Origin of the sequence: Herbaspirillum sp. alder98 (assembly GCF_020179755.1) — a bacterium.
GTDB lineage: Bacteria > Pseudomonadota > Gammaproteobacteria > Burkholderiales > Burkholderiaceae_D > Herbaspirillum.
In genome coordinates this window covers 280572-395914 of sequence record NZ_JAIUCY010000003.1, presented here as the reverse complement: position 1 = coordinate 395914, position 115343 = coordinate 280572, and the positions used below count along the sequence as shown (strand labels likewise).

Below are 115343 nucleotides of genomic sequence, written 5' to 3'. Positions count from 1 at the left end.
CACCAGGGGCTCGGGGTCGATCAATACGCGTGGAGCACTTCGCCCCTGCGCCGCTATACCGACCTGGTCAACCAGTGGCAGATCCTGGCCTGTGTCGAACATGGCGTGGCCGCTCCGCTGGTGGCCACCTTCAAGCCGCGCGACGCCGACCTGTTCGCCATCGTCTCGGCCTTCGATGCCGCCTATTCGGGTTACGCCGAGTTCCAGTCCGGCATGGAACGCTACTGGTGCCTGCGCTGGCTGGCCCAGCACAATGCGCGCGCGGTCGACGCCGTGGTGCTCAAGGACGAACTGCTGCGACTGGTCGAGATTCCGCTGGTGCTGCGCATGCCCGGATTGCCACAACTGGCGCGCGGGTTGCAGGTGCGGCTCGATATATTGCGCTGGGACGAGGTCGACCTCACCGTCGAGGCGCGGCTGCTGGAAGTGCCGGCGGCTGCGGCCCAGGCGCTGGATGTCGATCTGGGGGACGACGACGAATTGCTCGAGGGCATGTCCGAGGCGGCGCAAGGCGCGCCGGCCGAGCAGTCCGAAGCGGATGCCGCCGATACCACCGATACCGGCGACAGTGCCGATGCCGGGACCGTGCAGTCGACGCCGGCGCCGGACGACGGCGAAAGCGAAAACACCACGGCCGATGTCAGGCAATGAACCCGGCTTGGCGTAAAATCCCTGCTTTGATCCTGGTCGGCAGCGCCGGCCCCTTGCCCTTTTCGTGCCCGCCGTGAACCTGTTTTCGCAACACCGTCTGCTGAGCCTGGCGCTTGGCATCTCGCTGCTGGTGCACGGCCTGTTCCTGGCCGTGCATTTTGCCGCGCCCGATGCCTTTCGCCTCAAGCCGACCGACCCCGAACTGGAAGTGATCCTGGTCAATGCCAGGCACGAGACCAAGCCGGTCAATGCCGAGGCACTGGCGCAGGCCAACCTGGATGGTGGCGGCAACGTCGACCGTGGGCGCGCCAAGTCGCCGCTGCCCGATATGCGACGGGTCGAGACCGGCGACAGCGTCAAGGCCCAGCAACGCCGGGTGGCGGAGCTCGAGGAGCAGCAGCGCAAGATGCTGGCGCAGATGCGCCAGTCGCAGCAGCATGTGACCAGCGCCGACGAACAGAAGCCGAAAGACGCGCCGCAGTTGAACGCGCGTGACATGCTCGATACCGCCCGCGCGATGGCCCGCATGGAAGCCGAGGTGGCCAAGAGCGTCGAGGAATACAACAAGCGCCCCAAGAAGACCCAGATCACGCCAAGCACGCGCGAAGTCGGTTATGCCCAGTACTACAAGACCTTGCAGGACAAGATCGAAAAGGTGGGCACGCTTAATTTCCCGACCAGGGATGGCCAGAAGTTGTATGGTGAGCTGCTGCTGGTGATACCGGTGTTCCAGGACGGCACCATCTATGAGCGTGATGGTGGCGTCACGGTGCGCACCAGTTCCGGCAATGCCGCACTGGATCAGGCGGCGGTGGCGATCGTGCGGCGCTCGGCGCCGTTCGGCCGTTTCCCCGAGAACATGCGCAGCAGCGGCCGCGATGATGTCTGGGAAATCGTGACCCGCTTCCGTTTTACCCGTGACCAGGTCTTGCAGACCCAGGTGGGCGCAAGCTGAACGCCGGCCGAACGCAAATGCAATGCAGGCAGTAATAATGACAACAACACAGGCAGCAGGCCCACACAGGGGGACCACCATGGATGCATATGTCGTCATCGGCAATCCGATTGCCCACAGCAAATCGCCCGAGATCCACGCCTGTTTCGCACGGCAATGCGACCAGCAACTGAGCTATGAACGCCTGCTGGCGCCGCTGCATGGTTTCAAGGCCAGCGTCCAGGTCTTCATGCGCCAGGGTGGGCGCGGCGCCAACGTCACGGTGCCGTTCAAGCTGGATGCGCATGCCCTGGCCGACACCCTGTCCGAGCGTGCGCGCCTGGCCGGCGCGGTCAATACGCTCAAGTTCGAGCATGGCCGCATCCATGGCGACAATACCGACGGCGCCGGCCTGGTGACCGACATCACGATCAACGCCGGCCTGGCCCTGGGCGGACGTCGTATCCTGTTGCTGGGCGCCGGTGGCGCCGCGCGCGGTGCCTTGCTGCCGCTGCTGGAGCAGCGCCCGGCCGAACTGGTGATCGTCAACCGCACCCGTGCCCGTGCCGATGAACTGGTCGCCGGGTTCGCCGAATACGGGCCGTTGCGCAGCGCGGCGCTGGAGCAGGTCGAGGGCAACTTCGACCTGGTGATCAATGCCACCTCGTCCAGTCTCAACGATGACCTGCCGCCACTGCCGCCATCGGTCTTCGGCAGCCAGACGCTGGCCTACGACATGATGTACGGTCGCCAGCCCACCGTGTTCATGCAATTCGCGCAGCAGCATGGCGCCACCGTGCGCGATGGCCTGGGCATGCTGGTCGAGCAGGCCGCCGAGGCGTTTCTGTTATGGCGTGGGGTGCGCCCCGATACGGCCGAGGTGTTCGACCTGCTGCGCCGGCAGCTGAGTCAGTGAGGACTGGCGTCATGCGCAAGCTGCTGCTGTGGATTGTCGTGCTGCCGATATTGCTGGTGCTGCTGTTGCAGGCCTATTTCTTCGTCCAGATCTGGTGGTGGGTCGACCATAATCCCGGCTCGACCAGTTTCATGCGCCAGCAGCTGTCGCTGCTGCGCGAAAAGAACCCCGACGCCCAGCTGCAATTCACGTGGGTGCCGTACAACCGGATTTCCAACAATCTCAAGCGCGCCATCATCGCGTCGGAAGACTCCAACTTCTCCGAGCATGACGGCGTCGACTGGGAAGCCCTGCAAAAGGCCTACGAAAAGAACGAGAAGAAGGGCCGGGTCGTGGCGGGCGGCTCGACCATCACCCAGCAGTTGGCCAAGAACCTTTTCCTGTCGGGCGAGCGCAGCTATTTGCGCAAGGCCCAGGAATTCGTCATTACCTACATGCTCGAGACGCTGATGGACAAGCAGCGCATCTTCGAGATCTATCTCAACGTGGTCGAGTGGGGCAATGGCGTGTTCGGCGCCGAGGCCGCCGCCCGGCACTATTACCGCACCACCGCCGCCGGCCTGGGGGCGGAGCAGGCCGCGCGCCTGGCGGTGATGCTGCCAAGGCCGCGTTTCTACGACAAGAACCGCGGTTCGGGCTACCTGGCTGCGCGCACCGGCCTGATCCTGCGGCGCATGAATGCGGCGACCTTGCCGGCATCGCACAACTGACGCGCCGGACCGCTTGCGGGCGATTGCATGACGGTTGCATGACACGCCGCGCAGCGCTTGCCTGGCGCAATCGATGAACGTACACTTGCGCTCGTTCCGGCGCCGTCATCCTTTGGCGTGCCAATGCGCCTGCGCGCAGCCCTATCCACGCGTTCCAGCCAGTGAGCCTCCATGATTAATGTATTCGTGCTGCAAAACGGTCGCTTGAGCCAGGTCAACATCGACAGTCGCTCTGATCTCGAACAGGCCACGCCGGTCTGGGTCGACCTGACCGAGCCGACCGATGAAGAGCGCGCCTGGGTCAAGAGCATCTATGGCGTGACCCTGCCGGACGAAGACGAATTCAGCGATATCGAGGCATCGGCCCGTTACTTCGAGGCCGAGAACGGTGACCTGCATCTGCGCACCGATTTCCTGTTCGAGGGCGACGACGATGTGTCGTCGACGATGACGGTGGCGTTCATCCTGGCGCGCAATATCCTGTTCTCGGTGCATGCCGAAGACTTGCCGGTGTTTCGCCTGGTGCGCATGCGGGCGCGTTCGCGTCCCGGTTCGATCGGCGACTTCCGCGATGTGCTGCTCGACCTGTACGAAACCGATGCCGAATACTCGGCCGATGCGCTCGAGGGCATCTACCAGAAGCTGGAGACGGTCAGCACCAGCGTGCTCAAGAAAAGCCTGTCCGACCAGGCCGCAGCGGAAGTCCTCAACGCCATCGCCCACGAGGAAGACTTGAACGGTCGCATCCGCCGCAACATGATGGATACCCGGCGTGCGGTGAGCTTCCTGATGCGCGGTCGCCTGCTGAACGCAGATCAGTTCGAGGACGCGCGCCAGATCCTGCGCGACATCGAATCGCTGGACGGTCACACCGCCTTCCTGTTCGACAAGATCAACTTCCTGATGGATGCCACGGTCGGCTTCATCAACATCAACCAGAACAAGATCATCAAGATCTTCTCGGTGGCGTCGGTGGCGTTCCTGCCGCCCACGCTGATTGCCAGCATCTACGGCATGAACTTCGACTGGATGCCCGAGCTGAAATGGACTGGCGGCTATCCGATGGCGATCCTGATGATGATTGCCTCGGCCATCGCGCCGTTCTGGTACTTCCGCCGCCGCGGCTGGCTCAACTAGACCGGGGCTGTCTGCCGACGGCGACGTCTCATCTTGTCTGACAATATGTCGGGCGCTCCGCCGATTTCGCGCGGCCGGCGCACCGATGAGAATGCTCTCATCCGAATCTACCTCTACAGGAGAGCAGCATGAGCATTCGCCACCATTACGTATCCCTGGCTGTCGTCAGCCTCAGCTTCGCCGGCATCCTGGTCGGTTGCGCCAGTCCGCAACAGCCCTATGGCGCCGCGCCGCAATCCCAATCCTACGACCGGGTCGCGTCCTATAACGGCACCGGCGTAGTCGAAGCCATTGAAGTGTCACACAAGGAAAGCAACGGCGTGGCCGGCACCGTGATCGGTGGCGTCGCCGGTGGCTTGCTGGGTAGCGCCGTGGGTGGCGGTACCGGCCAGGTGGTGGCTACCGTGGCGGGCGCCGCCGGTGGCGCCTATGCCGGCAACAAGATCCAGCGCAACAACGCCGAGCAAAAGCAGGTCTATAACATTCGCGTGCGCATGAGCGATGGCTCGCTGCAGAATTTTGCGCAGGAAGACAATACCGATTTTCGCGTTGGCGACCGGGTCCGCCTGGATAATGGTCGCATCTCGCGTTATTGATCCTGCATCACCCCGTCAGGCCGGATACAGGGCGCCCAGCACGCGCGGTGCGCGGGCGCCTGTGACGGCCGGCAGGTTGCCTGGCAGCCTGAGTTCGAAGCGGCGTGCCAGCCAGGCAAACGCCAGTGCCTCGACCTGATTGGGCGCCACGCCCAGCACGGCGGTCGATTCTACCGATAGGCGGCCGCCCAGCGCCTGGTGCAGCAGCCCCATCAGCAAACCGTTTTCCGCACCACCCCCACAGACATAGACTTTTTCGGTCGTCGGCGCATGCGCCAGGATGGCTTGCGCAATGCTTCCAGCGGTCAGCGCCGTGAGTGTGGCCTGGACGTCGACCGCCGACACCGGCTGGCCGGTGCGCGCCAGCGCCGCCTGCAGCCAGTCGAGGTGGAACAGGTCGCGACCCGAGCTCTTGGGCGGCGCCAGTCGGAAGAATTGCTCGTCACTCAATTGCGCCAGCAGGCCCGCGTGCACCTGGCCGCTGGCGCCCCAGTCGCCGTTGGCGTCGTAGTTGCGACCCTGATGCAGCTTGATCCACGCATCCATCAATACGTTGCCAGGGCCGGTATCGAAGCCAGATGTGGCCTGGTCGGCGCCGGCCGGCAAGATGCTGATATTGGAGATGCCGCCGATATTGACCACCACACGATCCTGCACCTCGCTGCCGAAGACGGCGCGATGGAAGGCCGGCACCAGCGGCGCGCCCTGGCCGCCGGCGGCGATGTCGCGGCTGCGGAAGTCGGCGACCACGTCGATGCCGCACAACTCTGCCAGCAGCGCCGGATTATTGGTCTGGCGCGTAAAACCCAGTTCGGGCCGATGGCGGATGGTCTGGCCGTGTACCCCCACCAGGCCGATATCGGCCGCCTCCACTGCGCCTTGCAGCAGCAGTTGCTGCACGCAATCGGCGTAGTGCACGGCCAGCGCATTGGCGGCATGCGCTTCACGTTCGATTTCATTGGGGCCGGCGGCCTGCAAGGCCATCAGGTCGGCGCGCAAGTGCTCGGGAAACGGCACGTAGGCTGCCGCCAGCGTGGCCTCGATGGTGTCGCTGCCAGCGGCAAAGCGCGCCAGCACGCCATCGACGCCATCCAGGCTGGTGCCCGACATCAGGCCGATATGAAGAGGGGAGTTGAGCGGGACGGCAACGGACATGGCGCGATCAAAAAAGAAAAAGGGCGGTCGCCGATTCTACAGCGACCGCCCCTTGACCGGTGCGACAGGTTCAGTGCGACGCCACTCAGCGCGACGCCAGCTTCACGTCCGGAGCGCCTGGCACGCGCAGCATCGCCATGCGGTGCTGCATGTCGGATGCGACGGTACGGAAGCGCTGCATCTGCGGACCGGTCAGCGCCTGGTTGTTGGGCACCTCGACCGACAACGGATTGCGCGGCTGGTTGTTGACGCGGAATTCATAGTGCAGATGCGGGCCGGTAGCCCAGCCGGTCATGCCGACAAAGCCGATCACGTCGTTCTGGCCGACCTTCATGCCCTTCTTGATGCCGCTGGCAAAACGGCTCATGTGGCCGTAGGCGGTCGAATAGCCGCTCCAGTGCTTGATCACCACGATGTTGCCGTAGCCATTCTGCTGGCCGACAAAGTCGACCACGCCATCGGCTGCGGCATGGATCGGGGTGCCGGTCGGGGCCGCGAAGTCGACCCCGGTGTGCTGCTTCCACTGGCCCAGGATCGGGTGCAGGCGCATCGAGAAACCGGATGAGATACGGGTAAACGCCAGGGGCGACTTCAGGAATGCCTTCTTGAGCGACTTGCCATCGAAGGCGTAGTAGCCGCCGCCGGTCTTGTTGCCCGGTTCGTTGAACCACACGGCCTGGTAGCGGTTGCCGGCATTGTCGAATTCGCCGGCCAGCACGCGGCCGGTGCGCACCAGGTCGCCGTTCTGCCAGAAGGTCTCGTAGACCACGTTGAAGCGGTCGCCGCGGCGCAGGTCGGAGGCGAAATTGATATTGGTGGCAAACATGTCCACCAGTTGCATCGCCACGCCATCGGGAATCTGCGCCACGTCGGTGGCGGCAAACAGGGACGAGAAGATGATGCCGGAGCGCATCTCGACGCGGCGCTCCAGCACTGCCGGGGCAGCGTCGGCCTTGAAGTTGTCGCCGTCACGCGAAATGACCAGGTTGCGCACGTTGTCACTGCCGTCATCGAGCGTGGCCGACAGGCGCACCAGCTCGCCGCTGTCGTCGGTCTGCGCCACCACGCGCTTGCCGGCGCGCAGTTGCATCACCGAGCGCGCCAGGGTGTCGGACTTGATGAAGCTGGCCGCCTGCTCATCATCCACGCCCAGCCGGTTGAGCAGCGTGGCCAGCGTGTCGCCGCTGCGCACTTTTTCTTCGTTGACGTAGTACTGGGCGTTATCTTCGAGGGTGCTGATCTGTTGCGCCAGGTTGGGCAGGGGCAACTCGACCGAGACCGGGTTGACCGGCGCATCCTTCAGGTCGGGTTCAGCGGGCGAAAAACCGGCTGCGCCCAGCGTGAAGGCGCCCAGGAACAAGGCGCCGGCGCCGACGATGCGGGTCTTGGCAGAGGTGTTGGCGATTCGGTGATGGCAGGACTGCAGAACAGACAGGCATCGGGACGTTACGCGCGTGAATTTATCTTGTGAGAACATGCAATACGTTAAAATCTGACGTTTTCTGTCCTGGACCGGTCGCGCTGACTGCACACGCTGCGATACTGTCCCCCCGCAGCGTTGCTGGCAAAAGATCCCGAACATTGTGGATGCACTTCCTGCTGACCGGGCATTCTGAGGCCGCATGTCGGCCCGTTACAGGCGCTCAGCAGAAAAACGAAGTCAGAATTATAGCAATACGCTTTTCCAGTCTGTCCTACAAAAGCCAATTTTTTAGTTATATCGATGAATCACGACCAATCCAACGCACCTATTGCCGCCCGTCCTGCTGTCCTGCCACTGAGCGACCGTGTCAACGAGGCCATGGCCATCGCCCGGCGTGGCGTTGACGAGTTGCTCATCGAGAGCGAATTCGCCCAGAAGCTGGCGCGTTCCGAACAAAGCGGCCAGCCGCTGCGCATCAAGCTGGGCCTGGATCCGACCGCGCCCGACCTGCACCTGGGCCACACCGTGGTGCTCAACAAGATGCGCCAGCTGCAGGACCTGGGCCATCAGGTGATCTTCCTGATCGGCGACTTCACGTCGATGATCGGCGATCCTTCGGGGCGCAATGCCACCCGTCCGCCGCTGACCCGCGAGCAGATCGAGGTCAACGCCAAGACCTACTTCGCCCAGGCCAGCCTGGTGCTCGATCCGGAGCGCACCGAGATCCGCTATAACTCCGAATGGTGCGACAAGCTCGGCAGTCGCGGCATGATCCAGCTGGCGTCGCGTTATACGGTGGCGCGCATGATGGAGCGCGACGACTTCACCAAGCGCTTCCGCGACGGTACGCCGATTTCGGTGCACGAGTTCCTGTACCCGCTGATGCAGGGTTACGACTCGGTCGAGCTCAAGGCCGACCTCGAGCTGGGCGGCACCGACCAGAAATTCAACCTGCTGGTGGGCCGCGAACTGCAGAAGGACTGGGGCCAGGAGCCGCAGTGCATCCTGACCATGCCGTTGCTGGAAGGGCTGGACGGCGTCGAGAAGATGTCCAAGTCCAAGGGCAACTACATCGGCATCACCGAGCCGGCCAACAACATGTTCGGCAAGGTCATGAGCATCTCCGACACCATGATGTGGCGTTATTTCGACCTGCTGTCGTTCCGCTCGATCGCCGAGATCGCCGGATTCAAGGCCGAGGTCGAGGCGGGGCGCAACCCGCGCGACCTGAAGGTGGCGCTGGCGCAGGAGATCGTGACCCGCTTCCACTCGCAGCAGGCCGCCGAAGACGCGCTGACCGACTTCGTCAATCGTTCCAAGGGCGGCATTCCCGACGACATCCCGGCCATCAGCCTGAGCGGCGCGCCGCTGGGTATCGGCCAGTTGCTCAAGCAGGCCAACCTGTGCGCCTCGACCTCGGAGGCGCTGCGCATGGTCGAGCAGGGCGGCGTGCGCATCGACGGCGCCGTCATCAGCGACAAGGGCCTGAAGGTGGAGGCAGGTGAATTCGTGTTGCAGGTCGGCAAGCGCAAGTTCGCTCGCGTCACGCTGGCGTAAGGGCAGGGCATGATTGCATTGCTGCAACGGGTCAGCCAGGCCGCCGTGGTGGTTGATGGCGAGCGTATCGGCGCCATCGACGACGGCCTGATGGTGCTGGTGTGCGCCGAGCGCCACGACACCCGGGCCGAGGCCGATGCGCTGCTGTCCAAGCTGCTGGCGTATCGGGTCTTTGCCGACGACAGCGGGCGCATGAACCGCAGCGTGGTCGATGTGCAGGGCGCGCTGCTGCTGGTGCCGCAGTTCACGCTGGCGGCCGATACCAATTCCGGCACGCGGCCCTCCTTTACCCCTGCCGCACCGCCCGAACTGGGTTTGGCGCTGTTTGCACATTTCGTGGCCCAGGCGCGTGAGCGACTGGGCGCGGCGCGGGTGGGCAGCGGGCGCTTTGGCGCCGACATGAAGGTTTCGCTCGTCAACGATGGCCCGGTGACGCTGTGGCTGCAGGTGCATCCGAAGGTGCCGACGGCCAGCCATTGAAGCCGGGCCGCATCGCCCCCATCTGGGAGGGATGCATCTGGTAACGTACGGATGAGCTGGTTTTCTGACGGATCACATTGTTGAAGGAGATGACATGAAATTCTGGAGCGATTCTTTCAAGGACGGCGACACCATCCCCGGTGAATTCGCTTTCGCCGTGGCAGACCCGAAGACGCATGTGGCCCTGTCGTCGAACCGCAATCCCCACTTCGCCTGGAGCGATCTCCCCGCCGGCACCAAGTCGCTGGCGCTGGTGGTGCACGACCCCGACGTGCCGTCGCGTGGCGACGATGTCAACCAGGAAGGCAAGACCGTGCCGCTGGAGTTGCCGCGGGTCGATTTCTTCCACTGGACCCTGGTCGACATCCCGCCGTCGGTGTCATCGATCAAGGTCGGCCAGTTCAGCAACGGCGTGACCGCGCGCGGCAAGCCTGGTCCTGGCGTGCTGGGCGATACCATGCCGGGCGCACGACAGGGTCTCAATGACTACACCGGCTGGTTTGCCGGCGACGGCGACATGCGTGGCGAGTATTTCGGCTATGACGGTCCATGCCCGCCATGGAACGATGCCCTGGTGCACCGCTATATCTTCACGCTCTATGCGCTGGATGTGGCGCAACTGCCGGTCAACGGCCAGTTGCAGGGTTCCATCGTGGTCACCGCGCTGCGCGACCACGTGCTGGAGCAGGCTTCGTTCCAGGGCTTGTATGCCCTCAATCCCGACGCCATCCGCTGACCGCACACAGGCAATGCATGACTGAAATATTGTTGATCCGCCACGGCGAAACCGACTGGAACGTGGACAAGCGCCTGCAAGGCCATATCGATATCGGCCTCAATGCCGAGGGCCAGCGCCAGATACTGGCGCTGGGTGCTGCACTGGCCGGCGAGGGTATCGACGCCATCTTCGCCAGCGATCTGCAGCGCGCCCGTGACACCGCCCAGGCCGTGGCCACGGTCGCCGGCTTGCCGGTCGGCATCGACGCCGGTCTGCGCGAGCGTTGCTATGGCGCCTTCGAAGGCTTGCGTCATGCCGAGGTCGAGCAACGCTACCCCGAGGCCTACCGCCAGTGGAAGGCGCGCGAGCCGGATGCCCGTTATCCGGCGGGCGACGAGCGCCAGGCCGAGACCATGCGCGAGTTCTACCAGCGTTCGGTGGCGGCGGTGCAGCGGGTGCTGGGCGCCGGCGCCGGGCATCGCAAGGTGGCCATCGTCACCCATGGCGGGGTGCTGGAGTGCCTCCATCACTGGGCCAGCGGTTCCGATTTCGTCCAGCCACGCACTTTCGATATCTTCAACGCCAGCGTCAATCGCCTGCAATGGGATGGTCAACGCGCCCGGATTCGCTCCTGGGGCGAGATCGACCACCTGCAGCGCGAAGCCCTCGACGAGGTCGACCGCTGAGCCGCATCTGCATCGATAGTGTCGCTTTGGCAACAAGTGTTGTTGCTTATTAATTCATCAGCCGCAAAACCCTGCTCTACCGTGCAAGCGCCCCCGATTGTTGTTGGGCGCGGTCTGCAATCGCGCTAAAATAGCGCCCTTTCCCCGCATTCCCGTTAAGTCTCGTCGTGAAGATCGGCCCGTATACCCTGCGAAACAACGTGTTTGTCGCGCCCATGGCGGGCGTGACCGATCGTCCTTTCCGCCAGTTGTGCAAGCAGCTGGGGGCGGGGTACGCAGTGTCCGAGATGGCCGCGTCCGACCCCAGGTTGTGGCACAGCGAGAAGACCTCGCGCCGCACCAACCACGATGGCGAGATGGAACCCAAGGCGGTCCAGATCGCCGGCGCCGATCCTGGCATGCTGGCCGACTGTGCGCGCTATAACGTCGAGCGCGGCGCCCAGGTGATCGACATCAACATGGGGTGCCCGGTCAAGAAGGTCTGCAATAGCTGGTGCGGTTCTGCCCTGCTGCAGAACGAGGCGCTGGTGGCCAGCATCCTGGAAGCGGTAGTGGGTGCCGTCGATGTGCCGGTCACGCTGAAGTTTCGCACCGGCTGGGACCGTGCCAACAAGAACGCGCTGCGGATTGCCGCGCTGGCCGAGCAGAGCGGCATTGCCATGCTGACATTGCACGGCCGCACTCGTGCCGATGGTTACAGCGGCCAGGCCGAGTACGACACGATTGCGGCAGTGAAGGCGGCGGTGGGAATCCCGGTGGTCGCCAACGGCGACATCACGACGCCCGAAAAGGCGCGCGAGGTGTTGCGCATTACTGGCGCCGATGCGGTGATGGTGGGCCGGGCGGCGCAAGGGCGACCGTGGATCTTCCGCGAGATCGACCACTTCCTGCAGACCGGCATGCATTTGCCGGCGCCGCTGGTGGCCGAGGTCGAGCAATTGATGGATGAACACCTGCGGGCGCACTATGCGTTCTACGGCGACTATCTGGGCGTGCGCACCGCGCGCAAGCACATCGGCTGGTATGTGCGTGACTTGCCCGGTGGCGAGCAGTTCCGGCGCGGCATGAACCGCATCGAGGACTGTCAGCAACAGCTCGACGTCGTGCGCGGATTCTTCGCGCAGCAGGCGGCCCTGGGTGACCGGTTACAATACGAGGTTGCTAGAGAGCCGCTTGCCGCCTGAGTGCCAGGATGGCAAGACGCTTTGGGGTGTGGGTGGAATGAATCGCATGCGCCCTGAGCGCAATTGATCAACAGCAGCACATCGTGGCACGGACAGTTCCATGGGGACGCCAGGGCAGCAGCGGCGCACGGAGCCACGATGTCGATAAAAAGAAGCAGCAACAGCAATGAGCAAAGAAAGCATTGAGGACGTGGTCAAGAAGAGCCTGGAAAAATACTTCCGGGATCTGGGCGAGCAATTGCCGACCAACGTGTACGACATGGTCTTGTCCACCGTCGAAAAGCCGGTGTTCGAGACTGTGATGGCGCGCGCCGAAGGCAACCAGTCGCAGGCCGCCGAGATCCTCGGCATCAACCGCAACACGCTGCGCAAGAAGTTGCAGCAGCACGGCCTGCTCTGAACGCGGGCGCCGCCGCCGACCTGCCGCAAATGACCGTGACGGTCTTTCGATATTCCATCTTCATTTTCCAGTCTTGCCTACCATGATCAAACAAGCCCTCATTTCCGTTTCCGATAAGGCTGGCGTGCTCGAATTCGCACGCGCGCTGTCCGCCATGGGCGTCGAACTCCTGTCCACCGGTGGCACTGCCAAGCTGCTGGCCGACAATGGCGTCAAGGTGACCGAAGTCGCCGACTACACCGGTTTTCCGGAAATGCTGGATGGCCGCGTCAAGACGCTGCATCCGAAGGTGCATGGCGGCATCCTGGCGCGCCGCGATTTTCCCGAGCACGTGGCCTCGCTGAACCAGTTCGACATCCCGCCTATCGACATGGTGGTGGTGAACCTGTATCCGTTCCAGCAGACCGTGGCCAAGGAGCAATGCTCGCTGGAAGACGCGATCGAGAACATCGACATCGGCGGCCCGGCCATGCTGCGTTCGTCGGCCAAGAACCACAAGGACGTGATCGTGCTGTGCGATCCGACCGACTATGACGGCGTGCTGGCCGAACTCAAGGCCAGCGGCGACCTGCCTTACGAAAAGCGTTTCGCGCTGGCCAAGAAGGTGTTTGCCCACACCGCCCAGTACGACGGCGCCATCACCAACTACTTCACCGCGTTGGGCGAAGACCACCAGCACGCCACCCGCAGCGCCTATCCCGAAACGCTGAACCTGCACTTCGAGAAGGTGCAGGACATGCGCTACGGCGAGAACCCGCACCAGAGCGCGGCGTTCTACCGTGACGTCAAGCAGGTCGACGGCGCGCTGGCCAACTACACCCAATTGCAGGGCAAGGAACTGTCCTTCAACAACATCGCCGACGCCGATGCGGCGTGGGAATGCGTCAAGACCTTTTCTGCCGCCGATACCGCTGCCTGCGTCATCATCAAGCACGCCAACCCCTGCGGCGTGGCCATCGGCGCCAATCCGCTGGAAGCCTATAGCAAGGCATTGCAGACCGACCCGACCTCGGCCTTCGGCGGCATCATCGCCTTCAACCGCACGCTCGACGGCGCTGCCGCCGAAGCCGTGGCCAAGCAATTCGTCGAGGTGCTGATCGCGCCATCGTTCTCGGACGAGGCAAAGCAGGTCTTCGCGGCCAAGCAGAACGTGCGCCTGCTCGAGATCCCGCTGGGCGACGCGCTCAATGGCTACGACTTCAAGCGTGTCGGCGGCGGCCTGCTGGTGCAGTCGCCGGATGCCAAGAACGTTTTGTTGTCCGATGTGCGCGTAGTCAGCAAGCTGCAGCCGACCCAGCAGCAACTGCAGGACCTGATGTTTGCCTGGCGCGTGGCCAAGTTCGTCAAGTCCAACGCCATCGTGTTCTGTGGCAACGGCATGACGCTGGGTGTCGGCGCCGGCCAGATGAGCCGCATCGACTCAGCCCGCATCGCTTCGATCAAGGCCCAGAATGCCGGCCTGACGCTGGCCGGTTCGGCGGTGGCGTCGGATGCCTTCTTCCCGTTCCGCGACGGCCTCGACGTGGTGGTGGACGCCGGTGCGACCAGCGTCATCCACCCGGGTGGATCGATGCGCGACCAGGAAGTGATCGATGCCGCCGACGAGCGTGGCGTAGTGATGCTGCTGACCGGTACGCGTCACTTCCGTCATTGATGGCCGTGGCGTCAACTGCATGATCAACGCCCGGCGCTGCCGGGCGTTTTGCTTTAATGTAGCGGACAACCAGTGCGCCATCGACCAGGCGCCCAAGACAAGATCATCAGGGAGACCCACTTGACCACCCCCCAACTCAAGCTCTACGTCGACGCCCAGTTCATCAGTCCCTACGCCATGTCGGCGTTCGTCACGTTGACCGAAAAGAAGTTGCCGTTCGAACTCCTGACGATCGATCTGTCGACCCGCCAGAACCAGGACAGCAGTTATGCCAGCGTGTCGCTGACGCGCCGGGTACCGGCCTTGTCCGAGGGGGATTTTCATTTGTCCGAATCGACCGCCATCTCCGAATACCTCGAGCAGCGCTTTGCCGCGCCGGACTATCCCGCCGTCTATCCGGCCGATGCCCGGCAACGCGCCAAGGCGCGCGAGATGCAGGCCTGGCTGCGCAGCGACCTGATGCCGGTGCGCCAGGAACGGCCGACTGAAGTGGTGTTCTACGGAGACGGCTATGCGCCGCTGTCGCCGGCGGCGCGGGCTGCTGCCGACAAGCTGGTGGCAGTGGCCCGTGCCGCGCTGGACGGGCGTGAATCGCTGTTCGACCAGTGGAGCATCGCCGACGTCGACCTGGCGCTGATGATCAACCGCCTGGCCATGCCCGGCGACGCCGTGCCGGACGACCTGCGCCAGTACGCACAGCGGCAATGGCTGCGGCCGTCGGTGCAGCAATGGGTGCAACAGGCGCAGTCGATGAAGGCGGCCAACCCTTGAAGATCATCGGTATCGATCCCGGCTTGCGCACCACCGGCTTTGGCGTCATCGACAAGCAGGGCAACCAGCTTGCCTATATTGCATCGGGCACCATCAAGACGCCCGACGGCGACCTGCCGTCGCGCCTGAAGGTGATTCTCTCCAGCGTGTCGGAAGTGGTGCGCACCTACGCGCCCGACTGCGCCGCCATCGAAAAGGTGTTCGTCAACGTCAACCCGCACTCGACCCTGCTGCTGGGGCAGGCACGCGGTGCGGCCATCTGCGCGCTAGTCAATGCCGATCTGGCCGTGGCCGAATATACCGCGCTGCAGGTCAAGCAGGCCGTGGCCGGACATGGCAAGGCGCAGAAGGCGCAGGTGCAGGAAATGGTGGCGCGCCTGCTGCACCTGCCAGGTTTGCCCGGCACCGACGCCGCCGATGCACTCGGGGTGGCGATCTGTCATGCCCATGGCGGCGACACCCTGGCGGCGCTGGGCGCGCTGGCGCCCGGATTGGCGCGTAAGGGATTGCGCCTGAAGGGCGGACGCCTGGTAGGCTAACGCTTAAAGGCGCCGAGCAGGCGCTTGACCGCTTCGACCGCCAGCACCACCACGCCACCGGCGACGACGCCGAACAGCGCATTGAGCACGGCCGGCGTAATGGCCGCCAGCACCGTCCCCAGCAGGGGCACGGCCGCCACCACGGCAGTGGCGCTCTCGATGCCATGATGGGCAAACGGCAGGCCATGCGTGAGGATGCCGCCGCCCACCATGAACATGGCCACCGTGCCGATCACCGACAGGCTGCGCATCATCGCCGGCGCGGCCGCCAGGATGGCGCGCCCGAGTCGTGCCTTCAATTGGCCGAAGCCGCTGCTGCCGGCCGTGCGCAGCAGGTACAGGCCGCCGTCATCAAGCTTGACGATGCCGGCCACCAGGCCATATACCCCAACCGTCATGATCAGCGCAATGCCCACCAGCACCGTGATCTGCTGCTGCAGCGAGGCTCCGGCCACGGTGCCCAGCGTGATGGCGATGATCTCGGCCGACAGGATGAAGTCGGTGCGCACGGCGCCACGGATCTTTTCTTTTTCAAGCGCGACCGGATCGACATCGTCGGCCACGGCGGCAGCATCGTGATGTTCGTCACCCGGATGCAGGTATTTGTGGGCCAGTTTCTCGGCGCCCTCGAAGCACAGGAAGGCGCCGCCCAGCATCAGCAGCGGCGTCACCGCCCACGGGATGAAGGCGCTGATGGCCAGCGCCGCCGGCACCAGGATCGCCTTGTTCTTGAGCGAGCCCAGCGCCACTGCCCACACCACCGGCAATTCGCGATCGGCCTTGACCCCGGCCACCTGCTGGGCGTTGAGCGCCAGATCGTCACCGAGCACGCCGGCGGTCTTCTTGGCGGCGACCTTGGTCATCGCCGAAACATCATCGAGGATCGACGCGATATCGTCGATCAGTGCAAACAAGCTGCTGCCAGCCATGGTGGTCCTTTGTTCTGTAATGGTTGGGCCGGATACTGTTTATCCGAACAGTACGGTATCATTCGGTGATTATCGTCGAACCCGCCACGAGCACAACAATTACGCCATGATCGGTCGCCTCTCCGGAACCCTGTTCGAAAAAAATCCCCCGAATCTGCTGGTCGATTGCAACGGCGTCGGCTACGAAATCGCCGTCCCCATGAGCACCTTCTACAACCTGCCCGCGCTGGGTGAGAAGGTGGTGCTGCTGACCCACCTGGCCATTCGCGAAGACGCGCACGTGCTGTTCGGGTTTGGGACCGCCGAAGAACGCAATACGTTCAAGGAGCTGATCAAGATTTCGGGCGTCGGCGCGCGCACCGCGCTGGCGATCCTGTCGGGCATGTCGGTGGCCGACCTGGCCCAGGCCGTGACGCTGCAGGAAGCTGGCCGCCTCACGCGCGTGCCGGGCATCGGCAAGAAAACCGCCGAACGCCTGCTGCTCGAACTCAAGGGCAAGCTGGGCGCCGATCTCGGTGTGGCCGGTGGCGCGCTCCATGGCGACGCCAGTTCCGACATCCTCAACGCCCTGCTGGCGCTGGGTTACTCCGACAAGGAGGCGACCCTGGCCATGAAGCAGGTGCCCAAGGAAGCCGGTGTATCCGACGGCATCAAGCATGCGCTCAAGGCCTTGTCCAAAGCGTAACGGCACAGAGCAGGCAAACAGGAGCCAGGCATGAGCATCCAGACCGACGATTTCTCCGAACAGCGCATCATCGCCGCTACCCCGGCCTCGCCCAACGAAGAGGCCATCGAGCGCGCGTTGCGCCCCAAACAGCTCGACGAATACGTCGGCCAGGAAAAGATCCGCAACCAGCTCGAGATCTTCATCTCTGCCGCCCGTGGTCGCGGTGAGGCGCTCGACCATACGCTGCTGTTCGGACCACCCGGACTGGGCAAGACCACCATGGCGCACATCATTGCGCGCGAGATGGGCGTCAACCTGCGCCAGACGTCCGGCCCGGTCCTCGAAAGAGCCGGCGACCTGGCGGCGCTGCTGACCAACCTCGAAGCGCATGACGTGCTGTTCATCGACGAAATCCATCGCCTGTCGCCGGTGGTCGAGGAGATCCTCTATCCGGCGCTGGAGGATTATCAAATCGATATCATGATCGGCGAAGGACCTGCGGCACGCTCGGTGCGGCTCGACCTGCAGCCCTTCACGCTGGTCGGCGCCACCACCCGCGCCGGCATGCTGACGAACCCCTTGCGCGACCGTTTCGGCATCGTCGCCCGGCTGGAGTTCTACACCCCGCCCGAGCTGGCGCGCATCGTGACCCGCAGCGCCGGCCTGCTCAATGCGCCCATCGTGGAAGAGGGCGCGCTGGAGATCGCCCGTCGCAGTCGTGGTACGCCGCGCATCGCCAATCGGCTGCTGCGCCGGGTACGCGACTATGCCGAGGTCAAGGGCAGCGGTCGCATCACCCGCGAGATGGCCGATGCCGCGCTGGTGATGCTCGATGTCGACCCGGTCGGGTTCGACCTGATGGACCGCAAGCTGCTCGAAGCCGTGTTGTTCAAGTTCGGTGGCGGCCCGGTCGGGTTGGACAACCTGGCCGCCGCCATCGGCGAAGAACGCGACACCATCGAAGACGTGCTCGAGCCCTACCTGATCCAGCAGGGCTACCTGCAACGCACGCCGCGCGGCCGTATCGCCACGCCGGCGGCGTACCAGCACTTTGGCGTGACCGCGCCGCGCACCGGCGCCAACGCCGAGCTATGGGGCGGCGCCTGAACCGTATCGGTGTCTTGTCATTCAGGAAACTTGATGCTTCGATAATGGAATTCGATGACGGTTGAGCACAGCGTCGCATAAAAGCGAGTTTTTACTTGTGCAAAAACTAATCGTCATCGACAATGGATAGCTATTCACTATCTTTCGATGTGAGCCTGTCATGCTAATGTCGAGCCAAGCAAGCCGTTACGCCCATCAACTGCTCGATGCGCGGGCCAATTCCCGGCTCATCCCTCTGATTTCCAAGACCGAGACGTTGTCGATCGACGACGCCTACGACATCGCCCACAGCATTCGCAACATCCGGGTGGCGCAAGGTGAGCAGCCGATCGGTCGCAAGATCGGTTTTTCGGTGCACAAGTCCTGGTCGCGCTACGGCGTCACCGATGATGCACGCACGCCGATCTGGTCGCCGGTCTTCGATACCACCGTGCGCTTTGCCGACGACAATCATGGCCTGCAATCGCTGGCCGGCGCCGTGCAGCCGCGCATCGAACCCGAGATCGTCTTCAAGCTGGGCAAGACCCCGGCGCCCAACGCTTCGCTGGATGAACTGGCGGATTGCCTGGAGTGGATGGCGCACGGCTTCGAGATCGTGGTGTGCCCGTTCGAGAAGTGGGAATTCACAGTCGCCGATTCGATTGCCGCCTTCGGCTTGCACGGCACGCTGATCATCGGCGAGCCGCATGTGCTGTCATCGGCCACCCGCCATCACCTGCCGCAGATTCTGGCCAGCGCCACCGTGTCGCTGTCGTGCAATACCAAGTCGTCCAGCGTGTTGCGGGCCGCCGGTTTCTGCAACGACGAGATGGACAGCCCCTTGCATGCGCTGTGGCACCTGCACCAGCTGCTGCAGAAGCAATCGCGCTTCCGTCGCCTGCAGGCGGGTGAAATCATCACCACCGGCACCTGGACCGATGCCCTGCCGATCGAGCCGGGCCAGACCTGGGTCTCGGCCTTTTCGAGCGTGACCTTGCCGGGGCTGACGGTTTCTTTTGTCTAAGTCATTCCAATGAACATCTGGGTCGACGCCGATGCCTGTCCCGGCGTCATCAAGGACATGCTGTTCCGGGTCGCCGACCGCACCGGCATCGTGGTGACGCTGGTGGCCAATCGCAGTCTGCGCACACCCCCTTCGCGGTATATCAAGTCGATCGTGGTGCCGGCCGGTTTCGACGTGGCCGACAATGAAATCGTGCGCCTGACAGACGCCGGCGACCTGGTCATCACAGCTGATATCCCGCTGGCTGCGGCCGTAGTCGAGAAGGGCGGCAGCGCGCTCAACCCGCGCGGCGAGATGTACACCCGCGAAAATATCGGCCAACACCTGGGCATGCGCAATTTCATGGAAGAGCTGCGCAGCAGCGGCGTCGAAACCGGCGGTCCGGCCGCCTTCAGTGCCGCCGACGGCCGCGCATTCGCGCGCGTGCTCGACCGCCTGGTGGCGCAGCGCAAGCCGCCGGCGGCGACCGCGCAATAGCCTTCGGCGAGTCAGTTGCCGGCCTTGACCAGCTTGCGCACCACCCAGCGACCCTGTTCGGTCTGATACAGGGTAAATACCGGATTCTTGAGGGTGCCATCAGGGTTGAAGGCCATGGGCTGCATCAGGCCATTGTGGCTGACCTCCCGCAACGCGCCGATGATGCGCTGCCGCTCCGGCACGCCTGCGAGGCGGATGGCAGCCGCCATCACGTACACGCAGTCATAGGCGAACATCGCAAACGGCGCCGGTTCGCGATGGAACAATGCCGTATAGCGCTTCCGAAACACCTCCATTCTTCCACTGTTTTCCTTGGGCAGGCCGGGCACGATGGCATAGATGTCTTCATCCGTGTGGCTGGTCCTTTCCAGGAACTGGGATGAGACCACCGGCCCGGTCAGCAGCAATTTGGCCGTGATGCCGAGGCGCTTCAGGTTGCGCGCGATCACCGCGCTCTGGGTGCCGCGGCCGGTAAACAGGATCAGTTCGGGACGTTCCTGCCTGGCCAGCAGCAACGGCGGATTGAAGTCGGACGTCTGGGTGCTGACCGATTGGCGCAGCACATCGATGCCGGCGGCCCGCGCGTATTTCTCGAACGAGTCCGCCATGGCCACGCCCAGCACGGCGCTGTCATCAATCACCATGATTTTCTTGAGCGACAGCCGTGGCATCAGGTATTGCAGCGTATGGCGCATGGCGCTGTCATCGCTGCCCACGCCCTGGAAGTGATTCTGACCGGGCAGCATCGAGAACAGGCTGCTCCACGAGATCGGCGCCAATTGTGCGATGCCCGCTTCGGTGTAGATCGGCGCCGCAGCGATGCTGGCGGTGCTGGTCCAGTGGCCGATGACGGCTACGGCATCGGTCTTGCTCAGGTAGCGGGCAAAGTATTGCGCCAGGCGCACATCGGCCTTGTCGTTCTGCACGTTGAGTCGCAATGCGAGCGCGCCACGTGGCCGGGCGGCGTTGATCTCATCGATTGCCATCTGGGCCGCTTGCGCGCCGCTGGCGGCATCGGGGTCATCCATCGGGCCCACGAAGGCGATGGTGACTTCCCTGTTTTCCTGCGCTTGAAGTGGATTGAGGTGAAGGCATGCCAGCAGGCACGCCAAGAAGCATGTCGGCAGCCGCAGCATGGCCGAACGAAACAATGGCAACATTTGATCCCCCGATCGGGCGTAGCCTGCATTCCCCTGTCACGCAGACTAGCAAGTTATATCGGGGGGAGCAACGCTTGCCGTTCGGCAAACCAGGTCCTACTCTTCGCGCACCCAGGTCTGGGTACGACCCAGCATCGGCATACCGACGTAACCGCGCACATTCAGTCTCTTGCCGTCGTCCAGCACCGTCAGCTTGCTCTTGTAGATCTTGCCATTGGCGGGGTCGAGGATTTGCCCGCCGCTGTACTCGTCGCCATCCTTCTTCAGGCCCGACAGCACCGTCAGGCCGATGATCGGCTGCCCCTTCAGGTCGCCTTCGCACTTCTCGCACAGCGGGTTCTGGTCCTGGTCGGGGGCGCGGAACAGCTTCTCGATCTTGCCAGACAGTTCACCGTTGCTCTCGGTGATGCGCACCAGCGCCTTGGGTTTGCCGGTGGCGTCGTCGATGTTCTTCCACAGGCCTACCGGCGAGCCGTCGGCCAGGGCGCAGGTGGCGGCCAGCAGGCCGGTGAGCAGGACGAGGCAATGGATGGGGGTGCGCTTGGTCATGGTTGTCTCCAATGAATATCGTTATTTAATAAAAGCACGATTGTTCTAATTTTTTGAGATCAGTGTAGACAACGCCAGGGCTTTGGGCAAGCCCCGTTCCTTGGGCAAGAAAAAAGCCGCCGTCCTGCACAGGACGACGGCTTTCATCGGCGACGAAGCGAAAAGTTACTTCAGCTTCGCCAACTGCTCTTTCAACTTATCCACAGTCGCGCCGAAGTTGGCCAGGCGTTCCTTCTCCTGCGCCACCACGGCTTCAGGCGCGCGCGCCACGAAGCTTTCGTTGGACAGCTTGCCTTGCGCCTTGACGATCTCGCCGCTCAGGCGGGTGATTTCCTTGCCCAGGCGTTCGCGCTCGGCGGCGACGTCGATCTCGACCTTGAGCATGAGCTTGATCTCGCCGACGATGGCCACCGGCGCCGGCGATTCCGGCAACTGGCTCACCACCTGCGTCTCCGACAGGCGCACCAGGCCCTGCAGGTAGGGCAGGAACGACTGCACCGATGCGGCGTCGGCCGCTTCGACGATCAGGGGCACGCGCAAGGACGGCGCCAGTTGCATTTCGCCACGCAGGTTGCGGCAGGCGTCGGTCAACAGGCGGAACTGCGCCATCCAGGCTTCGGCCTCGGCGTCGATCTTTTCCAGGTCGGGCTGTGGATATTTCTGGCGCATGATCGAGTCGCCCGCCGCATCGGGCTTGCGATCGGTCAGTGGCGCCACGCTCTGCCACAGCGCTTCGGTGATGAACGGCAGCACCGGGTGCGCCAGGCGCAGCACGGTTTCGAGCACGCGCAGCAGGGTACGGCGGGTGGCGCGCTGTTGTGCCTCGTTGCCGTTCTGGATCTGCGCCTTGGCCATTTCCAGGTACCAGTCGCAGTACTCGTCCCAGACGAACTTGTAGATGGCGGTGGCGATGTTGTCGAAGCGGTAGTCGGCGAAGCCCTTTTCGACCTCGGCCTCGGTACGCTGCAGCAGCGACACGATCCAGCGATCCGCCTGCGAGAACTGCAACTGCTCCTTGTCGCACACGCCCTTGACGTGACCATCGAAGCCGCAGTCCTGGCCTTCGGTGTTCATCAGCACGAAACGGGTGGCGTTCCACAGCTTGTTGCAGAAGTTGCGGTAACCCTCGCAGCGGCTGAGGTCGAAGTTGATGTTGCGACCCAGCGTCGCCAGCGAGGCAAAGGTGAAGCGCAGCGCATCGGTGCCAAAGGCCGGGATGCCGTCGGCGAATTCCTTGCGGGTCGCCTTTTCGATGGCAGTGGCCTGCTTCGGATTCATCAGGCCGACGGTGCGCTTGGCCACCAGTTCGTCCACGCCGATGCCATCGATCAGGTCGATCGGGTCCAGCGTGTTGCCCTTCGATTTCGACATCTTCTGGCCGCTGCCGTCGCGCACCAGGCCGTGCACGTACACGGTATCGAACGGCACCTGGCCGGTGAAATGCGTGGTCATCATGACCATGCGTGCCACCCAGAAGAAGATGATGTCGAAGCCCGTCACCAGCACCGTCGACGGCAGGAACAGCTTGTAGTCAGGCGTCTGTTCGGGCCAGCCCAGGGTCGAGAACGGCACCAGCGCCGACGAGAACCAGGTGTCGAGCACGTCTTCGTCGCGCTTGACCGGCTTGCCGCCGGCCTGCGCCAGCGCTTCGGCTTCGGTGCGGGCCACATAGATCTTGCCGTCTTCGTCGTACCAGGCCGGGATCTGGTGGCCCCACCACAGCTGGCGCGAAATACACCAGTCCTGGATATTGTTGAGCCACTGGTTGTAGGTGTTGCTCCAGTTCTCGGGCACGAACTTGATCTCGCCTGAGGCGACCTTCTCGAGTGCGGTCTCGGCAATCGACTTGCCCGGGAAGTAAGTGCCTTCCGGGGCCGGCTTGCTCATCGCCACGAACCACTGGTCGGTCAGCATCGGTTCGATCACCACGCCGGTACGGTCGCCACGCGGCACCATCAGCTTGTGCGGCTTGACCAGTTCCAGCAGGCCCAGCGCGTCGAGGTCGGCCACGATCTGCTTGCGGGCTTCGAAGCGATCCAGGCCCTGGTACTTCTCGGGGCCGTTCTCGTTGATCTTGGCGTCCAGCGTCAGGATGCTGATCTTTTCCAGGTTGTGGCGAGCGCCGACCTGATAGTCGTTGAAGTCATGCGCCGGGGTGATCTTCACGCAGCCGGTGCCGAATTCCTTGTCGACGTATTCGTCCTTGATGATGGGGATCTCACGACCCACCAGCGGCAGCGTCAGCATCTTGCCCACCAGCGCAGCATAGCGCTCGTCGGTCGGATCGACTGCAACGGCGACGTCGCCCAGCATGGTTTCGGGACGGGTGGTGGCGACCGTGATGTGACCGCTGCCGTCCGCCAGCGGATAGCGGATGTGCCACATCGAGCCGTCTTCTTCTTCCGACACCACTTCCAGGTCCGACACCGCAGTGCCCAGCACCGGGTCCCAGTTGACCAGGCGCTTGCCGCGATAGATCAGGCCTTGTTCGTAGAGGCGCACGAAGACTTCGGTGACCGCCTTCGACATCTTCGGGTCCATCGTGAAATATTCACGATCCCAGTCGGTCGAGGCGCCCATGCGGCGCATCTGGCCGGTGATGGTGGAGCCGGATTTTTCCTTCCACTCCCATACCTTCTCGACGAATTTCTCGCGGCCGAGGTCATGGCGCGACACCTTCTGCGCATCGAGCTGGCGCTCGACCACGATCTGGGTGGCGATGCCGGCGTGGTCGGTGCCGGGAATCCAGGCGGTATTGAAACCGCGCATGCGATGGTAGCGGGTCAGGCCATCCATGATGGTCTGGTTGAACGCATGGCCCATGTGCAGCGTGCCGGTGACGTTCGGCGGCGGCAACTGAATCGCGAACGAAGGCTTTTCGGGGGCGGTGGTGGCGGCGAAGTACCCGCGCTTTTCCCACTCTTCGCGCCAGAATTTCTCAATCTCGGCAGGCTCGAACGACTTGGCTAATTCCATGATTTGACGTGTGTTTTTGCGAAACCGTCCATTATAAGGGAGCCAGGCCGCCCGTGGCGCGCCGGCGCGATCCGCAGGCCATATTGCTGGATTGCAAACCTGCACGATATGGCTTGCGGGATCGGGACAGAGGTGTAGAATCCGGCCCACGACAAGCAGCACGCATCACCGTCGTACCGCTAGGGGTCCTGGCAGCCGCAACAAGGCTGGCCGGGTGAGAAATACCCTTGAACCTGATCTGGATAATGCCAGCGAAGGGAAGCAACCGGCAGCAAGACGTCCGACCCACCGCCTTCCGGCGGGGCGAACGCTCTCTCCCGCAACCTCCTTTGCTGGCTCCGAGCCAACCGCAAAGGAGCCAAAATGAATGCCAATCCCAAGTTCCTGTCCGCCACCGCCACGGTGGATGAGGCAGCGATACAGCCACTGCCCAATTCCCGCAAGATCTACGTCGAAGGCTCGCGCCCCGATATCCGCGTGCCGATGCGCGAGATCAGCCAGTCCGACACCCCGGCCATGTTCGGCGCCGAGAAGAACCCGGCGATCACGGTCTACGATACCTCCGGCCCCTATACCGACCCGAGCGTGAAGATCGACATCCGCGCCGGCCTGTCCACCCCGCGCCTGCCGTGGATCGTCGAGCGCAATGACACCGAAGAGCTGGATGGCCCGAGCTCCGAATACGGCCAGCAGCGCCTGAACGATCCGGCGCTGGCTGAGCTGCGCTTCAACCTGCACCGCAAGCCGCGCCGGGCCAAGGCCGGCGGCAACCTCAGTGGCAATGTTACGCAGATGCACTACGCCCGCCAGGGCATCATCACGCCCGAGATGGAATTCGTCGCCATCCGCGAAAACATGCGGCGCCGGGAATACCTGGAGCAGTTGAAGGCGTCCGGCCCGATGGGCGCCAAGCTGTCGGCCCTGATGGGGCGCCAGCATCCCGGCCAGTCCTTCGGGGCCTCGATCCCGGCCGAGATCACGCCCGAGTTCGTGCGTGACGAAGTCGCGCGCGGTCGCGCCATCATCCCGGCCAACATCAACCATCCCGAAGTCGAGCCGATGATCATCGGCCGCAACTTCCTGGTGAAGATCAATGCCAACATCGGCAACTCGGCGGTGACCTCTTCCATCGGCGAGGAAGTCGAGAAGATGACCTGGGCCATCCGCTGGGGCGGCGACAACGTGATGGACCTGTCCACCGGCAAGAACATCCACGAAACGCGCGAGTGGATCATCCGCAATTCGCCGGTGCCGATCGGCACCGTGCCGATCTACCAGGCGCTGGAGAAGGTCAACGGCAAAGCCGAAGACCTGACCTGGGAAATCTTCCGCGACACCTTGATCGAGCAGGCCGAGCAGGGCGTGGACTACTTCACCATCCACGCCGGGGTGCGCCTGCAATACGTGCCGCTGACCGCCTCGCGCATGACCGGCATCGTCTCGCGCGGCGGCTCGATCATGGCCAAGTGGTGCCTGGCGCACCACCGCGAATCGTTCCTGTACGAGCACTTCGAAGACATCTGCCAGATCATGAAGGCCTACGACGTCAGCTTCAGCCTGGGCGATGGCTTGCGTCCGGGCTCGATCTACGACGCCAACGACGAGGCGCAACTGGGTGAGCTGCGCACCCTGGGCGAACTGACCAAGATCGCCTGGAAGCACGACGTGCAGGTGATGATCGAAGGCCCCGGCCACGTGCCGATGCACCTGATCAAGGAAAACATGGACCTGCAGCTGGAGCAGTGCCACGAGGCGCCGTTCTACACGCTGGGCCCGTTGACCACCGACATCGCCCCCGGCTACGACCACATCACCTCCGGCATCGGCGCGGCCCAGATCGGCTGGTACGGCACGGCCATGCTGTGCTACGTGACCCCCAAGGAACACCTGGGCCTGCCCAACAAGGTCGACGTCAAGGACGGCATCATCACCTACAAGATCGCGGCCCACGCCGCCGACCTGGCCAAGGGCCATCCGGGCGCGCAGATCCGCGACAATGCGCTGTCCAAGGCGCGCTTCGAGTTCCGCTGGGAAGACCAGTTCAACATCGGCCTCGACCCTGACAAGGCGCGCGAATTCCATGACGAGACCCTGCCCAAGGACTCGGCCAAGGTGGCGCACTTCTGCTCGATGTGCGGTCCCCATTTCTGTTCCATGAAGATCACCCAGGAAGTGCGCGAATACGCCGAGAAGCAGGGTATCTCCGAGATCGATGCATTGAAGCAGGGGATGCAGGTCAAGGCGGTCGAGTTCGTCAAGATGGGCGCCGAGATCTATTCGAAGCAGTGACATGAACCTGCGCATCGAACTCAATGGCAAGCCGCATCTGCTGGACGCCAGCTGCCGCTCCGTGGCGCACCTGATCGATAGCCTCGACCTGGGTGGCCGCGCCGTGGCGGTAGCGGTCAACCGGCGTGTGGTGCCGGCCCCGCAATGGGGCGCCTACCTGCTGGAAGAGGCCGACCTGGTAGACGTGGTCAAGGCCATCGGCGGCGGTTGAGCGCCGCCCATTTTCGAAAGGAAATTGAAATGAACATGAACGACACGCCCGTCCTGCAACAGGAACCGGGCCTGACCATCGCCGGCAAGACCTACGGCTCGCGCCTGCTGGTCGGTAGCGGCAAGTACCAGGACCTCGAACAGACCCGCGCGGCGACCATCGCCAGCGGCGCCGAGATCATCACGGTGGCGATTCGCCGCGTCAACATTGGCCAGGACCCGAACGCGCCCAGCCTGCTGGACGCGGTGCCGCCGTCGCAATTCACGATCCTGCCCAATACCGCCGGCTGCTACAACGCCGAGGATGCGATCTATACGCTGCAACTGGCGCGTGAGCTGCTGGGCGGACGGCAACTGGTGAAGCTGGAAGTGCTGGGCGACGAGAAGACCCTGTTTCCCAACATGCCCGAAACCCTGAAGGCGGCCGAAGTGCTGGTCAAGGACGGTTTCGACGTGATGGTCTATTGCAGCGACGACCCGATCCAGGCGCGCATGCTGGAAGACCTGGGGGTGGCCGCAGTCATGCCGCTGGCGTCGCTGATCGGCTCGGGCATGGGCATCCTCAATCCGTGGAACCTGTCGCTGATCATCGAGCAGGCCCGGGTGCCGGTGCTGGTGGATGCCGGGGTGGGTACGGCATCCGACGCCGCCATCGCCATGGAACTGGGATGTGATGGTGTGTTGATGAACACCGCCATTGCCGGCGCCCGCGATCCGGTGCGCATGGCGCATGCGATGAAGCTGGCGGTGCAGGCCGGGCGCGAGGCTTTCCTGGCCGGACGCATCGCCCGCAAGTTTGCTGCTTCGCCATCCTCGCCGATGGCCGGCCGGGTGGCATGAGCGCGCAGTCGTATCGCGCCACGCCGCCGTGCGTGCTGGTCTTCTCGGGATCGGATCCCAGCGGCGGTGCCGGCATGCAGGCCGATATCCCGGCCATCAGCGCGCTCGGCGCTCACCCGCTCTCGGTGCCCACCGCACTCACGGTGCAAGACAATGTGGCCGTGTTTGCGGTGCATCCGGTGTCACCCGAGCTGGTGCGCCACCAGGCCCAGGTGCTGATCGACCGCTTCGATATCGCCGCCGTCAAGCTGGGCATCGCCGGCAGCCTGGCCAATGCCGAAGTGATCGCCGACCTGATCCGCCAGTTGCGTGCGCGCAGTCCGGACTTGCCGGTGGTGCTCGACCCGGTGCTGGCCAATGGCCGCGGCGACAATCTTTCCAAGGATGATGCGGCGCGCGTGCTGGAGCCGTTGTTCGCGCTGGCCACCGTGATCACGCCCAATCTCAACGAAGCGCGTCGCCTGTGCGGCGATGGCGCGCCACAGGCCCAGGCGGCGGCGCTGTTGCAGCGCGGCTGCGCCAATGTGCTGCTCAAGGGCGGACACGGGCCGCAAGAACAGGATGTGGTCAATCGCTGGTACGGCGCGGCAGCGGCCGACGAGCTGGGTCGCTGGCAATGGCCGCGCCTGCCCGACGAATTCCACGGCAGCGGTTGCACGCTGGCCGCGGCGCTGTCGGCATGCCTGGCGCGCGGCCTGTCCATGCAGGACGCCATCGTGCTGGCGCAGCGCTATACCCAGCACAGCCTGTCGTGCTCTTATGCGATCGCGCCGGGGCAGCGGATTCCCGATCGCGTCGCCATTTTCGATGCCGCCTGAGCGGCAGGAGATCACACCATGAATCCAGCTTATGCCAAGCACCTGCGGGGCTTGTATATCGTCACCCCGGACTGGGACGACACCGAGCAATTACTGGCCGCCACCGAGCTGGCATTGAACCAGGGCACGGCGCTGGTGCAATACCGCCACAAGACGGCATCGCCGGCGTTGCGCCTGGAGCAGGCCGGGGCGCTGCTGGCGCTGTGTCGCCGCCACGGCGTGCCGCTGGTCATCAACGACCATGTCGCGCTGTGCAACGCGCTCGATGCCGATGGCATCCATGTGGGCGGCACCGACGCCTCGATTGCGGAGGTGCGACATGCGGTGGGACCGGAGCGGATTGTCGGCGCCTCTTGCTACGGCACGCTGGCGCTGGCGCACGCGGCCTGGAAAGACGGCGCCAGCTATGTCGCCTTCGGCGGTTTCTATCCGTCGCGGGTCAAGCAGTATGACTTCCGTACCGAGCCCGGAATCATCGCCCAATCGAAGCGCGAGATCCCGTTGCCGGTGGTGGTGATCGGCGGCATCACGCTCGAGAATTCCGCCCCGCTGGTGGCGCAGGGGGCCGATATGGTGGCCGTCATCAGCAGCGTCTACCTGGTGCCGGAGCACGAGCGCAAGACGCGCGAGCTGGTCGCACTATATCGTCCATGATGCCCGTGATGCCATAAAAAATGCTGCCCGGCCGTCAGGCGGGGCAGCATTTCGATGACGCTGATGTGCTGATGCGGCAGGCGCTCAGCCTTCCAGCAGGCTGCGCAGCATCCATGCATTCTTTTCGTGCAGCTGCATGCGCTGGGTCAGCAGGTCGGCGGTCGGCTCATCGGCGGCGGCGTCGACTGCCGGGAACAGCGAGCGCGCGGTGCGGGTGACGGCTTCCTGGCCGGCCACCAGCTGGGCGATCATTTCTTGCGCATTGGGCACGCCGTCAGCCTCGGGGATCGACGACAGGCGGGCGAAGTCCTTGTACGAACCCGGTGCCGGATAGCCCAGGGCGCGGATGCGCTCGGCGATCTGGTCCACGGCCAGCGCCAGCTCGGTGTACTGGCCTTCGAACATCAGGTGCAGCGTGTTGAACATCGGGCCGGTCACGTTCCAGTGGAAGTTGTGGGTCTTCAGGTAGAGCGTGTAGGTGTCGGCCAGCAGCTTGGACAGGCCATCGGCAATCTTCTTGCGATCCTTGTCGTTGATGCCGATGTTGATCGCGGGGGCAGCTACGTTCTTCTTTGCCATTCTTCTCTCCTTGGGGATGTGTGGGTGACGGACATCGCGATTCTATTGCAAATCGCGCCAGCGACTTGTTTTTGCGACGCTGTGATGACTCTGCAGATGGGGTAACTGTTCCGCATTTCAACGAGAATTACCCTTGAAAATACCAATGGGGCCGATAGCGGTGATGCTATCGGCCCCATTGGCGTGTGGCGTTGTGACCGGATCAGCTATTTTGCTGCGCGCTGCGATAGAGCGACAAGGTCAGCGCCACCGCGCCCAGCGCCGCAATCGCCGCAAACAGGAATACCTGCGGGTAGCCCAGCTGGCCCACGATCAGGCCGGCCAGCGGGCCGGTGAAGCCCAGCGCCAGGTCGAGAAACACCGAATACGCCGCCAATGCCGCGCCCCGATTGGCCGCCGGCACCACCTTGACCGCTTCCACTCCGAGCGACGGAAACACCAGCGCAAAACCGAAACCGGTCAGCGCCGCGCCCAGCATGGCGACTTCGGGCGTGCCGGCCACCCACAGCAGCACCAGTCCCACCGCTTCGGTCAGGAAACTGACGATGGCCACGCGATAGCCGCCGAAGCGGTTGATGGCGTTGGCGAACAACAGGCGCGAACCGACGAACGCGGTCGAGAAGGCCGTCAGCGCGAAGGCCGCGTTACCCCATTGATGATCGGCGTAATACAAGGTGATGAAGGTCGCGATCGAACCGAAGCCGATGGTGCCGAAGGCCAGGCCCATGCCATAGGCGAATACGCGTCGCAGCACCAGCTTGAAGGACAGCCGCTCGCCCTGGATCACCGGCACCATCGGGCCGCGGCGCGCCAGCAGGAAGCCCAGCAGCGTCAATGCTGCGCTGGCGATGCCGATGGTCGCGAAGCCCAGCGAACGATCGAGAATCACGCCCAGCGGCGCGCCGATGGCCAGCGCGCCATAGGTGGCGATGCCGTTCCACGAGATCATCTTGGCAGTGTTCTCGGCGCCCACGCGGCCGATGCCCCACATGATGGCGCCGGTGCCGACCAGGCTTTCGCCCAGGCCCAGCAAGGCGCGGCTGACGAACAGCAGGACCAGGCTCAAGAACGGCAACGGTTGCGCCAGCGCCGCGACCAGCAGCAGCACGCCGCTGCCGGTACACAGCAGCATGCCGCGCATGACGGTCTGCTTGGCGCCGACGGTGTCGATCATGCGACCGGCATTGGCGCGGCTGATGAAGGTGGCAAAGTACTGCACGCTGATGCCCAGTCCGGCGATCACCGAGCTGTAGCCCAGATCGACGTGGATATAGCCAGGCAGCACCGCCATCGGGATGCCGATGGCCAGGTAGACCACGAAGGTATAGAAGGCGGTGGAAAGGATTTGCGAGGTGACCTTGGCGCGCGTGAGCGCAGGCGCCACAGGCGTGGTCGCAGGAGCAGGACTACAGGAATCGTCGGACATGATGGGGAAAAGGGTACGAGGACGCCGCAAGCGCCGCAGGGCGCATGAACGACAGCGATAATTTTACTCTTCCCGATTGAATGCTGCAGGACAGCAAACCGTTTTCATGCAGGTAGCCCGGATTTGGTCGTATTTGCGCGACGATGTCGAAATGACAATGGGGTGTTTGGCCGGCGGGGCTTTAATCACATCGCAATGCGTCGATCGCCTTGCTTTGCACCGGAGGCGAATAGGCGTCGCCCAGGATCTCGGGTGTCAGTTCCTGGAGCGCGCGCATTACCGAAGGATCGCATTGGCGGCCTTGCAGTGGCGTCATCGCGGTCAGGATTTCGGGCGTGAGCCGGTCCAGCACAGGACGCACTTCAAGCCCAAGATCGGGCGGATTGGCAAACGGCGGACGCTGTTCTTGCCGCCACTGGCGATGCAGGTCGCGTTGCACCACCTTGCCGGCATCGAACTGGTCCTGGAAGAAACGGCGGCTCCATTGTTCGTCGAGCCCCATGCCGCGCGCCTGCCTGGCGACTTCGTCAAGGATGATGCGCTCGCGCGCCGGGTCGTCGATCGGTGCGCCCGAATTCCATTTGCTGCGCGCCACGGTGGCGGCGACGTCCAGTCGCGACTTCTGCAGCGACAGCAACTGGCGGACGTTGGAACGCAGGGCGCTGGGCGGCGCAGAGGCGCAGGCGACGATCATCAGGGGCGCCAGCAGGAAGGAGCAGAGCGTGATCAGGCGGGACAGGGGAAGCATGGGCATCATGATGGGCGCGAGTGAGCAATGACAGGCATGGACGGCGGAAACGAAGAAGATTAGCGCAAGCGGTCGCATTGCGGATTCAGATTTGTTTGAGATTTACCGGTTTCTCGGACCTGGCCGTCGGCGCAGCAGGCTGGACCTGCCTGCCGCGTGCGGCCGAACGTGCAGGCCGGTCGGGCTCAGCCTGAAGGGGCCGTGGCCGTATAATGTGCGCCATGCAAAACCTTCTCCACAATCTCAACGACGAGCAGCTTGCTGCCGTGACATTGCCGGCGCAGTCGGCGCTGATCCTGGCCGGCGCCGGTTCCGGCAAGACCCGGGTGCTGACCACGCGCATCGCCTGGCTGATCCAGACCCAGCAAGTGTCGCCTGCGGGCATCCTGGCGGTGACCTTCACCAACAAGGCCGCCAAGGAAATGACCACGCGCTTGTCGGCGATGCTGCCCATCAATACCCGCGGCATGTGGATCGGTACCTTCCACGGCCTGTGCAACCGGCTGCTGCGCGCGCATCACAAGGATGCAGCGCTGCCGCAGACCTTCCAGATCCTCGATTCGCAAGACCAGCTCTCTGCCATCAAGCGCCTGCTCAAGGCGATGAATGTGGATGACGACAAGTATCCGGCGCGTAACCTGATGTACTTCATCAACAGCGCCAAGGACCAGGGACTGCGGGCGCAGGATGTCGAGGCCCACGACGACTACAACCGCAAGTTCGTCGAACTCTACGAACTGTACGACCAGCAGTGCCAGCGCGAAGGCGTGGTCGATTTCGCCGAGCTGCTGTTGCGCACCTACGAATTGCTGAGCCGCAACCAGCCGCTGCGCGAGCATTACCAGGCGCGCTTTCGCCACATCCTGGTCGACGAGTTCCAGGATACCAACGACCTGCAATACAAGTGGCTCAAGCTGCTGGCTGGCCCCGAGCGCGGTGGCGCGGCGGTGTTCGCCGTGGGCGACGACGACCAGAGCATCTACGCTTTCCGCGGCGCCAATGTGGGCAACATGACTTCGTTCGAGCGCGAGTTCCGGGTCGAGAACCTGATCAAGCTCGAGCAGAACTATCGTTCGCATGGCCACATCCTGGATGCGGCCAACATGCTGATCGCCAACAACAGCGGCCGCCTGGGCAAGAACCTGCGTACCGACGCCGGCCATGGCGAACAGGTGCGGGTGTACGAATCGAGCAGCGACCTGCAAGAGGCGCAATGGATCATCGAGCAGGTCAAGGACCTGATCGCCGAAGGCTGGAGCCGCAGCGAGATTGCGCTGCTGTACCGCTCCAACGCCCAGTCGCGGGTGCTGGAGCACGCGCTCTTCAGTTCGGCCATTCCGTATCGCGTGTACGGCGGCCAGCGCTTCTTCGAGCGCGCCGAAATCAAGCACGCCATCGCCTACCTGCAGTTGATGGATAACCTGCACAACGATTCGGCCTTCCTGCGGGTGGTGAACTTCCCCACGCGCGGCATCGGCGCCAAGGCCATGGAGCAGTTGCAGGATGCGGCGCGCCAGCAGGGTTGCTCGCTCTACGCGGCGGTGCCCTATGTGGCCGGCAAGGCCGGCTCGTCCCTGAACGCCTTCATCAACCTGATCGAGGGCGCGCGTTTCGAGACCCAGCAGCTGCCGCTGCCGGAGACGGTCAACGTGGTGCTGGATCGCTCGGGCCTGATCGCGCATTACCGCAACGAGAAGGAAGGCGCCGACCGCATCGAAAACCTGGAGCAGCTGGTCAGCGCGGCTACCTTGTTCGTCTCGGAAGAGGGCTATGGCCTGGATGCGCCGGCCTTCCTGGGCCCACAGGCGCAGGCCAGCGCCGGCGAGGCCATCGGTTCATCCGATGGCATACAGGTGATCGATGCCGATGCGCCGCTGGTGACCATCATGTCGCCGTTGTCGGCTTTCCTGTCGCATGCCTCGCTGGAAGCGGGCGACAACCAGGCGCAGGCTGGCCAGGACGCCTTGCAGTTGATGACGGTGCACTCGGCCAAGGGGCTGGAGTTCGATGCGGTGTTCATCACCGGCATGGAAGAGGGTTTGTTCCCGCACGAGAACAGCGCCAAGGAAGACGGCGGCGTCGAGGAAGAGCGCCGCTTGATGTATGTGGCCATCACGCGCGCCCGCAAGCGCCTGTTCATGACCTTTTCGCAGACCCGCATGTTGCATGGCCAGACTCGCTACAACCTGCGTTCGCGCTTTCTGGCGGAGTTGCCCGAAGAATCGCTCAAGTGGCTCTCGCCCAAGCTGCAGGAACGCAGCTGGTTCGCCTCGCCCAAGGCGGCCTGGGACGAGGCGCCCGAGTCGGGCAACAACCGCATTGCGCAGAATTTCTCGCGTCCGGATTCGGGTTGGCGCATCGGCCAGAACGTGGCGCATGCCAAGTTCGGCGAAGGGGTGATCGTCAATATCGAAGGCGGTGGCGGCGCGACCCGCGCGCACATCAACTTCGGCAAGTTCGGGATGAAGTTGCTGGATCTGTCGATCGCCAAGCTCGATAAGGTTTAGTTTGAGTAAAGACGCTGGGTCCCTGCCTTCGCAGGGACGACGGGAAATGACTAATGCCTCGTCGTCCTGACGAAAGTCAGGACCCAGCGTCTTCTTGTCTTGCCCGCCTCAGACCGCGCCGATAATACCCATCGCCACAAAGCCCAGCGCCACCACGCCGATGCCCATCGACAGCCAGGCCAGCATGCCCACGGCGGTGATGATGGTGGCCGAGGCCAGCACGATCGCCACTTGCAGCATGCCGGCCGCCATCTCCAGCTTCTCGTATTTTTCCATGTAGGCGTGCGCTTCGTGCTCGGCGTCGCGGGCCTTGTGGGCTAGCTGCTTCTTGCCTTCGCCCGACTTCTCGTCGTCGTCATAATGCGCCACCGCATCATCGAGCTTGGCGATGGCCGCGCGCACGCGTTCATCCTTGGCGTCGCCCAGCAGGCTCAGTTGGGTCTTGGCCAGTTGCGCACTGTTGCCGCGGATCGATTTTGCCTGGAAGAACGCCCACAGGTTGGCCGCCTCCTGATGCTTCAGGATGACTTCGGTCTGGTAGGACTTGCTCAGGGTTTCGGTGACGGCCAGCACCAGCGCCAGGATGGCGATGAGCAAGGCGAGCTTCTTGTTGCCGGACGCGTGCGCGTGCTCGGCGTGTTCCAGGTGTTCGGTGGCTTCGGACATGATCGTTGTTGTGTTGGAGTAAGTCGGAGGCCGCCCCTATCCCTCGATTTACGGGCGACTCCCGACAAACGGCCCAGCGTCATTCCGGTTGACCGCCAACACGATCAGTCATCGTTTAGTTATCTGTTAATGCGAGTGGCCGCGCTGGATCAAGGCTTGCACTTCGTCCCAGGTGGCGGCATAGGCGCCGGCGCGCGCCGCTGCCAGCGCGGCGCCGGCGGCCGCACATTGCAGGTGCGCCTGGGCCGGCGCCTGTGGCTGGCGCAGCAGGCTGGCGATCCAGCCGCCCATCGAGGCGTCGCCGCAACCCACGGTGTCGATCACCTTCACCGCATAGGCCGGCTGCAGCAGCACCTGCCCGTCCTTGATCCACTGCATGCCCTGCGCGCCCAGCGTCAGCAGGATCTCGGCCTGGGGCGCCATGGCCTGCAAGGTGGCCAGTGGCGTCGGATCGCTGGCGAACAGGCGGCTCAAGTCTTCATCCGACACCTTCACATAGTGCGACAGCGACAGCAGCTCGCGCAGCAGCGGACGATAGCCCGGGTTATCCATCAGCTTGCGCCAGTTGGGATCGAAGGCGATCTTGCGGCCTGCCTGCGAGGCCACGCGTGCCACCTGCAGCAGCCGCTGCGCCAGCGGTTCGCGGGCCAGGCTGATGCAGCCGAAATGCAGGACCTGCACCTCATCGAGCCAGTCCGGCGGCAGCCGGGTCGGGTCGAAATGCAGGTCGGCGCTATCGTCGCCGATGAAGAAATAATCGGGCGGGGTGGTTGAGGTCACCATCGCCAGCAACGGCGCCTTGGCCACTTGCTGGGTGAAGCGCATGTCGAGCCCGGCTTCGCGGGTGAGGGCATACAGCTCTTGCCCGAAGACATCGGTGCTGACGCTGCCGGCATAGCCGGTGGGCACGCCCAGTCGGGCTGCTGCGCGCGCCACGTTCCAGCAGGCGCCACCGGCGATGGCGCGCCACTGGCCATCGGGCTGGCGAATGAAATCGGTCAGTGCTTCACCAAAAACGACAAATCGGGCAGCGTGGGTCATCCGGGGCTTTCGTCAAACGGTCAGGGCCAATGGCCGGTTTTCAATTCAGTTCAGGTCGAGCGCATGACGGGCGCAGGCCTCGTCGGTCACCAGCCCGGTCAGCCAGCCGCCGCGCAGCGCGGCGCGCACTGCTTCAGCCTTCTTGCTGCCGCCGGCCAGGGCGATCACCGGACGCTTCGGGTGTACTGCCAGCGGCGGCGTGGTGATGCGCGCCGACAGCGGCGAACGCAGCAGGTTGCCGTCGCGATCGAAGGCATGGCAGATCAATTCACCCACCGCACCTTGCTGCTGCAATTGCAGCACTTCCTGGGCGTCGATGAAGCCGTCTTCGTGCATCGCCCCCTGCAGCGCGATGGTGCCGATGCCGAGGAAGGTGACATCGGCGCGTTCGGCCAGGCCGCTGACGATCTTGTAGGCGCGGTGATTGCACCACTGCTGGCGGTCGCTTTCGCTTTCGGCCACACGTGGCGCCGGCAGCAGGTAGAAGCGCGCCTGCAATTTTTCGGCCGCCTGCAGCGCCACGTCGTAGCGATTGGCCGAGCCGTCCGAGGCGAAGGCGCCGATCATCGAGACGATCTGGTGCTGCGGGCGGGCGATGTCGTCGAGCTTTTCGATGGCCGCCTTGAGCGTGCGCCCGGAACCGACATTGACCACCAGCGGGGTCTCGGTGCCAAGATATTGCTCCATCAGCTCGGCGCCAGCCACGGCCAGCATCTGCTGCACCTCTTGCGCCTCATGCGGATTGTCGCCGCCGCCGGCGCCCGGCACCACGCGGCAGGTATCGAGTCCATAGCGTTGCTGCAGGCCCTGCGCCAGTTCCAGGCAGGACGATACCGGATGCGTGATCCGCACCTTCACAAGATTGGCGGCGCCTGCATGGGCCACCATGCGCTGCGCCATCTGGCGCGAGATGCCGAGCCGCTCGGCGATCTCGTTCTGGGTATTGCCTGCCACGTAGTACATCCAGGCGGCGCGGGCCGCCAGGTCGAGTTTGGATGCAGCAGTTGACATGTTCTCCTTAAGCGCCCCTGATCGGCGGCATGTCTGTTTGTAATGTGACCATCATTCTACGGCGAGTTTTTGCATGTGATGAAGCCTGATTTGGGCAATTGCTCAATCAGAATGCAAATGCTTGACAAGTCCGGAAGGATACTTGATTATTTGCTCGCGAAAACAGTAAAAGCTCAAAACCAGTCGATCACGCCATCAGGCGGATACGACACATAACTACGGAGACAAGCATGCACACCATCGCGCCCCGGCCCCTCGTCCGTCGACGTTCGGGCCTCACGGCTTTCCTGCGTTCCGCCTGCATCACTGCCGGCCTTACCACCGCTGCGGCGAGCGGCCTGGCGCAAGCCGAGCCGGTCACCATCAATATCGCCTCGATCAACAATCCCGACATGATCGAACTGCAGAAGCTGGCACCGCAGTTCGAGAAGGCCAATCCCGACATCAAGCTGCGCTGGGTGACGATGGAAGAGAGCGTGCTGCGGCAGCGCCTGACCACCGACATCGCCACCAACAGCGGTCAGTTCGACCTGATGACCATCGGCGCCTACGAGGCGCCGATCTGGGCCAAGAAGGGCTGGCTGGCGCCGATGAGCGGCTTGCCGGCCGACTATGACGAAGCCGACCTGATCAAGCCGGTGCGCGAAGGATTGACGGTCGACGGCAAGCTCTATGCGCTGCCGTTCTATGCCGAGAGCTCAATGACCTACTATCGGCGCGACCTGTTCGAGCAGAAGAAGCTGAGCATGCCGCAAAAGCCGACCTGGGAAGACATCGGCAAGCTGGCCGCGCAATTGCATGACCCGGCCAAGGGCGTGTACGGCATCTGCCTGCGCGGTCGCGCCGGTTGGGGCGAGAACATGGCCATCGTCACCACCATGGCCAATGCCTGGGGCGGTCGCTGGTTCGACGAGAAATGGCAGCCGCAATTGACCACGCCCGAATGGAAGAAGGCGGTCAACTTCTATGTCGACCTGCTGCGCAAGTACGGGCCGCCTGGATCGAGCTCGAACGGCTTCAACGAAAACCTGGTGCTGTTCTCCAGCGGCAAGTGCGGCATGTGGGTCGACGCCACGGTGGCCGCCGGCATGCTGTATCACGGCAAGGATTCCAAGGTAGCCGACAAGACCGCCTTTGCCCCGGCGCCGATGGCCGAGACCGATCGCGGCTCGCACTGGTTGTGGATCTGGTCGCTGGCGGTGCCCAAGTCGTCCAAGTCGCAGGAAGCGGCCAAGAAGTTCGCCGCCTGGGCCACCTCCAAGGAGTACATCAACCTGGTCGCCAAGGATAGCGGTTGGGCGCTGGTGCCACCTGGCACCCGTCAGTCGACCTACGCCTCGGCCGAGTACAAGAAGGTGTCGCCGTTCTCCGACTTCGTGCTCGATGCGATCCAGACCGCCGACGCCAACAAGCCGACCGTCAAGCCGGTGCCCTATACCGGTGTGCAGTTCGCCACCATCCCCGAGTTCCAGTCGATCGGCACCGTGACCGGGCAGGCGATTGCCGGCGCGCTGGCGGGCAAGGGCACGGCCGACGCCGCGCTGGAAGCCTCCCAGGCCCAGGCGGTGCGGATGATGCGCCAGGGGCGCTACCTGAAGTAAGCAGTTCTGCCGCGCCCGTCCGGATTGTTCGGAGGGGCGTGGCGGTCGGTATCGTGGTCTTGTATTGGCCGCGCATTGGTCAATCCACCCGAGGCTGCCATGTCATCGATTCATTCTTCCCATTCCGTCACCATGTCCAGCAAGCGTCCCGCTTCTGCCCCCAAGGCCACGCTCGCCCCGCCGCGGCCACGCCTGAATCCGATTCGCCTGTTGCAGGCGCCGTCAGTGCTGATCCTGCTGGCATGGATGATCGTGCCGCTGGCCATGACCATCTATTTCTCGGTCAATCGCTACAACCTGATGGCGCCCGACCAGACCGGTTTCGTCGGCCTGGAAAACTACAGTTTCCTGCTGGAAGACCCGGCTTTCTGGCCATCGATCGGCAACACCGCGTTGCTGATCGGCTCGGTGCTGGTGGTGAGCGTCATCGGCGGCACGCTGCTGGCGGTGCTGTTCGACCAACCGTTTCGGGGGCGTGGCATCGCCCGCCTGCTGGTGATCGGCCCGTTCTTCGTGATGCCCACCGTGGCCGCCCTGATCTGGAAGAACATGATCATGCATCCGGTCTACGGCATGCTGGCGTTCGTCATGCGCCACCTGGGGCTGGAACCGATCGACTGGCTGGCCCAATACCCGATGCTGTCGGTGATCATCATCGTGTCCTGGCAGTGGATACCGTTCGCCTTCCTGATCCTGCTGACCGCATTGCAGTCGCTCGACAATGACCAGAAAGAGGCGGCCCAGCTCGACGGCGCCGGCCCGCTGCGCATCTTCTTCTACATCGTGCTGCCGCACCTCAAGCGCGCCATCACGGTGGTGATCATGATCGAGACCATTTTCCTGCTGTCGATCTTCGCCGAGATCTTCACCACCACCGCCGGCGGCCCGGGCACCGCCACCACCAACCTGACCTACCTGGTGTACGCCATCGGTCTGCAGCAATTCGATATCGGCATCGCGTCCGCCGGCGGCATCTTTGCCGTGGTGCTGGCCAATGTGGTGTCGTTCTTCCTGGTGCGCATGCTGGCGCGCAATCTGAAAGGGGCCAACGAAGCATGAACGATCAACGACAAAGCCCCTGGTGGGTGGGCGTACTGGCCTGGACCTGCGCCTTGCTCCTGTTCTTCCCGATCTTCTGGGTGGCGATCACGGCCTTCAAGACCGAACAGCAGGCCTATACGCCGAGCCTGCTGTTCATGCCGACGCTGGACACCTTCCGTGAAGTGTTCAGCCGCAGCAATTACCTGGCCTTCGTGCAGAATTCGCTCATCGTCTCGCTCGGCTCGACCTTGCTGAGTCTGCTGCTGGCGGTGCCGGCCGCGTACTCGATGGCCTTCTTTCCCACCAAACGCACGCAGAAGCTGCTGCTGTGGATGCTGTCGACCAAGATGATGCCGGCTGTCGGCGTGCTGATCCCGATCTACCTGCTGGCCAAGGGCAGCGGGCTGCTCGATACGGTTACCGGGCTGACGCTGGTCTATACGCTGATCAACCTGCCCATTGCGGTATGGATGGCCTACACCTACTTCAATGACGTACCGCGCGAAATCCTGGAGGCGGCCCGCATCGACGGCGCCAATGCCTGGCAGGAGATGATCTACCTGCTGCTGCCCACGGCCATGCCGGGGCTGGCCTCGACCGCCTTGCTGCTGGTCATCCTGTCGTGGAACGAAGCCTTCTGGAGCCTCAACCTGTCCAGCGTCAACGCCGCACCGCTGACGGTGTTCATCGCCTCGTACTCGAACCCCGAGGGGCTGTTCTGGGCCAAGCTGTCGGCCGCTTCGCTGCTGGCCATCGCGCCCATCATGGCGCTCGGCTGGCTGGCGCAAAAGCAACTGGTGCGTGGCCTCACGTTCGGGGCGGTCAAGTGATGATGCAGCGGCAACCGATCACCCACCTGGTCTGCGACTGCGACGGCGTGTTGCTCGACAGCGAAAGCATCGCGCTGCGCATTTTGCACCGTGAACTGCTGCCGCTGTTGCCGACCCTGGCCCAGGGCGAGGAAGAAGAACAGGCCCGCAGTGCCGGCTTGCACCATGCCATCGCCAATCGCCTGGGCATGTACACCGATCTGCTGCTGGATGAAGTCGATGTCGAGTTTGCCTTTGGCCTCACGGCGCAGCAGCGCGAACAGATCAAGGTAGTGGTGGCCCAGGGCTGCGGCGACCTGGCCGAGCCGGTGCCGGGCGTAGCGCAAGCGCTGGACATGATCCGGCTGCCGCGCGCGGTGGCCAGCAACAGCGAAAGCGCCCGCATCGAAGCCGGGTTGCGCCGGTGCGGCCTGTATGCCCAGTTCGAGGGCCGTATCTTCAGTGGTCATGAGGTGGCCCGGCCCAAGCCGGCGCCCGACGTCTACCTGGCTGCAGCAGCGGGCTTCGGCGTCGATCCGGCGCGTTGCGTGGCGGTCGACGACAGCATCACCGGGGTGCGGGCAGCGGTCGCGGCCGGCATGCATGTGCTCGGCTTTACCGGCGTGGCGCATGACCGCAAGGCCATGGCGCAGCAACTGATGCAGGCCGGTGCTGCGCGCACCTTCGACGACATGAAACTTTTTCCGCAACTGATTTCGGAACTGATCTGGTTGCGTTGAACACCCAGAACGCATCGTCCCAAAAGGCCTGCGGTGCGTTCGTCCCAAGGAGATTGATATGGCAGCAGTAAGCATCCGCAACCTGGCCAAGCGCTACGAGAGCCAGGAAGTCATGCGCGACATCAACCTGGAAATCGAGGACGGCGAGTTCGTGGTCTTCGTCGGCCCCTCCGGCTGCGGCAAGTCGACCTTGTTGCGCATGATCGCCGGCCTGGAAGAGATCAGCGACGGCGAGCTCGATATCGGTGCGCGCCGCATGAACCACATCCCGGCCGCCAAGCGTGGCGTGGCGATGGTGTTCCAGTCCTATGCGCTGTACCCGCACATGAGCCTGTACGACAACATGGCCTTCGGTCTCAAGATTGCCGGCAAGTCCAAGGCCGAGATCGATAGCGCCGTGCAGCACGCCGCCAGGATCCTGCATATCGATCACCTGCTCGACCGCAAGCCGCGCGCGCTTTCGGGCGGCCAGCGCCAGCGGGTGGCGATCGGCCGCGCCATCACGCGCCAGCCCAGCGTGTTCCTGTTCGACGAGCCCCTGTCCAACCTGGATGCGGCGTTGCGGGTGAAGATGCGACTCGAGTTCGCGCGCCTGCACCAGGATCTCAAGACCACCATGATCTACGTGACTCACGACCAGATCGAAGCCATGACGCTGGCCGACAAGATCGTGGTGCTGTCGGAAGGCCGGATCGAACAGGTCGGTTCGCCCCAGCAGCTCTACCATCACCCGGCCAACCGCTTCGTGGCCGGTTTCATCGGTTCGCCCAAGATGAACTTCATCGACGCCAGCGTGAGCGCCATCGGCGCCGATGGCGTGCTGGTGCAACTGGCCGGTGGCGGCCAGCAACTGGTCAGCGTCGATGGCAGCCTGCTGGCCGTCGGCGCGCCGGTCACGCTGGGCGTGCGGCCCGAGCACCTGCTGCAGGTCGAAGGGCAGGGGGCGTTGCGCGCGCAGTTTGCGGCGCGCGAGTTGCTGGGCGATTTTTCCTATCTCTACGCCAGCTGCGAGGGCGCCGACGACGGCCTGATCCTGCGCGTGCCGGACAGCGTCGATCCGGCGCACGGCAGTGTGCTCGAGCTGGGCGCGCCGGCCAATCGCTGCCATTTGTTTACTGCCGACGGACTGGCCCTGCCACGCCTGCCCCAGGTGAGTTCGCCGGCCCACGTGACCCAATAAGACAATGAAGGACCGCCAATGACAAGTTCACCCGACGACCTGACCTGGCTGCATATCGGCGCCGGTTCGTTCCACCGCGCCCACCAGGCGGTCTACCTCGATCGCCTGCGCCAGCAGGGCCTGGCCGGCCCCTGGCGCCTGGCGCTGGCCAACATCCGCGCCGACATGAGCGAATTGCTCGATGCGCTGGCGCGCCAGGACGGCGACTACACGCTGGAGACGGTCACCCCTGAAGGCCAGCGCAGCTACCAGCGCATCGAGGTCATCGATCGCATCGTGCCCTGGAGCGAGCAACTGGCCGAGCTGATCGCCGTCGGCGCCGCCGCCGGCACCCGCATCATTTCGTTCACCGTGACCGAAGGCGGCTACTACCTGGACCATCGTCACCGGCTCGACCCCGCCAACCCCGATCTGGCCGCCGACCTGCAATGCAGTCTGGATGGCAGCGGCCGTCCGCGCACCATCTACGGCGCCATCGGCGCCATCCTGCATGCGCGCAGCAAGGACGGCGGCCAGGCGCCGCTGACCCTGCTCAACTGCGACAACCTGCGCCACAACGGCGAACGATTCCGGGCCGGCCTGCTGGAGTTTCTGGCGTTGCGCGGCGAATCGGCATTGGCGGGTTGGGTGGAAAAATTCACCAGCTGTCCCAATGCCATGGTCGACCGCATCACGCCGCGCCCGACGCCGGCCGTGCGGGAACGCGTCAAGGCTGCCACCGGCATCGACGATCCCTGCGCCCTGATGGGTGAATCGTTCATCCAATGGGTGGTCGAAGATGACTTCAAGGCTGGTCGCCCGGCGCTGGAACAGGTCGGCGTCGAGATGGTGGCGTCGGTGCTGCCGTATGAAGAAGCGAAGATCCGCATCCTCAACGCCAGCCACAGCTGCATCGCCTGGGCCGGCACCCTGGTCGGGCTGCAATACATCCATGAAGGCACGTTGCGCGACGACATCCGCGACATGGCCGCCGAGTACGTCACGCAGGACGTGATTGCCTGCCTCACGCCCAGCCCGCTCGACCTGGCGGCCTACCGCGACACCACGCTGGCGCGCTTCGGCAATCCGGCCATCGAGGACACCAACCAGCGCGTGGCCGCCGATGGCTATTCGAAGATCCCCGGTTTCATCCGCCCCACCATCGAACAAAGCCTGGCGGCCGGGCGCGAACCGCTGGCCACGGCCATGCTGCCGGCGCTGTTCTTCGTGTTCCTGCAACGCTGGCATGCCGATGCCTTGCCCTATGCCTATCAGGATGGCCTGTTCGACCCGGCGGCGGTGCACGCCATGCTGTCGAGCGACGATCCCTTGCGCGCCTTCGCCGAAGATCGCGTGCTGTGGGGCGAGCTGGCGGGCGATGCGCGGTTGCTGGAGCTGTTGCGCCAGGCCGAGCAGCGGGTACGGCAATGGCTGGCGCGCTAGAATCGCACTCCAATAACGAATAACGAGGAGCGCCATGTATCTCGGCATCGACCTGGGCACGTCCGAGGTCAAGGCGGTAGCGATCGACGACAGCGGCCAGATACTGGCGCTGGCCGGCAGCCCCCTGGACGTCACGCGGCTGCATCCGCGCTGGTCCGAGCAGCAACCTGAACATTGGTGGCAGGCCTGCGGTCAGACCATGGCTGCGCTGCGCCGGCAACTGGGTGAGCAACGCTGGCGCACCGTCAGCAGCATCGGCCTGTCGGGCCAGATGCACGGCGCGGTGCTGCTGGACGAGCACGACCAGGTATTGCGACCGGCGATCCTGTGGAGCGATTCGCGCAGTGCGCCGGAATGTGCAGAGCTGACTAACCGGGCACCACGCCTGCACGCCCTGGCCGGCAACCTGGCCATGCCCGGCTTTACCGCACCCAAGCTGATGTGGGTGGCGCGTCACGAACCGGAGCTGTTCGCCCGCATCGCGTGTGTCCTGTTGCCCAAGGACTGGCTGCGCCTGCGCATGACCGGCACGCGCATCTCGGATCCATCGGATGCGGCCGGCACCTTGTGGCTCGATGTCGAGGCGCGCGACTGGTCCGACGAACTGCTGGCGGCCAGCGGCATGCGGCGCGACCAGATGCCGGCGCTGGTCGACGGCAGTGCGGTATCGGCCACGTTGCTGGCGGAAGTGGCGCAGGCCTGGGGCTTGTCGCCCGGGGTGACGGTGGCCGGTGGCGCCGGCGATGGCGCCGCCAGCGCCGTGGGGATCGGCGCCATCAATCCTGGTGATGGCTTCCTGTCATTGGGCACCTCCGGGGTGCTGTTCGTGGTCAACGACCGTTTCAGCCCCAATCCGGCGCGCGCGATCCATGCGTTCTGCCATACCTTGCCGCAGCGCTGGCACCAGATGAGCGTGATGCTGTCGGCCGCCAGTTGCCTGCGCTGGTTCTGTCGCCTGTGTTCGGTCGACGAGCCGACGCTGTTGGCCGAGATCGGGCAGCAGGGCACCGAGCAATTGGCGCAGGCACCGCTGTTCCTGCCGTATCTGTCGGGGGAGCGCACGCCGCACAATGATCCTTATGCGCTGGGCGTGTTCCATGGCCTGTCGCCGGAACACCAGCGTGCCGCGCTCGGCTATGCGGTGCTCGAAGGCGTCGCCTTCGGCATGGTCGACGGGCTCGACGCGTTGCGTGCAGCTGGGTCGGATGTAAGCCAGCTGTCGCTGGTCGGTGGCGGCGCGCGCAGCCCTTACTGGGCGCAACTGATCGCCGATGCGTTGGATGTACGCATTGTCACCCATGTCGGCGGCGAAGCCGGTGGCGCGCTGGGTGCGGCCCGGCTGGCCTGGCTGGCTGCGGGTGGCAGCGAAGAAGAGGTATGTCGCAAGCCCGAGATCCATGCGGTGCACGAACCGGACCCGGTGCGGCATGCGGCCTTGCAGGTGCGGCTGCAGCGGTATCGGCAGATATATACGCCGTATCCGCCGTTGTGACGGCCTTAGATCCAACGTTAACGCCACTGGGTTCCTGCCTTCGCAGGAACGACGGGGGTAGATGGATCGACTAACATTTTCCCATTCCCCGTCGTCCCGGCGCAGGCCGGGACCCAGCGTCGTCAAACGACCTTCGAGGCATCAGCAACGCCACCGGGTTCCTGCCCGCGCAGGAACGACGGCACAGGGCATACCATCACTTGCGGTTGAACTTGAACACCGAAATCGCCTGCAGCAATTGCATGGTCTGTTCTTCCAGGCTGCTGGCGGCAGCAGCGGCCTGCTCGACCAGCGCCGCATTCTGCTGGGTGGCCGCATCCATCTGCGTCACCGCCTCGTGCACCTGGTTGATACCGGCGCTTTGCTGCAGCGTGGCTTCGGTGATCTCGCCCATGATGCCCGAGACGCGCTGCACCGAATCGACGATCTCGCGCATGGTGTTGCCGGCGTCTTCCACCTGGCGATTGCCCACCGTGACCTTGTCGACCGAATCGTCGATGAGGTGTTTGATTTCCTTGGCGGCGCCGGCCGAGCGTTGCGCCAGTGAGCGCACTTCAGACGCCACCACCGCAAAGCCTCGTCCCTGTTCGCCCGCACGCGCGGCTTCCACCGCCGCGTTCAAGGCCAGGATGTTGGTCTGGAAGGCAATGCTGTCGATCAGGCCGATGATGTCGACGATCTTGCTCGACGAGGCGCTGATCTCGTTCATCGTCGCCCCGGTGCTGGCCACGGCGCTGCCGCCCTGGGTCGCAATGCGCGAGGCCGAACCGGCCAGTTGATTGGCCTGCACCGCGTGCTCGGCATTCTGCTTCACGGTCGAGGCCAGTTGCTGCATGCTGGACGCGGTCTCTTCGATGTTGGCCGCCTGCGCCTCGGTACGACGCGACAGGTCGAGGTTGCCCGAGGCAATCTCGTGGGTGGCACCGTTGATGGTTTCGACATTGGCGCGCACGTCGCCGATGATGGCCGTCAGGTTGACGTTCATCTGGCGCAACGCCAGCAGCAGATGCCCCAGCTCATCGTGGCGATCGGTCTCGATCCGGCCCGAGAGATCGCCACCGGTGATGGCGTGGGTGATGTCGAGCGCCTGGCGCAGCGGCTTGATCAGGGCGCTGCGCAATACCGCCCACAGCACCAGGCTGATCAGGCCAGAGGCACCTGCCAGCGCGCTGATCCACCATTGCTGCAGGGTGGCGAAGCCGGCAAACATCACCGCCAGCTGGATTGCCAGCATGCAGCTCATGGCCAGGTTGATGCGGGTGCTCAGGCGCATGCGGCCGAGCTGCCCCAGCCAGCCGGCGACGCCGGTGCGGATCACCTCGCCGCGGTGCAGCGCAATATGCTTGGCTTGCCCGCGACGCATGCTGGCGTACAGTTTTTCTGCGCCCTCGACCGAGGCGCGGTCGGGCTTGGTGCGCACCGACATGTAGCCGACCACCTGCCCGCTGTCGTGGATCGGCGTGACATTGGCGCGGACCCAGTAGTGGTCGCCGTTCTTGCTGCGATTCTTGACCAGCCCGGTCCAGGGTGTGCCGCCCTTGATGGTGGCCCACATGTCGCCGAAGGCGTCGCCCGGCATGTCCGGGTGGCGGATCAGGTTTTGCGGCGCACCCAGCAGTTCTGCTTCGGTGAAGCCGCTGATGTCGACGAAGTACGGATTGACATAGGTGATGTTGCCCTTGAGATCGGTCTTGGAGACGATCGCCCGACCGTCGACCAGCAGGCGTTCCACGCCAGTGACCGGCATGTTCATGCGCATTCTGTTACCCCCGTGTAAAGATGCTTGATGTGATGTGCGTGCGACCAGGGAGCGCGGGTTGCGCGACTCCTTCATACCTCGCCATTCCCGTAGCTTGGTATCGGTCTGGCCGGGTCAGCGTGACGCTGCCCGGCAGGTGAAGCGGCCTGACGTGTGGTCAGAGCACTTCGTTGCGGGGCTGGGCGTTGCTGCCTGGCTTGCCAAAGACGGCAGTGTAAGTCGCATAGAACGAGCAGTACATGATCACCGTCAATATTATCGAGATTGGCAGCAGGACAAACATCACCGCCGTGACGCTGCCGATGATCAGGCCCATCAGCAGGCTGATCAGGGTCATCACGATCAGGGTCAGGGCAAACCATGACAATGCGAACAGCAGGAAGGCGGCGCCGGCGCGCTTGACCGCGAAGAAGCTGTAGAACAGCGCCTGGCCCAGTGGCATCTGTTGCCACATGATCAACGGTGCGGCGTACCACAGGGCCATCAGGGCCGGCACGTACAGCACCGCCGCCACCACCATGGCAATGCTCATGCTGCCGGTGCCGGCGGCCATTTCGGCGCCCGACAGGCCGCCGCCCATCATGGCCTGCCAGAAGATGCCGCCATCCACCAGGCGCGAGATCGCCACCACCACGGTGGCGGCCAGCAGATACAGCAGGCCGAGCTTGAGCAATGCATTGCGCGCCGGGCTGCGAAAGCCGATCAGCAGCAGGTTGGGGTAGACCCGCTGGCCTTTTTCGATCTGCACGCAGGCTTGCATGAATGCCATCGAAAAGACCGGCATCAGGATCAGCGGCAGCAGTTGCCCCAGCACCGGGATTACGCCGGTGATCAGCATCAGGAAGGAGTAGCAAAGGAACAGCGTCGAGATCTCGGCAGGCTGCTTGCGAAACAACGCAAAGCCTTGCTTGACCCAGAGCCAGCCTTCTTTAGCGGGAATTTTCTGCATGTGTCTCGTTTATCAGAGGGCTGCCGGCGCTTGTGCGATGCGCAGCCGCAAAATGCGTTCGAAGTGCGCGGGATCGTGCGGAGTCAGCATCTCGGCCTCGCGCGGCATGTAAAAGTCGACCAGGCGCGACAGCCAGAAGCGCAGCGCAGCCGCACGCAGCATCGGCTGCCATGCCTGGCTTTCGGCGTCCGAGAAAGGACGCACCGCGCGATAGGCTGCCAGCATCGCATCGGTGCGGGCCTCGTCCAGCACGCCGGTGTCGAGATCGACGCACCAGTCGTTGACGGTCACGGCCAGGTCGAACAGCCAGGTATCGCAACCGGCGAAATAGAAATCGAAGATGCCCGACAGGCGTTCGCCCACGAACATCGCATTGTTACGGAACAGGTCCGCATGCACCGGTCCGCGCGGCAGCGCACGGTAGGTGGCGGTAGCGGCGAAGTCCTTCTGATACTGCACCTCGTCGGTCAGCAGGCGCGCCAGCCCGGCCGGCAGGAAAGGCAATACGGTGGGCGTATTCTCGAGCCACCAGGCCAGGCCCCGCAGGTTCGGCTGCATGATCTTGAAGTCGCGCCCGGCCAGGTGCATGCGCGCCAGCATGTCGCCCAGTGCCCCGCAGTGCACCGGTTGCGGATCGAGTTGCGATTCGCCTTCGAGCTTGCTGACGATCGCCGCCGGCTTGTCATTGAGCAGGTTGGCGATGGCGCCGCTGTCGCTGGGCACCGGCGCCGGCACCGGAATGCCGCGCTGGGCCAGATGGCGCATCAGTTCGAGGTAGAACGGCAGTTGCTCGATGTGCAGCTTTTCGAATAGCGTCAGCACATACTCGCCGCGCTCGGTGTCGATAAAGAAATTACTGTTTTCGATGCCGGAAGAAATGCCGCGGATCGAGGTGGCGCGGCCCAGCGGGAATTGTTGGATCCAATCCGAAAGTTGTTCCAGACTGACCGGTGTGAAGACTGCCATGACGAAATCTAAAGATGTGTTGCTTGCCGGGTACGCCGTGAAGCGGCGCCCTCAAAGCCCGCATCGAACCGATGCGGGGCGACCTTGCTGAAGCTGGACGCCGGTGGCCACGACTGCAGCCCCGGCGCAAGTCCGATTACTTCTTGCTGTTGGCGTCGGTGTCGCCTTCTTTCTTCTTGGTGCCCCAGTCGAATTCACCGACCTTCCATTGGGCATTGGTCGGCGGACCGCTCTGGGCGTCGCCCGGGGTCGAGCTGCCGACGTTCTGCTTCGGGCGCAGGTAATAGGTGCTGGGGCCGGACTTGACTTCGATTTCCTTGGTCTGTCCGTGGTCGCGTTGTTCCTTGATGCTGTTGCCGTTGCTGCTGTCGGCATCGCCCGGCTTGCGGATGGTCACCGCAGGCGGTTCGCCTTCTTCCAGTTTTTCGAGTTCGGGCGGTGGGGGTGCCGGTTGCGCCATGGGCATGGCGGCAGTCTGCGCCAGCGCCAGCGGGGCAGCCAGACTGGACAGGCACAGCAAGGCAGCGGCCAGCGACTCTTTGGACCAGACGTTGATTGGTTTCATGATGGTTTCGGGTTGGTCTAGGTGTTGTATCGGGCCATTGTAGCAAACCATCGCAGTGCGCCGCCGGTGTTTCGCCTGGGCAATCCACCGGCGGGCATGCCGCGCCGCCGTTACAGGAATGCGCCGCTCTGGCGCTCGGCTTCGACCGGCGAATCGATGGGTTGGTCTTTTTCGGCATGGAATTTCTGGATCGCGACGACGATCTCGGCCGGATCGTCGATCACCTGCAGCAGGTTCAGGTCTTTCGGCGAGATCATGCCGTCGTTGACCAGGGTGGTCTTGATCCAGTCGATCAGGCCCGACCAGAACTGGCTGCCCACCAGGATCACCGGCATCAGGCGCGACTTGCCGGTCTGCATCAGCGTCAGCGCTTCGGTCAACTCGTCGAGCGTGCCGAATCCGCCCGGCAGCACGACATAGGCATCGGCATACTTGACGAAGGCGACCTTGCGGGCGAAGAAATGGCGGAACGACAGCGAGATGTCCTGCCAGGCGTTGCCGTGCTGTTCGTGCGGCAGTTCGATGTTCAGGCCGACCGACGGTGAGGCGCCGTCGAAGGCGCCGCGGTTGGCCGCTTCCATGATGCCGGGGCCGCCGCCGGAAATCACGGCATAGCCGGCGTCGGACAGGCGACGGGCGATATCGATGCACAACGCATAGTGCGGATCGTCCGGTTTGGTACGGGCCGAACCGAAGATGGAAACGGCGGGACGCAGCTCCGACAGGCGTTCGGTCGATTCGATGAATTCTGCCATAATCGTGAGTACATGCCACGACTCGCGCGCCTTCTTTGCCGTTGCGCGTTCAATGTCGATCACTTCCCGCAGTCGCGGTACTTTTTTTCCTCTTTGTTCCATATGCAAAAAACCTTGTTGTTAGTTGATGGTTCCAGTTACCTGTATCGCGCTTTTCATGCACTGCCCGATATGCGTAACGCCGAAGGCGCACCCACCGGCGCGCTGTACGGCATCATCAATATGCTGCGCCGACTGCGTAACGATTATCCCGCAAGTTACGTCGCCTGTGTATTCGATGCCAAGGGCAAGACTTTCCGCGACGATCTCTATGCCGAATACAAGGGCACCCGCAAGCCGATGCCTGACGACCTGGCGCTGCAGGTCGAGCCGATTCATGCTGCAGTGCGGGCGCTGGGCTGGCCGATCCTGATGGTCGAGGGCATCGAGGCCGACGACGTCATCGGCACGCTCTCGGTGCGCGCCACCGAAGTCGGGCTCGACACCATCATCTCGACCGGCGACAAGGACATGGCGCAACTGGTCAACGAACACGTCACGCTGGTCAACACGATGAGCAACGAGATCCTTGATCCCAAGGGCGTGACCGAGAAGTTCGGCGTGCCGCCGGAGCGCATCGTCGATTACCTGAGCCTGATCGGCGACACCGTGGACAACGTGCCCGGGGTCGAAAAATGTGGGCCGAAGACCGCAGTGAAGTGGCTCACCGCCTACGGATCGCTCGATGGCGTGATCGAAAATGCGCCCAAGATCACCGGCGTGGTCGGCGAGAACCTGCGTCGCGCGCTGGACTGGCTGCCGCAGGGGCGGGTGCTGGTGACGGTCAAGACCGATTGCGACCTGTCGGCGCACATGGGCACCATCCTCGACTCGCTCACCATGCAGCCGCAGGACAATGCCGCCCTCAAGGATCTGTTCACCCGCTACAACTTCAAGACCTGGCTGCGCGAGATCAGCGAAGCGGGCAACGCCGCGCCGGTGGCTGCCACGGCCGTCGCTGCAGCAGATGGCGCGACGCCAGTGGCCGGCGCCGACCCGGTGGCGCAAGGCGGCCTGTTTGCGGCGCGTGTCGCGGCCGAGTACGAGACCGTGCTCACCGATGCCCAGCTCGATGCCTGGCTCGCCATCATCGACAGCGCCACCCTGACCGCGGTCGACACCGAGACCACCTCGCTGGATGCCATGCAGGCGCAACTGGTCGGCATTTCGCTGTGCTGCGACACCCGTCGCGCGGCCTATATTCCGGTTGCGCACGACTACCAGGACGCGCCAACCCAGCTTGCGCGCGAGCACGTGCTGGCGCGCCTGAAGCCGTGGTTCGAAGATGCCTCCAAGCCCAAGCTGGGCCAGAACCTGAAGTACGACAGCCATGTGCTGGCCAACTACGGCGTGACCATCAACGGCATCGTGCACGACACGCTGCTGCAGTCCTACGTGTTCGAGTCGCATCGCACGCATGACATGGACAGCCTGGCCGCGCGCCACCTCGATCGCAAGACGGTGTCGTATGCCGAAGTATGTGGCAAGGGCGCCTCGCAGATCGGCTTCAACCAGGTCGAGATCGGGCGCGCCACCGAATATGCCGCCGAAGACGCCGAAGTCACGCTGGCGCTGCACCAGGCGATGTGGCCGCAGATCGAGGCCGATCCCAAGCTGCGCTACATCTACGAGACCATCGAGGTGCCGACTTCGGTGGTGCTGCGCAAGATCGAACGCAACGGCGTGCTGATCGACAGCGAACGGCTGGCGACGCAATCCAACGATCTCGGGCGTCGCATGCTGGAGATCGAACAGCAGGCCTACGATCTGGCCGGACAACCGTTCAACCTGAATTCGCCCAAGCAACTGGGTGAGATCCTGTTCGGCAAGCTGGAACTGCCGGTGGTCAAGAAGACCGCCTCGGGCGCGCCGTCAACCGACGAGGAAGTGCTGCAGAAGCTGGCCGAAGATTACCCGCTGCCCAAGGTACTGCTCGATTACCGTGGCCTGGCCAAGCTCAAGTCGACCTATACCGACAAGCTGCCGCGCATGGTCAACCCGCAGACCGGGCGGGTGCACACCAACTATGCCCAGGCGGTGGCGGTCACCGGACGCCTGTCGTCCAATGATCCCAACCTGCAGAACATTCCGATCCGCACCGCTGAAGGTCGCCGCATCCGCGAAGCGTTCATCGCGCCCGAAGGCAGCGTGATCGTCTCGGCCGACTATTCGCAGATCGAGTTGCGCATCATGGCGCACATCTCCGGCGACGAAGCCATGCTCAAGGCCTTTGCCGATGGCGAAGACATCCACCGCGCCACCGCCGCCGAGATCTTCGGCATCGCGCCGGCGCAGGTCGAGTCCGAACAGCGTCGTTACGCCAAGGTGATCAACTTCGGCCTGATCTATGGCATGAGCGCATTCGGCCTGGCCGGTAACCTGGGCATCGAGCGCTCGGCGGCGCAGATGTACATCGAAAAGTATTTCCAGCGCTTCGCTGGCGTGAAGCGCTACATGGACGAGACCCGCCTGCAGGCCAAGGCGCTGGGCTATGTCGAAACGGTGTTCGGTCGCCGCCTGTGGCTGCCCGAGATCAATTCGCCCAATGGCCCGCGCCGCCAGGGCGCCGAGCGCGCCGCGATCAATGCGCCGATGCAGGGCACCGCCGCCGATCTGATCAAACTGGCAATGATCGCGGTCCAGGGCTGGCTCGAGTCGTCCGGCCTGGCCACCCGCATGATCATGCAGGTGCACGATGAACTGGTGTTGGAAGTTCCACAACAAGAGCTGGAACTGGTGCGTGAAAAACTGCCTGAATTGATGAAAAACGTTGCGGAGCTGAAAGTTCCCTTGCTAGCGGAGGTCGGAATCGGTAAGAATTGGGACGAAGCACATTGATTGCCTGATGGCATGGCTGGCACCGCCGACAAGCGATGTCAGCCTGACAATCACCAGCTGGCAATCGACGGAATCAGCGTAAGAGCAGAATCAGAATCAAAAAAACAAGAGACAGGCCGACAGCGTCAGGCAGTTAAAAAACAAGACGATGCGGCACAGGAGCGGCCGGGCATTCCGGCCTTGCAGCAGCGATCGGCGCAGCGCCGGTTCGGACAGGGATTTTCACCAAGGGCATGATTTCGCGCGCATCGCGTGTGCATCGTGCCGCCTGCGTCCGGCGCCCGCCGCCCCTCTGCAATCACACAAGGAGGAGACGATGAAATCAGGCATGAAGGTCGGCACCCGGCTCGGGCTCGGGTTTGCATGGGTGGTGTTGCTGCTGGTGGCGGTGACCGCATTCGGCATCTACAACATGCACCAGGTGCAGGCGCGCTTCAATCACGTCATCGAGGTCAAGAACCCCGAGAGCGCCCTGGTCAAGGACATGATGGATACCGTGGCCGAGCGCTCCATCTCGCTGCGCAACCTGATGCTGCCGGCAGCACCCGAAGACGTCGATATCGAAGCCCAGTACATCGATGCCCAGACGCTCAAGTACAAGATGTCGGCGCAGAAGTTGCAGAAACTGTTCGATGAGTCATCGGGCACCACCGCCGACGAGAAAGCCGCATTACCCAAGATCGGCGCGCATGCCGCCAACGCCGAAAAGCTGATCACGCAAGCGGTCGAGTTCGGCCAGCGGCGCGAAGCCTATGAGCTGGCGCAGTTCCTCAAGGACCAGTACCTGCCGGTGCAGAAAGCCTGGCAGGTCGAACTGAAGTCGCTGGCCGTGCTGGAAGACAACATCAACCGCGAAACCGCTGCCACCAGCGCCAGCGCGTATGCCCAGGCGCGCTTGCTGATGCTGATCATCAGCGCCATCGGCGTGGTCACGGCAATCCTGGCGGCGATCGTGCTGACCCGGCAGTTGCTGCGCAAGCTCGGCGGCGAACCCGACTATGCGGTGCAGATCGCCGGCCAGATCGCTGAGGGCGACCTGGCGGTAGTGATCGACACCCGCGCCGGCGACCATGACAGCCTGCTGGTGGCGATGCGCACCATGCGCGACAAGCTGGCCGCTATCGTGTCCCAGGTGCGCACCGGCGCCGAGACCATCACCACTGCATCGTCAGAAATCGCGCGCGGCAACCTCGACCTGTCGGGGCGTACCGAACAGCAGGCAGGTGCGCTCGAAGAAACCGCCTCGTCGATGGAACAACTCAATTCCACCGTGCGCCAGAATGCCGACAACGCGCTCCAGGCCAACGAGTTGGCCGTGGCCGCTTCGCAGGTCGCGGTGCAGGGCGGCACCATCGTGTCGCAAGTGGTCGATACCATGCAATCGATCAATGCCTCTTCGCGCAAGGTGGCCGACATCGTCAGCGTGATCGACGGCATCGCCTTCCAGACCAACATCCTGGCGCTCAATGCGGCGGTGGAAGCGGCGCGCGCGGGCGAACAGGGGCGGGGGTTTGCAGTCGTGGCTTCTGAAGTGCGCTCGCTGGCGCAGCGCTCGGCGGCCGCCGCCAAGGAAATCAAGGTCCTGATCGGCGACTCGGTGGGCGAAGTCGAGAACGGCAGTCGCTTAGTCGAGCAGGCCGGCAGCACCATGCACGATATCGTCAGCAGCATCAAGCGCGTGACCGATGTGATGACCGAGATCACGCATGCCAACCGCGAGCAGAGCAGCGGCATCGAGCAGGTCAACGAAGCGATCATCCAGATCGACGACATGACACAGCAAAATGCGGCACTGGTCGAACAGGCCGCCGCCGCCGCCCGTTCGCTGCAGGAACAGGCATCCGGCTTGCAGCAACTGGTGAGTGTGTTCCGGGTCGACGGGGTGCAGGCTGCACCGCACCCGGTGCGTCAGGCCACCGTGCCGGCGGAAAGAGAACTGGACGTCACGCCATCGGCGCCGGGATTGCCGCCGATGGCGCTGGGGTCCTGAGCTGATAGATCAGCGCGTCGCTGGCGTCCACGCCCGCAACTTCGCGGGCGAGTCCGTCATGACCGCATCCACGCCCAGTTGCACGGCTTCGCGATAAGCCTCTGGCGAGTCGACGCCGAACACCATCACCTTGACGTCGCGCCCGCTCCTGAAACAGGCCAGCGCGGCCGGCGTCCACCAGTGCGCATTGACTTCCGAGACGCCCTGGCCGAGCGTGAATTTCTCGACCAGTTGTACCTTGCGCACCAGTTCGATACCCGCCCACACGCCCGGTGCCGGCGCTTCGCACGGGCCGCCGTTCAAGGCCACCCGCGCCAGCCGCGCCCGGGTCGCATCGCGCGACTCGAACAATTGCGCCTTCGGGTACTTGGCCATCAGCGCCAGGATGTCGGCTTCGGTGGAATAGAAGCGCACCCGCTGCCAGGCGTTTTCCTCGTCCACGACGCGTGCCACCGCCGCCACCAGCGGCTCGGCCGGCAATTGCTTCATGTCGACCAGCAGTGGCGTGGCCGGCGGCAGGGTACGCAAGGCTTCGCGCAGGGTCGGGATGGTCACGGCCCGGGCGCGATACGGAAAGCGCTTGCTGCCATCGGCGTCGGCCACGGCGAACTGGTAGCCGGCGTTGAGACGGCGCAGGTCGGCCGCATCCAGCGTATTGACGGGGCCGCGGCCATCGGTGAGCGCCGCCAGGTCGGCCGGGCGATACAGAACCGGCTCGCCGTCGCGCGACACCTGCACCGTCATCCACAGCAGATCGGCGCCATTGCGCAACGAGGCCTGCAATGTCGACAAGGTGTTTTCAGGACCGTCGCCGGTGCCGCCCCGGTGCGCCGCCACCAGCGGCGCGGACGACTGGCAGGCCGTCAACGCCAGCAGCAGCGCGGCCGCGCCCATGAGTCTTGAGGCCGGATTCAGATTGAAGTTGGTCATGGTTTCACTTACCTCAGAATTTGTGGCGAATGCCGGCGGTCAGCACGTTCTGCGTGTTGCTGCCGCCCGGCGCCACGTACAGGCCAGGGTTGATCATGCCGCTGGAACGGATGTTGGCGTAGAACAGGTAGACGTCGGTGCGCTTGGACAGGAAGTAATCCACGCCGGCCGACAATTGCATAGCGCTGCCGTCGGCGGCGCCGACGAACTTCGAACGCGTGCCCACCACGTTGCCCAGCAACTGCACGTTGGGGGTGATGCTGTAGTTCACGCCCAGGTCGAGGATGTTGACGCGGCTGTTGTTGACGCCGCCGAAGGTGAAGGCGCCGCCGCTGCTGGCTGTGAAAGCGGTCATGGCGCTGCCGGCGGCCACCGCCAGCGGTTGGCGCACCTGCGAGAACGAACCGTAGAGACGGGTGTTGCCGATGCGCCAGGAGCCGCCCAGCAGGAAGGTGCGCAGCGATGCGCTGCCGGCGCTGCCGGCCACCGCGCCCGGCGCCACGCCGGAGTCGCTCGATCCGGTAAAGCTGTTGTTGGTGGTCAGCTTGTTCTGGAAGTAGGCCGCGCCGATCGACAGGCCGCCATTGGTGTAGCTGCCGCCCAGGCCAAACGACTGACCGGCGCCGACCGATCCGGCCTGCTCACCGAAGCCGACCAGCGTGCTCAGCACCACGCCGCCCATGTTGGGCGAGTTGTAGCGCACCGAGTTGTTCACGCGCGCGCCTTGCGAGCGGTCCAGGTTGAGTGCGTGGATGTTGTTGACCAGGCTGCCGAAGTCGAGCGCGCCGTTATACGCCGAGAGGTCATCGATGTAGTCCTTCTGGCGACCCAGCAGCAAGGTACCGGCACTGCCCGACAGGCCGACCACGGCGGTGCGGCCGAACAGCAATCCGCCTTGCGCCATCGCGCCGGTATCGGCATTGAAGCCGTTTTCCAGCGTGAACAGCGCCTTGAGGCCGCCGCCCAGCTCTTCCACGCCCTTGAAGCCCAGGCGCGAACCCTGCGCCACGGCGGTATCCATCGACAGCCGCGAGCCGGTGCCGGTAGGGTTGGCGGCGGTGGCGTTGGCGACCTTGTCGGTATAGGTGATGCTGGGATTGATGATGCCGTAGATGGTGACGCTGCTCTGGGCGTGCGCGCCGAAAGCGGTGACCAGCAAGGGGGCGGCGATCGACGCGGCAAGGATGTGTTTTTTCATCGGACGATAGTCAAAAAAGAGTGGGGGAAGTGAAGCGATGCGGACTATGACGATGCTTTGTTACGACGCCATGACTGATCGTCGATATGAACATCCGAACGCGTTCATGTGAAAACGAAAGCGGGTGTGAACGGTCATTTGGCGGTAACAATCGATCGATATCCTCCGGGTCACTTTCATTCGAATCCGTTGGTGACCATGTCGGGCAAACCTCCTGCCAAGCCTGTGGCGTTGCGCCACAACGAAATCGTCGCGCTGTTTCGCCAGCATGGCTTCATGACCATGGAGCGCCTGGCCGAGCACTTCGCGGTCACCCCGCAGACCATCCGGCGCGATATCAATGCCCTGTGCGACGCCGATATCCTGCGCCGGCGGCATGGCGGCGCAGAGATGATCCAGGCTACCCGCAATCAGCCCTACGAGACGCGCCGGGTCAACAACCTGGCGCAGAAGGCCGACATCGGCGCCGCCGTCGCGCGCCTGATCCCCAATGGCAGCAGCGTGTTGATCGGCATCGGCACCACGCCCGAACAGGTGGCGCTGGCGCTGTCGGAACATGATCACCTGACGGTGGTGACCAATAACCTGCGGGCCGCATTGGCGTTGTCGACCAACCAGAACAACCAGGTCATCGTGCCGGGTGGCACGCTGCGTTTTCCCAATCCCGAGATACTGGGCGCCGACGCCGACAAGCTGTTTCGCAGCTTCCGTGCCGACTATGGCATCTGCGGCGTGGGCGGGGTGGATGCCGACGGCACGCTGCTCGACTTCGATCGCATGGAATCCAGTTCGCGTCTGGCATTGCGCGAAAGCTGCCGGACCCAGGTGCTGGTGACCGATCACTCCAAGTTCGGCCGTACCGTGCCGGTGCGTGGCGGTCACCTGTCGGACGCCGCCATCGTCGTCACCGACCTGCCGCTGGCGCCGCATCTGGCCGCCATGCTGGACGGCAAGACCGAAGTGGTGGTCACTTCACGCCAGGAGCAGGCAGCATGAGCGCGATTGCCTTGCGCCTGCGGGGCGTGTCCAAGTCGTGGCAGGCCAACCAGGTCATCAAGCCGCTCGACCTCGATATCGAACGTGGCCAGCTGGTGGCGTTGCTGGGGCCATCCGGTTGCGGCAAGTCGACCTTGCTGCGCCTGATCGCGGGGCTGGAAGCGCCCGACAGTGGCAGCGTCGACATCCATGGGCGCGACATGACGGCAGCCGCGCCCGGTGCGCGCGGGCTGTCGATGGTGTTCCAGTCATACGCCTTGTTTCCGCACCTGAACGTGGCCGACAACATCTGCTTCGGCCTGCAGGTGCGCGGCATGCCGGCCAGCGAACGCAGCAGCCGTCTGCGCGAGGCGCTGGCATTGACCAACCTGCAGGGGCTGGAGCTGCGCCGGCCGGGCCAGCTGTCGGGCGGCCAGCGGCAGCGGGTGGCGTTGGCGCGCGCCGTGGTGGCGGGGCATTCGATCTGCCTGATGGATGAGCCGCTATCGAACCTCGACGCCAAGTTGCGCCACACGGTGCGCCATGAAATCCGCGCCTTGCAGCAGCGTCTGGGCATGACGGTGGTGTATGTCACGCACGACCAGACCGAAGCCATGGGCATGGCCGACAAGATCGTGCTGATGCAGGGCGGGAGCATCGTGCAGAGCGGCACGCCCACCGAGCTGTACGAGCGCCCGGCCAATGCCTTCGCCGCCGGTTTCATCGGCAGCCCGCCGATGATGCTGATGCCTGCCTCGGCCTTGCCGCAGGCACTGCGGGGCGGCTGTGAGCCGGGCAGCGCCACCCTGGTGGGCGTGCGTCCGGAGCACCTGCATTTGCGTCCGCTGACCAATGGCGCGCTGGCCGGCCTGGTGACCGGCGTCGAGTTCCAGGGCGCCGAGTCGTATGTCTACCTGTCGCTGTCCGCGCTCTCGGTGCGCACCGAGAGCGAACCGGTGATCGTGCGCGTCGCCGGTAAGACCACGCTCCAGCCTGGCGAGCGGGTCGGCCTGTGCTGGGACGGCGCCGATGCCCATTACTTCGACAGCGCCGACGGCCGTCGCCTGGCGATTGCGCCCAGGAGCGCACCGGTACCGCTGGCCGTGGTGCGCTGATTCTCCATTTTTCACGAAAGGATTCCCATGCTGAACCGTTTCCTGCGCAAGACCGCGCTGGCCATTTCACTGTTTTCCGCCAGCGCGGCGCATGCCGCCACCGAGCTGACCATGTATTACCCGATTGCGGTGGGCGGCCCGCTGACGACCGTCATGGATGGCTTGATCGGCGAATTCGAAAAGGGGCACCCCGAGATCAAGGTCAAGGCCGTGTATTCCGGCAACTACGACGAAACCCGGGTGCGCGCGCTGTCGGCGTTGAAGGGCGGCCAGCCGGCGCAACTGTCGGTGCTGGGCGCGCTCGATACCTATGACCTGATCGACCAGGGCCTGATCGAGCCTTTCGATACCCTGGCCACCACGCCGGCCGACCGCGCCTGGCTGCAAGGCTTCTATCCCGGCCTGATGGCCAACGGCACCATCGGCGGCCACGTATGGGGCATTCCTTTCCAGCGCTCGACGCTGGTGATGTTCTACAACAAGGACATGTTCCGCGCCGCCGGCCTGAACCCCGATGCGCCGCCCAGGACCTGGAAGGAAATGGTCGCCGCCGCCACTCGCCTGAGCGGCAACGGCAAGTACGGGTTGATGATTCCCTCCACCGGCTATCCGTACTGGATGTTCCAGGCGTTCGCGATCCAGAACGGTGTGGAGCTGATGAACAAGGAAGGCACCCAGGTCAGCTTCAACAGCCCGGCCGCGATCGAGGCGCTGGAATTCTGGCGCGCACTGGCGGCGACGCATAAGGTGATGCCTGCCGGCGCCATCGAGTGGGGCACCTTGCGCCAGGCCTTCGTGCAGGGGCAGACCGCCATGATGTGGCACACCACCGGCAATCTCACCGCCGTCAGGCAAGAGGCCAAGTTCGATTTCGGCGTGGCCATGCTGCCGGCCAACAAGCAACCCGGCTCGCCCGTGGGCGGCGGCAATTTCTATCTGTTCAAGGGCGCCACTGCGGCCCAGAAGACCGCTTCGCTGACCTTCGTGCGCTGGATGACGGCGCCTGAGCGCGCCGCCCGCTGGTCGATTGCAACCGGCTACGTTGGCACCAGCCCGGCCGCCTACGACACCGCTGCCCTGCGCGACTACACCAAGACCTTCCCGCAGGCGCTGGTGGCGCGCGACCAGCTGGCGGTGGCGGTCCCCGAGTTTTCCACCGAGCAGACCGCGCGCGTGCGTGAGGTCTTGTCCAACGCGATCCAGGCCGCGCTGACCGGCACCAAGACGCCCAAGCAGGCGATGGACGAGGCCCAGGCCGCGGCCGAACGCCTGTTGAAACCCTATCGCTGACATGCGTTTGTCCTCCACGTCGCTCACGCCGGCAGCGCTCACCCGGCGCGCCCACACCCTGCTTGCCTGGGGCTTGCTCAGCCCGGCCATGGTGCTGCTGACCCTGTTTGCGTTCTGGCCCATGGCCGCCACCTTCTGGGCCAGCCTGAACACCCGGGCCACCGCGCGCCGGCCCAGCGTGTTCGCCGGCATCGACAACTATCGCGCGCTGCTGGACGATCCGGTGTTCTGGCAGGTGGCCGGCAACAACTTGCTGTACGCCGCCGTGACCGTGCCGCTGTCGATCGCCCTGGCGCTGGCGATGGCCTTGTGGGCCAACGGGCGTATCGGCGGGCGCTCGCTGGTGCGCACGGCGTTCTTCACGCCCACCATGTTGCCGATGATTGCGGCGGCCAACCTGTGGTTGTTCTTCTATACCCCGGGGTTGGGTCTGCTCGACCATCTCGCGGCGCTGTTCGGCATCGGCCCCACCAACTGGCTGGGGCAGCCGGGCACGGCGTTGTGGGCGGTGATGGCGGTGACGGTGTGGAAGGAGTCCGGTTTCTTCATGCTGTTCTACCTGGCGGCGCTGCAGGCGATCCCGCCCGAGTTGCGCGAAGCCTCGCAACTGGAGGGCGCCAGCCGCTGGGCTTACACCCGTCGCGTGGTGCTGCCGCTGTTGATGCCGACCACTTTGTTCGTGCTGGTCAATGCGCTGATCAACTCGGTGCGCCTGATCGACCATCTCTTCATTCTCACCAAGGGCGGTCCGGACAATGCCTCCAAGCTGATCCTGTACTGGATCTGGGAAATGGCCTTCGCCTATCTCGACCAGGCCAGCGCTGCCGTCATGACGGTATTGGCCATCGCCGTGCTGGGCGTCATCGCCGCCGTGCAACTGCTGGTGTTCGACCGTCGCATCCATTACCGCTAAGACCATGATGACCAAACCTGCTGCGATCCTGCAGCCTGTCGAAAGCGCGCCCGCCAGCACCGAGTCCGGCCAGCGCCTGGCCTGGCTGCTCGACACCGGCTGCGCCTGGCTGCTGGCCGCGGCCTGGGTGGCGCCACTGTTGTTTGCGTTGTGGGCGGCGTTTCACGATTCGCATGCGGCCTTGTCCTTCGACTGGCGTGCGCCGCTGGTGCTGGATAATTTTCGCTACGCCTGGGCCGCTGCGCCCTGGCTGAATTATTTCTTCAATACCTTTTGCCTGGCCACGCTGATCCTGGTCGGCCAGTTCGCGCTGTGTACGCTGGCCGGGTTTGCCTTCGCGCGTTTCGAGTTCGTCGGCAAGCAGGTCGTGTTCATGCTGGTGCTGCTGCAGTTGTTCGTGCTGCCCGAGATCCTGATCGTCGAGAACTACGCGATGGTGGGGCGCCTGGGCCTGCTCGACAGCACGCTGGGGATGGCCTTGCCCTACATGGCCAGCGCCTTCGGCATCTTCCTGTTGCGCCAGAGTTTCATGCAGATTCCGCGCGAGCTGGAAGAAGCGGCCCGCATCGAGGGCTGCGGCTGGTTCGGCGTGTTGCGGCGGGTCTACGTGCCGGCCGCGCGCCCGACTTACCTGGCCTATGCGCTGGTGTCGGTGGCGACCCACTGGAATAACTTCCTGTGGCCATTGATCGTGACCAATTCGCCGTCGACGCGTCCGCTGACGGTGGGGCTGTCGCTGTTTGCAGCGCCCGAAAGCGGCGTCAACATCGCCGTCATCAGCGCCGCCACGCTGATGACGGTGGCGCCCCTGCTGCTGGCCTTCCTGGTGTTCCAGCGGCAGTTCGTGCAGGCGTTCCTGCGCGCCGGCATCCGCTAAACCTTTTTCCATTCCCCGATTTCAATTCCTGATCGCACACCCATGAAAGTCATCCAAGTTTCCGACATCCACCTGGTGCCGGACGGCAACCTGCTGTTCGGCGAAGATCCGGTGCAGCGCTTTCGCCAATGCATCGACCACATCAATACCCATCATGCCGATGCCGAACTGGTGGTCATCACCGGTGACCTGACCCACGACGGCGACGAGCCATCCTACCGCCTGCTGGCCGATTGCCTGCAGGCCCTGAAGCTGCCGGTGCAACTGTTGCTGGGCAATCATGACGAGCGCGAGGTGTTTCGCCGCGTCTTCCCGCAGGCGCCGGTCGACGACAACGGCTTCGTCCAGCACCACCACGACAGCGGCCAGGCGCGGCTGATCTTTCTCGACACCAAGCATCCCGGCACCCACGAAGGGCGCCTGTGCGAGCAGCGCCTGGCCTGGCTGGACCAACAGTTGCAGGCCGCGCAGGGGCGTCACGCCTACCTGTTTTCGCATCACCCGCCGTTCGAGCTCGACCTGCCCTCGATGGACTGGATCCGCCTGCGCGAAGAGGCCGACCTGCGCGCCCTGGTGCGCAAGCACGGCAATGTGCGGCACATGTTCTCGGGTCACGTGCATCGCCCGTCCGGCGGCAGCTGGTATGGCACCCCGTTCTCGACGGTGCCGGGCACCAATCACCAGCATGCGCTGGACTTTACCCTCACCGGGCCGGCCACCACCTCGATGGAACCGCCCGCCTATGCGGTGCTGAGCCTGCGCGAGCAGGGGGTGGTGGTGCACTACCACGCGTTCATGGACCAGTCGCGCCTGTACCCCTACTACGGCTGATCTGTTTGCAGGTAGACTCCGGCGTGGGAACCCTTCCATCAACCCTTGGAGAACCGCTGATGAACGACTTTCGCAATGACATCGACAGCCTGCTGGGACAAAGCAAGCTGCCGGATACCGCCGATCGCCGCACCTTTCTCAAGACTGCACTGGGCACCGGTTTTGCCGCCGCCGTGCTGCCGGTCTGCGCCCAGACGATGATCAAGACCGACACCGCGGGCCTGACCGCCGGTGAAGTCGCCATCACCGTCAACGGCCAGCGCGTGCCCGCCTACCGCGCCCAGCCCGAAGGCAAGACCCACCTGCCGGTGATCATCGTGGTGTCCGAGATCTTCGGCGTGCACGAGCACATCGCCGACATCGCGCGCCGTTTCGCCAAGTTGGGCTACCTGGCGATCGCGCCGGATTTCTTCGTGCGCCAGGGCAATCCGCAGTCTTACACCTCGATTGCCGAGCTGCAGAAGGAAATCATCAGCAAGGTGCCCGATGAGCAGGTGCTGGGCGACCTCGATGCCTATGTCAAATGGGCCGGCGAGAATGGCGGCGACACCAGCCGCCTGGGCATCAACGGTTTCTGCTGGGGCGGCCGCGTGGTGTGGCTCTACAGCGCTCACAACCCCAAGGTCAAGGCCGGTGCTGCCTGGTATGGTCGCCTGGTGGGCGACAAGACCGCGCTGGCGCCGCAGCAGCCGATCGACATTGCCGCCACCCTGAAGACGCCCGTCATCGGCCTCTATGGCGGCAAGGACCAGGGCATCCCGGTCTCCACCGTCGAGCAGATGAAGGAAGCCTTGCAGAAGGCCGGCAACAAGTCGGAATTCCACGTCTACGCCAATTCCGGCCACGCCTTCAATGCTGACTATCGCCCCAGCTATGTCGAGGCCGACGCCAAGGATGCCTGGACCAAGGTGCTGGCTTTCTTCAAGCAGCACGGCGTGGCTTGAGGCCAGCCTCTTATTGGTGCGCATCCGATGCAGATCAAGGCGGCGCGCACCAATTTATGCGGGCAAGTGGTGCAAGGGACGGAGCTTTCCGTCCCTTTTTCATTGGTGATCGGCAAAAACGCCTGGCTACACCGGGCGGATCCGGCGCATCCCGGGTTGGCACGTCGTTTGCTAGCAAATGATGTGAGTAGAAGCGGCTAGCAGTCGGTAGCACTTACCGTCCTGCGGGGCATTGCTCGTGACGCCATCGGCACACGCCGATGGTCCTGATCGTTCGCCAGGACACGAGACCATGTACATTGCCCGCGCGCCTTCGCCTTCGCTGTCATTCCTGCCGCCTGCGCGGGCTTTCCCGTTTCCTGATGCATCAAGCCATGCCCATCTGCGGTCGGGGCGGGTGCGTTCCTGTTTTCTGTACAACACATCTCAACTGCGTGACCAATACCTGATTGCGCTCATGCCCGCCGTCGACCGCACCCGCTCGCTGGCGCCCGATTGCTGATGTCTCGATTTGTCGATGCAAGTTCAACCCACCTGGAGAGGAAGGCCATGAAAAAGCAAGCGATGCAAAAACGGACATTCATGCGGCATATCGCCGCCCTGGCACTAGGCGCCGCCGCCTGGCAGATGGCCGGCATGGCCCATGCCGAAGACAAGGTCACCCTGCTGTCGAACTGGTATGCCCAGGCCGAGCATGGCGGCTTCTACCAGGCCGTGGCCAAGGGCATCTACAAGAAGTACGGCATGGACGTGACCATCAAGATGGGCGGCCCGCAGGTCAACAACATGCAGATCCTGGTAGCCGGGCAGGCCGATTTCAGCATGGGCTATGACTTCACGGTCATGAAGGGCATCGAGCAGGGCTTGCCGCTGGTCACCGTGGGCGCTTCCTTCCAGTCCGATCTGCAAGGAATGATGACGCATGACGACGTCGCCAGCCTGGGCGGCCTGAAGAACAAGACCATCCTGGTGGCAGGTTCGGGCCAGTCGAGCTGGTGGCCTTGGCTCAAGTCCAAGTATGGCTACACCGATGCGCAATCCCGGGCCTACACCTTCAACCTGCAGCCCTTCTTCGCCGACCCCGGCATCGCGCAGCAGGCCTATCCCTCGTCGGAGCTGTTCCAGGCCGACAAGGCGGGCGTGAAGAGCAAGTTCTTCCTGTTCGCCAGCGAAGGCTATCCGCCCTATGGCACCACCATCATCACCTTGCAGAAGACGGTGGCCACCAGGCCCGATCTGGTGCAGCGTTTCGTCAGGGCCACCGCCGAAGGCTGGAAAAGCTACCTGGAAGACCCGGCGCCGGCCAACGCGCTCATCAAGCAGGACAACAAGAACATGAGCGACGAACAACTGGCCTATGCATTGGGCAAGCTCAAGGAGTTGAAGGTGGTCACCGGCGGCGATGCCGCCAGGCTGGGCATCGGCGTGATGACCGACGAGCGCTGGAAACAGACCTATGACGTCATGGTGGCCACCGGCCTGCTCAAGGCCGGCACCGATTATCGCAAGGCCTACACCACCCAGTTCGTCAAGGACATGAAGGTCATGCCCTGAACCTGGCAGCTCGTGGTCAACCTGGTTTTTCGGTTTTCGTTTTTTCCGGCGAAGGCGACCGTGTTGGCACGCCGGCCGGATCGCCGTGGATCCATCTGGTTCGCGGCCCATGCACAAGGAGTAGCAGCATGCTGGTGACCCAACAAAGAGTGTTGCGCAAGTTCTGGTACGCGCTCATGCCCATCTCGCAACTGACGGCGGGCCCGCAACCGTTCACGTTGCTGGGCGAGAAGCTGGTGCTCTGGTTGAAACAGGACGGCAGTCCCGCCGCCTTGGAGGATCGCTGCTGCCATCGCACGGCCAGGTTGTCCAAGGGGTTCGTGGAGAACGGCAATATCGTCTGCGGCTATCACGGCTGGACCTACAACGGCGCAGGCGCCTGCGTGCGCGTGCCGCAAAACCTCGATGGCGCGGTACCCTCGGGCGCTTGCGTGAAGGCCTATCACTGCAAGGAGCGCTATGGCTACGTCTGGGTGGCGCTGGAAGATCCGCTGCGTGAGATTCCGGATTTCCCGGAAGATGGCGCGCCCGGCTATCGCCGCATCTTCCAGTTCTACGAGCGCTGGGATACCAGCGCGCTGCGCATGATGGAAAATTCCTTCGACAACTCCCACTTCAGCTACGTGCACCGTGCCACCTTCGGCCTGTACGACCAGCCCAAGCCGGAGAAGTACGAGATCGAGGAAACCGACTACGGCTTCGAGGCCGAGACCCGCGTGCCGATCAAGAACGTGCCGGCCAGCCACCGCGTCACCGGCAGTACCGCCGACACCACGGTGCGCCACATGTTCAACCGCTGGTACCTGCCTTTCGTGCGCCGCTTCGGTTGCACCTATCCGGAGACCGGGCGCCACCACATCATCTACAACTGCGCCACGCCCATTGATGATGGCGCCATCATGCTGTCGCAATGGCTGTACCGCAACGATACCGAAGAAGAGTGTCCCGAGGCCGAGCTGATCGCCTGGGATGCGCCCATCCTGGTGGAAGACCGGGAGATCCTCGAAGCCACCGACCCCGATGCCTGCATCGACGTGCGACGCCGCCAGGAATTTCACATGGCGTCCGACCGACCCGGCCTCATGATGCGCCGCATGCTGCTGCAATTGCTGCAAGAGCACGGCGAATCCGAAGTGTTCCGCATCCATCCCGCTGCATGAACCTACCAGGAGATTCCATGGACAGAGACGATCACGCCATGTCGCATGCCGCGGCGTGGGAGCAGGAGCGGGCCGCGCCGGCCGCGGCGCCGGTGCTGTCGGCGCAGCGGGTGGAAAAGACCTACCGCAACGGCACCCGGGCGCTGGACGAGGTCAGGCTGGATATCGGCCGGGGTGAGTTCGTCTCGTTGCTGGGGCCGTCGGGTTGCGGCAAGAGCACCTTGCTGAAGATGTTCGCCGGGCTGGAAGAGCCGTCCCATGGGCAACTGCGCTGGTGGGGCGGCAACCTGGCAACGGTCGGCACGCCCGAGCGCACGCTGGCCATGGTGTTCCAGGAAGCCACGCTGATGCCGTGGGCGACGGTCGAGCAAAATGCGCGGCTGCCGCTGGACTTGCGCCACGTGCCGCGCACGCAGTCCGATGCGCGGGTGGCCGCAGCCCTGAAGCTGGTCGGCCTGGAAAAATTCCGCCAGGTGCTGCCGCGTGAGCTCTCGGGTGGCATGCAGATGCGCGCCTCGATTGCACGTGCGCTGGCGACCTCGCCCAACCTGTTGCTCATGGATGAGCCCTTCGGCGCCCTGGATGAATTCACCCGCAACAGGCTCGACGCCGACCTGCGCGACATCTGGAGCAAGCACGACCTGACCGTGGTGTTCGTCACCCACAGCATCTACGAGGCAGTGTTCCTGTCTTCGCGGGTGATTGTGATGGCGGCGCGCCCGGGACGGGTGATCGCCGATGTGGCCATCGATGCACCGGGCCCGCGCGACGAGGCCTTCCGCATCTCGGCGCCGTTCATGCAGCACTGCAAGACGCTGTCGGATTACCTGACGCTGGCTAACCAGCAGGGAGGCGATCATGAAGCCGAACACTGAGCCGCTCGTCAACCGTCCCGGCTTCTGGCGCGTCGTGGCGCCGCTGGCCATCGGCATCACGCTGATAGTGATGTGGCAGATCGTGTGCACGTGGCTGCAAGTGCCGTCCTATCTGGTGCCCACGCCGGCGGTGATCGCCAGGACCCTGCTGGCGGACTGGGGCATGCTGCTCGATTCACTGCTGGTGACGCTGAAGATCACTTTCCTGGCCTTCGCACTGGCAGTGATCCTGGGGGTGGCGATTGCATTCGTGTTCGTGCAGAGCCGTTTCATCGAGGTGAGCCTGTTTCCCTATGCGATCATCCTGCAGGTCACGCCCATCGTGGCCATTGCGCCGCTGATCATCATCTGGGTCAAGGACACGACGGCGGCGCTGACGGTGTGCGCCACCATCATGGCGCTGTTCCCCATCATCTCCAACACCACGCTGGGGCTGCGTAGCGTCAATCCGGGCTTGCTGAACCTGTTCCGGTTGAACAAGGCCTCGCGCTGGCAGACCCTCAAGCGCTTGCGCATTCCCAGCGCCTTGCCTTATTTTTTCGCCGGCTTGCGCATTTCCAGCGGACTGGCGCTGATCGGGGCGGTGGTGGCCGAGTTCGTGGCCGGCACCGGCGGCACTGGCTCGGGACTGGCCTACCAGATCCTGCAGGCCGGTTTCCAGCTGAACATCCCGCGCCTGTTCGCGGCCCTGCTGCTGATCACGCTGAGCGGCATCCTGCTGTTCTGGCTGATGAGTGCGCTCTCGCGGGTCATGCTGGCCAGCTGGCATGAAAGCGAGATGACATGAATACCTTCCTGATCAGGAACCTGCAAGCCATCATGACGGGCTTGCCCGGCGCGCAGGCGCGCCATGCCGGCCCGGACATCCGTGTGCAGGATGGCGTGATTGCCGCCATCGGCCAGCTCGCCGCGCTGCCGGGCGAGGAGGTGGTCGACGCCAGCGATTGCGTGGCGTATCCGGCCTGGGTCAATACCCATCATCACCTGTTCCAGTCGCTATTGAAGGGCGATCCGCTGGGCATCAACGCCACGCTCACGCCCTGGCTGGCGGCTACGCCCTATCGTTATCGCGCCAGATTCGATGCCGAGCTGTTCCGCCTGGCGGCGCGCATCGGCATGGTGGAACTGCTGCGTTCCGGCTGCGGCACGATTGCTGATCATAACTACCTGTACTACCCCGGCATGCCCTTCGATACCTCAGAGATCCTGTTCGAGGAGGCCGGGCGCCTGGGTCTGCGCTTTGTGCTGTGCCGGGGCACGGCCACCCGCACCCGGCAGCTCGAAGCCGAGTTGCCGAGCGCCTTGCGGCCGGAGACGCTGGAGGGCTTCCTCACCGACATGGAGCGACTGACCAAGCGTTTCCATGACCCTTCTGCGGCCTCGATGCGGCGGGTGGTGATGGCGCCGACCACGCCGCTGTATTCTGCCGCGCCCGAGGAGCTGCGCGAGATCGCCATCGCCGGCCGGGAGCTGGGCTTGCGCCTGCACAGCCATCTCTCCGAAACCGTGGGTTACCAGGACAGCGCCCAGGCCCTGCACGGCTGCAGCCCGGTGGAATTCTGCGAAAGCATCGGTTGGCTGGGACCGGACGTGTGGTTCGCGCATCTGGTCAAGCTCGACCCGCAAGAAATCCGTCTGCTGGGCCAGACCGGCACCGGCATTGCGCATTGCCCGCAGAGCAATGGCCGGCTGGGCAGCGGCATCGCGCCGATCCGGGCATTGGAGGCGGCCGGGGTAGCGGTGTCCATCGGCGTCGATGGCGCGGCCTCCAACGAGGCCGCCGACATGATCTCGGAAACCCATGCCGCCTGGCTGATGCAGCGTGCCCGGCGCGGCCAGGAAGCCACCCCGACCTGGCGCGGCGGCAGATTCGAGGGCGGCGCCGATGAGGCCACGGTGGAAGACGTGGTGCGCTGGGGCACGACCGGTGGCGCCCGCGTACTGGGAATGGCGGCGCTGGATGGCCTGCAGGTTGGCCAGCAGGCTGACATCGCCTTATACCGTCTGGATGATCCGCGTTACTTCGGCCTGCATGATCCGGCCATTGGCCCGGTGGTCTCGGGTGGCCGGCCTTTCCTGAAGGCAATGTGGGTCGGCGGACGCGCCGTGGTGCGCGAGGATGCGATTGCCGGCGTGGACCTGGCCGAGCTTGGCGCGCAGGCCCGGCAGGCGGTGAAAAGCATGCTTTCAGGCAACTGATGGTGCCGCCGGGCTGGCGGCCGGCAGCCGGCACGGGGCGCGCTTGGCCGGGATCCACATGGGATCCCGGCCAAAACTGCTAAAATGCCGGGATGATCAAGAGACGTAACGCGCCCTTCCATCCGCTGGCCGAAGATTCGGACGAATCCTCGCCTTCCTTCAGCGGTATCGATCCTTTTCGCCGCGGCAGAACGCGCCGCGCCGCAGCCAGTGCTGCTGGTCCCGGTGGCGACGACGCCCCGGCCGATGCTGATGGCGTCGACCAGAAGCCCCTTGAGCTGGACCTGACCAACCATTTCCTGATTGCCATGCCGTCGATGCTCGACCCGATCTTCGGCGGCACCGTGGTGTACCTGTGCGAGCACAACCACAACGGCGCCCTCGGGGTGGTGATCAACAAGGCCACGGACATGACCATGGACGTGCTGCTGGAACGCATCAACCTGACCCTCGAGATCCGCCCCGATACGCCAGAGGCGATGCCCGGCGTCTATCGTCGCCCGGTGATGTTCGGCGGCCCGGTGCAGGTCGAGCGCGGTTTCGTGCTGCATTCGACGGCCAACAGTTTTTCGTCGACGCTGCAGGTCACCGACGAGATCGCCCTGACCACCTCCAAGGATGTGCTGGAAGCGGTGGCGCAAGGCGACGGCCCGGAGCGGGTGCTGGTCACGCTGGGTTGTTCGGGCTGGAGCCCGGGCCAGCTCGAGCAGGAGCTGGGTCGCAACGGCTGGCTGACGGTCAAGGCCGATCCCGCCATCATCTTCGAATTGCCGGTGGAGCAGCGCTTCACCGCCGCGCTGGCCTTGCTGGGGATCGACCCGGTGATGCTGTCTGGCGACGCCGGACGCGCCTGAGGCTGCCGTGGGAACCCTGCTTGCCTTCGACTTCGGACTCAAGCGCATCGGCGTGGCCGTGGGCAACACCGTGCTGCGCCAGGCGCAGCCGCTGGTGGTGATCGCTGAGGCCACCAACGACGGCAAGTTCGCCGCGATCACGCGCCTGATGGCCGAATGGCAGCCGCAGCAATGCGTGGTCGGGCTGCCGTTGCATCCGGACGGCGCCGAGCACGAGATGAGCGTGCGCTGCCGCCGCTTCGCCAACCAGTTGCATGGGCGCTTCGGGGTCGAGGTCACGCTGGTCGACGAGCGCTATTCATCGGCGGTGCTGAACGCCCAGCGCGGCGAGTTGATCGACGACCGCGCTGCCGCCATCATTTTGCAGCAATACTTTGACGACGCACATTCATGAGCACAATACATAACGATGCTTCTGCGCTGGACGCCGAAGCGCTGTACCAGCAACTGGCGCAGCAGGTCAGGGCCGGCTTGAAGGACGCCACCGAAGTGGCACTGGTGGGCATCCATTCGGGTGGCGCCTGGCTGGCCGAGCGGCTGGCCGCCGAACTCGGGCTGGCGTCGCGCCTGGGGTTCATCGACGTCTCGTTCTACCGCGACGACTTCTCCGAGAAGGGCCTGCGCCCCGACGTCAAGCCGAGCCAGATCCCGTTCGCCGTCGAAGGCGCCACCATCGTCCTGATCGACGACGTGCTCTATACCGGTCGCACCACGCGCGCGGCCATCAACGAACTGTTCGACTACGGTCGTCCGGCGCGCATCCTGCTGGCCGCGCTGGTGGACCGGGGCGGGCGCGAATTGCCGGTGGCTGCCGACTTCCTGGCCGCCACGGTACAGCTGGAAAGCCAGCAATCCCTGCATCTGCAACGCGCCGACGACGGCCGATTTTCCCTGACGGTGGTCCATGCTTAATCCACAACTGAACAAGAACGGCGAACTGCAGCACCTGCTGACCATCGAAGGCTTGCCGCGCGCCATCCTGACCCACATCCTCGACACCGCTTCGTCGTTCGTCAGCATTGGCGACCGCGAGGTCAAGAAGGTGCCGCTGATGCGCGGCAAGAGCGTGTTCAACCTGTTCTTCGAGAACTCCACGCGCACCCGCACCACCTTCGAGATCGCTTCCAAGCGCCTGTCGGCCGACGTGATCAACCTCAACATCCAGGCCTCCAGCACCAGCAAGGGCGAGTCGCTGCTCGACACCATCGACAACCTGGCCGCGATGCACGCCGACATGTTCGTGGTCCGTCACGCGCAATCGGGTGCGCCGTTCTTCATCGCCAAGCACCTGATCGACACCAAGCAGTCGCACGTGCACGTGGTCAATGCCGGCGACGGTCGCCACGCGCACCCGACCCAGGGGCTGCTGGACATGTACACCATCCGGCACTACAAGAAAGACTTTTCCAACCTGCGGGTGGCCATCGTCGGCGACATCCTGCACAGCCGCGTGGCGCGCTCCGACATTCATGCGCTGACCACGCTGGGCGTGCCCGAAGTGCGCGCCATCGGGCCGCGCACGCTGTTGCCGAGCGGCCTGGAGCAGATGGGCGTGCGGGTCTTCCACAACATGGAAGAAGGTCTCAAGGACGTCGACGTCATCATCATGCTGCGCCTGCAGAACGAACGCATGAGCGGGGCCTTGCTGCCGTCGGCGCAAGAATTCTTCAAGAGCTATGGCTTGACGCCCGAACGCCTGGCGCTGGCCAAGCCTGACGCCATCGTGATGCACCCTGGCCCGATGAACCGCGGCGTCGAGATCGACTCGGCCGTGGCCGACGGCGCCCAGGCGGTGATCTTGCCGCAGGTGACTTTCGGCATCGCGGTGCGCATGGCGGTGATGGGTATCGTGGCGGGCAACTGACTAAAGAAAAAAGCGAACTGATGAAACTGCATATCAAGAACGGACGCCTGATCGACCCCGCCAACGGCATCGATGCGCAACAGGACGTGTACGTGGCGGCCGGCAAGATCGTCGGCATCGGCCAGGCGCCAGCCGACTTCACGGCCAACAAGACCATCGACGCCACCGGCCTGGTGGTCGCTCCCGGCCTGGTCGACCTGTCGGCGCGGCTGCGCGAGCCCGGTTACGAATACAAGGCCACGCTCGAATCCGAGATGCAGGCCGCCATCCAGGGTGGCGTCACCAGCCTGGTGTGCCCGCCCGACACCGATCCGGTGCTGGACGAGCCGGGACTGGTCGAAATGCTCAAGCACCGTGCCCGCTCGCTCAACCAGGCTCACGTCTATCCGCTGGGCGCCTTGACGGCCGGCCTGAAGGGCCTGGCGCTGACCGAAATGGCCGAGCTGACCGAGGCCGGCTGTATCGGGTTTTCGCAGGCTGACGAACCGATCCTCGACACCACGGTGCTGATGTCGGCGCTGCAGTATGCCAAGACCTTCAACTACACCGTCTGGCTGCGTCCGCAAGACCCGCACCTGGGGCGTCATGGCATTGCCCATGCCGGGCCGGCCGCTTCGCGCCTGGGGTTGTCGGGCGTGCCGGTGATGTCCGAGACCATCGCCCTCTATACCTTGTTCGAATTGATGCGCGCCACCGGCGCCCGGGTTCACCTGTGCCGGATGTCGTCGGCGGCCGGTCTGGAGCTGGTGCGCCAGGCCAAGAGCGAAGGCTTGCCGGTGACCTGCGACGTCGGCGCCCATCACATCCACCTGTGCGATCTGGATATCGGTTTCTTCGATTCGAACGCCCGCATGACGCCGCCGCTGCGCTCGCAGCGCGATCGTGAAGCGATTCGCAGTGCGCTGCTCGACGGCACCGTCGATGCGGTCTGCTCCGACCATACGCCAGTGGACGACGACGAGAAGCTGCTGCCCTTCGGCGAAGCCTCACCGGGCGCCACCGGTCTCGAACTGCTGCTGTCGCTGTCGCTGAAGTGGGCGCTCGAATCCGACAGCCAGGGCAAGGATGTGCTGTCCAAGGCAATTGCCAAGATCACGCATCGGGCCGCCAAGGTCGCCGGGCTCAAGGCCGGTAATCTGGCCGTGGGCAGCGTGGCCGACCTGTGCCTGTTCGACGCCAATGCGGTTTGGGTGGTCGAGGGCTCGGCGCTGGCCAGCCAGGGCAAGCACACCCCGTTCCTGGGTTATGAATTGCCGGGCGTGGTCAAGGCCACCATCGTTTCGGGTCACATCGCTTTCGAGCGTTGAACCGGTTGATATGCTTGCATTTCGCGCGCTGCGACTGACGTTGCATCTGTTTCAGGGCATGGCGATCTGCGCCGTGCTGTTTCCCTTCACTGGCGCCGCTGGGCGCGAGGCGCATGTACGGCGCTGGTCGCGCAAGCTGCTGCGCATCTGCGGCATCGCCCTGAAGATCGACAGCCCGGCGCCGATCCCGCGGTCGTTGCTGGTGTCGAACCACATCAGCTGGCTCGACATCTTCGTGGTCAATTCGCTCAAGCCGTGCCGCTTCGTGGCCAAGTCCGACATCCGCAGCTGGCCGCTGGTGGGTTGGCTGTGCGCCAAGACCGGTACCATCTTCATCTCGCGCGGCAAAGCGAGCGATGTGCGACGCATCTTCAAGGGCTTAGTCGAGAGCATCGAGCGCGGCGAGCATGTGGCATTTTTTCCGGAAGGCACCACCGCGCCGCAAGGCACGTTGCTGCCGTTTCACGCCAACTTGTTCGAAGCGGCCATCGATGCCAAGGCGCCGGTGCAGCCGTATGCGCTGCGCTACGTGGACCGCGACGGCCGACTGCATCCGGCGGCCAATTTCATCGGCGAGATGACGATTGTCGAGAGCATCCTGGCGATCCTGAGGTCGCGCGGCATGACTGCCGAACTGACCCAGTTGCCGCTGATTTCCACCGATGGCATGCATCGGCGCGAACTGGCGTTGTTGTCGCGGGCGGCGATTGCCGGCGGCCTGGGTTATGCGCTTGAAGAAATCAGCCCGGTTTCTGCGCCTGCGGGCAATCCACCTGGAACAACGCCCGATCTGACAGCCGCACCGCAGTAAGCTTGCCACCCCAGACGCAACCGGTGTCGAGCGCCATCAGGTTAGGGCGCAGCATCAGTCCCAGGGTCGACCAGTGGCCGAAGACTACGGTGGTGTCGGCAGTGCGGCGCCCGGGAACGTCGAACCACGGCATCAAGCCTTCCGGCGCGCCGGCTGCGCCTTCCTTTACCTTGAAGTCCATGACGCCATCGGCGTCGCAGAAACGCAGCCGCGTGAAGGCATTGATGATGCAGCGCAAGCGGTCATGGCCTTGTAGCTCATCACTCCAGCGATCCGGTTGGTTGCCATACATGTGGGTCAGGAAATCGACCCAGCCATCGCTGCGCAGCATGTCCTGCACCTCGCCGGCCAGCGCCATCGCCTGGGCCGCGTCCCATTGAGGGAGCACGCCGGCGTGCACCACCAGATGACCTTCGTGGAAGATCGCCAGCGGCAGGCGACGCAGCCAGTCGATCAGTTCGTCGCGGTCAGGCGCATCCAGGATCTCGTGCAGGGTGTCGTCCTTGTGCAGTGGCCGAATGCCCTGTGATACGGCCAGCAGGTGCAGGTCGTGATTGCCCAGCACCGCCTGGGCTCGGTCGCCCATGGCCATGACCGCGCGCAGTGTTTGCAGGGATTGAGGGCCGCGGTTGATGAGGTCGCCGGCGAAGATGAGCTTTTTTTCGACCACGGACGTGTCGATCAGCTTCAGCAGTTGTTGAAGTTGCGCCCCGCAGCCTTGCAGGTCGCCGATGGCAATTGAGGTCATGTGGGAGTGCCGCGTGGCAAGAATTGAAACACTTGCTGGTTGAAGAAAATTATCAAAGCAACAATTTACTTTTGCTTAATGAAAGCGCTAGGTTAAGGCGGAAATCGGCGAGCATGCAAAAATTTGGTCGAGGTTCTTGTCAGGCAAGATGAGAAAGGGGTTTCTATTGGTAAAATAGCCCTTTACAACGTTTTAATATGAATATTTCCGTAGGTTTTTAGGGTAATGCTTGAAAATCTTCAATTATTACCGAGATGCTTAGTATAAAAAGACGGGCATAGGCAAAAGAAGGTTAACAATGGCAGAATTGAATTTTTCGGGAACTGGTGGGGACAAGGCGGGGCAGCAGATCGGAACGTCTGGGTTGGGTGATCTTGCAGTGGTGATAAAACGCCAATGGATATCGGTTTTCGTATGCATTGTGCTTGGCTTTGCAGTGGCGATGGCAGCCTATGTGGTAACTCCCGAAAAGTGGACCGCGTTTATTACCGTCAAAATAGGCAAAATTCCGCAGAAAGGCAAAGATGAAAACATGCTCATTGAGAGCGTGGATCAATTTGTAGCGCGAGTTGGCGGGCGAGAGTTTCAAGATCGTGTGCTGGGCCTGGCGAAGATTGAGGAAGGCGAACTGACTGGTGCGCAAGCGACGCTGTTTAGAAAATCTTTTCTGGCTAGCTCTCTAAGAAATTCTGATTTTGTGCAAATCAGTTTCTCGGCGAAATCCCAGGACTATGCCAAAACACTGGGCGCTGCGATTACGCAGAGCGTATTGAGTGACCATAAAATCCCGTTCGACGCGGTCAAGGCGCGGTTGAAAGCGCAACTCGACAGCATCGCGCACGAGGCTGCAATCGCCAACGACGCCAATTCACAAATGCAGTCCGAACTGAGCGGCGCGCGTAAGACTGGTGCTGAAAGCCATTCTCTGGCGAATGTGACGTTGACGAGTTTGCTTGTGAATAACATGAGGCTGCGCGAAAGTCTGCGTGCGACCCAAAGCGATCTCGAGCGTGATCTTTCCATCACAAATCTCTATGCCACCACGGTGACCGCGGTTCATATCGACGATGCTCCTTTTCCGAAGGCAATCACTTTTGCCGGAATCGGTATCATTTTTGGCTTGATCCTAGGCGTTTTGCTCGCAATGTTCAGGACTCGTACCTGATAGCTCAACCGGCATGGCGCCGTCGAGCTACCGAGCGGTTGGGTGCAAGGTTTAACCAAAAATATTTTATATATGCATAACAGATCAATTTCCGTTATCGGACTTGGCTACGTCGGTTTGCCGGTCGCGGTGGCATTTGGGCGCACTGCTCGCACCATCGGTTTTGATATCAACCAACATCGGCTGGCCGAACTGGTGAGTGGACATGACCGCACCAACGAAGTCACTTCCGATGATCTGGCAGCGGCCGATATCACTTTTACGGCGGACACTGCCGTGCTCGCTTCGGCAGATTTTCATATTGTCGCCGTACCGACGCCTGTGGATGAGGCGCACCAGCCGGATCTAACGCCTCTGGAGCGAGCTTCCGAGACCGTTGGCCGGGCGCTCAAGAAGGGGGATATCGTGGTGTATGAATCCACGGTCTATCCGGGGGCGACCGAAGAAGTGTGCGTGCCTATTCTTGAAACAATCTCGGGCCTCAAATGTGGCAGCGACTTTACGGTTGGCTACAGTCCTGAGCGTATCAATCCTGGTGACAAGGAACATACCTTCACCAAGATCACCAAGGTGGTATCCGGCCAGGATCAGGCAACGCTCGACGTCGTAGCTGCGGTTTATAGCTCGGTCGTGACGGCCGGCGTGCACAAGGCCGCTTCAATCAAGGTGGCAGAAGCGGCAAAAGTGATCGAGAACACACAACGCGATCTCAATATCGCGTTAATGAATGAGCTGGCCCTCATCTTCGACCGCATGGGCATCGATACCCTCGACGTGCTTAAGGCTGCGGGTACCAAATGGAATTTCCTCAATTTTAGGCCGGGCCTGGTTGGTGGGCATTGCATCGGTGTAGATCCGTATTACCTTACACACAAGGCCGAGATTCTCGGTTATATCCCGCAGGTGATTCTGTCCGGTCGGCGCATCAATGACGGAATGGCCAACTATGTCGCACAGCAGACGATCAAGCAATTGATCCTGAACAGTCATCTCGTTGCCAGCAGCACGGTGACGGTGCTTGGACTTACCTTCAAGGAAAATTGCCCGGACTTGCGCAATTCAAAGGTGATCGACGTGATCAAGGCGTTGCAGGAGTTCGGCATAACCGTGCAGGTTTGCGATCCCCATGCCGACCCGGAAGAAGCATTTCACGAATATGGTGTCACCCTGATTCCTCAGGCAGAACTGAAGCCGGCTGACGCACTGATCTTTACCGTTGCACATCAGGAATTTGCCGGGTGGGGCGCGGAAGAAGTGCGCTCGCTGCTAGGCGAGCGGCCGATCGTGGTCGACGTGAAGGGTATATGTGACGCGGCGGCGGTTACTGCCGCTGGTATCAAGTTTTGGCGTTTGTAATGGATAAGATGATGTCGAAGTATGCAGAAGTACAGGCCGCGCTCAGGGCTCAGCCAAAAATCTGGCTGGTCACCGGTGTGGCCGGCTTTATCGGTTCCAATTTGCTGGAGATGCTTCTCAAGCTCGACCAGCGCGTGGTCGGCCTGGATAATTTTTCCACCGGACATCAGCGCAATCTCGACGAGATCAAAGCGCTTGTCAGCCCGGCGCAGTGGGATCGGTTCAACATGATTCGTGGCGACATCTGTGATCTGGCCGACTGTGCCAAGGCTGTTGCTGGCGTCGACTACGTATTACATCAGGCTGCGCTGGGCAGTGTGCCGCGATCACTGGAAGACCCAATCCGTACGCACAATACCAACGCAAACGGCTTCTTGAACATGCTGGTGGCCAGCAGGGATGCAAAGGTGCAGCGGTTTGTTTATGCAGCATCAAGTTCGACTTACGGTGATCATCCTGGGTTGCCAAAGGTCGAAGATCGCATCGGCAAGACCCTCTCGCCATATGCCGTTACAAAATATCTCAATGAGATCTACGCCGATGTATTTGGCCGCTGCTATGGCGTGTCGGCTATCGGGTTGCGCTATTTCAATGTATTCGGTTCGCGCCAGGACCCGCAAGGTGGCTATGCCGCAGTGATTCCGAAGTGGTTTGGCGGGATGTTGAGTGGTGAAGAAATCTTCGTCAACGGTGATGGCGAGACAAGCCGCGATTTCTGCTACGTGGACAATGCCGTCCAGGCCAATATTCTGGCAGCCACGACGACCGATGAGGGTGCCGCCAATCAGGTATATAACGTCGCGGTAGGTGATCGCACGACCCTGAATCAGCTCTATGGTCACATTCGTACGCTGGTCCAGCGGGCGGGCGTCGACTCTGTACGCGAAAACCCCACGTATCGCGATTTTCGTCAGGGAGATGTCAAACATTCGCAGGCTGACATCAGCAAAGCTCGGCAACTCCTCGGTTATGCACCTACCCACACTGTGCTGCAGGGACTGGAAGTGGTCGCACCTTGGTATCGGCAATTTTTCGCATCGTTGAAGTAATGCTACCGCGCTCTGCAATGGGGGTTGTGTGCTAGCAGCAGCAACACAAGCGAACGGACTGGCAATGGAAAAAAAATATCGGGATATGGCGGCCGAGCTCGTCGTATTGTCGATGATCCTGGCGGCCGGCCTGACGTTATATCTGGCCGACCTCGACAAATCCACGGTGTTTCTGGTCTACCTTGGGTCGGTTGTCCTGGTGGCTGTACTCATCTTGTCGGTGTTCTACAACCTGATTTTTGCTGCCCGCTTATTTCTGCTGTTCTTGGTCGGCGCCTATCCGCTTGGCGTCAAGCTGCTCGGTGATAACCTTTATTTTTCGGTTTTTGAATTTACTACGCAGACGCTCAGCGTGACGACCACCATGTATGCCCTTAGCCTTGTTGCGGTGGTGGGGGCGTATCTTGGTTGGAAGGCCGGTACGGTCAGTGACAAGTCTTCAGGTCATGCGGGGAGAATTCTTCCCGCACTGGATGAATATTATTTTTGCGTATTTTGCCTGTCTGCGGTCTTTGCCACACTGACCGGATTTCTGATCATCAATTCGTCTACCGGCACTATCCTGGATTCGGCTTATGGTACGGGCACCGAAGGGTCTCCACTGATCGGTAGCGCAAGCGCGATGGGAGGCATTTCCCTGTCGATCATGTTCTATTGTGCCTTGATTGCCCGAAAGAAATCGTACTGGATCGTAATCGGCCTGGTGGCCTGCTATCTGTTGTTGTGGTGCCAGATCTTGCGCGGATTACGCCAGGATGTCGTCGGCGCGGCATTTTCATGCTTGGTTCTGTTTCTGATGTTCGAGTTGCGAAACGTGTCGATCAAGTTGAAATATTTCTTTTATGTCGTGCCATTGTTTTTGCTGCTTGAAGTTTGGGGCTTGGTAAGAAGCGGCTTAAGCCTGTTTCTAGCGGGACGGCTCAATGTAACCGAATTGCTGGACATGGGGCTGGGTAACGCCGCTATCCTGCCCGGTGTTGTCTATTCGGGCACGTTGGGGCCGATTGCCACCACATTCGCCAATGTAGTGGCCTTATTCGAACGGCACTCGGTTTCGCTGCTGTATGGCCAAGGCTATCTGGACTATATCCTGCGCACCCCGCCAGAGTTTCTGTATCCCGACCGCCCGAAAGACTTTGCGACGATGTTCGTAGACTATGGCTTGTCCAGTGGCGGTGGTTTTTTTGAACTTGCCGAGGCGTATCTGAATTTCGGGTTGATTGGGGTGTTTATTGCGCCGTTCGCGATCAGCTTCATCATCTCGGGCGTTTATTCTCGTGCAATACAGCGTCAAAACATTTTTTACGTTTTTGCACTGTCGTCCATCTTGTGTGTATGGCTACGGGGATCTTGGTACCAGACGTTCGCTTTTTACAAGTCCTTTGTGTCGGGACTGGTCTTGTATCTCATCATCCATTCGCTTGCACTGCTGTTGACCCGGCGACAACGGTAAGCCCAGAGTGAGTTTGCCAGGCGTGTCTGCTCGCGCGCCATGGTATCCGTTTGAATCTGTCGTCCTGTACTTGAGAACAAAAGAAAACCTTTATGCGTTTACAGGCATTGATCGTTTTTAGCTCTGCCGTGATGCAACGGTTGTCTGTTTTGGTCATGACAATCCTGGCTGCGCGCATTATTGGCGCCTCCGAGCTAGGCAAATTTGCGATTATTTACGCTACCTGCGTCAACTTGACTGGGTTCATCGGAGACGGCTTGGCCGCGACCGTAAATCGTGAAGTACCTCTGGCAGGACAACGGTCCGTCAATGCGCAATATGAGATGGCGAGCATGCTGATGTCGTTTTGCGTGGTACTGGCATTGGTACTGAGTTTGCTGACCGCTGTCTTCGCGCCGCTGCTTAGCCAGGTCATCAGCGGCAACGCCGATTTGACTTCGTACGTCCGGATTTCCAGCGTGATGACTTTGTGCCTTCTGCCCAATACTGTCGCCAACGCATTGCTTAATTCCTTCGACAAGAACCTGCCCGCGGCCATTGTTGCGTCTATCGGCGCCGTCGTTTCGGTTAGCCTTGGCCTTGCGGGAGCTATGCGCGCCGGGTCATTCGGCATGTGCCTGGGTTTTGCCGTCGGTATGGTGTTGCTCAGTGTGGCTTACGCCATCCTGCTGAAGCGGTATTTTCCCGGGCTCAATTTGGGCTTGCCCGAGCTTCGCAACTATTTTCGTTCCGGCGTTTTCCGTGCATTTACGTTCCCGACCATGGCGGCCATGGCTCTGGGCGGTCCCGTGCATTGGCTATGTCTGAGCTTTTTGGGTTCTTCCGCTGCCGGGGTCCGCGAAATTGCAATTTTCAGTGCACTCTTCCAGTGGTATTCCATTCTCACGTTCATCCCTGGCGCGCTGATGAACTTCACCATCCCCTGGCTAGCCCGCGCCAAGGTTGTGGGCGAAGCCGAGTTCCGACAGCGCGCCTTGCGTATTGTGTTGTTGATGTCCGGCACGGTAGGTGTGCTACTGGCCCTGGTGGTGCTGTTTGAACCTTATATTCTGGCGCTGTACGGGCCAGATTTTGCGCGGGAAAGCGGCGTACTTGTCTTGTTGGCCGTGTGCGGATTTCTAGCGGCGCTTATTGCGGTCATGAACCAGATTTCATGGGCGGCCGGGAAGACCTGGAGTAACCTCATGGCTGCATCAACCTATGGGGTGGCCTATATCGTCAGCGCCTTCGTGTTCATCAGGGTGCTGCATTTCGGTGCCAGCGGACTAGGGTGGAGCATCCTGATTGCGAGTCTCATCCAAGGCTCGTTGCAGGCGAGGTTTTCCTTTACCAATAAACCTAGAACAATAGGAGACACATGAGCGATTACAACCTGATTCGTCTGGATTCGAGCAATTTCGCCGATCTGCTTGGGCTGATGGAGGTCGTTAATGGCAGTACGCCTGACGGTCACCAACTCAGGAAAAAATACGATACCCGCGCATTCGGGGCGGAGAACCTCGGTTACCTCGCCTACAAGCAGGGTGAGAAGATTGCAGCTGCATACTACGGCGTGTTTCCGATGCGGGTGATGCTCGCTGGCAAAGAGGTACTGGCTGCGCAATCCGGCGACACCATGACGCATCCTGATCATCGCGGCAAAGGCTTGTTTATCGCGTTGGCTCGCAAGACCTATGCACTAGCTGCCGAGGAAGGTGTCAAATTTGTCTTCGGATTCCCGAATAGCAACTCCTATCCCGGGTTTGTCAAAAAACTGGCATGGCAGCATCCCTATAACATGGTCGCGGTCAATATCGTCGTCCCGACCCTGCCGGTCAATCTGCTGGCCAAGCGACTGCCTGTATTGGCGCGCCTGCAGAAGAAGTGGCTGACTACCTTGCTGGACATGTTCTTCGTGAAGGCTGGCGAGCTACCGTTGCCGTGTTCGTCGGTGACCGGCAGCGGTAGCGCTGGCGTGGTCAGGGATCGCGCCTTCTGGGACTATAAACGTGACTGTTGTGAAGCCTATCAGGTCGGACAGACCATCCTCTTCCTGAAGTACGACGGTGACATCAGTATCGGCGATGCCGTTGCCGCTAACGGTGAAATCGGTCCGGCGATCAGCAAGCTCAGGTTTGTCGCAGCACTGGCTGGAATCTTGCGCATCAAGACTTACTGCTCGCCAGGCTCGCAACTGGCCCGCAATCTGGGCAGCAAGGGGCATACGCGAGAAAGCCTGGCCTATGGTTATGTTGCGTTTGAAGAAGGAATGCCCTTGGAACAGCTTCAATTTACCTACGCTGATTATGATACTTTCTAGAAAATTTCTGCGGCGTACTTTTTTGAATGCTGTCGGGCCATTCAAGCAGATCTCGCCTTCCGTGCATATCCTCAACGGGCATGTGATCGGTATGGATCCCGGACACGGGAAAGCCAGTTTTCGCCGCATGTTACGCACGCTCAGCCGCAGTGCAAAATTGGTACGTATCGAAGACGCCTGCGATATGGTCCGAAATCGCAAGCAGGTGTCTGAGCCGATGATTGCATTTACGTTTGACGACGGCTTCATCGACTGTTATGCCGATATTGCTCCCGTGCTGGAAGAATTCGGGACCAATGCACTCTTCTTCATTAATCCGAACTTCACCAATGGTGATCAGGCTTATGTGGAAAACTTCCTGAAGTCCAATGTTCCCGAGATTCCCGGCAGGCCGCCGATGACTGCGGCTATGGTCCGGGAGCTGGCAGGACGGGGGTTTGTCATCGGAGCGCATACGATGGATCACATGCGACTGACTTCTGAGGATCCGGCTTTTCTGCAGCATCAGGTGGTCGACTGCAAAGCGGCCGTCGAGGTGATTTCCGGTATGCCCTGCGATCACTTCGCCTGGACCTATGGGCGCTTTTCCGACATTTCGGATAGGGCTATTCAGGTAGCCGCGGATCACTACCAGTATGTGTTCAGTGGCGATCGTTACGCAAGCTATACCAGCATCGATGGCAAGGTGCTCAATAGACGCCACTTTGAGTGCGATTGGCCGGCCTCTCATGTGAAGTACTTCCTGTCGGTCAAGCGCCATCACTGAGAGTTCATCGGCATTGTTCTGGCCGCATCGGGGCTGGCGCGAACAGAGTACTCATTTTAATTTTCTGGGACGTATATGTGCGGCATAGCAGGATCTGTATTTTGGTCGGGGGGGCGTGAACAGGGCGCGCAGCTCAATGCCGCGCTTGATGCCATCGAAGCACGTGGCCCTGATGGACGCGGTATCTGGCAGGATGACTTGTGCCACCTTGGCCACCTTCGTCTGGCCATCATCGATCTGTCCGATCGCGCCGCGCAACCGATGCCGTCCAACGAAGGGCGCCATGTCATCATCTTCAACGGCGAGATCTACAACTTCGAGCAGATACGCGAGGAAATTGGCAGTACGTATGCTTGGCGCAGCCATTCAGACACCGAAGTGATCCTGGCCGCCTACTTGCGCTGGGGGCCTGAATGTCTGCAAAAGTTCAGAGGCATGTTTGCGTTCGCCATCTGGGACAGGGTCGACCAAAGTTTGTTTGTGGCGCGTGACCGCATGGGTGTGAAGCCCTTGTATTTTCATGCCAGTGAGAATTGCTTCGCCTTTGCCTCGCGGCCGCGTGCAATCTTCAAACTGTTGCCAGACTTGTCACGTCAATTTGACCAGCAGGCGCTGCGCCTTTATCTGGAATCCGGCTACATTCCCGCACCTTATGCTTGTCATGAGGCGATCCGCAAGCTGGAGCCCGGGCATTATCTGCGTATCAGCGCGAACCACTTCGAAAAGGTTTGCTACTGGTCGCTAGACAAGATTGGTACTGACAGCACCAAGGAACACAAGAGCGAAAGCGAACTGCTCGATGAGCTGGATAAACTGATCGATGAATCCGTGCAGCTACGCATGGTCAGCAATGTTCCCGTAGGAGCCTTTTTGTCAGGGGGCATCGACAGTTCTCTGGTCGTGGCCTATATGAAGAAGCACGCGACTGGACCGGTCAAGACGTTTACGATCGGCTTCGATGACCACGAGTTCGATGAAAGCCAGCATGCGCAAGCTGTCGCCGATCACCTGGCAACCGATCACGTGCGAGAGCATTTATCAGCCCAGGATTTGCTGGCGTTGATGCCCACTTATCTCGAAGAATACGATGAGCCGTTTTTCGACTATTCGGCCTTTCCCGTGATGGCTGTCTCACGCTTGGCACGACGGCATGTCACTGTGAGCTTGTCCGGTGACGGCGGCGACGAGGCATTTGGCGGTTATCACTATTACAAGCTGGCCCAGGATCTGAGCCAGTTGCAGCGCCTGCCGCGTGTTCTCAGATCCGTGCTTTCTGGCGTGTTGAAGCGCTTGCCCAATCACAAGCTCAAATTGCTGGCGGGGGCGCTCAGTTCAGAAGGCAATCCACAGACTTTCGCTTTCGTGCGCAGCGTGATCAAGGATTTCAAGCAGGTGATGAGCCCGGAAATGGTGTCCCGGACGCGGTCGCTGGAAGATCTCTTTGCCACGCGCGCGGCTGCATTTGCAAGCGACCTGTCGCCCGCGGAAGCTGCCATGCGTCTGGATCTGTCCTATACGCTGCCTGACGACTACCTGCAAAAGGTGGATGTGGGCAGCATGGCTTTTTCGCTGGAAGCCCGCGAACCGCTGCTGGATCATCCGATTCTGGAATGGGCTGCCAGCCTTCCCTTGAAATGGAAAGTGCGTAGTGGCATCAACAAGTATCTTCTGCGTGAACTGGCCTACCGGTATGTGCCACGGGAAATCCTTGACCGCCCGAAGATGGGATTCGGCGTACCGATGGCAGCATGGCTGCGTTCCGAACTCAGGGAGTGGGCCGAAAATCTGCTGGCAGAGCGTGAATTGATGCGCAAGGTTGGCCTGGATTACGCTCAGGTAATGCAGGTGTGGCAAGACCATCAGGACGGGCGTCGCGACGCGCAAAGTTGTTTGTGGTCGATCCTGGTGTTGTTGCAGTTTGTCAAGAAATTCGAGGCAGCAGAATGAAGATTGTCATCAATGCCCTGTCCGCTCGTATTGGCGGTGGTCAGACTTATCTACGCCAGTTGCTGAGTCGAATTCCCGACGTTCCGGATTTGCAGATTCTGATTTTTGCTTCGGACTCGCTTGACATCAACGACCACCCGAACATCAAGCTGCTTAAGACGAATTTCCCGACGGAAAATCCGTTGATGCGCACCTTTTGGGAAAAATACATCCTGCCGCGCAGACTGCGCGAAATAAATCCCGACGTATTCTTTTGTCCGGGTGGCGTGGTTGCGACCAAGGCACCACCTGGATGCCGGGTAGTGACGATGTTCCGCAACATGGTGCCGTTTGATGAAGTCGTCAAGAAGCAGATGCCCTACGGCTTACAGCGGATTCGGGTCAATTTGCTTGAAGGCGTCATGTTGCGAAGCATGGCCGGTGCCGATCTGGTCATTTTCATCTCGGAGTTTGCACGGCAGGTGATTGAATCGAGAATAACTGTCAAGAAGGCAATGACCATTCCACACGGGATCTCGGCGCACTTCAGGCAACACGATGCGGCGGTGTCCGTGGCGCACATTGTGCCGGCCAAGCCCTATATCCTGTATGTGTCACGGTTTGAATCCTATAAACACCACCAGGAGGTGGTTGAGGCCTATCTGAAGCTGCCTGCTGCAATCCAGGCTGCGTATGATCTGGTTCTGGTCGGTGAGAACGATAATCCGTTCGGCGATGTTGTCAGGAATCTGATCAAGAATAAAGCTGCTACACACAAAGTGCACATGCTGGGTGGCGTAAAATACTCGACTTTGCCAAATGTTTATCGACAGGCACAATTGATCGTGTTTGCGTCGTCTTGCGAGAACTGCCCTAACATTTTGCTGGAGGCCTTATCGGCAGGACGACCGATCATTTGTTCGTCGGTGATGCCTATGCCAGAGTTCGGTGGCGATGCGGTGGCCTATTTCAATCCGGTCGATAGCGATGACATTAGTCAAAAAATGGCGCTGCTTTTGTCGAATCCCCAATTGGCTGATCAATACGCCGAACGGGCGACCGTGCAGGGGCTTAAATATAATTGGGATATCACGGCCAGAGACACCTGGACGGCCATTCTGGCCCTTTAGGATGCGGGCTCCCGGGTTAGCTGTATCTGTAATATTCAATAACAAGAGGTTTTTATTTTGACCAAGATTGTGGTACTCGGCGCCTCGGGCATGCTGGGCAATGCAATGTTTCGATTATTGTCCGCGGCGCCCGGCTTGGAGGTCATCGGCGCAGTGCGAGCCTCTGGCAGCCAGGGTGGGTTTCCGGAGCAACTGCGCGCCAACCTGATTGCCGGCATCGATGTGGAAAATATCGACAGTCTGACGCGGCTCCTGGCGTCGGCGCGACCTGACGTCGTGGTCAATTGCGTTGGGCTGGTCAAGCAACTGGCCGATGCAGATGATCCACTTGCGGCGATTCCTATCAATTCGCTGTTGCCCCATCGACTGGCGCGACTGTGTGAAGTGGCAGGCGCTCGCCTGGTCCACATCAGTACCGATTGTGTCTTTGCTGGCACACGCGGTAACTATCTGGAAACCGATTTTGCTGACGCCGGCGATTTATACGGACGCAGTAAATACCTGGGCGAATTGCATAACGCGAGCAATGCAATTACCTTGCGCACGTCTATCATCGGGCGCGAATTGCGCAGCGCGCATGGACTGGTGGACTGGTTCTTGGCGCAACAAGGTGAAGTCAAGGGGTTCACGCGGGCCATCTTTTCGGGTCTCCCGACGGTCGAGCTGGCAGAGATCGTCAGAGACCACATTATTCCCCGGCCCGACCTGCACGGCCTTTATCACGTGTCGGCAGCGCCCATTTCGAAGCACGACCTGTTGACCCTGATTGCGACCGAATACGGCAAAGATATTTCTATCGTGCCCGATGCTGAACTGGTGCTCGACCGGTCTCTGGTCTCGGCCAAATTCAATGCTGCAACCGGCTATGTTGCAGCAGGCTGGCCGAGCTTGATCGGCAAGATGCACAGTTTCGGTTAATCATCATTGGCGTGATCAGGCAAGACCCTTAAAAATCAATCGGTATAAGAGTGGAGTTAAAGATATGTTCAAAGGAAAGAAGCTGCTGATCACAGGTGGCACGGGCTCATTTGGCAACGCAGTGCTGCAGCGTTTTCTGAAGTCCGACCTTGACGAAATCCGAATTTTCAGTCGCGACGAAAAGAAGCAGGAAGACATGCGCATCGCCTTGAAAAGTGACAAGGTGAAGTTCTATATTGGCGATGTGCGTGAATATTCGAGCGTGCGCGAAGCGCTGCGTGGCGTCAATTATGTATTTCACGCGGCTGCGCTCAAGCAGGTCCCGTCCTGCGAGTTTTATCCGATGGAAGCGGTTCGTACCAATGTGCTAGGTGCTGAAAATGTCATTCAGGCAGCCATTGAAAACGAAGTGGAACGTTGCGTTGTCCTGAGTACCGACAAGGCCGTGTATCCCATCAATGCCATGGGAATCTCGAAGGCCATGATGGAAAAGGTCATGGTAGCCAAATCTCGCTTATGCGATTCGTCCAAGACCGTCCTGTCGGCGACCCGTTATGGCAACGTCATGGCCTCGCGTGGTTCAGTGATCCCTCTTTTTCTCAGTCAACTCGCCGCTGGCAAGTCGCTCACGCTGACGGACCCCAGCATGACGCGCTTTCTGATGTCGCTGGAAGAATCTGTCGATCTGGTTCTGTATGCTTTCGAGCATGCGCGCCCTGGCGATATCTTCGTACAGAAAGCACCTGCGTCGACCGTAGGTGATCTGGCGCAGGCGCTCAATGAGCTGCTGGGACGTGAAAACCTGGTCAAGATCATTGGTACTCGCCATGGCGAAAAGCTTTATGAATCGCTGGTGTCGCGCGAAGAAATGGCGCGCGCCGACGATCTCGGCGATTACTACCGTATTCCTGCGGATTCTCGCGACCTGAACTACGACAAGTATTTTATCGAGGGGCAGACCGAGATCGCCGACATCGACGACTATACGTCGCATAACACCAGGCGCTTGACGGTCGAAGAGGTGAAGCAGATCGTGATGAAGCTCGATATCGTCAGGGATGCCGTCAATGCCCAAGCTTAAAGTCATGACGATCGTCGGGACGCGTCCCGAAGTCATTCGCCTCTCGCGCGTGATCGAAAAACTCGACAAGCATTGCGAGCATGTTTTGGTACACACAGGGCAAAACTACGATTATTCGCTCAATCAGGTCTTTTTTGACGATCTCGGTATCCGCAAGCCGGACGTCTTCATGGAAGCCGCAGGCGGTACCCCAGCAGAGACCATCGGCAAGGTAATTGTCGCGACTGACAAACTGATCGATCAGTTCGGCCCGGAAGCAATCCTGATTCTCGGGGACACCAACAGCGCATTGGGTGCAATTGCAGCCAAGCGTCGTAAGGTGCCGATTTTCCACATGGAGGCAGGTAACCGATCCTTCGATTTCCGTGTCCCTGAAGAAATCAACCGGCGCATCGTTGACCACACCGCCGACATCAATCTGCCCTACAGCACCATTGCACGCGACTATCTGTTGCGCGAGGGATTGCCGCCAGATCGCGTGATCAAGACCGGCAGTCCGATGCGTGAAGTGCTGGAGCACTACAAGGCCGGCATTGACGGCTCTGACGTGCTTACGCGCCTGGGTCTGGAGCATTCGCGCTTTTTCGTGGTCAGTTCGCACCGAGAAGAGAACGTCGATTCTCCCAAGAACCTCGCCAAGCTGACCCAGGTGCTCAACCGTGTAGCCGAAGAGTACGGTGAGCCGGTAATCGTATCGACCCATCCTCGCACCCAGAAGCGTATCGATGAAGCGGGGCTGTCGTTTCATGCCAATGTACGGTTGCTCAAGCCGCTCGGTTTCAACGACTATGTGAAGCTGCAGACGTGCGCCCGTGCCGTGCTATCCGACAGCGGCACCATCACTGAGGAATCGTCGATCCTGAATTTTCCTGCGGTCAATATCCGCGAGGCGCACGAGCGTCCCGAAGGTTTTGAAGAAGCAGCGGTGATGATGACAGGCCTTGAAGTGGACCGGGTGCTGCAGGCGTTGACCATTCTTCAGGATCAACCGCGTGGCGAGTCCCGTGCATTGAAGATGGTCGACGACTACGCTGTGGACAATGTTTCCGACAAGGTGCTGCGCATCATCCTCAGTTACACCGACTACGTGAATCGGGTGGTGTGGCGGCGTGATTGCTGACCGGCGCATTGGGGGGAGCTGATAAATTGAAGATATTGATCGTCACGCAACACTTCTGGCCGGAGAACTTCCGTATTAATGACCTCGCAGAACACTTTGCGAAGTCGGGTCATGAAGTTACCGTCCTGACGGGATTACCCAACTATCCGGAGGGTAGTCTGTTCCCGGACTACGCCCGCGCACCGAATGATTTCGACGCCTATCAAGGCGTCAAAATCGTCCGTATTCCCCATGTGCTGCGTGGTAAAAGCAGGTTGCGTCTGATGGCCAATTACTTGTCTTATTTTGTCAGCGCTTCTTTATTGGGTGCTTGGAAACTGCGCGGCCAGCGCTACGATGCCATTTTCGTGTTTGCCGTGTCGCCAATCACCGTGGCGATACCTGCCATTGTCCTCGGTAAGCTCAAGCGCACACCGGTTTATACCTGGGTGCAGGACCTTTGGCCGGAGACCCTGTCCGCCATCGGCGTGGTCCGCTCGCCCCGGATACTGGCTGCCGTCGGCTTCCTTGTGAGCTGGATCTACAAGCATTCAGATCACATCCTGATCCAGTCGCGTTCGTTTGCGGCATCCGTCAGGAAATATTGTGCTGACGCCGACAAGCCGGGCAAGCTGATTTACTTTCCCAATTGGGCCGAGGACGTATTCAGTCAGGGCGCTGCCGTAGCGCAAGATGTCGTCACCCGTCGTGACGACCGGTTTACGATCATGTTTGCCGGCAACATCGGCGAAGCACAAGACTTTCCCGCTGTACTGGAGGCGGCCGCGGCATTACGTGACGATCCGCGCATACGTTGGGTAATTGTTGGCGACGGGCGTGCACGCGACTGGGTCGCTGCAGAAGTCGCGCGGCGAGGTCTGGGCAACTGTGTTCAGTTAGTGGGGCGTTTTCCGGTAGCAACGATGCCAGCCTTTTTCGACTGTGCTGATGCGATGCTGGTGGCATTGCAAGATGATGAGGTTTTTGCACGTACCATTCCGGGCAAGGTACAGTCCTACCTGGCCGCGGCCAAGCCGATTGTCGGTATGATCAACGGTGAAGCCCGCAATGTCATCAATGAATCGGGCGGTGGTCTGGCCTGTGCCGCGAGCTCATCGGTGGAACTGGCTGACATCGTGAGAAGCATGGCGGCAATGCCTCCCGAGTCGCTGCAGGAAATGGGCCGCAAGGGCCGGGCATACTATGAAAACAATTTTTCCCGACAGACATTGTTTGGCCAGCTCGAAAGCCACTTCGCCCACGCAATGCGACGCTGATCGCTGACCGGCGTATTGTCCTTCCTTCCTGATCGAAAAATTCCGTCAGCCTGTGCTGTCGGAATCGATATTTACCTGATGCGTGTTATGAAAAGAGCATTCGATTTTGTCCTGGCTTGCATTGCAGCCCTCTGTTTGCTGATCCCAGGTATCGTGGTCGCCCTGATGGTCAAACTGACTTCGCCTGGCCCGATCATTTACTGGTCCGATCGGGTGGGCCGAGAAAACCGTATTTTCCGGATGCCCAAATTTCGTACCATGCGTATCGACACGCCGGCGGTTGCTACCCATCTGTTGCAGAATGCAGCCAGCTTTTTGACGCCGATCGGCTCTTTTCTGCGAAAGTCGAGCCTGGACGAACTGCCGCAGCTCTGGAGCATTCTGAACGGGGACATGAGTTTTGTCGGGCCCCGACCGGCACTTTATAATCAGACCGACCTGATCGAACTGCGCACGCGGTGCGGCGTCGATGCGCTCACGCCCGGCCTCACAGGCTGGGCACAAATCAACGGCCGCGATGAATTGCCGATCCCCGAAAAGGTCGAGCTTGATCTTCAATACCTGCGCCACCGTTCTTTTTTCTGGGACATCAAGATTATTGTCCTGACCTTCATAAAAGTGCTGCGCAAGGATGGTGTGTCCCACTGAATTTTTGCATGCCTGAGTGCCTCGGGTATGCATTTCATTCCGACCGCTTGAGTACGATTCCCGCTGAATATGTTAATGAAAAACGGTTTACGAATTGCAGGTATCGTTTGTACGATCCTGTTCGTCGGTTTTGCCTTTTCACAGGTGAACTGGCGTACCTTTTTTCTGGCGCTTGCATCGCTGCGTTATCCCTGGGTTGCCGCGGGTGCACTATGCTTACTTGGGTCAATGTATTTTCGTTCCATACGCTGGTTTTTAGTCACAGGGTTGCCGCGTTCCGACGTCCAGAAGGTGTGGCGGGCGTCGTGCGCCGGGTTTCTCGGCATCATCTATCCCGCACGCGCAGGGGAGGTGCTCAGAATGCTTCGCCTGAACCAATTGACTGGGATGGGCGGCGGACTGGCGATTGCTAGCGCCATTGCGGACCGCATTCTGGATGGCCTTGGCCTGGGGGCCTTGTTGCTGGTGCTTATCATGTTTCGCCATGGCGCTTCTGAAATCCCCAGCGGATTGTTGTTCATCGCATGGTTATTCATTGCCGCTGGTATCTTCATGGTCGCGTTCGTGGTCGGCGGGCACGGTCTGGAGCGGCTGTTTCAGCGCCTGAAGAATCTTGGCAAGAGCGGGCAGCGACTGTTCGTGTGGTATCAGGGATCATTGGCGGGGTTGCAGGCGCTGCGCTCACCGCGTCGAATTGCCTTGATTCTGACTTGCCAGGGCCTTGTATGCCTGTTCGACATTGCGGTCTGCTGGAGCCTGTTTCAGGCATTTGGCTGGCCATTGCATTTCATGGCTACGGTAGCGATGCTGGTATATCTGACTGCCGCGCTGGCGCTACCCTCTACACCTGGTTATGTAGGTATTTATCAAACTGCAGCAATTTTTGCGCTGGCGCCTTTCAACATCGGTAGTTCTGAAGCGGCGGCGTATGGCAGTTTGCTGCAGCTGCTGACCCTTATTTTGTTCATCGGCAGCGGACTATGGGCGATGTGGGTACAGAGGGCCGCACTGGCCCCCTAGGATTTCGGTTCCAGTTTTACCAATTCCCAGGCACCTGGTGCTACTTCGCGCGTTCCCCAGAATTGAGTGCTGGGCGCGTTGTGGAAAGTTATCTTGAATGCGCTGCCGTAGCTGGTGCCATAAAATGCACCCTTCGGATAGAGCTCTTCGATGCTGACCCAGGGCGGCGGTGTCTTGATCAGCGCTGTCCAGCGCTGAGTACTGTCCATGTAGATGTATTCGAAGCCATGTTCATACAGCATGCGCCACAGTTTTTCCGGATTGCCCTCGTGCCACTTCTCAGTGGAATTTTCAAGATCGTTATTGGATGTCTGGATCAGGTCAGGACGCAGCCAGAAGCGGAAGTACGAGGCAAGGAATACCCGGGCACCAGGTGCTGCGACCCGATTGATGCTCTCAAATCCTTCGCGGAACAGTACCTCATTGATGTTGAGTGATTTTCCGCGCTCTTCATCCGATTGCTTCGTGAATAGATACTTGTAGGCCGTAGGAACCGGGAAAATAGTGGGCGACCAGACGTTGTAGGCAATCGCGACGCAGACCACCACACTTGCCGCGACCAGATTGTCGGCCAACCAGCACTCGCGCCCCAGGCGTTCTGCCGCCCATGCGGCAGGAATGGTGAGCATCAGCAACGTGGCAAAGTAGTAGCGCGGGATCGGTACGGCAGGTAGTGCAATCACCCACAGGATCAGGCCAGCGACGGCCGCCAGCGATAGCACCACAATCTTTTCCCTTATAGGCGCGGGCCCGCGAGGCAGCAAAATTAGCAGCGGCAAAAATGCAAGCAACAGCGGCGAAATATTTCCCAGTTGTCCCCAGTAGCGGCCGAAGGTTAGTACAAGCGGATACAGCAGAACAATGCGTTTTGTTGTCTCTGGCGAGAAATAGTTGAAAGAAACGCTTGCGCCGCTAAACGAACCCAGCACCACCATGTTCTTGATGAAGTGAGGAATGAACGCCAACGCGGTGAATAAACCGAACCAAAATAAATGCAGGACCAGTTGTTGCAGCAGTCGGCGCCTGACTGGTTTGTTGTTCCATGCTGATTTCAATTCGACCAGCGGACGATAAAAAAGCACTATCAGCACACCGGGAAAAAACGCGACGGCGTAGCTCAGTTTTGCAATCAGTGCGATCCCGGTAAACAAGCCGGTCAGCTTCACGGTACTTGCGCGCTTCGGGTCATCCCAGCTTTGAAGCGCAAAAAGCAACGCACACAAACCGTATGCTGCAGCAAAAAAATCCGTTTTGCCTTCCAACAGAATGATTGCCGCAGATGAGGTGCTCAGCATTGCCAGGCAAAGCAACTGCGCGCGCCGCCCGAGGCCGACGTTGCGGGCCATGGCGACCAATACCGCGGCGCCGGCCAACATGGTCAGCCACAGATACAATTTCGGTGAGGCGCCTGGCATGCCCAGCAGATAAAGCGCTGCCAGCTGGATCTCGGCAGTCAACCCGACGCTCATAAAGGTCTCATAGCCAGGTAACTGCATCAAGCGATGCGAGGCCCCGATGATTTTGGGCAGCGTCAGGTAGAACGCCAGGGCGTCGCCTTCAATGATTCCGGAGACTGCAGCTCCAAACGCCCCCAGCAATGCCAGCGTGACCAGCGTGGCCAGTTTCCACCGCAGGGGAACGCGCCACATTGAGATCAGGTGTATCCGCCAGTTGGCAATGTCGGTGTTAAGCAGCGGCCGGAGCTGCCACAATCCGAATAGCGCAAACGGAGTGGTCAGCGTCAGCACGACCGGGCGTGTGAACACCTGAGCCATGGCGGGGAACAGTAATATCCCGCCGAACGCACCCTGGCCCAACAGCATGCAGGTGGCCAGATGGGGCGCGCCGAACGACTGCTTGCGGTCCGGAAAGAACCGAAAGATCGCGGCGCCCGCACCGATACAGCTGAAGCTCAGGAAGAATAGGGGAGCGAGAACGGCGAAAAGATGAGGCATGGTTTAGTGCAGGTATTCAGCTTGCAGGGTAGTGAAAAGGAATGTGAGGAATTCCCCGACTTTTCCCTGAGGGGGGAAGTAACCGGTAAAAACGGCGAATACATATACAGTAGCGACGATCCAGACACCCCCGACAAGTTGCCTGATCACTGGTATTGATCGTGTTTGTTGCAGCGGCGCAGCAGGGGCAGGATGTGTTGCAGCGACCACAATGGGGCCACCCACGTCGCGAGGCTCATGTACTTGGCCCGATGCCATCTGGTCCAGACGTTGCTGCATCAGGGCCAATTCCTGGGTGAGCAGCTTCAACTTGACTGTCATCGAGGATATGCGCACATGGTTGTTGACGATCAGCAATGCCAGCCACCCGATAAGCAGCAGCATCAAGCCGGCCTGGACCGAGCCTTTTCCGAAGCGTACGGCGATCTGCGGCAGGGGCCAGTTGGTCAGGCAAAGGATGACCAGAAGGGTCAATGCGACTAGCCAGCCACCGCCGATACGAACGTTGATACGCTCTGCGCGCATCAGTTTTACCACGTAGAAAAACAGTAAAGTGGCCAGAAAGATCTCGGGCCAGTTGGTCTTGAACATCGCGATCATCGCTGATATCTCCGTTTTTTGAGTGCGAGGCCAAGGAAGCCAAGGATCAATCGATAGGGGTAGAGAGCGGCCTTTGACATCGTGAAGAGCGACTCCCCTGCGGCTCGCCCACGCATCTTCACCGGGACTTCCGTGATCTTGAAGCCGGCACGGTACAGCATGCACAGCGCCTCTGCTTCGGGATGTTCGACCGGATAATCAGTTGCGAAGAAAGTAAAGGCGTCGCGATTGAGTGCACGGAAACCGGAAGTGGTGTCGGTAATGCGCAAGCCCGTGGCGAGATATAGAACCCCGCTGGAAAAATACATGCCCATACGGCGGGGAAAAGAGGTCTTGTAATCGACATCGAAGTTTTCCCTGGTGTAGCGCGAGCCAATAACGCAATCGGCTCGCCCACTGCGAAGTGGCGCGAGAACATCGTCAAGCCAGATCGGATTGTGTTGAGCATCGCCGTCAAGTTGAACGACTGCATCATAACCATGGCGTACCGCGTACATGAACCCGGTCTGAACTGCACCGCCAATGCCGAGATTGGCCGGTAGTGACGCCACTGGCGATCCATACGCCGCGGCGACGGCAGCGGTCGTGTCGGTGGAGGCGTCGTTGATGACAAGGGTATCGTAACCAAGGCCTTTGAGTTCGCCCAACAGCGTGGGAAGGCTGTCTTCCTCGTTATGGGCGGGAATGATAATCAGAGTTTTCATTGGGATGAATCCCGCAGGCGGGAAAGGTTTGCTCACCGCTGTTGACGGATGAGCGAGTAGGTTTTCATGTCATTTTGGCAGCTGCTTTCCTTGAATCCTTGTGAAAGGAAAAGGCGTTGGCTGATTGTGTTGTCGTTCTTGACGCTGGCCAGCACGCGCCCATCTGCATGAAGTTTGAAGAAGTAGTCGACTGCGGCGGCGAGCGCGGAGCGTCCCAAGCCTTGTCCGCGCGCTTCGGGGGCCAGAACGATACTGATTTCCCATTCGGGTGGTACCAGCACGTCGAACCTCACCATTGCAAATGTGCCGTACGCGGTTTCAGCGATCAGCAGCGAGCGCTGCGGGTCTTGCAGCGCCCTGGCAAACCAGGCTACATGTGCAGATTCATCCAGCGGTGCGCTGTTACGGGACATTGCTCGCGACTGCTCGTCGTTGCGCCATCGAAAAACGTCAAGGCAATCTTCCTGGCAGGCCGGGCGAATGGTTACCTGCATTGGCTTAGGCGCTGTAATGATTGACCACTTTGGTCACCGCAGCAATGACGTCATGCACGTCCGTGTCGCTCATGCCTGGAAACATTGGCAGGCTGATCATTCGAGAATGGGCGTCTTCCGCGACGGGCCAGTTGCCACGGGTGTAGCCTAGCGACGCATAATGGCTCAGCCACGGGATCGGAATGTAATGAACATTGACGCCGATGTTTTCTGCACGCAGGGCTTCGAAAATTTTATCGCGGGAAGCCGTCAGGCGGCCGGGGGCCAGCCGTATCACATACAAGTGCCATGCTGACGAAACGTCATCACGAACTGTGGGCAGCTGCAATTGGGGCAGCTGCGCGAACGCAGTCTTATAGGTTTGAGCAATCTGTTCACGTCGCTCTAACCAGCGGTCTAGTTTGGATAGCTGGCTCAGGCCAAGTGCGCAATTGATGTCGGGAATGCGATAGTTATAGCCGAGAGTATTGACGTCGTATTGCCAGGACTGGCTCTTGGAGCGTTGGTGTACGTCCAGATCGATGCCGTGGTGGCGGAAGGAGCGCATACGCCGGGACATTGTCTCGTCGGCTGTGAGGATCATGCCGCCCTCGCCGGTCGTTACCTGTTTCACCGGATGGAAACTCAGTGCCGTCAGATCCTGCAGAGTTCCCACCTTGCGTCCCTTGTAACGCCCGCCTAAAGAGTGGGCGGCGTCCGAGATGGTCACCAATCCGTGCTTTTTCGCAATTGCCGAGATTGCGTCATGGTCAGCAGGATGGCCGGCGAAGTCGACGGCGATGATTGCTTTCGTCTTCGAGGTGATCTTGCGTTCGATGTCTTCAGGATCGATGTTGAGGGTATCGGCCGACAAATCGGCAAAGACCGGCTTCGCACCCATGTATAGCACGCAGTTTGCGCTGGCAACGAAAGAGATCGCCGGGACGATCACCTCGTCGTCTGCGCGGATACCGGCAGCCCAGACAGCCGCATGCAACGCAGCGGTGCCGGTGTTGACGGCGACTGCATGCGGCGCAGTGGTATAGGCGGAGATCGCCTCTTCGAATGCTTTGACCATAGGGCCGGTGGTGAGCCAGTCACCGCGCAGCACTTCGTCTACTGCGCGGCGATCATCGTCGTCAATGATCTGCCGTGCATAAGCCAGCATTGTCGCCCGGACAGGCGAGCCCCCTTCAATTGCAATAGTAGCCACTGCTAAATCCTCACCCGAATTTCGACTTATTGTCTCTAAATCGTAGATTATTGCACAGCGTGTACGCCAATTTGTCGGAATTGGTGGGGCGCACGCGCAAATTACTTGCTATTGGTTTGCCGATTGAGTTTTCTTTCAAGCTTTGAGTCCGCAGGAAACTCTACGGTTTGATTTCGCTCGTAGGTTTGCAAAGATGTTTTGGCTTTTGCGGATAGTATTCAGTCGTATATCCCACTTTTCTTCTTTCCGGCCTATCTCACTTCATATGAACCTATCACCATCCATATTCAAAGCCTACGATATCCGGGGCATCATCGATAAAACCCTGAATGGGCAGGTAGCCCGACAGATTGGTCAGGCTTTCGGGGCCGCGGCGCTGGCGCGCGGTCAGAAAAAAGTGGTGATCGGGCGAGATGGCCGCCTCTCGGGGCCGGAACTGGCGGCTGAATTGGCGCGCGGGTTGCAGTCGGTCGGGGTGGATGTCATCGACCTCGGCATGGTCGCAACACCGATGGTTTATTTCGGGACCAATGTGCTGGATACGCAATCGGGCATCATGGTCACGGGCAGTCATAACCCGCCTGACTATAACGGTTTCAAGATGGTGTTGGCAGGTGAGGCGATTCATGGTGAAACCATTCAGCAGCTGTACCAGGCTATCGTCGAAGGAGTGTTTCCCAAGGGTAATGGCGGTTACGTCACCCACGATATCAGGCAAGCATACATTCAACGGATGATCGGTGACGTCAAGCTGGCGCGGCCCATGAAGATTGCCGTGGATTGCGGCAACGGGGTGGCGGGTGCGTTTGCCGGTGAAGTCTACCGCGCACTGGGTTGTGAAGTTACCGAACTGTTTTGCGAGGTGGATGGCACGTTTCCGAATCACCATCCGGACCCGGCCCACCCAGAGAATCTGCAAGATCTGATTGGTTGCCTGCAGGAAAGTGACAATGAGATTGGTTTGGCTTTTGACGGCGACGGAGATCGTCTGGGTCTTGTGACCAAGGACGGTCAGATCATCTATCCGGACCGTCAACTGATGCTGTTCGCCGCCGATGTGCTAAAGCGCAATCCGGGCCAGCAAATTCTTTATGACGTGAAATGCACTCGTCATCTAGCCCCATGGATTTTGGCGCGTGGCGGTCAGCCGCTGATGTGGAAGACCGGGCATTCGCTGGTCAAGGCCAAATTGCGTGAAACCGGTGCTCCATTGGGCGGTGAAATGAGCGGACACATCTTTTTCAAGGATCGTTGGTTCGGGTTCGACGATGGCCTGTATGCCGGTGTACGCATGCTCGAATTGCTGGCGCGGGAGCCTGATCCGTCAGCCACGCTCAATGCCCTGCCGCAGTCGGTCAGTACGCCTGAGCTTCAGCTGCAGATGCAGGAAGGCGAAAATTTCGCGCTGATCGCGCAATTGCAGGGCGAGGCCAGCTTCGACGGCGCGCAAGACATTATTCGCATCGATGGTCTGCGTGTCGAATACGCCGACGGTTTTGGTCTGGCGCGCGCTTCCAATACCACGCCGGTCGTAGTGCTGCGATTCGAGGCTGAAACCGAGGGAGCGTTGACAAGAATTCAAAATGAATTCCGCAAGGTCATATTAGCGGCGCGTCCGGATGTAACTTTGCCGTTCTGATCGGGTAAGATGCTGGCCCATTGAATACAGTCATTCCGGGCCAGCCTTGAAGATCCTTATCGTTCGCGTTTCGTCGCTCGGCGACGTCGTCCACAACATGCCGATGGTGGCAGATATCCGTCGCCATTATCCGGACGCGCAGATCGACTGGGTAGTGGAAGAGGCCTATATCAGCCTGGTCCGACTCAATGCGCATGTGGACCAGATCATTCCGGTGGCATTGCGACGTTGGCGAAAAACCCTGTGGTCGGCCATTACCAGGGCCGAGATCGTCGCTTTTCGCCAGCAGCTGCGTGCACGGCATTACGATCTGGTCTTCGATACCCAGGGCCTGCTCAAGACCAGCGTGCTCATGCGCATGGCGCGTCTGGCGCCGGGCGGCAAGCGGGTTGGACTGGCCAATGCAACCGAGGGCTCGGGCTACGAGCCGTTGTCCCGTATTTTCCATGATCAAAGTATCAAGGTCGGGCTGCATACGCACGCCGTAATGCGGGCCCGGCTGGTAGCCGCAGGCGCACTCGGCTATGTGGCCGATGGCGATGCCGATTTTGCCTTGCAGGCGCCCCCGCAAACACATCTGGATTGGATGCCGGCCAGCCCCTATGCAGTATTTTTTCACGGGACGGCGCGCGCGGCCAAGCAGTGGTCACAGGAGCAATGGGTTGCGTTGGGGCAGGCCATCGCTGCACGCGCCGTGCCGGTGTTGCTGCCATGGGGGAGCAACGACGAAAAACAGGTCGCACAGCTGCTGGCTAGTCAGATCCCCGGGGCTAAAGTATTGCCGGCGTTGCCGCTGATGGATGCGGTCAGTCTGGTCTGGAGGGCGCGCCTGGTGGTGGGGCTTGATACCGGTCTGACGCATATCGCTGCGGCCTATTGCAAACCTACCGTGGAGATATATTGCGATTCGCCGCGCTGGAAGACCGAGGGGAACTGGTCGTCCGCAGTCATTAACCTCGGAGACGCCGGCTTGCCGCCAAGTGGGGATGAGGTATTAGCCGCGGCGATGAGTCTGCTTGATTGACCCAGGGACATATGCGTTGATGCGCGTCAAAATTCCCTTTCAAACTTTTTCAAACAGCCTCGAAGCCGCCTGTGGCGGCCCTCTTAAGGATTCTCGGGGCGGTTGCCTAGAAACACATGATGAAAGCTTGAGGGCATAATAGAGGGATGGAATCGCAAATTTTCGAGATCGATCTGTCCACCTGGCAGATTGACACCCCCAACGACCAATGGATTACCGCGCTCGAGGCAGGCAAGGTTCTGTATTTTCCGAACTTGCCTTTCGAATTGCTGGAGTCCGAGCGCAGCCTGCTCGACCCGGCGGTACGTGATCCCAAGATACGCAATATCAGTCTCGACGCACGCGGGCATCTCAAGGGCGCGGCTGGCGATACCGAAGTGCAACTGGCGCTGGCGGTCATGATCGGGCGCTTTCGCGAGCAGGCGCTATCGCTGGTTCATTCGCTGTTACCCAAGTACGCTAAGGCGTTGCGTCTGGCCCCCACCAGTTATCGTCCGACCAAGGTAGAAACCCGATCACAGTCGTGGCGCGCCGACGATCGCCGCATGCATGTCGATGCCTTCCCTTCCCGGCCCAATCATGGCGAGCGCATCTTGCGGGTGTTTACCAACGTCAATCCAGAGGGGCAGCCGCGCGTCTGGCGTGTAGGTGAGCCGTTCGAAACAGTGGCGCGGCGGTTTTTGCCACGTGCCAAGCCATACGTGCACTGGCAGGCAAGTGTGATGAAGTCGCTCCACGTTACCAAGTCGTTGCGGAGCGAATATGACCATTTGATGCTGCAGTTGCATGACGGCATGAAGAAGGACATGGTGTTTCAGCAAGAAGCCACGCAGGTTACCGTGCCGTTTCCGGCAGGGTCGGTATGGGTGTGTTTTTCCGATCAGACTTCGCATGCTGTGATGTCTGGCCAGTACATGCTTGAACAGACGTTGCATCTGCGGCCGGAAGAACAGTATGACCCTGCTTCGAGCCCGCTGGCCATCCTGACGCGCCTGGCAGGCCATCCGCTGGTTTGATGTCGCGCATACTTTATTCTGCCTTGTGGTGGATCGCCATGCCGCTGGTATTGCTGCGTCTATGGCGAAGGGGACGAAAAGAACCCGGGTATCGTCGGCACATTGCAGAGCGGCTTGGATTCTATTCCGGGTCAGTGCGAAGCAACGCCCGCTGCATCTGGGTGCATGCAGTGTCGGTTGGCGAGACCCGCGCCGCAGAGCCGCTCATCGATGCCTTGTTGCGTCAGTATCCACAGTACGCCGTCGTACTCACGCACATGACTGCGACCGGGCGTACTACCGGTGCCCAGCTGTTCGGCAAATACGGTGCCCGGGTGCAGCAAAGCTTTCTGCCTTATGACACAGGGTGGATGTGCGCGCGCTTTTTACGGCATTTCCGGCCGCTTGCATGCATTCTGATGGAAACAGAAGTCTGGCCAAACCTGATGGCGCAGTGCCGGCAGCACAATGTGCCGGTGATGCTGGCCAACGCCCGCCTGTCCGAGCGCTCGTTGCGTCGCGGGCAGCGCTTTGCCGGTTTGCTGCGTCCCGCGGCCGACGCCATTGTCAGCGTGGGCGCGCAATCCGATGCCGACGCGCAGCGCCTGCGTGCTTTTGGCGCGCGGCATGTGGAAGTAACGGGAAGCCTGAAATTCGACGTGCAGGTTCCGCCGGCGATGGCCGAGCTGGGCTCCGCCTGGAGGCAGGCCGTTGGCAAACGCCGTGTTCTGTTATGTGCCAGTACGCGCGAAGGAGAAGAAAAGCTGATCCTCGATGCGCTCGAAAAATTGGGCAAATCGGAATGGCTGACCATCATCGTGCCACGCCATCCTCAGCGTTTCGACGAAGTTGCTACGCTGGTGACGGCTCGGGGTTTGTCATTGCTGCGACGCTCGCAGCCCCGCATTGATTTCGGCGTCGGGGGGGCCGACGTGGTGCTGGGTGATTCTATGGGGGAGATGTTTGCCTACTATGCCGCTTGCGACGCAGCTTTCATTGGCGGCAGTCTGTTACCGCTGGGCGGGCAGAATCTGATCGAGGCCTTGGCGCTGGGCAAGCCGGTCATGATTGGCATGCACACCTTCAACTTCGAGGGCATCACTGAGCAGGCCATCGCAGCCGGCGCAGCAGTGCGAGTCGCCGATGCAGGTGAATTGTTGCGCGGCTGGCGCATGCTCATGGACGACGCTGACCGGTATGCACGGATGAGCAGCGCCGCGCTCGCCTTTGCCCGCAGTCACCAGGGCGCCACCGAGCGCACCATGGCCTTGCTTACGCCATTGATTTCCGGCTTTAACCAGACGATTTAAGGCGCCGCGCGGTAAGCCGCTGCCGTACGGCGTAGCGCCTCATCAATCGGCACTGGTGGAGTCCAGCCAAGTAATGTCCGGTTCTTTTCGATATCGACCTGCAACGACCCGCACAGCCGTTGTGCAATACCGGGCCGGCCCAGCAGGCGTGCCGCAAGTGTCAGCAAGCTTGCTGGGAACGGTAGCAGGCGCGCCGGTTTGTCCAATGCCTGCGCAGTCTTTCTGAGTAAGCCGGTGGTCGACAGGTCTTCACCATCACTGACCAGAAATATCTGCCCGACCGCGGCCGGGTGCCGGCTGCACACGATGATCAGATCGACCAGATTGTCGAGCGCCACCATGCTGCGACGATTGCCAAGGATGCCACCCAGCGGTAGCGGGACGCCCTTGTCCAGCCAGCGCATCATGGACAGGAAGTTGGCCTTGACCCCTGGGCCATAAACCAGCACCGGCCGGATGATCACTACTTCCATTGCACCCTCGGCAGCCAGTTGCAGCAACTGCTGTTCTGCTTCCATTTTTGAAACGCCATACGGGTCAGAAGGGCGGGGCACGTCATCGGCTCGAAATGGAAGGCCGGGCGGGGTTTGTTCGCCGTTGACCTTGATCGAACTTATAAAGACAAAACGCCGTACCCCTGCCGACATAGCCTGGCGAGCCAAATGCAAGGTGCCGTCGACGTTGACGCGGCGAAATTCCACAAGCGGGTCGGCAGCCGTATCGTTCATCACGTGAACGCGGGCAGCGCAGTGTACGACCACATCGACATTGGTCAAAGCAGATGACCAGTCGCTTGTGCCGGAAAGTTCACCCACGACGACCGGGCGCACCAGTGCATTCGGAGACGCGATGGCATCGGAACGCCTTAACGCCGCCGTGATGGTGCCGGGGAAATCTGCACGGCGGGCAAGCAATTGTCTGATCAGCGCACTGCCAACGAAGCCGGATGCACCGGTAACGAGAATGTTCATCGTATCGGCCCCGTCACGCTGCGCCATGCAATACGCACTCTTCCAACCCTGCTGTTCCCTGTTCCAGATAAACCCAGTCGACAATGTGTTCATGGGGGGCATAGCCTGAAACGAGCTGTAGCATCATTGCTCGAATCACCCCTACGTCGTTTGCGTCGAGTGCCGCTTCGAGCTTGGCCAGCTTGGGCTGCAACTCGCTCCAGGCGATGAAATCTTCGCGCGCCTTCATGATGCGCTGATGCTGGGTTGGCATGGGGTTGTCACCGATAAGAAGTTCTTCATAGAGCTTCTCCCCCGGACGCAAGCTCGTGATCTGAATGTCGATATCGCCTTCCGGATGCTTTTCGTCCTTCAATGAAAGACCGGACAGTTCGATCATGCGCCGTGCCAGATCGATGATCTTGACCGGCTGCCCCATATCAAGCACGAAGACGTTGCCACCGCTACCGGCCATCGCACCGGCCTGGATGACCAATTGGGCGGCTTCAGGAATGGTCATGAAATAGCGTGTGATATCGGGATGGGTCAACGTTATTGGCCCGCCGTCGCGTATCTGCTGGCGAAATTTTGGTACCACCGAGCCCGACGATCCAAGCACATTGCCAAAGCGAACCATGGTAAAGCGGGTAGAGGTCGTGACCGCAGCCAATGCCTGCAATACCATCTCGGCCATTCTCTTGCTGGCACCCATGATATTGGTGGGACGCACGGCCTTGTCGGTACTAATCAGCACAAAGTCGGCAACGCCGTGGTCCGCCGCTGCCTGAGCGGTGGTCAGTGTGCCCAATACATTGTTCTTGATGCCCGCCGCCGGATTATGTTCAACCAGCGGCACGTGTTTGTAGGCCGCAGCGTGATAGACAGTGTGGGGTTTCCAGGCGCCCATGATTTCCCGCATGCGATTGCGCTCCTGCACGGCTGCAAGCAATGGCACCAGCTTAATGTCGCGACCGGCCAGCTTGGTTTCGAGCTCCTGATGGATCGCGTATAACGCAAACTCGCTCTGTTCGATCAGTAACAGTTTTTCCGGACCGATGGCCAGGATCTGGCGGCACAGTTCGCTACCGATGGAGCCTCCTGCTCCTGTTACGAGCACGACCTTGTCTTTCACATTCTTGATCAAAAGAATGTGATTGGGCGACACCGGCTCGCGGCCCAGCAGATCATCGATATCCAGGTCTCGCAGATCCGAAATGCTGAGCTTTCCTTGCGCCAGATCGGTCATGCTGGGCAATGTCCGGACCGAAACATGGGCGGTGCGAATTTCTGCCAGAATTTCATTGCGACGCTTGCGCCCGATACCCGGCATCGCCAGCAGCACGGTATCGATGTTGAGTGTCGGAACCAGACTAGGAAGGTCACCCGGGTTGTAGATGGGCATGCCGTTGAGGACATGCCCGTGCAGGCGCTCGTCGTCGTCGATGAAGCCGATGACTGCCATTTCAACGCTGTTGGTCATAGCGGTTGCCAGCTGGCGGCCGGTCTGACCCGCGCCATAGATGAGCACTTTGGGCCGCTTGCCGCGTTTTACGATGCTTTGATACTGACCGCCGAACCACGCATGCGCCACCGCACGTGAGGTTCCGATTGCCAGCAACAGCAAAATCGGCTGGATGATACCGATCGTGCGGGGTACTTCAGGAATGCCAACTGCAGTAAAAACGCACGCATAGATCAGCCCGTATATGGCGACTGCGCGAGCTACCGTCAGCAATGCCGGCAAGCCGCTGTATCTGAAAATCGCCCGGTACAAACCGGAGGTCACGAAAATAGGCAAGGCGATGCCTACTGACGCCAGCGCTGCCAGCAGGGTGTTGCCCGAAAGGTAGACAAAATCACCTAGCCGCAGATAGAACGCAAGCCACACGCTCAGAATGCACAGGCATAGGTCAACTGAAATTGCGATTAGCCGCTTTGCAGTTCGGGGCAGAGCGAGCAGGGGGACCGCAAGTTTTGAGAGGGGCTTTTTCATCATGATGGTTCTACGACCAATTGCTTTGAGCTCGACGCTGACGCACATGAAGCGGGCCGACCGGCTTTCAAGGGCGCTGGCTTTGGTTCTAAAAGGCTGACGCCGCCAGACCGGGGCCCGGCGATCACATCTGGGCAGGCACTTGGCAAGACACCATCTAGATATCAATACCTAGCAATAAAAGGTTGGCTTCTTCTCATTGTCTTTTTGTTGGTGCCCAGCGTGGCAAGATTTTGCCATAGATGAAGAAATCATGAATTAATTTCTTATGGGAAACGTTGATTTTGCGCACTAAGCCGACGGCGCAAAAACAAGGGCCCCGGCTGCTTTCGCTGTCGGGGCCCTTGCCATAGACGGTGTTGTCGGCTGCTATCGGGCCGTGGCTACGCTACCGGTATTCTCGTTCAACCCACCCCCCAACGCCTTATACAGATCAATGGCATTGTTCAGCCGCAACTGACGCGCCTGGATCAGCGCCTGCTGCGCCGAGAACAGGTCACGCTGGGCATCCAGCTGGTCCAGCGACGAAGCGATGCCATTCTTGAAGCGCAGATCGGTCAACTTCAGCCGTTCCTGCTGCGAATTCAGGAAAGCTTCCTGCGCCGTCACCTGCTCGTCCAGGCTGCCACGGGCAACCAGGGCATCGGCCACTTCGCGGAAAGCGGTCTGGATCGTCTTTTCATACGTCACGATGGCCTTGTTCTTGCGCACTTCAGCCAGATCCAGGTTGGCGCTGTTGCGGCCGAAATCGAAGATCGGCAACGACAGTTGCGGCCCGAACGACCACGCACCCGAACCCGATTCGAACAGGCCACCCAGCGTACGGCTGGCGCTGCCCAGGCTGCCGGTGAGCGAAATGCTCGGGAAGAACGCCGCGCGCGCCGCACCGATGTTGGCGTTGGCCGCCAGCAGGCTTTGCTCGGCCGAGCGGATGTCGGGACGGTTGATCAGCAGGTCCGAAGGCAAGCCCGCCGGAATGTCGGTGACGATCTTTTCGTCCGACAGCAATTGCGTGGGCGGCAAGTCATTGACCTTACGTCCCACCAGCAGCGTCAGCGCATTGTCGGCCTGGGCCCGTTGGCGTTGCAGCTGGGCGCGCGCCACGCGGGCGGATTCGACCAGGGTCTGCGTCAGGCGGAAATCCAGCGCCGATGTCGCACCGACGTCGAAACGCTTTTGCGCCAGCTGGATGTCGGATTCGCGCGACTTCAACGTTTCTTCCGCCAGCAACAGCTGCTCGGCGTAGGAGCGCTCGGTCAGGTAGGCTTGCGCCACCTGGGCCACCAGGCTGATCTGCGCCGACTTGCGCGCTTCTTCAGTGGCCAGGTAGCTTGCCAGTGCGGCGTCCTTGAGGCTGCGCACGCGACCGAAGAAGTCCAGTTCGTAGGCCGGTACCGCCAGGCCTACCTGGTAGCTGTTGCTCACAACGGGCTGGCCGGTCAGCGATTGCGACGCGGCCGTGCGGGTGCGGGCGGCCGAGCCGGTAGCGTTGAGGGTGGGCAGCAGGTCGGCGCGGGCGATCTGGTACTGCGCCCGCGCTTCTTCGATATTGAGCACCGCAGTGCGCAGGTCACGATTGTTTTCCAGGGCGGCGGCGATCAACGATTGCAGCCGCTGGTCCGGGAAGAACTGGCGCCAGCCCAGGTTGACCGCATCCAGTTCGGCGCGGCCTTCGGTGGCAGCCGGGTAGGCCGATTCCACCGGCGCCTGTGGCCGTTCATAGGTGGGGGCCAGCGAGCAGCCGCCCAGTACGCCGGCGACCGCCAGCACTGCGCAAAGCTGCGTCAGTCGCGGCATCGACAGTTTAGCCATTGTTATTCTCCGAATTAATCTTTGGGGAGTGCTCGGCGTCGAACTTCTTCTGACGCTCGCTACCCTTGAACAGCTTGCGCACCACCACGAAGAACACTGGCACAAAGAACACGGCCAGCACCGTCGCGGTGATCATGCCACCCATCACGCCGGTACCGATGGCGCGTTGGCTGGCCGAACCTGCACCACTGGCGATGGCCAGCGGCAGCACGCCCAGGATGAACGCCAGCGAGGTCATGATGATCGGGCGGAAGCGCAGGTGCACCGCTTCCAGCGTGGCTTCGATCAGGCCCTTGCCCTGCGCCTGCAGGTCCTTGGCGAACTCGATGATCAGAATCGCGTTCTTGGCCGATAGACCCACCACCGCAATCATGCCCACCTTGAAGTACACGTCGTTGGGCATGGCGCGCATGGTCACGCCCAGCAGTGCGCCGAGAATACCCAGCGGCACCACCAGCATCACCGCCAGCGGGATCGAGGTACTTTCATACAACGCCGCCAGCACCAGGAACACCGCGATCAGCGACAGCGCATACAGTGCCGGCGCCTGGTTGCCCGAGGTCTTTTCTTCCAGCGACTGGCCGGTCCATTCGAAACCGAAGCCTTCCGGCAGCTTGGCCACGAACGATTCCAGTTCGGCCATCGCTTCGCCGGTACTGCGGCCAGGTGCTGCACCGCCGGCGATCTTCATGGCCGGATAGCCGTTGTAGCGGATCAGTTGCACGGGACCATTGATCCACTTGGCAGTGACGAAGGCCGAGAACGGCACCATCGTCCCCGATGCGTTGCGGGCATACAGGCCGGTCAGGTCTTCCGGGTTCAGGCGGCGCTGGGCGTCGGCCTGCACGATCACGCGTTGCTGACGTCCCTGGTTCGGGAAGTCGTTCACGTAGGACGAACCCAGTGCCGTCGACAGCACGCTGTTGATGGTCGAGAACGGCACGCCCAGTGCATTGGCGCGGTCGCGATCGATATCGAGTTGCAGCTGCGGCGCATCTTCCAGGCCTTCCGGACGCACACCTGCCAGCACCTTGCTTTGCGCTGCCATGCCCAGGATCTGGTTGCGTGCCTTGACCAGTGCTTCGTGGCCCAGACCGGCGCGATCCTGCAGACGGAAGGTGAAGCCGGTGGCGTTACCCAGTTCCGGGATCGGCGGCGGGTTCAGCGGGAACACGATCGCGTCCTTGATGCCTGCGAAGGCGCCGAAGGCCTTGCCGGCGACGGCATCGGCCGATTGCGACTTGTCGCGCTCGCTCCAGTCCTTCAATGGAGTAAACACCAGCGCGGCGTTCTGACCGCTACCCGAGAACGAGAAGCCGAGCACCGCAATGGCGTGTTCGACGGCAGGATTCTTCAGGTAATAGTCTTCCACCTGCTTGACCACCTCGATCGTGCGGCCCGTGCTGGCGCCCGGTGGCAACTGGATGTTGGTGATGATGTAGCCCTGGTCTTCGTTCGGCAGGAACGAAGCCGGCAGGCGCGTGTACAGCAGCGCCACGCCACCCACGATCAACGCGTACAGGATCATGTAGCGACCGGCCTTGGTCAGCATCTTGGCGATGAAGCCCTGATAGCCATTGGCGGTGCTGTTGAACTTGCGGTTGAACCAGCCGAAGAATCCACCCTTTTCGTGGTGATGACCCTTTTCGACGGGCTTGAGGATGGTCGCGCACAGTGCCGGCGTCAGCGTGAACGCCATCAGCACCGAGAACACCATCGAGGCCACCATCGACAGCGAGAACTGACGATAGATCGCGCCCACGGCGCCGCCGAAGAATGCCATCGGGATGAACACCGCGATCAGCACCAGGGTGATACCGATCAGCGCGCCGCTGATCTGGCCCATCGCCTTGCGGGTCGCGTCGGCGGGCGAAAGACCTTCTTCGCTCATGATGCGTTCGACGTTTTCAACCACCACGATCGCATCATCGACCAGGATACCGATGGCCAGCACCATGCCGAACATGGTCAGCACGTTGATCGAGAACCCGAACAGCAGCAGCGTGGCGAAGGTGCCCAGCAGCGCCACCGGCACCACCACCGTCGGGATGATGGTGTAGCGGATGTTCTGCAGGAACAGGTACATCACCAGGAACACCAGCACAATCGCTTCGATCAGGGTCTTGACCACTTCCTCGATCGAGATCTTGACGAACTTGGAGGTGTCATAAGGGATGGTGTACTTCACGCCGGCCGGGAAATACTTGGCCAGTTCTTCCATCTTCTTGTGCACGGCGGTGGCAGTGCCCAGCGCATTGGCGGTCGGCGACAGCTGCACGCCGATGAAGGCGCTGGGCTTGCCGTCCAGGCGACCCGATGTGTCATAGGTCTGGCCACCGACTTCGATGCGGGCGACATCGCGCATGCGCACGGTGGAACCGTTGGCATTGGCGCGCAGGATGATGTTGCCGAACTGCTCGGGCGTGTTCAACTGGCCGTTGACCACCACGGTGGCGGCCAGCTGCTGCGAACCCGGGCTGGGCAGGGCGCCCAGCGTGCCGCCTGCCACCAGCGCGTTCTGCGCGGTGATGGCGGCGGTGACGTCGGCCGGTGTCAGGGACAGGCCGATCAGCTTGTTGGGATCGATCCAGATGCGCATGGCGCGCTCGGTGCCGAACAGCTGCGCCTGGCCCACGCCTGGCACGCGCTTGACTTCGTTGAGCACGTTACGCGACAGGTAATCGCCCAGCGCCACCGGATCGAGCTTGCCGTCGGTCGACGACAGGCCGATGAACAGCAGGTAGTTGCTGCGCGACTTGACCACTTGCACGCCCTGTTGGGTCACGGCTGCCGGCAGGCGCGCCTCGACCCGCTTCAGGCGGTTCTGTACGTCCACCGCAGCCAGGTCGGGGTTGGTCTCGGGCGAGAAGGTGACGGTGATCTGCACCTGGCCGTTGGCCTGGCTTTGCGACTCCATGTATTGCAGGCCGTCGGCGCCGTTCATTTCCTGTTCGATCAGGCTGGTCACCGAATCGTCCAGGGTCTGGGCGGTCGCGCCCGGATAAGTTGCCGTCACCACGATGGTGGGCGGCGCGATACTGGGATACTGGGCTACCGGCAAGCCGGTGATCGCCAATACCCCGGCCAACATGATGAAGATGGCCAACACCCACGCAAATACGGGGCGATCAATGAAAAACTTTCCCATCTGGCAACCTCTTAGTTAGCTTTCGGTTGGGTGCCACCGGCACCCTGCGGCGCAGCCTGGCCGGCGGCGGCAGCTGTGCCGGCTGGCGTCCACTGCACCGGCTTGACGGTGGCACCCGGCTTGACCTTCTGGATGCCTTCGACGATCACGCGGTCGCCTTCCTTCAAGCCATCGATGATCTGCCATTCGTTGCCACGCGCGGCACCCGTCTTGACCTGACGCGGCGCGACCTTGTTGTCGGCGCCCACCACCATCACGGACGAGCCGTTGAGGTCGCGGCTGACGGCTTGTTGCGGCACCACCAGTGCCTGCTCGTCGATGGCTTGCTCGAGCTTGGTGCGCACATACATGCCTGGCAGCAGCACGCGCTTGGGGTTGGGGAACTCGGCCCGCAGCGACACCGAACCGGTGCTCTCGTCAACCGACATGTCCGAGAACAGCAGCTTGCCCGGCAGCGGATAGGTCTGGCCGTTTTCCAGCACCAGGGTCACGCTGGCCTTGTTCTCGCCCACGCTCTTCAACTGGCCGCTGGCCATCGCCTGCTGCAATTTGAGCAGGTCGGCGCTGGACTGGGTCAGGTTGACGTAGATCGGATCGAGCTGCTGCACCAGCGCCAGCTGGGTCACATCGCTCTGGCCGACCAGTGCGCCTTCGGTGACCAAGGCACGACCGATACGGCCGCTGATGGGCGACGTGACGGTGGCGTAACCCAGGCTGAGCCCGGCGGTTTGCACAGCTGCCTTGCCCGAGGCGACATCGGCTTCGGCCTGCTTCTGGGCGGCGACGGCGTCGTCATATTCCTGCTTGGATACGGCATTGACCTCGACCAGCGGCTTGTAGCGCTGCGCCTTCAGGGTGGCTTGCGTCAGGTTGGCCTGGGCGCGCGCCAGGGTGGCCTGGGCGCTGTCGTACGAAGCCTTGAACTGGGCCGGATCGATCTTGAACAGGACCTGTCCTTCCTTGACGTCGCTGCCTTCCTTGAAGACCCGCTTTTGCACGATACCGGCGACCCGGGCGCGTACTTGGGCCACGCGATAGGCTTCCAGGCGACCTGGCAGCTCATTGGTGATGGCGATTTGTTGCGGGGCCACGGTGACCACCGACACTTCCGTCGGCGGCATGGCGCCGCCTTGGGCCGCTGGTTTTTCGCCGCATGCAACAAGCGCCGCTGCAACAGCGACGGTCATGGAAAGGCGCGTGAAACGACTGACAGAGCTCATAGATATCTCGCACGAAAGTAAAGTGAGGCCGCGCTAGCGGCATTGAAACGAATCCGGTCTTACGATTGATTACGGGTGATGCAAGGCCATCCGCAGTTGCGGCAGCGCTTGGTGAAGCGGATGTTGCAAAGCAAGAAATTCCCGCCTATCTCAAGGAGTGGGCATGGAAATTTTTACGGTGAAGCGACAGCGGGACCTTGAAGCGGATGCTATTATACATACATTCGTGTATGTATGTATTTCTGCAGAACACAGCATTAATTTAGCAAACTTGTCGAATTTGGCGTAGTGAAATATGAGCGATTCCTTGCATTTGGTGTGAAAGGCGGAATGGAGGGGCGCTGAAGTCAGGCAAAGCGAGCAAGTTTTCCTGCTCTTCACGTCGTTTCACCGCTAACCAGAGGGATGTCTGCATCATTGATGAGGTTTTCGGCAGGCTTGGCCCGGCCGAGAAAGCCTCCCGGGGCAGCATGGTACCCACATCAGTATTACTGCATTGTTACGGGAATGCTTTTTGTGCGACGCAGTAAAAATGGCCCGCCAGCGTGTGACGGCCGTGGTTCGATTATTCGGAGTAGTACGATGATTACGTTTTGCAACGCTGTCGTGGTCGGCAACGCCAGATTTACGCTTGGGCGCGGCTGACATGGCACGCTCGACCAAGGAAGAGGCACTTGAAACCCGGGCCCGCATTCTCGATGCGGCCGAGCAGGTGTTCCATGAGCGCGGCGTGTCGCACACGTCGCTGGCTGACGTCGCCAAGGCGGCCGATGTCACGCGCGGCGCCATCTATTGGCATTTCAAGAACAAGGGTGACCTGTTCGATGCCATGTGCGATCGGGTTCGCCTGCCGATGGAAGCGGTGCTGGAAGAAAGCGCCGGCGCCCACGTCATTGACCCGCTGGGCCAGTTCCTGCGCAGCGGCGTCTACGTGTTGACGATGGCAGCCACCGATGAGCGTTGCCGCAAGGTGTTCGACATCATCTTCAACAAGTGTGAATTTGCCGACCATGACGATCCGATCCTGGTGCGTCAGCGTGAGTGTCATGTGGATGGCATGCTGCGCATCGAGCAGATCATCGGCAACGCGATCTCGCGCGGGCAGTTACCGGCGACGCTGGATGTCCGCCAGGCATGCCTGATGATGCATGCCACCTTCAGCGGCCTGCTGACCGACTGGTTCTTTTCGCCGGACAGCTTCGACCTGGTCAAGGATGGCGAACGCATCCTGTCAGCGGCCCAGTACGCCTTGTCGGCGCCGTCGATGCAGCTTACTGAGATGGCGCCGTCAACAGCCGGTTGACCTGCGCCAGGTCGTCTTCCTGCAGCACGCCGGCCGCGGCCTTCAGCTTCAAGCCATTGATCAGCGTGTCGTAGCGCGCCCGGGCCAGGTCGCGCCGGGTTGAATACAGCTGCTGCTGGGCATTGAGCACATCGATGTTGATCCGCACGCCGACCTGATAGCCGAGCTTGTTCGAATCGAGCGAGGACTGGCTAGAGACTTCCGCCGCTTCATAAGCCTTGATCTGCGACAGGCCATTGGCCACCCCCAGAAAAGCCTGGCGCGCGCTCAATACCGCTGTGCGGCGCGCATTGTCCAGATCCGAGCGCGCCTTGTCGGCCAGCGCCACGGCTTCGTCGACCCGGCTGCTGGTGGCGAAGCCGGCGAACAGCGGGATATTCCATTGCACCCCCACCGAATTGCTGTAGCCACGCGCATTGAGATAGGACGAGCGCACGCTGGTCTGGTCGGTAAAGCTGCGCGCCACCTGAAGATCCACCGTCGGCGCATGGCCGGCGCGGTTGCGCTTGATTTCGCTCTGGGCAATCTCGAGCGCCAGCTGCTGCGCCACGACGCTGAAGTTGTCTTGCTGCGCGCTGGCGATCCAGTTGTCGATCCGGGCCGGCTGCGGCGGCGACAGCTTGACGTCGCGGCGCAGTACCGCCAGCGGCGTGGGCGCGTCGCCGATGATCTGCTGCAATTTCGAGAGGGCCACCTCAAGGTCGTTCTGGGCCGAGATTTCCTGGGCGCCGGCCAGGTCGTAGCGCGCCTGGGCTTCGTTGGTGTCGGTGATGGTCGAGGTGCCGATCTCGAAATTGCGCTTGGCCGAGGCCAGTTGTTCGGCGATCGCCACCTTTTGCGCGCCGATGAATGACAGCGCATCCTGCGCCGCCAATACGTCGAAGTAGGCCTGGCCCACCCGCAGGATCAGGTCTTGCCGGGCCTGCGCAAATTGCGCCTCGCTGGAGGCGACCGACAGCTTGCCCTGCTGGTAGGTTTCCCAGTTGGCCAGGCGAAACAGCGGTTGCGTCAGTTGCAGTGCGTAGTTGTTGTTGGTGCTGTCGAAGTTCTGGTCGGAACGGGTGTAGCTGCCACCCACGCCGACCGTCGGCAGCAGGCCCGCACGTCCCTGCACCTCGCGCTCGCGCCCGGCCGTCAGCGCATGGCGGGCGCTGGTGTAGACGGCGTCGTTGGACAGCGCCTGCTGATAGACCTGTAGCAGATCAACGGCGCTGGCCGGGGCATGCAGGGCAATGGCGCTGAGCGCCAGGGCGGCGCTTAAAAAACGGGACATGGGCAAATCTCCGGGGCAGGACGAAGGCGGTGACAACGCGCAAGTCGCCAATAAGCGTATTGCGCAGGATCGGACATCGGACGAAAGAGGCCGGCCATCGGACGATGCGCCGGAAAGGGACGGGGCCGCAAGGCGGCGCCCGTCGACCCGTCAGTAGGTGGGCATGGCCGGGTCAACCTGGGTAGCCCAGGCGTGAACGCCGCCGGTCAGGTTGATGACCTGGGTAAAGCCCTGGCGTTCGAGAAACGCCGCCACCTGCATGCTGCGAGCGCCGTGGTGGCAGATGCACACCACGGTTTGATCTTCATCGAGCTCGGAAAAGCGCCCCGGGATGGTGTTCATCGGGATCAGTTGCGATCCGTCGATGTTGCAGGTCTGATGTTCCCAGGGTTCGCGCACATCCAGCAGCAGAGGGGTAGGGCGGTCTGGATCGGCGATCCAGGCGGCCAGGTCCGGGGCGGTGATGTGCTCCATGCAAATTTTCCTAGAAAGTGAAATGGGACGGCGTGGTCGCCGCGTGCAGTGGTTTGGCCAGCGTGTCGACCACATTGACGGTCTCGAACGTCTGTTCCGATGTGCGCGTGACCAGTTGCAGCTGCATCACCGGATCGTTGCCGATGATGGCCAGCAAGCGGCCACCGACCTTGAGTTGCTTGGCAAACGCATCGGGCAGGAAAGGCAGCGAGCCGGAGATCACGATCACGTCGTATTCAGCGGCCTTGCCGTCGGCAGTCCAGCCCTGGGCGCCATTGCCCAGTTGCACATCGACGTTAGCGACGCCGTAG

105 protein-coding genes, 1 pseudogene and 1 riboswitch (2 of these 107 cut by a window edge) are annotated in these 115343 nt (G+C 61.8%); of the genes and pseudogenes, 73 read left to right on the top strand and 33 right to left on the bottom strand.

All coding sequences use genetic code 11. From position 1 onward, the window contains the following. From LBW87_RS09715 to LBW87_RS09690, 6 genes are all read left to right on the top strand, one after another. On the top strand, positions 1-651 hold the 3' portion of the coding sequence (locus tag LBW87_RS09715; protein WP_225201243.1) for an RNB domain-containing ribonuclease. Its footprint begins 1461 nt before the window's first position; the window shows 651 of its 2112 coding nt (coding positions 1462-2112); the start codon falls outside the window, past its left edge; the stop codon is at positions 649-651. A gap of 73 nt (positions 652-724) precedes the next feature. Beyond that, on the top strand, positions 725-1606 hold the full coding sequence (locus LBW87_RS09710) for a TonB C-terminal domain-containing protein (RefSeq protein WP_225201242.1): 882 nt from the start codon (positions 725-727) through the stop codon (positions 1604-1606). Positions 1607-1685: 79 nt separating this feature from the next. Then, complete coding sequence (aroE, locus tag LBW87_RS09705) at positions 1686-2501, top strand: shikimate dehydrogenase (protein WP_225201241.1); 816 nt, start codon at positions 1686-1688, stop codon at positions 2499-2501. A gap of 11 nt (positions 2502-2512) precedes the next feature. Continuing rightward, the gene (mtgA, locus tag LBW87_RS09700; protein ID WP_225201240.1) at positions 2513-3211 is read left to right on the top strand and encodes a monofunctional biosynthetic peptidoglycan transglycosylase; all 699 of its coding nucleotides are present in this window, start codon (positions 2513-2515) and stop codon (positions 3209-3211) included. 171 nt (positions 3212-3382) lie between these two features. Next, positions 3383-4348: a magnesium/cobalt transporter CorA gene (corA, locus tag LBW87_RS09695; RefSeq protein WP_225201239.1), complete on the top strand. Its 966-nt coding sequence runs from the start codon at positions 3383-3385 to the stop codon at positions 4346-4348. A gap of 128 nt (positions 4349-4476) precedes the next feature. Further along, positions 4477-4944, top strand: coding sequence for a glycine zipper 2TM domain-containing protein (locus LBW87_RS09690; RefSeq protein WP_225201238.1), 468 nt, complete (start codon positions 4477-4479; stop codon positions 4942-4944). Between the two features lie 15 nt (positions 4945-4959). Here the strand turns inward: LBW87_RS09690 and LBW87_RS09685 are convergent, their stop codons facing one another. Continuing rightward, complete coding sequence (locus LBW87_RS09685) at positions 4960-6099, bottom strand: anhydro-N-acetylmuramic acid kinase (RefSeq protein ID WP_225201237.1); 1140 nt, start codon at positions 6097-6099, stop codon at positions 4960-4962. 85 nt (positions 6100-6184) lie between these two features. After that, positions 6185-7576 (bottom strand): M23 family metallopeptidase, encoded by a 1392-nt coding sequence (locus LBW87_RS09680; RefSeq protein WP_225201236.1) that lies wholly within the window; start codon positions 7574-7576, stop codon positions 6185-6187. Positions 7577-7822: 246 nt separating this feature from the next. Between LBW87_RS09680 and tyrS the strand changes: the two genes are divergently transcribed. The 9 genes from tyrS (at position 7823) to ruvC (ending at position 15511) form a co-directional block, all read left to right on the top strand. Continuing rightward, positions 7823-9079 carry a tyrosine--tRNA ligase gene (gene tyrS, locus LBW87_RS09675; protein WP_225201235.1) on the top strand — a complete coding sequence of 419 codons (1257 nt, stop codon included), beginning with the start codon at positions 7823-7825 and terminating at the stop codon, positions 9077-9079. 9 nt (positions 9080-9088) lie between these two features. Continuing rightward, positions 9089-9559 carry a D-aminoacyl-tRNA deacylase gene (dtd, locus tag LBW87_RS09670; protein ID WP_225201234.1) on the top strand — a complete coding sequence of 157 codons (471 nt, stop codon included), beginning with the start codon at positions 9089-9091 and terminating at the stop codon, positions 9557-9559. A gap of 94 nt (positions 9560-9653) precedes the next feature. Next, a complete protein-coding gene (locus tag LBW87_RS09665) occupies positions 9654-10295 on the top strand; it encodes a YbhB/YbcL family Raf kinase inhibitor-like protein (RefSeq protein WP_225201233.1) in 642 nt (213 codons plus the stop codon). 17 nt (positions 10296-10312) lie between these two features. Then, positions 10313-10963 (top strand): histidine phosphatase family protein, encoded by a 651-nt coding sequence (locus tag LBW87_RS09660; RefSeq protein WP_225201232.1) that lies wholly within the window; start codon positions 10313-10315, stop codon positions 10961-10963. A gap of 167 nt (positions 10964-11130) precedes the next feature. Continuing rightward, entirely contained in the window at positions 11131-12147 is a 1017-nt protein-coding gene (dusB, locus tag LBW87_RS09655; RefSeq protein ID WP_225201231.1) for a tRNA dihydrouridine synthase DusB, read from the top strand. A 166-nt stretch (positions 12148-12313) separates the two neighbouring features. Beyond that, positions 12314-12547 (top strand): Fis family transcriptional regulator, encoded by a 234-nt coding sequence (locus LBW87_RS09650; RefSeq protein ID WP_008117471.1) that lies wholly within the window; start codon positions 12314-12316, stop codon positions 12545-12547. An 82-nt stretch (positions 12548-12629) separates the two neighbouring features. Next, a complete protein-coding gene (gene purH, locus LBW87_RS09645; protein ID WP_225201230.1) occupies positions 12630-14201 on the top strand; it encodes a bifunctional phosphoribosylaminoimidazolecarboxamide formyltransferase/IMP cyclohydrolase in 1572 nt (523 codons plus the stop codon). A gap of 120 nt (positions 14202-14321) precedes the next feature. Beyond that, positions 14322-14972: a glutathione transferase gene (gene yfcF / locus LBW87_RS09640; protein WP_225201229.1), complete on the top strand. Its 651-nt coding sequence runs from the start codon at positions 14322-14324 to the stop codon at positions 14970-14972. Continuing rightward, positions 14969-15511 (top strand): crossover junction endodeoxyribonuclease RuvC, encoded by a 543-nt coding sequence (gene ruvC / locus LBW87_RS09635; protein WP_225201228.1) that lies wholly within the window; start codon positions 14969-14971, stop codon positions 15509-15511. Before yfcF ends, ruvC begins: the two co-directional genes overlap by 4 nt. Here the strand turns inward: ruvC and LBW87_RS09630 are convergent. After that, positions 15508-16440 carry a DUF808 domain-containing protein gene (locus tag LBW87_RS09630; protein ID WP_225201227.1) on the bottom strand — a complete coding sequence of 311 codons (933 nt, stop codon included), beginning with the start codon at positions 16438-16440 and terminating at the stop codon, positions 15508-15510. The two genes, ruvC and LBW87_RS09630, sit on opposite strands and share 4 nt — an antisense overlap. 106 nt (positions 16441-16546) lie before the next feature. Here LBW87_RS09630 and ruvA point away from each other — a divergent pair, with 106 nt between their 5' ends. From ruvA to LBW87_RS09610, 4 genes are all read left to right on the top strand, one after another. After that, positions 16547-17125 carry a Holliday junction branch migration protein RuvA gene (gene ruvA, locus LBW87_RS09625; RefSeq protein ID WP_225201226.1) on the top strand — a complete coding sequence of 193 codons (579 nt, stop codon included), beginning with the start codon at positions 16547-16549 and terminating at the stop codon, positions 17123-17125. Positions 17126-17155: 30 nt separating this feature from the next. Beyond that, on the top strand, positions 17156-18214 hold the full coding sequence (gene ruvB / locus LBW87_RS09620; RefSeq protein ID WP_225201225.1) for a Holliday junction branch migration DNA helicase RuvB: 1059 nt from the start codon (positions 17156-17158) through the stop codon (positions 18212-18214). Between the two features lie 160 nt (positions 18215-18374). Next, a complete protein-coding gene (locus tag LBW87_RS09615; RefSeq protein ID WP_225201224.1) occupies positions 18375-19217 on the top strand; it encodes a 2-keto-4-pentenoate hydratase in 843 nt (280 codons plus the stop codon). A 9-nt stretch (positions 19218-19226) separates the two neighbouring features. Next, on the top strand, positions 19227-19694 hold the full coding sequence (locus LBW87_RS09610; protein ID WP_225201223.1) for a YaiI/YqxD family protein: 468 nt from the start codon (positions 19227-19229) through the stop codon (positions 19692-19694). A gap of 11 nt (positions 19695-19705) precedes the next feature. Here LBW87_RS09610 and LBW87_RS09605 read toward each other — a convergent pair whose 3' ends face one another. The 3 genes from LBW87_RS09605 to LBW87_RS09595 form a co-directional block, all read right to left on the bottom strand. Continuing rightward, positions 19706-20854 carry a branched-chain amino acid ABC transporter substrate-binding protein gene (locus LBW87_RS09605; RefSeq protein ID WP_225201222.1) on the bottom strand — a complete coding sequence of 383 codons (1149 nt, stop codon included), beginning with the start codon at positions 20852-20854 and terminating at the stop codon, positions 19706-19708. A 96-nt stretch (positions 20855-20950) separates the two neighbouring features. Then, complete coding sequence (locus LBW87_RS09600; RefSeq protein ID WP_225201221.1) at positions 20951-21403, bottom strand: DUF2147 domain-containing protein; 453 nt, start codon at positions 21401-21403, stop codon at positions 20951-20953. Between the two features lie 165 nt (positions 21404-21568). Continuing rightward, positions 21569-24379, bottom strand: coding sequence for a valine--tRNA ligase (locus LBW87_RS09595; protein ID WP_225201220.1), 2811 nt, complete (start codon positions 24377-24379; stop codon positions 21569-21571). Between the two features lie 171 nt (positions 24380-24550). Continuing rightward, a riboswitch (TPP riboswitch) is annotated at positions 24551-24656 on the top strand. 86 nt (positions 24657-24742) lie between these two features. Between LBW87_RS09595 and thiC the strand changes: the two genes are divergently transcribed. The 5 genes from thiC to thiE are packed head-to-tail and all read left to right on the top strand — an operon-like array spanning position 24743 to position 29190. Then, complete coding sequence (gene thiC, locus LBW87_RS09590; RefSeq protein WP_225201219.1) at positions 24743-26668, top strand: phosphomethylpyrimidine synthase ThiC; 1926 nt, start codon at positions 24743-24745, stop codon at positions 26666-26668. Position 26669: 1 nt separating this feature from the next. Continuing rightward, positions 26670-26879, top strand: a complete 210-nt coding sequence (thiS, locus tag LBW87_RS09585; RefSeq protein WP_225201218.1) for a sulfur carrier protein ThiS — start codon at positions 26670-26672, stop codon at positions 26877-26879. Positions 26880-26908: 29 nt separating this feature from the next. Next, on the top strand, positions 26909-27718 hold the full coding sequence (locus tag LBW87_RS09580; protein WP_225201217.1) for a thiazole synthase: 810 nt from the start codon (positions 26909-26911) through the stop codon (positions 27716-27718). Next, on the top strand, positions 27715-28536 hold the full coding sequence (gene thiD, locus LBW87_RS09575; RefSeq protein ID WP_225201216.1) for a bifunctional hydroxymethylpyrimidine kinase/phosphomethylpyrimidine kinase: 822 nt from the start codon (positions 27715-27717) through the stop codon (positions 28534-28536). The genes LBW87_RS09580 and thiD overlap by 4 nt, the downstream gene beginning before the upstream one ends. A gap of 18 nt (positions 28537-28554) precedes the next feature. Continuing rightward, positions 28555-29190, top strand: coding sequence for a thiamine phosphate synthase (thiE, locus tag LBW87_RS09570; protein ID WP_225201215.1), 636 nt, complete (start codon positions 28555-28557; stop codon positions 29188-29190). A gap of 84 nt (positions 29191-29274) precedes the next feature. Here thiE and LBW87_RS09565 read toward each other — a convergent pair whose 3' ends face one another. The 3 genes from LBW87_RS09565 to aroQ all read right to left on the bottom strand — a co-directional run bounded on the left by LBW87_RS09565 (position 29275) and on the right by aroQ (position 31943). Further along, positions 29275-29769 carry a Dps family protein gene (locus LBW87_RS09565; RefSeq protein WP_225201214.1) on the bottom strand — a complete coding sequence of 165 codons (495 nt, stop codon included), beginning with the start codon at positions 29767-29769 and terminating at the stop codon, positions 29275-29277. A gap of 202 nt (positions 29770-29971) precedes the next feature. Further along, the gene (locus LBW87_RS09560; protein WP_225201213.1) at positions 29972-31195 is read right to left on the bottom strand and encodes an MFS transporter; all 1224 of its coding nucleotides are present in this window, start codon (positions 31193-31195) and stop codon (positions 29972-29974) included. A gap of 181 nt (positions 31196-31376) precedes the next feature. Beyond that, entirely contained in the window at positions 31377-31943 is a 567-nt protein-coding gene (gene aroQ / locus LBW87_RS09555; protein ID WP_225201212.1) for a gamma subclass chorismate mutase AroQ, read from the bottom strand. Positions 31944-32164: 221 nt separating this feature from the next. Between aroQ and LBW87_RS09550 the strand changes: the two genes are divergently transcribed. Then, the gene (locus LBW87_RS09550) at positions 32165-34450 is read left to right on the top strand and encodes a UvrD-helicase domain-containing protein (protein ID WP_225201211.1); all 2286 of its coding nucleotides are present in this window, start codon (positions 32165-32167) and stop codon (positions 34448-34450) included. A gap of 108 nt (positions 34451-34558) precedes the next feature. Here the strand turns inward: LBW87_RS09550 and LBW87_RS09545 are convergent, their stop codons facing one another. From LBW87_RS09545 to LBW87_RS09535, 3 genes are all read right to left on the bottom strand, one after another. Further along, positions 34559-35116 carry a DUF4337 domain-containing protein gene (locus LBW87_RS09545; protein WP_225201210.1) on the bottom strand — a complete coding sequence of 186 codons (558 nt, stop codon included), beginning with the start codon at positions 35114-35116 and terminating at the stop codon, positions 34559-34561. 126 nt (positions 35117-35242) lie between these two features. Next, a complete protein-coding gene (locus tag LBW87_RS09540) occupies positions 35243-36157 on the bottom strand; it encodes a carbohydrate kinase family protein (RefSeq protein WP_225201209.1) in 915 nt (304 codons plus the stop codon). A gap of 45 nt (positions 36158-36202) precedes the next feature. Beyond that, the gene (locus LBW87_RS09535; RefSeq protein WP_225201208.1) at positions 36203-37168 is read right to left on the bottom strand and encodes a sugar-binding transcriptional regulator; all 966 of its coding nucleotides are present in this window, start codon (positions 37166-37168) and stop codon (positions 36203-36205) included. A gap of 230 nt (positions 37169-37398) precedes the next feature. Here LBW87_RS09535 and LBW87_RS09530 point away from each other — a divergent pair, with 230 nt between their 5' ends. The 7 genes and pseudogenes from LBW87_RS09530 to xylB all read left to right on the top strand — a co-directional run bounded on the left by LBW87_RS09530 (position 37399) and on the right by xylB (position 45453). Next, positions 37399-38769: an ABC transporter substrate-binding protein gene (locus tag LBW87_RS09530; RefSeq protein ID WP_225201207.1), complete on the top strand. Its 1371-nt coding sequence runs from the start codon at positions 37399-37401 to the stop codon at positions 38767-38769. A 132-nt stretch (positions 38770-38901) separates the two neighbouring features. Continuing rightward, the gene (locus LBW87_RS09525) at positions 38902-39828 is read left to right on the top strand and encodes a carbohydrate ABC transporter permease (protein ID WP_413927636.1); all 927 of its coding nucleotides are present in this window, start codon (positions 38902-38904) and stop codon (positions 39826-39828) included. A gap of 29 nt (positions 39829-39857) precedes the next feature. Beyond that, positions 39858-40640, top strand: a pseudogene (locus LBW87_RS09520) (carbohydrate ABC transporter permease); the annotation flags it as partial. Further along, entirely contained in the window at positions 40640-41359 is a 720-nt protein-coding gene (locus LBW87_RS09515) for an HAD-IA family hydrolase (protein ID WP_225201204.1), read from the top strand. The pseudogene LBW87_RS09520 and the gene LBW87_RS09515, both read left to right, overlap by 1 nt. Positions 41360-41417: 58 nt before the next feature. Beyond that, complete coding sequence (locus LBW87_RS09510; protein WP_225201203.1) at positions 41418-42539, top strand: ABC transporter ATP-binding protein; 1122 nt, start codon at positions 41418-41420, stop codon at positions 42537-42539. Between the two features lie 18 nt (positions 42540-42557). Further along, complete coding sequence (dalD, locus tag LBW87_RS09505) at positions 42558-43961, top strand: D-arabinitol 4-dehydrogenase (RefSeq protein WP_225201202.1); 1404 nt, start codon at positions 42558-42560, stop codon at positions 43959-43961. Between the two features lie 34 nt (positions 43962-43995). Then, complete coding sequence (xylB, locus tag LBW87_RS09500; protein ID WP_225201201.1) at positions 43996-45453, top strand: xylulokinase; 1458 nt, start codon at positions 43996-43998, stop codon at positions 45451-45453. Positions 45454-45649: 196 nt separating this feature from the next. On the opposite strand, the gene LBW87_RS09495 is transcribed toward xylB, so the two are convergent. From LBW87_RS09495 to LBW87_RS09475, 5 genes are all read right to left on the bottom strand, one after another. Beyond that, entirely contained in the window at positions 45650-47212 is a 1563-nt protein-coding gene (locus tag LBW87_RS09495) for a PAS domain-containing methyl-accepting chemotaxis protein (RefSeq protein WP_225201200.1), read from the bottom strand. Positions 47213-47369: 157 nt separating this feature from the next. After that, positions 47370-48161, bottom strand: a complete 792-nt coding sequence (locus tag LBW87_RS09490) for a BPSS1780 family membrane protein (protein WP_225201199.1) — start codon at positions 48159-48161, stop codon at positions 47370-47372. 12 nt (positions 48162-48173) lie between these two features. Continuing rightward, on the bottom strand, positions 48174-49127 hold the full coding sequence (locus LBW87_RS09485) for a homoserine kinase (RefSeq protein ID WP_225201198.1): 954 nt from the start codon (positions 49125-49127) through the stop codon (positions 48174-48176). A gap of 136 nt (positions 49128-49263) precedes the next feature. Continuing rightward, on the bottom strand, positions 49264-49692 hold the full coding sequence (locus LBW87_RS09480; RefSeq protein ID WP_225201197.1) for a hypothetical protein: 429 nt from the start codon (positions 49690-49692) through the stop codon (positions 49264-49266). 110 nt (positions 49693-49802) lie between these two features. Then, a complete protein-coding gene (locus LBW87_RS09475) occupies positions 49803-50549 on the bottom strand; it encodes a TIGR00730 family Rossman fold protein (protein ID WP_225201196.1) in 747 nt (248 codons plus the stop codon). Between LBW87_RS09475 and polA the strand changes: the two genes are divergently transcribed. Beyond that, positions 50550-53324, top strand: coding sequence for a DNA polymerase I (gene polA / locus LBW87_RS09470; protein ID WP_225201195.1), 2775 nt, complete (start codon positions 50550-50552; stop codon positions 53322-53324). Between the two features lie 316 nt (positions 53325-53640). Continuing rightward, positions 53641-55314, top strand: coding sequence for a methyl-accepting chemotaxis protein (locus LBW87_RS09465; protein ID WP_225201194.1), 1674 nt, complete (start codon positions 53641-53643; stop codon positions 55312-55314). Positions 55315-55323: 9 nt separating this feature from the next. On the opposite strand, the gene LBW87_RS09460 is transcribed toward LBW87_RS09465, so the two are convergent. Both LBW87_RS09460 and LBW87_RS09455 read right to left on the bottom strand, forming a co-directional pair. Further along, positions 55324-56244 (bottom strand): glycerophosphodiester phosphodiesterase family protein, encoded by a 921-nt coding sequence (locus LBW87_RS09460; RefSeq protein ID WP_225201193.1) that lies wholly within the window; start codon positions 56242-56244, stop codon positions 55324-55326. Positions 56245-56257: 13 nt separating this feature from the next. Beyond that, positions 56258-57442, bottom strand: coding sequence for a porin (locus LBW87_RS09455; RefSeq protein ID WP_225201192.1), 1185 nt, complete (start codon positions 57440-57442; stop codon positions 56258-56260). A gap of 198 nt (positions 57443-57640) precedes the next feature. Here LBW87_RS09455 and LBW87_RS09450 point away from each other — a divergent pair, with 198 nt between their 5' ends. The 19 genes from LBW87_RS09450 to LBW87_RS09360 all read left to right on the top strand — a co-directional run bounded on the left by LBW87_RS09450 (position 57641) and on the right by LBW87_RS09360 (position 75011). Further along, the gene (locus LBW87_RS09450; protein ID WP_225201191.1) at positions 57641-58438 is read left to right on the top strand and encodes a DeoR/GlpR family DNA-binding transcription regulator; all 798 of its coding nucleotides are present in this window, start codon (positions 57641-57643) and stop codon (positions 58436-58438) included. Continuing rightward, positions 58435-59532: an ABC transporter ATP-binding protein gene (locus LBW87_RS09445; protein WP_225201190.1), complete on the top strand. Its 1098-nt coding sequence runs from the start codon at positions 58435-58437 to the stop codon at positions 59530-59532. Before LBW87_RS09450 ends, LBW87_RS09445 begins: the two co-directional genes overlap by 4 nt. 27 nt (positions 59533-59559) lie before the next feature. Further along, complete coding sequence (locus LBW87_RS09440; RefSeq protein ID WP_225201189.1) at positions 59560-60822, top strand: ABC transporter substrate-binding protein; 1263 nt, start codon at positions 59560-59562, stop codon at positions 60820-60822. 1 nt (position 60823) lies between these two features. Then, positions 60824-61735: a carbohydrate ABC transporter permease gene (locus LBW87_RS09435; protein WP_225201188.1), complete on the top strand. Its 912-nt coding sequence runs from the start codon at positions 60824-60826 to the stop codon at positions 61733-61735. A 4-nt stretch (positions 61736-61739) separates the two neighbouring features. After that, positions 61740-62612 (top strand): carbohydrate ABC transporter permease, encoded by an 873-nt coding sequence (locus tag LBW87_RS09430; protein ID WP_413927632.1) that lies wholly within the window; start codon positions 61740-61742, stop codon positions 62610-62612. 42 nt (positions 62613-62654) lie between these two features. After that, positions 62655-63443, top strand: coding sequence for a phosphodiesterase (locus LBW87_RS09425; protein WP_225201187.1), 789 nt, complete (start codon positions 62655-62657; stop codon positions 63441-63443). Positions 63444-63502: 59 nt separating this feature from the next. Continuing rightward, entirely contained in the window at positions 63503-64387 is an 885-nt protein-coding gene (locus LBW87_RS09420) for a dienelactone hydrolase family protein (RefSeq protein ID WP_225201186.1), read from the top strand. Between the two features lie 292 nt (positions 64388-64679). Further along, on the top strand, positions 64680-64889 hold the full coding sequence (locus tag LBW87_RS09415) for a hypothetical protein (protein ID WP_225201185.1): 210 nt from the start codon (positions 64680-64682) through the stop codon (positions 64887-64889). A 47-nt stretch (positions 64890-64936) separates the two neighbouring features. After that, complete coding sequence (locus LBW87_RS09410; RefSeq protein WP_225201184.1) at positions 64937-65941, top strand: ABC transporter substrate-binding protein; 1005 nt, start codon at positions 64937-64939, stop codon at positions 65939-65941. A gap of 128 nt (positions 65942-66069) precedes the next feature. Then, a complete protein-coding gene (locus LBW87_RS09405) occupies positions 66070-67101 on the top strand; it encodes an aromatic ring-hydroxylating oxygenase subunit alpha (RefSeq protein WP_225201183.1) in 1032 nt (343 codons plus the stop codon). 17 nt (positions 67102-67118) lie between these two features. Then, the gene (locus tag LBW87_RS09400) at positions 67119-67976 is read left to right on the top strand and encodes an ABC transporter ATP-binding protein (protein WP_225201182.1); all 858 of its coding nucleotides are present in this window, start codon (positions 67119-67121) and stop codon (positions 67974-67976) included. Continuing rightward, positions 67960-68763, top strand: a complete 804-nt coding sequence (locus LBW87_RS09395) for an ABC transporter permease (protein ID WP_225201181.1) — start codon at positions 67960-67962, stop codon at positions 68761-68763. The genes LBW87_RS09400 and LBW87_RS09395 overlap by 17 nt, the downstream gene beginning before the upstream one ends. After that, complete coding sequence (locus LBW87_RS09390) at positions 68760-70175, top strand: amidohydrolase family protein (RefSeq protein ID WP_225201180.1); 1416 nt, start codon at positions 68760-68762, stop codon at positions 70173-70175. Before LBW87_RS09395 ends, LBW87_RS09390 begins: the two co-directional genes overlap by 4 nt. Positions 70176-70267: 92 nt before the next feature. Further along, positions 70268-71029, top strand: coding sequence for a YqgE/AlgH family protein (locus tag LBW87_RS09385; protein ID WP_225201179.1), 762 nt, complete (start codon positions 70268-70270; stop codon positions 71027-71029). A 7-nt stretch (positions 71030-71036) separates the two neighbouring features. After that, the gene (gene ruvX / locus LBW87_RS09380) at positions 71037-71423 is read left to right on the top strand and encodes a Holliday junction resolvase RuvX (protein WP_225201178.1); all 387 of its coding nucleotides are present in this window, start codon (positions 71037-71039) and stop codon (positions 71421-71423) included. Next, positions 71420-71941: a bifunctional pyr operon transcriptional regulator/uracil phosphoribosyltransferase PyrR gene (gene pyrR, locus LBW87_RS09375; protein ID WP_225201177.1), complete on the top strand. Its 522-nt coding sequence runs from the start codon at positions 71420-71422 to the stop codon at positions 71939-71941. Before ruvX ends, pyrR begins: the two co-directional genes overlap by 4 nt. Beyond that, complete coding sequence (locus tag LBW87_RS09370) at positions 71934-72893, top strand: aspartate carbamoyltransferase catalytic subunit (RefSeq protein ID WP_225201176.1); 960 nt, start codon at positions 71934-71936, stop codon at positions 72891-72893. The genes pyrR and LBW87_RS09370 overlap by 8 nt, the downstream gene beginning before the upstream one ends. 20 nt (positions 72894-72913) lie before the next feature. Next, entirely contained in the window at positions 72914-74200 is a 1287-nt protein-coding gene (locus LBW87_RS09365) for a dihydroorotase (protein ID WP_225201175.1), read from the top strand. 10 nt (positions 74201-74210) lie between these two features. Continuing rightward, positions 74211-75011 (top strand): lysophospholipid acyltransferase family protein, encoded by an 801-nt coding sequence (locus LBW87_RS09360; protein WP_225201174.1) that lies wholly within the window; start codon positions 74211-74213, stop codon positions 75009-75011. Here the strand turns inward: LBW87_RS09360 and LBW87_RS09355 are convergent. Beyond that, the gene (locus LBW87_RS09355; protein WP_225201173.1) at positions 74941-75759 is read right to left on the bottom strand and encodes a symmetrical bis(5'-nucleosyl)-tetraphosphatase; all 819 of its coding nucleotides are present in this window, start codon (positions 75757-75759) and stop codon (positions 74941-74943) included. The genes LBW87_RS09360 and LBW87_RS09355 overlap by 71 nt on opposite strands. 298 nt (positions 75760-76057) lie before the next feature. Between LBW87_RS09355 and LBW87_RS09350 the strand changes: the two genes are divergently transcribed. The 15 genes from LBW87_RS09350 (at position 76058) to LBW87_RS09280 (ending at position 92946) form a co-directional block, all read left to right on the top strand. Beyond that, positions 76058-76924, top strand: a complete 867-nt coding sequence (locus LBW87_RS09350; RefSeq protein ID WP_225201172.1) for a hypothetical protein — start codon at positions 76058-76060, stop codon at positions 76922-76924. 72 nt (positions 76925-76996) lie between these two features. Then, positions 76997-78280, top strand: coding sequence for a nucleotide sugar dehydrogenase (locus LBW87_RS09345; RefSeq protein ID WP_225201416.1), 1284 nt, complete (start codon positions 76997-76999; stop codon positions 78278-78280). A gap of 8 nt (positions 78281-78288) precedes the next feature. Continuing rightward, a complete protein-coding gene (locus LBW87_RS09340) occupies positions 78289-79329 on the top strand; it encodes an NAD-dependent epimerase/dehydratase family protein (protein WP_320442723.1) in 1041 nt (346 codons plus the stop codon). Positions 79330-79357: 28 nt separating this feature from the next. Then, positions 79358-80782, top strand: a complete 1425-nt coding sequence (locus LBW87_RS09335) for a hypothetical protein (RefSeq protein ID WP_225201171.1) — start codon at positions 79358-79360, stop codon at positions 80780-80782. 92 nt (positions 80783-80874) lie between these two features. Continuing rightward, positions 80875-82143, top strand: a complete 1269-nt coding sequence (locus LBW87_RS09330) for an oligosaccharide flippase family protein (RefSeq protein WP_225201170.1) — start codon at positions 80875-80877, stop codon at positions 82141-82143. Next, on the top strand, positions 82140-83081 hold the full coding sequence (locus tag LBW87_RS09325) for a GNAT family N-acetyltransferase (protein WP_225201169.1): 942 nt from the start codon (positions 82140-82142) through the stop codon (positions 83079-83081). The genes LBW87_RS09330 and LBW87_RS09325 overlap by 4 nt, the downstream gene beginning before the upstream one ends. Beyond that, complete coding sequence (locus LBW87_RS09320) at positions 83011-83847, top strand: polysaccharide deacetylase family protein (protein WP_225201168.1); 837 nt, start codon at positions 83011-83013, stop codon at positions 83845-83847. The genes LBW87_RS09325 and LBW87_RS09320 overlap by 71 nt, the downstream gene beginning before the upstream one ends. Positions 83848-83922: 75 nt before the next feature. Next, positions 83923-85794, top strand: a complete 1872-nt coding sequence (gene asnB, locus LBW87_RS09315; RefSeq protein WP_225201167.1) for an asparagine synthase (glutamine-hydrolyzing) — start codon at positions 83923-83925, stop codon at positions 85792-85794. Next, on the top strand, positions 85791-86903 hold the full coding sequence (locus tag LBW87_RS09310; RefSeq protein WP_225201166.1) for a glycosyltransferase family 4 protein: 1113 nt from the start codon (positions 85791-85793) through the stop codon (positions 86901-86903). Before asnB ends, LBW87_RS09310 begins: the two co-directional genes overlap by 4 nt. A 57-nt stretch (positions 86904-86960) precedes the next feature. Beyond that, positions 86961-87821 carry a dTDP-4-dehydrorhamnose reductase family protein gene (locus tag LBW87_RS09305; RefSeq protein WP_225201165.1) on the top strand — a complete coding sequence of 287 codons (861 nt, stop codon included), beginning with the start codon at positions 86961-86963 and terminating at the stop codon, positions 87819-87821. Positions 87822-87885: 64 nt separating this feature from the next. Continuing rightward, the gene (locus tag LBW87_RS09300; RefSeq protein ID WP_225201164.1) at positions 87886-88902 is read left to right on the top strand and encodes a polysaccharide biosynthesis protein; all 1017 of its coding nucleotides are present in this window, start codon (positions 87886-87888) and stop codon (positions 88900-88902) included. Continuing rightward, on the top strand, positions 88889-90022 hold the full coding sequence (gene wecB / locus LBW87_RS09295) for a non-hydrolyzing UDP-N-acetylglucosamine 2-epimerase (protein WP_225201163.1): 1134 nt from the start codon (positions 88889-88891) through the stop codon (positions 90020-90022). Before LBW87_RS09300 ends, wecB begins: the two co-directional genes overlap by 14 nt. Before the next feature lie 26 nt (positions 90023-90048). Further along, entirely contained in the window at positions 90049-91278 is a 1230-nt protein-coding gene (locus LBW87_RS09290; protein ID WP_225201162.1) for a glycosyltransferase family 4 protein, read from the top strand. Positions 91279-91365: 87 nt separating this feature from the next. Then, on the top strand, positions 91366-91926 hold the full coding sequence (locus tag LBW87_RS09285) for a sugar transferase (protein ID WP_225201161.1): 561 nt from the start codon (positions 91366-91368) through the stop codon (positions 91924-91926). Between the two features lie 75 nt (positions 91927-92001). Further along, positions 92002-92946 carry a lysylphosphatidylglycerol synthase transmembrane domain-containing protein gene (locus LBW87_RS09280; protein WP_225201160.1) on the top strand — a complete coding sequence of 315 codons (945 nt, stop codon included), beginning with the start codon at positions 92002-92004 and terminating at the stop codon, positions 92944-92946. On the opposite strand, the gene LBW87_RS09275 is transcribed toward LBW87_RS09280, so the two are convergent. Genes LBW87_RS09275 through pseC form a run of 5 tightly spaced genes read right to left on the bottom strand, consistent with a single transcriptional unit; the run spans position 92943 to position 97891 of the window. Continuing rightward, positions 92943-94901, bottom strand: a complete 1959-nt coding sequence (locus LBW87_RS09275; protein WP_225201159.1) for a hypothetical protein — start codon at positions 94899-94901, stop codon at positions 92943-92945. The two genes, LBW87_RS09280 and LBW87_RS09275, sit on opposite strands and share 4 nt — an antisense overlap. 3 nt (positions 94902-94904) lie before the next feature. Then, the gene (locus tag LBW87_RS09270) at positions 94905-95501 is read right to left on the bottom strand and encodes a DUF2304 family protein (RefSeq protein ID WP_225201158.1); all 597 of its coding nucleotides are present in this window, start codon (positions 95499-95501) and stop codon (positions 94905-94907) included. Further along, a complete protein-coding gene (locus LBW87_RS09265; protein WP_225201157.1) occupies positions 95498-96205 on the bottom strand; it encodes a glycosyltransferase family 2 protein in 708 nt (235 codons plus the stop codon). The genes LBW87_RS09270 and LBW87_RS09265 overlap by 4 nt, the downstream gene beginning before the upstream one ends. A 32-nt stretch (positions 96206-96237) precedes the next feature. Beyond that, positions 96238-96699, bottom strand: coding sequence for a GNAT family N-acetyltransferase (locus LBW87_RS09260; RefSeq protein ID WP_225201156.1), 462 nt, complete (start codon positions 96697-96699; stop codon positions 96238-96240). A gap of 4 nt (positions 96700-96703) precedes the next feature. Beyond that, positions 96704-97891 carry a UDP-4-amino-4,6-dideoxy-N-acetyl-beta-L-altrosamine transaminase gene (pseC, locus tag LBW87_RS09255; protein ID WP_225201155.1) on the bottom strand — a complete coding sequence of 396 codons (1188 nt, stop codon included), beginning with the start codon at positions 97889-97891 and terminating at the stop codon, positions 96704-96706. Between the two features lie 265 nt (positions 97892-98156). Here pseC and LBW87_RS09250 point away from each other — a divergent pair, with 265 nt between their 5' ends. The 4 genes from LBW87_RS09250 to waaA all read left to right on the top strand — a co-directional run bounded on the left by LBW87_RS09250 (position 98157) and on the right by waaA (position 102859). After that, complete coding sequence (locus LBW87_RS09250) at positions 98157-99530, top strand: phosphomannomutase/phosphoglucomutase (protein ID WP_225201154.1); 1374 nt, start codon at positions 98157-98159, stop codon at positions 99528-99530. A gap of 46 nt (positions 99531-99576) precedes the next feature. Further along, complete coding sequence (gene waaC, locus LBW87_RS09245; protein WP_225201153.1) at positions 99577-100554, top strand: lipopolysaccharide heptosyltransferase I; 978 nt, start codon at positions 99577-99579, stop codon at positions 100552-100554. 146 nt (positions 100555-100700) lie between these two features. Beyond that, complete coding sequence (locus tag LBW87_RS09240; protein ID WP_225201152.1) at positions 100701-101570, top strand: Kdo hydroxylase family protein; 870 nt, start codon at positions 100701-100703, stop codon at positions 101568-101570. After that, complete coding sequence (waaA, locus tag LBW87_RS09235; protein ID WP_225201151.1) at positions 101570-102859, top strand: lipid IV(A) 3-deoxy-D-manno-octulosonic acid transferase; 1290 nt, start codon at positions 101570-101572, stop codon at positions 102857-102859. The genes LBW87_RS09240 and waaA overlap by 1 nt, the downstream gene beginning before the upstream one ends. Here waaA and LBW87_RS09230 read toward each other — a convergent pair. From LBW87_RS09230 to LBW87_RS09210, 5 genes are all read right to left on the bottom strand, one after another. After that, a complete protein-coding gene (locus tag LBW87_RS09230; protein WP_413927631.1) occupies positions 102856-103857 on the bottom strand; it encodes a UDP-glucose 4-epimerase family protein in 1002 nt (333 codons plus the stop codon). The genes waaA and LBW87_RS09230 overlap by 4 nt on opposite strands. Continuing rightward, on the bottom strand, positions 103844-105802 hold the full coding sequence (locus LBW87_RS09225; RefSeq protein ID WP_225201413.1) for a polysaccharide biosynthesis protein: 1959 nt from the start codon (positions 105800-105802) through the stop codon (positions 103844-103846). Before LBW87_RS09225 ends, LBW87_RS09230 begins: the two co-directional genes overlap by 14 nt. Positions 105803-106171: 369 nt before the next feature. Continuing rightward, on the bottom strand, positions 106172-107614 hold the full coding sequence (adeC, locus tag LBW87_RS09220; protein WP_225201150.1) for an AdeC/AdeK/OprM family multidrug efflux complex outer membrane factor: 1443 nt from the start codon (positions 107612-107614) through the stop codon (positions 106172-106174). Continuing rightward, positions 107607-110762 carry an efflux RND transporter permease subunit gene (locus LBW87_RS09215; protein WP_225201149.1) on the bottom strand — a complete coding sequence of 1052 codons (3156 nt, stop codon included), beginning with the start codon at positions 110760-110762 and terminating at the stop codon, positions 107607-107609. The genes adeC and LBW87_RS09215 overlap by 8 nt, the downstream gene beginning before the upstream one ends. Before the next feature lie 11 nt (positions 110763-110773). Then, a complete protein-coding gene (locus LBW87_RS09210) occupies positions 110774-111982 on the bottom strand; it encodes an efflux RND transporter periplasmic adaptor subunit (protein ID WP_225201148.1) in 1209 nt (402 codons plus the stop codon). 646 nt (positions 111983-112628) lie between these two features. Here LBW87_RS09210 and LBW87_RS09205 point away from each other — a divergent pair. Further along, positions 112629-113285 carry a TetR family transcriptional regulator gene (locus LBW87_RS09205; protein ID WP_225201147.1) on the top strand — a complete coding sequence of 219 codons (657 nt, stop codon included), beginning with the start codon at positions 112629-112631 and terminating at the stop codon, positions 113283-113285. Here LBW87_RS09205 and LBW87_RS09200 read toward each other — a convergent pair. The 3 genes from LBW87_RS09200 to LBW87_RS09190 all read right to left on the bottom strand — a co-directional run. Continuing rightward, positions 113254-114558: a TolC family outer membrane protein gene (locus LBW87_RS09200; protein WP_225201146.1), complete on the bottom strand. Its 1305-nt coding sequence runs from the start codon at positions 114556-114558 to the stop codon at positions 113254-113256. The two genes, LBW87_RS09205 and LBW87_RS09200, sit on opposite strands and share 32 nt — an antisense overlap. Positions 114559-114708: 150 nt before the next feature. Then, positions 114709-115032: a rhodanese-like domain-containing protein gene (locus LBW87_RS09195; protein ID WP_225201145.1), complete on the bottom strand. Its 324-nt coding sequence runs from the start codon at positions 115030-115032 to the stop codon at positions 114709-114711. A 10-nt stretch (positions 115033-115042) separates the two neighbouring features. Beyond that, on the bottom strand, positions 115043-115343 hold the 3' portion of the coding sequence (locus LBW87_RS09190) for a protein-L-isoaspartate O-methyltransferase family protein (RefSeq protein WP_225201144.1). The gene runs 362 nt beyond the window's last position; 301 of the gene's 663 nt are visible here — the last part of the coding sequence; its start codon lies beyond the right edge, outside the window; the stop codon is at positions 115043-115045.

Coding starts and splice junctions, on each gene's coding strand:
- LBW87_RS09465 (WP_225201194.1), top strand. CDS start 53,641: ATGAAATCAGGCATGAAGGTCGGCACCCGGCTCGGGCTCGGGTTTGCA.
- LBW87_RS09225 (WP_225201413.1), bottom strand. CDS start 105,802: ATGAAAAAGCCCCTCTCAAAACTTGCGGTCCCCCTGCTCGCTCTGCCC.
- LBW87_RS09610 (WP_225201223.1), top strand. CDS start 19,227: ATGAACATCTGGGTCGACGCCGATGCCTGTCCCGGCGTCATCAAGGAC.
- aroE (WP_225201241.1), top strand. CDS start 1,686: ATGGATGCATATGTCGTCATCGGCAATCCGATTGCCCACAGCAAATCG.
- LBW87_RS09310 (WP_225201166.1), top strand. CDS start 85,791: ATGAAGATTGTCATCAATGCCCTGTCCGCTCGTATTGGCGGTGGTCAG.
- LBW87_RS09490 (WP_225201199.1), bottom strand. CDS start 48,161: ATGCAGAAAATTCCCGCTAAAGAAGGCTGGCTCTGGGTCAAGCAAGGC.
- LBW87_RS09275 (WP_225201159.1), bottom strand. CDS start 94,901: ATGCCTCATCTTTTCGCCGTTCTCGCTCCCCTATTCTTCCTGAGCTTC.
- LBW87_RS09280 (WP_225201160.1), top strand. CDS start 92,002: ATGAAAAACGGTTTACGAATTGCAGGTATCGTTTGTACGATCCTGTTC.
- LBW87_RS09370 (WP_225201176.1), top strand. CDS start 71,934: ATGCTTAATCCACAACTGAACAAGAACGGCGAACTGCAGCACCTGCTG.
- LBW87_RS09425 (WP_225201187.1), top strand. CDS start 62,655: ATGAAAGTCATCCAAGTTTCCGACATCCACCTGGTGCCGGACGGCAAC.
- LBW87_RS09665 (WP_225201233.1), top strand. CDS start 9,654: ATGAAATTCTGGAGCGATTCTTTCAAGGACGGCGACACCATCCCCGGT.
- LBW87_RS09495 (WP_225201200.1), bottom strand. CDS start 47,212: ATGCGCATGAACATGCCGGTCACTGGCGTGGAACGCCTGCTGGTCGAC.
- LBW87_RS09325 (WP_225201169.1), top strand. CDS start 82,140: ATGAGCGATTACAACCTGATTCGTCTGGATTCGAGCAATTTCGCCGAT.
- LBW87_RS09660 (WP_225201232.1), top strand. CDS start 10,313: ATGACTGAAATATTGTTGATCCGCCACGGCGAAACCGACTGGAACGTG.
- LBW87_RS09250 (WP_225201154.1), top strand. CDS start 98,157: ATGAACCTATCACCATCCATATTCAAAGCCTACGATATCCGGGGCATC.
- LBW87_RS09440 (WP_225201189.1), top strand. CDS start 59,560: ATGCTGAACCGTTTCCTGCGCAAGACCGCGCTGGCCATTTCACTGTTT.
- LBW87_RS09485 (WP_225201198.1), bottom strand. CDS start 49,127: ATGGCAGTCTTCACACCGGTCAGTCTGGAACAACTTTCGGATTGGATC.
- LBW87_RS09480 (WP_225201197.1), bottom strand. CDS start 49,692: ATGAAACCAATCAACGTCTGGTCCAAAGAGTCGCTGGCCGCTGCCTTG.
- LBW87_RS09510 (WP_225201203.1), top strand. CDS start 41,418: ATGGCAGCAGTAAGCATCCGCAACCTGGCCAAGCGCTACGAGAGCCAG.
- LBW87_RS09395 (WP_225201181.1), top strand. CDS start 67,960: ATGAAGCCGAACACTGAGCCGCTCGTCAACCGTCCCGGCTTCTGGCGC.
- LBW87_RS09210 (WP_225201148.1), bottom strand. CDS start 111,982: ATGAGCTCTGTCAGTCGTTTCACGCGCCTTTCCATGACCGTCGCTGTT.
- LBW87_RS09350 (WP_225201172.1), top strand. CDS start 76,058: ATGGCAGAATTGAATTTTTCGGGAACTGGTGGGGACAAGGCGGGGCAG.
- LBW87_RS09595 (WP_225201220.1), bottom strand. CDS start 24,379: ATGGAATTAGCCAAGTCGTTCGAGCCTGCCGAGATTGAGAAATTCTGG.
- polA (WP_225201195.1), top strand. CDS start 50,550: ATGCAAAAAACCTTGTTGTTAGTTGATGGTTCCAGTTACCTGTATCGC.
- LBW87_RS09475 (WP_225201196.1), bottom strand. CDS start 50,549: ATGGAACAAAGAGGAAAAAAAGTACCGCGACTGCGGGAAGTGATCGAC.
- LBW87_RS09195 (WP_225201145.1), bottom strand. CDS start 115,032: ATGGAGCACATCACCGCCCCGGACCTGGCCGCCTGGATCGCCGATCCA.
- purH (WP_225201230.1), top strand. CDS start 12,630: ATGATCAAACAAGCCCTCATTTCCGTTTCCGATAAGGCTGGCGTGCTC.
- LBW87_RS09460 (WP_225201193.1), bottom strand. CDS start 56,244: ATGACCAACTTCAATCTGAATCCGGCCTCAAGACTCATGGGCGCGGCC.
- LBW87_RS09410 (WP_225201184.1), top strand. CDS start 64,937: ATGAAAAAGCAAGCGATGCAAAAACGGACATTCATGCGGCATATCGCC.
- LBW87_RS09390 (WP_225201180.1), top strand. CDS start 68,760: ATGAATACCTTCCTGATCAGGAACCTGCAAGCCATCATGACGGGCTTG.
- LBW87_RS09580 (WP_225201217.1), top strand. CDS start 26,909: ATGAACATGAACGACACGCCCGTCCTGCAACAGGAACCGGGCCTGACC.
- LBW87_RS09360 (WP_225201174.1), top strand. CDS start 74,211: ATGCTTGCATTTCGCGCGCTGCGACTGACGTTGCATCTGTTTCAGGGC.
- LBW87_RS09215 (WP_225201149.1), bottom strand. CDS start 110,762: ATGGGAAAGTTTTTCATTGATCGCCCCGTATTTGCGTGGGTGTTGGCC.
- LBW87_RS09550 (WP_225201211.1), top strand. CDS start 32,165: ATGCAAAACCTTCTCCACAATCTCAACGACGAGCAGCTTGCTGCCGTG.
- LBW87_RS09420 (WP_225201186.1), top strand. CDS start 63,503: ATGAACGACTTTCGCAATGACATCGACAGCCTGCTGGGACAAAGCAAG.
- thiE (WP_225201215.1), top strand. CDS start 28,555: ATGAATCCAGCTTATGCCAAGCACCTGCGGGGCTTGTATATCGTCACC.
- dalD (WP_225201202.1), top strand. CDS start 42,558: ATGACAAGTTCACCCGACGACCTGACCTGGCTGCATATCGGCGCCGGT.
- aroQ (WP_225201212.1), bottom strand. CDS start 31,943: ATGCTTCCCCTGTCCCGCCTGATCACGCTCTGCTCCTTCCTGCTGGCG.
- LBW87_RS09435 (WP_225201188.1), top strand. CDS start 60,824: ATGCGTTTGTCCTCCACGTCGCTCACGCCGGCAGCGCTCACCCGGCGC.
- thiD (WP_225201216.1), top strand. CDS start 27,715: ATGAGCGCGCAGTCGTATCGCGCCACGCCGCCGTGCGTGCTGGTCTTC.
- LBW87_RS09540 (WP_225201209.1), bottom strand. CDS start 36,157: ATGACCCACGCTGCCCGATTTGTCGTTTTTGGTGAAGCACTGACCGAT.
- LBW87_RS09415 (WP_225201185.1), top strand. CDS start 64,680: ATGTACATTGCCCGCGCGCCTTCGCCTTCGCTGTCATTCCTGCCGCCT.
- mtgA (WP_225201240.1), top strand. CDS start 2,513: ATGCGCAAGCTGCTGCTGTGGATTGTCGTGCTGCCGATATTGCTGGTG.
- LBW87_RS09685 (WP_225201237.1), bottom strand. CDS start 6,099: ATGTCCGTTGCCGTCCCGCTCAACTCCCCTCTTCATATCGGCCTGATG.
- LBW87_RS09565 (WP_225201214.1), bottom strand. CDS start 29,769: ATGGCAAAGAAGAACGTAGCTGCCCCCGCGATCAACATCGGCATCAAC.
- LBW87_RS09355 (WP_225201173.1), bottom strand. CDS start 75,759: ATGACCTCAATTGCCATCGGCGACCTGCAAGGCTGCGGGGCGCAACTT.
- LBW87_RS09515 (WP_225201204.1), top strand. CDS start 40,640: ATGATGCAGCGGCAACCGATCACCCACCTGGTCTGCGACTGCGACGGC.
- LBW87_RS09205 (WP_225201147.1), top strand. CDS start 112,629: ATGGCACGCTCGACCAAGGAAGAGGCACTTGAAACCCGGGCCCGCATT.
- LBW87_RS09330 (WP_225201170.1), top strand. CDS start 80,875: ATGCGTTTACAGGCATTGATCGTTTTTAGCTCTGCCGTGATGCAACGG.
- LBW87_RS09605 (WP_225201222.1), bottom strand. CDS start 20,854: ATGTTGCCATTGTTTCGTTCGGCCATGCTGCGGCTGCCGACATGCTTC.
- LBW87_RS09560 (WP_225201213.1), bottom strand. CDS start 31,195: ATGTCCGACGATTCCTGTAGTCCTGCTCCTGCGACCACGCCTGTGGCG.
- LBW87_RS09405 (WP_225201183.1), top strand. CDS start 66,070: ATGCTGGTGACCCAACAAAGAGTGTTGCGCAAGTTCTGGTACGCGCTC.
- adeC (WP_225201150.1), bottom strand. CDS start 107,614: ATGGCTAAACTGTCGATGCCGCGACTGACGCAGCTTTGCGCAGTGCTG.
- LBW87_RS09400 (WP_225201182.1), top strand. CDS start 67,119: ATGGACAGAGACGATCACGCCATGTCGCATGCCGCGGCGTGGGAGCAG.
- LBW87_RS09285 (WP_225201161.1), top strand. CDS start 91,366: ATGAAAAGAGCATTCGATTTTGTCCTGGCTTGCATTGCAGCCCTCTGT.
- LBW87_RS09300 (WP_225201164.1), top strand. CDS start 87,886: ATGTTCAAAGGAAAGAAGCTGCTGATCACAGGTGGCACGGGCTCATTT.
- tyrS (WP_225201235.1), top strand. CDS start 7,823: ATGAATCACGACCAATCCAACGCACCTATTGCCGCCCGTCCTGCTGTC.
- LBW87_RS09630 (WP_225201227.1), bottom strand. CDS start 16,440: ATGGCTGGCAGCAGCTTGTTTGCACTGATCGACGATATCGCGTCGATC.
- LBW87_RS09265 (WP_225201157.1), bottom strand. CDS start 96,205: ATGAAAACTCTGATTATCATTCCCGCCCATAACGAGGAAGACAGCCTT.
- LBW87_RS09530 (WP_225201207.1), top strand. CDS start 37,399: ATGCACACCATCGCGCCCCGGCCCCTCGTCCGTCGACGTTCGGGCCTC.
- LBW87_RS09385 (WP_225201179.1), top strand. CDS start 70,268: ATGATCAAGAGACGTAACGCGCCCTTCCATCCGCTGGCCGAAGATTCG.
- waaA (WP_225201151.1), top strand. CDS start 101,570: ATGTCGCGCATACTTTATTCTGCCTTGTGGTGGATCGCCATGCCGCTG.
- LBW87_RS09230 (WP_413927631.1), bottom strand. CDS start 103,857: ATGGCGCAGCGTGACGGGGCCGATACGATGAACATTCTCGTTACCGGT.
- ruvB (WP_225201225.1), top strand. CDS start 17,156: ATGAGCATCCAGACCGACGATTTCTCCGAACAGCGCATCATCGCCGCT.
- LBW87_RS09450 (WP_225201191.1), top strand. CDS start 57,641: ATGTCGGGCAAACCTCCTGCCAAGCCTGTGGCGTTGCGCCACAACGAA.
- thiS (WP_225201218.1), top strand. CDS start 26,670: ATGAACCTGCGCATCGAACTCAATGGCAAGCCGCATCTGCTGGACGCC.
- LBW87_RS09200 (WP_225201146.1), bottom strand. CDS start 114,558: ATGTCCCGTTTTTTAAGCGCCGCCCTGGCGCTCAGCGCCATTGCCCTG.
- thiC (WP_225201219.1), top strand. CDS start 24,743: ATGAATGCCAATCCCAAGTTCCTGTCCGCCACCGCCACGGTGGATGAG.
- wecB (WP_225201163.1), top strand. CDS start 88,889: ATGCCCAAGCTTAAAGTCATGACGATCGTCGGGACGCGTCCCGAAGTC.
- LBW87_RS09455 (WP_225201192.1), bottom strand. CDS start 57,442: ATGAAAAAACACATCCTTGCCGCGTCGATCGCCGCCCCCTTGCTGGTC.
- pyrR (WP_225201177.1), top strand. CDS start 71,420: ATGAGCACAATACATAACGATGCTTCTGCGCTGGACGCCGAAGCGCTG.
- LBW87_RS09445 (WP_225201190.1), top strand. CDS start 58,435: ATGAGCGCGATTGCCTTGCGCCTGCGGGGCGTGTCCAAGTCGTGGCAG.
- LBW87_RS09320 (WP_225201168.1), top strand. CDS start 83,011: ATGTTGCGTTTGAAGAAGGAATGCCCTTGGAACAGCTTCAATTTACCT.
- LBW87_RS09430 (WP_413927632.1), top strand. CDS start 61,740: ATGATGACCAAACCTGCTGCGATCCTGCAGCCTGTCGAAAGCGCGCCC.
- LBW87_RS09270 (WP_225201158.1), bottom strand. CDS start 95,501: ATGATCGCGATGTTCAAGACCAACTGGCCCGAGATCTTTCTGGCCACT.
- LBW87_RS09535 (WP_225201208.1), bottom strand. CDS start 37,168: ATGTCAACTGCTGCATCCAAACTCGACCTGGCGGCCCGCGCCGCCTGG.
- dtd (WP_225201234.1), top strand. CDS start 9,089: ATGATTGCATTGCTGCAACGGGTCAGCCAGGCCGCCGTGGTGGTTGAT.
- LBW87_RS09525 (WP_413927636.1), top strand. CDS start 38,902: ATGTCCAGCAAGCGTCCCGCTTCTGCCCCCAAGGCCACGCTCGCCCCG.
- LBW87_RS09690 (WP_225201238.1), top strand. CDS start 4,477: ATGAGCATTCGCCACCATTACGTATCCCTGGCTGTCGTCAGCCTCAGC.
- LBW87_RS09340 (WP_320442723.1), top strand. CDS start 78,289: ATGATGTCGAAGTATGCAGAAGTACAGGCCGCGCTCAGGGCTCAGCCA.
- LBW87_RS09680 (WP_225201236.1), bottom strand. CDS start 7,576: ATGTTCTCACAAGATAAATTCACGCGCGTAACGTCCCGATGCCTGTCT.
- corA (WP_225201239.1), top strand. CDS start 3,383: ATGATTAATGTATTCGTGCTGCAAAACGGTCGCTTGAGCCAGGTCAAC.
- LBW87_RS09260 (WP_225201156.1), bottom strand. CDS start 96,699: ATGCAGGTAACCATTCGCCCGGCCTGCCAGGAAGATTGCCTTGACGTT.
- asnB (WP_225201167.1), top strand. CDS start 83,923: ATGTGCGGCATAGCAGGATCTGTATTTTGGTCGGGGGGGCGTGAACAG.
- LBW87_RS09345 (WP_225201416.1), top strand. CDS start 76,997: ATGCATAACAGATCAATTTCCGTTATCGGACTTGGCTACGTCGGTTTG.
- LBW87_RS09600 (WP_225201221.1), bottom strand. CDS start 21,403: ATGACCAAGCGCACCCCCATCCATTGCCTCGTCCTGCTCACCGGCCTG.
- LBW87_RS09545 (WP_225201210.1), bottom strand. CDS start 35,116: ATGTCCGAAGCCACCGAACACCTGGAACACGCCGAGCACGCGCACGCG.
- xylB (WP_225201201.1), top strand. CDS start 43,996: ATGTATCTCGGCATCGACCTGGGCACGTCCGAGGTCAAGGCGGTAGCG.
- LBW87_RS09240 (WP_225201152.1), top strand. CDS start 100,701: ATGGAATCGCAAATTTTCGAGATCGATCTGTCCACCTGGCAGATTGAC.
- LBW87_RS09615 (WP_225201224.1), top strand. CDS start 18,375: ATGCTAATGTCGAGCCAAGCAAGCCGTTACGCCCATCAACTGCTCGAT.
- ruvA (WP_225201226.1), top strand. CDS start 16,547: ATGATCGGTCGCCTCTCCGGAACCCTGTTCGAAAAAAATCCCCCGAAT.
- LBW87_RS09365 (WP_225201175.1), top strand. CDS start 72,914: ATGAAACTGCATATCAAGAACGGACGCCTGATCGACCCCGCCAACGGC.
- LBW87_RS09650 (WP_008117471.1), top strand. CDS start 12,314: ATGAGCAAAGAAAGCATTGAGGACGTGGTCAAGAAGAGCCTGGAAAAA.